Source organism: Pseudomonas sp. YH-1, assembly GCF_051990045.1.
Taxonomy (GTDB): domain Bacteria; phylum Pseudomonadota; class Gammaproteobacteria; order Pseudomonadales; family Pseudomonadaceae; genus Pseudomonas; species Pseudomonas nicosulfuronedens.
On record NZ_CP178184.1, the window covers coordinates 6,501,633 to 6,613,184 of the forward strand.

107 protein-coding genes and 1 riboswitch (2 of these 108 running past the window's edge) are annotated in these 111,552 nt (G+C 65.0%); of the genes, 44 read left to right on the forward strand and 63 right to left on the reverse strand.

From position 1 onward, the window contains the following. Positions 1–220 carry the 3' portion of an acyltransferase gene (locus tag ACKI1H_RS30155; RefSeq protein ID WP_138522129.1) on the forward strand. 692 nt of this gene lie to the left of the window's left edge, so 220 of the gene's 912 nt are visible here — the last part of the coding sequence; its start codon lies off the left edge, out of view; it ends in the stop codon at positions 218–220. Positions 221–420: 200 nt separating this feature from the next. Here ACKI1H_RS30155 and ACKI1H_RS30160 read toward each other — a convergent pair whose 3' ends face one another. The 3 genes from ACKI1H_RS30160 to ACKI1H_RS30170 all read right to left on the reverse strand — a co-directional run bounded on the left by ACKI1H_RS30160 (position 421) and on the right by ACKI1H_RS30170 (position 2,963). Further along, positions 421–1,134, reverse strand: a complete 714-nt coding sequence (locus tag ACKI1H_RS30160) for an OmpA family protein (RefSeq protein ID WP_138216059.1) — start codon at positions 1,132–1,134, stop codon at positions 421–423. Between the two features lie 84 nt (positions 1,135–1,218). Then, complete coding sequence (locus ACKI1H_RS30165) at positions 1,219–1,860, reverse strand: MBL fold metallo-hydrolase (protein WP_138522131.1); 642 nt, start codon at positions 1,858–1,860, stop codon at positions 1,219–1,221. Positions 1,861–1,943: 83 nt separating this feature from the next. Then, positions 1,944–2,963 (reverse strand): AraC family transcriptional regulator, encoded by a 1,020-nt coding sequence (locus ACKI1H_RS30170; RefSeq protein WP_138522133.1) that lies wholly within the window; start codon positions 2,961–2,963, stop codon positions 1,944–1,946. Positions 2,964–3,084: 121 nt separating this feature from the next. Here ACKI1H_RS30170 and ACKI1H_RS30175 point away from each other — a divergent pair, with 121 nt between their 5' ends. Continuing rightward, the gene (locus ACKI1H_RS30175) at positions 3,085–3,924 is read left to right on the forward strand and encodes a metal-dependent hydrolase (protein ID WP_440468931.1); all 840 of its coding nucleotides are present in this window, start codon (positions 3,085–3,087) and stop codon (positions 3,922–3,924) included. A 221-nt stretch (positions 3,925–4,145) separates the two neighbouring features. Here the strand turns inward: ACKI1H_RS30175 and ACKI1H_RS30180 are convergent, their stop codons facing one another. Beyond that, entirely contained in the window at positions 4,146–5,084 is a 939-nt protein-coding gene (locus tag ACKI1H_RS30180; protein ID WP_440467230.1) for an alpha/beta fold hydrolase, read from the reverse strand. A gap of 163 nt (positions 5,085–5,247) precedes the next feature. On the opposite strand from ACKI1H_RS30180, the gene ACKI1H_RS30185 reads away from it, so the two are divergent. After that, on the forward strand, positions 5,248–6,120 hold the full coding sequence (locus ACKI1H_RS30185; RefSeq protein WP_440467231.1) for a hypothetical protein: 873 nt from the start codon (positions 5,248–5,250) through the stop codon (positions 6,118–6,120). Positions 6,121–6,393: 273 nt separating this feature from the next. Here ACKI1H_RS30185 and ACKI1H_RS30190 read toward each other — a convergent pair whose 3' ends face one another. The 4 genes from ACKI1H_RS30190 to ACKI1H_RS30205 form a co-directional block, all read right to left on the reverse strand. Next, positions 6,394–9,120 (reverse strand): LuxR C-terminal-related transcriptional regulator, encoded by a 2,727-nt coding sequence (locus ACKI1H_RS30190; RefSeq protein ID WP_440467232.1) that lies wholly within the window; start codon positions 9,118–9,120, stop codon positions 6,394–6,396. A 232-nt stretch (positions 9,121–9,352) separates the two neighbouring features. After that, complete coding sequence (locus tag ACKI1H_RS30195; protein WP_138522141.1) at positions 9,353–10,720, reverse strand: DUF1329 domain-containing protein; 1,368 nt, start codon at positions 10,718–10,720, stop codon at positions 9,353–9,355. A gap of 167 nt (positions 10,721–10,887) precedes the next feature. Then, positions 10,888–12,810, reverse strand: a complete 1,923-nt coding sequence (locus ACKI1H_RS30200) for a DUF1302 domain-containing protein (protein ID WP_138522143.1) — start codon at positions 12,808–12,810, stop codon at positions 10,888–10,890. Between the two features lie 208 nt (positions 12,811–13,018). Next, positions 13,019–14,701, reverse strand: a complete 1,683-nt coding sequence (locus ACKI1H_RS30205; RefSeq protein ID WP_138522145.1) for a fatty acid--CoA ligase — start codon at positions 14,699–14,701, stop codon at positions 13,019–13,021. A 197-nt stretch (positions 14,702–14,898) separates the two neighbouring features. Between ACKI1H_RS30205 and ACKI1H_RS30210 the strand changes: the two genes are divergently transcribed. The 4 genes from ACKI1H_RS30210 to ACKI1H_RS30225 all read left to right on the forward strand — a co-directional run bounded on the left by ACKI1H_RS30210 (position 14,899) and on the right by ACKI1H_RS30225 (position 20,065). Next, positions 14,899–16,074, forward strand: a complete 1,176-nt coding sequence (locus tag ACKI1H_RS30210; protein ID WP_440467233.1) for a thiolase family protein — start codon at positions 14,899–14,901, stop codon at positions 16,072–16,074. 197 nt (positions 16,075–16,271) lie between these two features. After that, a complete protein-coding gene (locus tag ACKI1H_RS30215) occupies positions 16,272–17,021 on the forward strand; it encodes a gluconate 2-dehydrogenase subunit 3 family protein (protein WP_440467234.1) in 750 nt (249 codons plus the stop codon). Positions 17,022–17,024: 3 nt separating this feature from the next. Beyond that, positions 17,025–18,803, forward strand: coding sequence for a GMC family oxidoreductase (locus tag ACKI1H_RS30220; RefSeq protein ID WP_440467235.1), 1,779 nt, complete (start codon positions 17,025–17,027; stop codon positions 18,801–18,803). A gap of 11 nt (positions 18,804–18,814) precedes the next feature. Beyond that, entirely contained in the window at positions 18,815–20,065 is a 1,251-nt protein-coding gene (locus ACKI1H_RS30225) for a cytochrome c (protein ID WP_440467236.1), read from the forward strand. Positions 20,066–20,104: 39 nt separating this feature from the next. On the opposite strand, the gene ACKI1H_RS30230 is transcribed toward ACKI1H_RS30225, so the two are convergent. Then, positions 20,105–20,734 carry a LysE family translocator gene (locus ACKI1H_RS30230; RefSeq protein WP_138522155.1) on the reverse strand — a complete coding sequence of 210 codons (630 nt, stop codon included), beginning with the start codon at positions 20,732–20,734 and terminating at the stop codon, positions 20,105–20,107. Between the two features lie 85 nt (positions 20,735–20,819). Continuing rightward, positions 20,820–22,145 carry a DUF1266 domain-containing protein gene (locus tag ACKI1H_RS30235; protein WP_440467237.1) on the reverse strand — a complete coding sequence of 442 codons (1,326 nt, stop codon included), beginning with the start codon at positions 22,143–22,145 and terminating at the stop codon, positions 20,820–20,822. A gap of 345 nt (positions 22,146–22,490) precedes the next feature. On the opposite strand from ACKI1H_RS30235, the gene ACKI1H_RS30240 reads away from it, so the two are divergent. The 6 genes from ACKI1H_RS30240 (at position 22,491) to ACKI1H_RS30265 (ending at position 28,229) form a co-directional block, all read left to right on the forward strand. Beyond that, entirely contained in the window at positions 22,491–23,456 is a 966-nt protein-coding gene (locus ACKI1H_RS30240; RefSeq protein ID WP_440467238.1) for a 2-hydroxyacid dehydrogenase, read from the forward strand. Continuing rightward, positions 23,453–24,217, forward strand: a complete 765-nt coding sequence (locus ACKI1H_RS30245; RefSeq protein ID WP_440467239.1) for a DUF3658 domain-containing protein — start codon at positions 23,453–23,455, stop codon at positions 24,215–24,217. Before ACKI1H_RS30240 ends, ACKI1H_RS30245 begins: the two co-directional genes overlap by 4 nt. A gap of 52 nt (positions 24,218–24,269) precedes the next feature. Continuing rightward, entirely contained in the window at positions 24,270–25,271 is a 1,002-nt protein-coding gene (locus ACKI1H_RS30250) for a methyltransferase (protein WP_440467240.1), read from the forward strand. Between the two features lie 120 nt (positions 25,272–25,391). Next, the gene (locus ACKI1H_RS30255; RefSeq protein ID WP_138522387.1) at positions 25,392–26,849 is read left to right on the forward strand and encodes an amino acid permease; all 1,458 of its coding nucleotides are present in this window, start codon (positions 25,392–25,394) and stop codon (positions 26,847–26,849) included. A 44-nt stretch (positions 26,850–26,893) separates the two neighbouring features. Next, a riboswitch (yybP-ykoY riboswitch) is annotated at positions 26,894–27,013 on the forward strand. A 90-nt stretch (positions 27,014–27,103) separates the two neighbouring features. Beyond that, on the forward strand, positions 27,104–27,685 hold the full coding sequence (locus ACKI1H_RS30260) for a TMEM165/GDT1 family protein (protein WP_138522165.1): 582 nt from the start codon (positions 27,104–27,106) through the stop codon (positions 27,683–27,685). A gap of 100 nt (positions 27,686–27,785) precedes the next feature. Then, the gene (locus ACKI1H_RS30265; protein WP_440467241.1) at positions 27,786–28,229 is read left to right on the forward strand and encodes a ketosteroid isomerase-related protein; all 444 of its coding nucleotides are present in this window, start codon (positions 27,786–27,788) and stop codon (positions 28,227–28,229) included. 201 nt (positions 28,230–28,430) lie between these two features. Here the strand turns inward: ACKI1H_RS30265 and ACKI1H_RS30270 are convergent, their stop codons facing one another. Both ACKI1H_RS30270 and ACKI1H_RS30275 read right to left on the reverse strand, forming a co-directional pair. Continuing rightward, positions 28,431–29,414 (reverse strand): NAD-dependent epimerase/dehydratase family protein, encoded by a 984-nt coding sequence (locus tag ACKI1H_RS30270; RefSeq protein WP_138522169.1) that lies wholly within the window; start codon positions 29,412–29,414, stop codon positions 28,431–28,433. 92 nt (positions 29,415–29,506) lie between these two features. Beyond that, positions 29,507–30,325, reverse strand: a complete 819-nt coding sequence (locus ACKI1H_RS30275; RefSeq protein WP_138522171.1) for a M48 family metallopeptidase — start codon at positions 30,323–30,325, stop codon at positions 29,507–29,509. 429 nt (positions 30,326–30,754) lie between these two features. Between ACKI1H_RS30275 and ACKI1H_RS30280 the strand changes: the two genes are divergently transcribed. Beyond that, a complete protein-coding gene (locus ACKI1H_RS30280) occupies positions 30,755–32,887 on the forward strand; it encodes a methyl-accepting chemotaxis protein (protein WP_440467242.1) in 2,133 nt (710 codons plus the stop codon). Positions 32,888–33,096: 209 nt separating this feature from the next. Here the strand turns inward: ACKI1H_RS30280 and ACKI1H_RS30285 are convergent, their stop codons facing one another. The 3 genes from ACKI1H_RS30285 to ACKI1H_RS30295 are packed head-to-tail and all read right to left on the reverse strand — an operon-like array spanning position 33,097 to position 34,176. Continuing rightward, the gene (locus ACKI1H_RS30285; protein WP_138522175.1) at positions 33,097–33,708 is read right to left on the reverse strand and encodes an SOS response-associated peptidase; all 612 of its coding nucleotides are present in this window, start codon (positions 33,706–33,708) and stop codon (positions 33,097–33,099) included. A gap of 19 nt (positions 33,709–33,727) precedes the next feature. Beyond that, entirely contained in the window at positions 33,728–33,994 is a 267-nt protein-coding gene (locus tag ACKI1H_RS30290; RefSeq protein WP_440467243.1) for a putative signal transducing protein, read from the reverse strand. Then, entirely contained in the window at positions 33,994–34,176 is a 183-nt protein-coding gene (locus ACKI1H_RS30295; RefSeq protein WP_138522179.1) for a CPXCG motif-containing cysteine-rich protein, read from the reverse strand. The genes ACKI1H_RS30290 and ACKI1H_RS30295 overlap by 1 nt, the downstream gene beginning before the upstream one ends. A gap of 139 nt (positions 34,177–34,315) precedes the next feature. Between ACKI1H_RS30295 and ACKI1H_RS30300 the strand changes: the two genes are divergently transcribed. Next, positions 34,316–35,476, forward strand: coding sequence for a 1-acyl-sn-glycerol-3-phosphate acyltransferase (locus tag ACKI1H_RS30300; protein ID WP_440467244.1), 1,161 nt, complete (start codon positions 34,316–34,318; stop codon positions 35,474–35,476). A gap of 38 nt (positions 35,477–35,514) precedes the next feature. Here ACKI1H_RS30300 and ACKI1H_RS30305 read toward each other — a convergent pair whose 3' ends face one another. Further along, positions 35,515–35,799, reverse strand: coding sequence for a hypothetical protein (locus ACKI1H_RS30305; protein WP_138522183.1), 285 nt, complete (start codon positions 35,797–35,799; stop codon positions 35,515–35,517). Between the two features lie 263 nt (positions 35,800–36,062). On the opposite strand from ACKI1H_RS30305, the gene ACKI1H_RS30310 reads away from it, so the two are divergent. Then, positions 36,063–36,269 carry a hypothetical protein gene (locus ACKI1H_RS30310; protein WP_440467245.1) on the forward strand — a complete coding sequence of 69 codons (207 nt, stop codon included), beginning with the start codon at positions 36,063–36,065 and terminating at the stop codon, positions 36,267–36,269. Between the two features lie 69 nt (positions 36,270–36,338). Here ACKI1H_RS30310 and ACKI1H_RS30315 read toward each other — a convergent pair whose 3' ends face one another. Then, on the reverse strand, positions 36,339–36,926 hold the full coding sequence (locus ACKI1H_RS30315; protein WP_017519726.1) for a YajG family lipoprotein: 588 nt from the start codon (positions 36,924–36,926) through the stop codon (positions 36,339–36,341). Positions 36,927–37,722: 796 nt separating this feature from the next. Here ACKI1H_RS30315 and mqo point away from each other — a divergent pair. After that, on the forward strand, positions 37,723–39,216 hold the full coding sequence (mqo, locus tag ACKI1H_RS30320; protein WP_440467246.1) for a malate dehydrogenase (quinone): 1,494 nt from the start codon (positions 37,723–37,725) through the stop codon (positions 39,214–39,216). Positions 39,217–39,271: 55 nt separating this feature from the next. Here the strand turns inward: mqo and ACKI1H_RS30325 are convergent, their stop codons facing one another. From ACKI1H_RS30325 to ACKI1H_RS30335, 3 genes are all read right to left on the reverse strand, one after another. Further along, positions 39,272–39,673 (reverse strand): VOC family protein, encoded by a 402-nt coding sequence (locus tag ACKI1H_RS30325; protein ID WP_138522189.1) that lies wholly within the window; start codon positions 39,671–39,673, stop codon positions 39,272–39,274. Between the two features lie 232 nt (positions 39,674–39,905). Then, positions 39,906–40,193 (reverse strand): PA4642 family protein, encoded by a 288-nt coding sequence (locus ACKI1H_RS30330; protein ID WP_054908634.1) that lies wholly within the window; start codon positions 40,191–40,193, stop codon positions 39,906–39,908. 98 nt (positions 40,194–40,291) lie between these two features. Next, positions 40,292–40,702, reverse strand: coding sequence for a hypothetical protein (locus ACKI1H_RS30335; protein ID WP_425049008.1), 411 nt, complete (start codon positions 40,700–40,702; stop codon positions 40,292–40,294). Positions 40,703–40,927: 225 nt separating this feature from the next. Between ACKI1H_RS30335 and ACKI1H_RS30340 the strand changes: the two genes are divergently transcribed. Beyond that, positions 40,928–41,845: a LysR family transcriptional regulator gene (locus ACKI1H_RS30340; protein WP_138522193.1), complete on the forward strand. Its 918-nt coding sequence runs from the start codon at positions 40,928–40,930 to the stop codon at positions 41,843–41,845. Here the strand turns inward: ACKI1H_RS30340 and ACKI1H_RS30345 are convergent. The 3 genes from ACKI1H_RS30345 to ACKI1H_RS30355 all read right to left on the reverse strand — a co-directional run bounded on the left by ACKI1H_RS30345 (position 41,829) and on the right by ACKI1H_RS30355 (position 44,418). Beyond that, positions 41,829–43,253: an aldehyde dehydrogenase family protein gene (locus tag ACKI1H_RS30345; protein ID WP_440467247.1), complete on the reverse strand. Its 1,425-nt coding sequence runs from the start codon at positions 43,251–43,253 to the stop codon at positions 41,829–41,831. The genes ACKI1H_RS30340 and ACKI1H_RS30345 overlap by 17 nt on opposite strands. A gap of 131 nt (positions 43,254–43,384) precedes the next feature. After that, the gene (locus ACKI1H_RS30350; protein WP_138522197.1) at positions 43,385–43,858 is read right to left on the reverse strand and encodes a WbuC family cupin fold metalloprotein; all 474 of its coding nucleotides are present in this window, start codon (positions 43,856–43,858) and stop codon (positions 43,385–43,387) included. 2 nt (positions 43,859–43,860) lie between these two features. Next, on the reverse strand, positions 43,861–44,418 hold the full coding sequence (locus tag ACKI1H_RS30355; protein WP_017519718.1) for a hypoxanthine-guanine phosphoribosyltransferase: 558 nt from the start codon (positions 44,416–44,418) through the stop codon (positions 43,861–43,863). A gap of 155 nt (positions 44,419–44,573) precedes the next feature. On the opposite strand from ACKI1H_RS30355, the gene upp reads away from it, so the two are divergent. The 3 genes from upp to ACKI1H_RS30370 all read left to right on the forward strand — a co-directional run bounded on the left by upp (position 44,574) and on the right by ACKI1H_RS30370 (position 47,676). Next, positions 44,574–45,212: a uracil phosphoribosyltransferase gene (gene upp / locus ACKI1H_RS30360; RefSeq protein ID WP_138522199.1), complete on the forward strand. Its 639-nt coding sequence runs from the start codon at positions 44,574–44,576 to the stop codon at positions 45,210–45,212. A gap of 3 nt (positions 45,213–45,215) precedes the next feature. After that, positions 45,216–46,517: a uracil-xanthine permease family protein gene (locus ACKI1H_RS30365; RefSeq protein WP_138522201.1), complete on the forward strand. Its 1,302-nt coding sequence runs from the start codon at positions 45,216–45,218 to the stop codon at positions 46,515–46,517. 160 nt (positions 46,518–46,677) lie between these two features. After that, positions 46,678–47,676: a lysylphosphatidylglycerol synthase transmembrane domain-containing protein gene (locus ACKI1H_RS30370; protein WP_138522203.1), complete on the forward strand. Its 999-nt coding sequence runs from the start codon at positions 46,678–46,680 to the stop codon at positions 47,674–47,676. A gap of 3 nt (positions 47,677–47,679) precedes the next feature. On the opposite strand, the gene ACKI1H_RS30375 is transcribed toward ACKI1H_RS30370, so the two are convergent. Continuing rightward, positions 47,680–47,865, reverse strand: coding sequence for a hypothetical protein (locus ACKI1H_RS30375; protein WP_138522205.1), 186 nt, complete (start codon positions 47,863–47,865; stop codon positions 47,680–47,682). 87 nt (positions 47,866–47,952) lie between these two features. Then, entirely contained in the window at positions 47,953–48,804 is an 852-nt protein-coding gene (gene purU / locus ACKI1H_RS30380) for a formyltetrahydrofolate deformylase (protein WP_017519713.1), read from the reverse strand. Positions 48,805–49,062: 258 nt separating this feature from the next. Between purU and mvaT the strand changes: the two genes are divergently transcribed. After that, positions 49,063–49,437, forward strand: coding sequence for a histone-like nucleoid-structuring protein MvaT (mvaT, locus tag ACKI1H_RS30385; RefSeq protein WP_045211008.1), 375 nt, complete (start codon positions 49,063–49,065; stop codon positions 49,435–49,437). A gap of 69 nt (positions 49,438–49,506) precedes the next feature. Here the strand turns inward: mvaT and sbcB are convergent, their stop codons facing one another. Beyond that, on the reverse strand, positions 49,507–50,937 hold the full coding sequence (sbcB, locus tag ACKI1H_RS30390) for an exodeoxyribonuclease I (protein WP_138522207.1): 1,431 nt from the start codon (positions 50,935–50,937) through the stop codon (positions 49,507–49,509). Between the two features lie 141 nt (positions 50,938–51,078). On the opposite strand from sbcB, the gene ACKI1H_RS30395 reads away from it, so the two are divergent. The 7 genes from ACKI1H_RS30395 to ACKI1H_RS30425 all read left to right on the forward strand — a co-directional run bounded on the left by ACKI1H_RS30395 (position 51,079) and on the right by ACKI1H_RS30425 (position 58,897). Then, entirely contained in the window at positions 51,079–51,894 is an 816-nt protein-coding gene (locus tag ACKI1H_RS30395) for a hypothetical protein (RefSeq protein WP_440467248.1), read from the forward strand. An 88-nt stretch (positions 51,895–51,982) separates the two neighbouring features. Further along, positions 51,983–52,720, forward strand: a complete 738-nt coding sequence (locus tag ACKI1H_RS30400) for an RDD family protein (protein ID WP_246084861.1) — start codon at positions 51,983–51,985, stop codon at positions 52,718–52,720. Further along, positions 52,717–53,703, forward strand: a complete 987-nt coding sequence (locus ACKI1H_RS30405; protein ID WP_440467249.1) for a stage II sporulation protein M — start codon at positions 52,717–52,719, stop codon at positions 53,701–53,703. Before ACKI1H_RS30400 ends, ACKI1H_RS30405 begins: the two co-directional genes overlap by 4 nt. Next, entirely contained in the window at positions 53,690–55,285 is a 1,596-nt protein-coding gene (locus ACKI1H_RS30410; RefSeq protein ID WP_440467250.1) for a DUF4129 domain-containing protein, read from the forward strand. Before ACKI1H_RS30405 ends, ACKI1H_RS30410 begins: the two co-directional genes overlap by 14 nt. Next, positions 55,282–56,565, forward strand: coding sequence for a DUF4350 domain-containing protein (locus tag ACKI1H_RS30415; RefSeq protein ID WP_440467251.1), 1,284 nt, complete (start codon positions 55,282–55,284; stop codon positions 56,563–56,565). The genes ACKI1H_RS30410 and ACKI1H_RS30415 overlap by 4 nt, the downstream gene beginning before the upstream one ends. Then, entirely contained in the window at positions 56,562–57,572 is a 1,011-nt protein-coding gene (locus tag ACKI1H_RS30420) for an AAA family ATPase (protein WP_138522217.1), read from the forward strand. Before ACKI1H_RS30415 ends, ACKI1H_RS30420 begins: the two co-directional genes overlap by 4 nt. Continuing rightward, on the forward strand, positions 57,569–58,897 hold the full coding sequence (locus ACKI1H_RS30425; RefSeq protein ID WP_138522218.1) for a DUF58 domain-containing protein: 1,329 nt from the start codon (positions 57,569–57,571) through the stop codon (positions 58,895–58,897). The genes ACKI1H_RS30420 and ACKI1H_RS30425 overlap by 4 nt, the downstream gene beginning before the upstream one ends. Positions 58,898–58,968: 71 nt before the next feature. Here the strand turns inward: ACKI1H_RS30425 and ACKI1H_RS30430 are convergent, their stop codons facing one another. The 3 genes from ACKI1H_RS30430 to ACKI1H_RS30440 form a co-directional block, all read right to left on the reverse strand. After that, positions 58,969–59,328, reverse strand: coding sequence for a PilZ domain-containing protein (locus ACKI1H_RS30430; protein ID WP_138522220.1), 360 nt, complete (start codon positions 59,326–59,328; stop codon positions 58,969–58,971). A gap of 60 nt (positions 59,329–59,388) precedes the next feature. Then, positions 59,389–59,811: a DUF4124 domain-containing protein gene (locus tag ACKI1H_RS30435; protein WP_138522222.1), complete on the reverse strand. Its 423-nt coding sequence runs from the start codon at positions 59,809–59,811 to the stop codon at positions 59,389–59,391. Positions 59,812–59,886: 75 nt separating this feature from the next. Then, positions 59,887–60,255, reverse strand: a complete 369-nt coding sequence (locus tag ACKI1H_RS30440; protein ID WP_024762630.1) for a lipoprotein — start codon at positions 60,253–60,255, stop codon at positions 59,887–59,889. Between the two features lie 99 nt (positions 60,256–60,354). Here ACKI1H_RS30440 and ACKI1H_RS30445 point away from each other — a divergent pair, with 99 nt between their 5' ends. The 3 genes from ACKI1H_RS30445 (at position 60,355) to pyk (ending at position 63,742) form a co-directional block, all read left to right on the forward strand. After that, positions 60,355–61,179 carry an outer membrane assembly lipoprotein YfiO gene (locus tag ACKI1H_RS30445; protein WP_440467252.1) on the forward strand — a complete coding sequence of 275 codons (825 nt, stop codon included), beginning with the start codon at positions 60,355–60,357 and terminating at the stop codon, positions 61,177–61,179. A gap of 100 nt (positions 61,180–61,279) precedes the next feature. Further along, on the forward strand, positions 61,280–62,197 hold the full coding sequence (locus tag ACKI1H_RS30450) for a universal stress protein (RefSeq protein ID WP_440467253.1): 918 nt from the start codon (positions 61,280–61,282) through the stop codon (positions 62,195–62,197). A 93-nt stretch (positions 62,198–62,290) separates the two neighbouring features. Further along, on the forward strand, positions 62,291–63,742 hold the full coding sequence (gene pyk / locus ACKI1H_RS30455; RefSeq protein WP_440467254.1) for a pyruvate kinase: 1,452 nt from the start codon (positions 62,291–62,293) through the stop codon (positions 63,740–63,742). 402 nt (positions 63,743–64,144) lie between these two features. Here the strand turns inward: pyk and ACKI1H_RS30460 are convergent, their stop codons facing one another. From ACKI1H_RS30460 to ACKI1H_RS30470, 3 genes are read right to left on the reverse strand one after another with little or no spacing between them, the layout of a single operon-like run. Then, positions 64,145–64,918, reverse strand: a complete 774-nt coding sequence (locus tag ACKI1H_RS30460; RefSeq protein ID WP_440467255.1) for an enoyl-CoA hydratase-related protein — start codon at positions 64,916–64,918, stop codon at positions 64,145–64,147. Between the two features lie 37 nt (positions 64,919–64,955). After that, the gene (locus ACKI1H_RS30465; protein WP_440467256.1) at positions 64,956–65,894 is read right to left on the reverse strand and encodes an iron-sulfur-binding ferredoxin reductase; all 939 of its coding nucleotides are present in this window, start codon (positions 65,892–65,894) and stop codon (positions 64,956–64,958) included. After that, positions 65,887–67,014 (reverse strand): GGDEF domain-containing protein, encoded by a 1,128-nt coding sequence (locus ACKI1H_RS30470; RefSeq protein WP_138522234.1) that lies wholly within the window; start codon positions 67,012–67,014, stop codon positions 65,887–65,889. The genes ACKI1H_RS30465 and ACKI1H_RS30470 overlap by 8 nt, the downstream gene beginning before the upstream one ends. A gap of 253 nt (positions 67,015–67,267) precedes the next feature. On the opposite strand from ACKI1H_RS30470, the gene ACKI1H_RS30475 reads away from it, so the two are divergent. From ACKI1H_RS30475 to ACKI1H_RS30490, 4 genes are all read left to right on the forward strand, one after another. After that, the gene (locus ACKI1H_RS30475; protein ID WP_440467257.1) at positions 67,268–68,791 is read left to right on the forward strand and encodes a fumarate hydratase; all 1,524 of its coding nucleotides are present in this window, start codon (positions 67,268–67,270) and stop codon (positions 68,789–68,791) included. Between the two features lie 336 nt (positions 68,792–69,127). Beyond that, the gene (locus tag ACKI1H_RS30480; protein WP_440467258.1) at positions 69,128–70,357 is read left to right on the forward strand and encodes a c-type cytochrome; all 1,230 of its coding nucleotides are present in this window, start codon (positions 69,128–69,130) and stop codon (positions 70,355–70,357) included. A 33-nt stretch (positions 70,358–70,390) separates the two neighbouring features. After that, positions 70,391–70,837 (forward strand): (2Fe-2S)-binding protein, encoded by a 447-nt coding sequence (locus ACKI1H_RS30485; protein WP_440467259.1) that lies wholly within the window; start codon positions 70,391–70,393, stop codon positions 70,835–70,837. Further along, the gene (locus ACKI1H_RS30490; protein WP_440467260.1) at positions 70,818–73,058 is read left to right on the forward strand and encodes a molybdopterin cofactor-binding domain-containing protein; all 2,241 of its coding nucleotides are present in this window, start codon (positions 70,818–70,820) and stop codon (positions 73,056–73,058) included. Before ACKI1H_RS30485 ends, ACKI1H_RS30490 begins: the two co-directional genes overlap by 20 nt. A gap of 55 nt (positions 73,059–73,113) precedes the next feature. Here ACKI1H_RS30490 and ACKI1H_RS30495 read toward each other — a convergent pair whose 3' ends face one another. The 3 genes from ACKI1H_RS30495 to ACKI1H_RS30505 all read right to left on the reverse strand — a co-directional run bounded on the left by ACKI1H_RS30495 (position 73,114) and on the right by ACKI1H_RS30505 (position 74,631). Then, complete coding sequence (locus ACKI1H_RS30495; protein ID WP_138522236.1) at positions 73,114–73,614, reverse strand: hypothetical protein; 501 nt, start codon at positions 73,612–73,614, stop codon at positions 73,114–73,116. 96 nt (positions 73,615–73,710) lie between these two features. Further along, complete coding sequence (locus tag ACKI1H_RS30500) at positions 73,711–74,016, reverse strand: ribbon-helix-helix domain-containing protein (protein WP_138522238.1); 306 nt, start codon at positions 74,014–74,016, stop codon at positions 73,711–73,713. A gap of 33 nt (positions 74,017–74,049) precedes the next feature. After that, positions 74,050–74,631, reverse strand: coding sequence for a DJ-1/PfpI family protein (locus ACKI1H_RS30505; protein ID WP_440467261.1), 582 nt, complete (start codon positions 74,629–74,631; stop codon positions 74,050–74,052). A 266-nt stretch (positions 74,632–74,897) separates the two neighbouring features. Here ACKI1H_RS30505 and ACKI1H_RS30510 point away from each other — a divergent pair, with 266 nt between their 5' ends. Next, on the forward strand, positions 74,898–75,773 hold the full coding sequence (locus ACKI1H_RS30510) for a LysR substrate-binding domain-containing protein (RefSeq protein ID WP_138522242.1): 876 nt from the start codon (positions 74,898–74,900) through the stop codon (positions 75,771–75,773). Between the two features lie 305 nt (positions 75,774–76,078). Further along, positions 76,079–76,534, forward strand: a complete 456-nt coding sequence (locus ACKI1H_RS30515) for a glycine zipper 2TM domain-containing protein (protein ID WP_138522244.1) — start codon at positions 76,079–76,081, stop codon at positions 76,532–76,534. A gap of 47 nt (positions 76,535–76,581) precedes the next feature. Here the strand turns inward: ACKI1H_RS30515 and ACKI1H_RS30520 are convergent, their stop codons facing one another. The 19 genes from ACKI1H_RS30520 to ACKI1H_RS30610 all read right to left on the reverse strand — a co-directional run bounded on the left by ACKI1H_RS30520 (position 76,582) and on the right by ACKI1H_RS30610 (position 98,991). Next, entirely contained in the window at positions 76,582–76,770 is a 189-nt protein-coding gene (locus tag ACKI1H_RS30520; protein ID WP_138522246.1) for a hypothetical protein, read from the reverse strand. Positions 76,771–76,851: 81 nt separating this feature from the next. Next, positions 76,852–78,276 carry an efflux transporter outer membrane subunit gene (locus tag ACKI1H_RS30525; protein ID WP_440467262.1) on the reverse strand — a complete coding sequence of 475 codons (1,425 nt, stop codon included), beginning with the start codon at positions 78,274–78,276 and terminating at the stop codon, positions 76,852–76,854. Beyond that, positions 78,276–81,443 (reverse strand): efflux RND transporter permease subunit, encoded by a 3,168-nt coding sequence (locus ACKI1H_RS30530; protein WP_440467263.1) that lies wholly within the window; start codon positions 81,441–81,443, stop codon positions 78,276–78,278. Before ACKI1H_RS30530 ends, ACKI1H_RS30525 begins: the two co-directional genes overlap by 1 nt. 10 nt (positions 81,444–81,453) lie before the next feature. Next, positions 81,454–82,698: an efflux RND transporter periplasmic adaptor subunit gene (locus ACKI1H_RS30535; protein ID WP_440467264.1), complete on the reverse strand. Its 1,245-nt coding sequence runs from the start codon at positions 82,696–82,698 to the stop codon at positions 81,454–81,456. Continuing rightward, positions 82,698–83,309, reverse strand: coding sequence for a hypothetical protein (locus ACKI1H_RS30540; protein ID WP_440467265.1), 612 nt, complete (start codon positions 83,307–83,309; stop codon positions 82,698–82,700). The genes ACKI1H_RS30535 and ACKI1H_RS30540 overlap by 1 nt, the downstream gene beginning before the upstream one ends. Positions 83,310–83,367: 58 nt before the next feature. After that, positions 83,368–83,688: a hypothetical protein gene (locus ACKI1H_RS30545; RefSeq protein ID WP_440467266.1), complete on the reverse strand. Its 321-nt coding sequence runs from the start codon at positions 83,686–83,688 to the stop codon at positions 83,368–83,370. Positions 83,689–83,746: 58 nt separating this feature from the next. Further along, entirely contained in the window at positions 83,747–84,250 is a 504-nt protein-coding gene (locus ACKI1H_RS30550; RefSeq protein WP_440467267.1) for a transcriptional regulator, read from the reverse strand. Between the two features lie 285 nt (positions 84,251–84,535). Next, on the reverse strand, positions 84,536–85,897 hold the full coding sequence (locus ACKI1H_RS30555; protein ID WP_440467268.1) for an MFS transporter: 1,362 nt from the start codon (positions 85,895–85,897) through the stop codon (positions 84,536–84,538). 97 nt (positions 85,898–85,994) lie between these two features. Continuing rightward, positions 85,995–87,434 (reverse strand): NAD-dependent succinate-semialdehyde dehydrogenase, encoded by a 1,440-nt coding sequence (locus tag ACKI1H_RS30560; protein ID WP_440467269.1) that lies wholly within the window; start codon positions 87,432–87,434, stop codon positions 85,995–85,997. Beyond that, on the reverse strand, positions 87,431–88,465 hold the full coding sequence (locus ACKI1H_RS30565; RefSeq protein WP_138522262.1) for an aldo/keto reductase: 1,035 nt from the start codon (positions 88,463–88,465) through the stop codon (positions 87,431–87,433). Before ACKI1H_RS30565 ends, ACKI1H_RS30560 begins: the two co-directional genes overlap by 4 nt. Positions 88,466–88,475: 10 nt before the next feature. Next, the gene (gene fae, locus ACKI1H_RS30570; protein ID WP_138522264.1) at positions 88,476–88,988 is read right to left on the reverse strand and encodes a formaldehyde-activating enzyme; all 513 of its coding nucleotides are present in this window, start codon (positions 88,986–88,988) and stop codon (positions 88,476–88,478) included. 386 nt (positions 88,989–89,374) lie between these two features. Beyond that, the gene (locus ACKI1H_RS30575; protein ID WP_440467270.1) at positions 89,375–91,660 is read right to left on the reverse strand and encodes an Orn/Lys/Arg decarboxylase N-terminal domain-containing protein; all 2,286 of its coding nucleotides are present in this window, start codon (positions 91,658–91,660) and stop codon (positions 89,375–89,377) included. A 100-nt stretch (positions 91,661–91,760) separates the two neighbouring features. Further along, positions 91,761–93,272, reverse strand: a complete 1,512-nt coding sequence (gene adiC, locus ACKI1H_RS30580) for an arginine/agmatine antiporter (RefSeq protein ID WP_440467271.1) — start codon at positions 93,270–93,272, stop codon at positions 91,761–91,763. 148 nt (positions 93,273–93,420) lie between these two features. Continuing rightward, positions 93,421–93,999, reverse strand: coding sequence for a DUF2846 domain-containing protein (locus ACKI1H_RS30585; protein WP_440467272.1), 579 nt, complete (start codon positions 93,997–93,999; stop codon positions 93,421–93,423). 147 nt (positions 94,000–94,146) lie between these two features. Continuing rightward, positions 94,147–94,740 (reverse strand): GNAT family acetyltransferase, encoded by a 594-nt coding sequence (locus tag ACKI1H_RS30590; protein WP_440467273.1) that lies wholly within the window; start codon positions 94,738–94,740, stop codon positions 94,147–94,149. Between the two features lie 176 nt (positions 94,741–94,916). Further along, complete coding sequence (locus tag ACKI1H_RS30595) at positions 94,917–96,209, reverse strand: acyltransferase family protein (RefSeq protein ID WP_440467274.1); 1,293 nt, start codon at positions 96,207–96,209, stop codon at positions 94,917–94,919. Positions 96,210–96,243: 34 nt separating this feature from the next. Continuing rightward, positions 96,244–97,401, reverse strand: coding sequence for a phospholipase D-like domain-containing protein (locus ACKI1H_RS30600; protein ID WP_440467275.1), 1,158 nt, complete (start codon positions 97,399–97,401; stop codon positions 96,244–96,246). Continuing rightward, on the reverse strand, positions 97,398–97,973 hold the full coding sequence (locus tag ACKI1H_RS30605; RefSeq protein WP_138522276.1) for a YceI family protein: 576 nt from the start codon (positions 97,971–97,973) through the stop codon (positions 97,398–97,400). Before ACKI1H_RS30605 ends, ACKI1H_RS30600 begins: the two co-directional genes overlap by 4 nt. 112 nt (positions 97,974–98,085) lie before the next feature. Beyond that, positions 98,086–98,991 (reverse strand): LysR substrate-binding domain-containing protein, encoded by a 906-nt coding sequence (locus ACKI1H_RS30610; protein ID WP_440467276.1) that lies wholly within the window; start codon positions 98,989–98,991, stop codon positions 98,086–98,088. Positions 98,992–99,098: 107 nt separating this feature from the next. On the opposite strand from ACKI1H_RS30610, the gene ACKI1H_RS30615 reads away from it, so the two are divergent. Next, positions 99,099–100,613, forward strand: coding sequence for an MFS transporter (locus ACKI1H_RS30615; protein WP_440467277.1), 1,515 nt, complete (start codon positions 99,099–99,101; stop codon positions 100,611–100,613). Between the two features lie 276 nt (positions 100,614–100,889). On the opposite strand, the gene ACKI1H_RS30620 is transcribed toward ACKI1H_RS30615, so the two are convergent. The 5 genes from ACKI1H_RS30620 to ACKI1H_RS30640 form a co-directional block, all read right to left on the reverse strand. Continuing rightward, on the reverse strand, positions 100,890–101,489 hold the full coding sequence (locus ACKI1H_RS30620; RefSeq protein WP_138522282.1) for a YceI family protein: 600 nt from the start codon (positions 101,487–101,489) through the stop codon (positions 100,890–100,892). 43 nt (positions 101,490–101,532) lie between these two features. Continuing rightward, complete coding sequence (locus ACKI1H_RS30625) at positions 101,533–101,880, reverse strand: amidase (RefSeq protein WP_440467278.1); 348 nt, start codon at positions 101,878–101,880, stop codon at positions 101,533–101,535. After that, positions 101,877–103,004 carry a serine hydrolase domain-containing protein gene (locus ACKI1H_RS30630; RefSeq protein WP_138522286.1) on the reverse strand — a complete coding sequence of 376 codons (1,128 nt, stop codon included), beginning with the start codon at positions 103,002–103,004 and terminating at the stop codon, positions 101,877–101,879. The genes ACKI1H_RS30625 and ACKI1H_RS30630 overlap by 4 nt, the downstream gene beginning before the upstream one ends. A gap of 116 nt (positions 103,005–103,120) precedes the next feature. Next, on the reverse strand, positions 103,121–103,906 hold the full coding sequence (locus ACKI1H_RS30635) for an MBL fold metallo-hydrolase (RefSeq protein WP_440467279.1): 786 nt from the start codon (positions 103,904–103,906) through the stop codon (positions 103,121–103,123). A 105-nt stretch (positions 103,907–104,011) separates the two neighbouring features. Beyond that, positions 104,012–104,908, reverse strand: coding sequence for an acyl-CoA dehydrogenase (locus ACKI1H_RS30640; RefSeq protein WP_440467280.1), 897 nt, complete (start codon positions 104,906–104,908; stop codon positions 104,012–104,014). 148 nt (positions 104,909–105,056) lie between these two features. On the opposite strand from ACKI1H_RS30640, the gene olsB reads away from it, so the two are divergent. Continuing rightward, entirely contained in the window at positions 105,057–105,812 is a 756-nt protein-coding gene (olsB, locus tag ACKI1H_RS30645; protein ID WP_138522292.1) for an L-ornithine N(alpha)-acyltransferase, read from the forward strand. After that, the gene (locus tag ACKI1H_RS30650) at positions 105,812–106,579 is read left to right on the forward strand and encodes a lysophospholipid acyltransferase family protein (protein WP_440467281.1); all 768 of its coding nucleotides are present in this window, start codon (positions 105,812–105,814) and stop codon (positions 106,577–106,579) included. The genes olsB and ACKI1H_RS30650 overlap by 1 nt, the downstream gene beginning before the upstream one ends. Before the next feature lie 137 nt (positions 106,580–106,716). On the opposite strand, the gene ACKI1H_RS30655 is transcribed toward ACKI1H_RS30650, so the two are convergent. Then, entirely contained in the window at positions 106,717–107,577 is an 861-nt protein-coding gene (locus tag ACKI1H_RS30655) for a universal stress protein (RefSeq protein WP_246084863.1), read from the reverse strand. 75 nt (positions 107,578–107,652) lie between these two features. Next, positions 107,653–108,246: an ACP phosphodiesterase gene (locus tag ACKI1H_RS30660; protein ID WP_440468932.1), complete on the reverse strand. Its 594-nt coding sequence runs from the start codon at positions 108,244–108,246 to the stop codon at positions 107,653–107,655. Between the two features lie 129 nt (positions 108,247–108,375). On the opposite strand from ACKI1H_RS30660, the gene ACKI1H_RS30665 reads away from it, so the two are divergent. From ACKI1H_RS30665 to ACKI1H_RS30675, 3 genes are read left to right on the forward strand one after another with little or no spacing between them, the layout of a single operon-like run. Continuing rightward, positions 108,376–108,705 (forward strand): ArsR/SmtB family transcription factor, encoded by a 330-nt coding sequence (locus ACKI1H_RS30665; RefSeq protein ID WP_138522296.1) that lies wholly within the window; start codon positions 108,376–108,378, stop codon positions 108,703–108,705. Positions 108,706–108,751: 46 nt separating this feature from the next. After that, positions 108,752–109,915: an MFS transporter gene (locus ACKI1H_RS30670; RefSeq protein WP_440467282.1), complete on the forward strand. Its 1,164-nt coding sequence runs from the start codon at positions 108,752–108,754 to the stop codon at positions 109,913–109,915. Positions 109,916–109,948: 33 nt separating this feature from the next. Then, positions 109,949–110,998 carry an alkene reductase gene (locus ACKI1H_RS30675; protein WP_440467283.1) on the forward strand — a complete coding sequence of 350 codons (1,050 nt, stop codon included), beginning with the start codon at positions 109,949–109,951 and terminating at the stop codon, positions 110,996–110,998. A 183-nt stretch (positions 110,999–111,181) separates the two neighbouring features. On the opposite strand, the gene ACKI1H_RS30680 is transcribed toward ACKI1H_RS30675, so the two are convergent. Both ACKI1H_RS30680 and feoB read right to left on the reverse strand, forming a co-directional pair. Beyond that, on the reverse strand, positions 111,182–111,451 hold the full coding sequence (locus ACKI1H_RS30680; RefSeq protein WP_440467284.1) for a FeoC-like transcriptional regulator: 270 nt from the start codon (positions 111,449–111,451) through the stop codon (positions 111,182–111,184). Continuing rightward, positions 111,451–111,552, reverse strand: partial view of a Fe(2+) transporter permease subunit FeoB gene (gene feoB / locus ACKI1H_RS30685; protein ID WP_440467285.1) — the end only. It continues 2,193 nt past the right edge of the window; 102 of the gene's 2,295 nt are visible here — the last part of the coding sequence; the start codon falls outside the window, past its right edge; the stop codon is at positions 111,451–111,453. Before feoB ends, ACKI1H_RS30680 begins: the two co-directional genes overlap by 1 nt.

The following is a 111,552-nucleotide window of genomic DNA, read 5'->3' on the forward strand; positions in this document are numbered from 1 at the left end:
CGATGGTCGCCCGACCTTCTGGTGCCTGCTGTCCGGCCGCCTGCGTTCGGTGGTGGTGCGCTTCGAGGAGATGGAAATCCCCCGCCAGTTCATTGGCAAGAGTTATGACCAGGACGAGGGCTACCGCGCCGAGTTCCAGTTGTGGGTGAACCAGCTGTGGGAGCGCAAGGACCAGTTGCTGAGCCAGCTGCACCGCGAGTTCCCTGCCGCCAGAGCCTGATGCCTACCTGGAAAATCCTGCGCGGGCCTCAACCCTCGCCCCCACCCTCTCCCTGAAGGGAGAGGGTTAGGGAGAGGGAAATTCCAGGCAAGGACTTTCAGGAAGAGACAGTCACCTTTACAGGTTAAATCCGCTGCCCCCCCCAATGTCTGCGGAAACGAAAAAGCCCGCCAATCGGCGGGCTTTTTCATGGGCGCTGATTACTGCTGGTACTGCTGAGTCTGCGCGTTGGGCAGGGCCTTCAGGTTCACTTCCACGCGGCGGTTCTGTGCGCGGCCGTTGGCGTCGGCGTTGGAGGCAACCGGCTGGTCCGGGCCCATGCCACGGGTGCTGACGCGAGTACCGTCGACACCCTGGGAGGTCAGGTAGGTTGCAACGGACTGCGCGCGACGCTGGGACAGGTCCATGTTGTGCTGGCGGCTGCCGGTGCTGTCGGTGTAGCCGACGATCTCGATGCTGTTCTGGTTGAACTCCTTGAAGGAGTTGGCCAGGTTGTTCAGCGGGGTGTAGAAGGACGGCGCGATGTTCGCCGAGTCGGTGGCGAAGGTGATGTTGCCCGGCATGATCAGCTTGATGTCGTCACCCTGGCGCTCGACCTGCACGCCGGTGCCCTGCATCTGCTGACGCAGCTTGGCTTCCTGCTTGTCGGCGTAGTAGCCGTAGCCGGCGGCGGCAGCACCGATGGCGGCGGCGCCAATCATCGCGCCCTTGCCACGGTTGTCGTGGTTGATCGCGGCACCGGCGACGGCGCCGGCCAGCGCACCGAGCGCACCGTACTTGGCGGTCTTGCTCATGCCGCCTTCGGCCGGCGGGGCCTGGGTGTTGGGGTCATAGGGATTCTGGGAGGCGCAACCGGCCATGAGGGCAAAGGCGGTGGCAGCCGCGACCATGGACAGACTACGTGCGGTGAACATGTCGGATGACTCCTCGAATAGCGAAACACCCATTAGTGGGCGGCAGGTTAGAGCTTAGGTCGTGCAAATAATTCCGTAGCAACCTTAAGCACGGATGAAGGGGTTTTCCCGCATCTCGTCGCCCAGGCAGGTATCCGGCCCATGCCCGGTGACCACGGTCGCCTCTTCGTCCAGCGAATACAGGCGGTCGCGGATCGAGCGTTCGATGGTGGCGTAGTCGCCGCCCCACAGGTCGGTACGGCCAATACTGCGGCGGAACAGGGTATCGCCGGCGATCAGCAACTTGTCTTGGGGAAACCAGAAGCTCATGGAGCCGGGGGTATGCCCCGGCGTGTGCAGCGCCACACCACAGCCGCAGGCCAGCTCCTCGTCGTCGGCCAGCCACTGGTCCGGCGCGGGCACCGGCGTATAGGGCACGCCGAACATGCGGCACTGCATTTCCAGGTTGTCCCAGAGGAACTGGTCGTCCTTGTGCAGGTGCAGGGTCGCGCCGGTCTTCTCCTTCATCTGCCCGGAGGCGAGGAAGTGATCCAGGTGGGCGTGGGTGTGGATGATGCTGACCACTTTCAGCCCCAGCGCATCGAGGCGCTGCAGGATCAGTTCGTGGTCGCCGCCCGGATCGACGACGATGGCCTTCTTCGTCAGCGGGTCGCCGATGATGGTGCAGTTGCACTGCAAGGGGCCGACAGGGAAGGTTTCGCGGATCAGGGCAGGCTGGTCGCTCATCGAAGACTCGCTCGGTTGCGGAAGAACACGGCGCACATTTTCGCCGATTCCGCCCTGCCCTGGCGAGTCGATGGATCGAGTGTTCAGTCGTCCTGGCGGTAGTCCGTGGGCAGCTTGCCGGTCCACTTGCGGAAGGCCCGGCGGAAGTTCGACGGGTCGTTGAAGCCCAGCAGCAGCGCGATCTCGTAGAGCGGCAGGTGGGTCGTGGTGAGGTATTGCAGCGCCAGGCGCTTGCGTACGTCGTCGAGCACTTCCTGGTAGGTGGTGCCCAGGTTCGAAAGATGTCGACGCAGGCTGCGGCCGCTGGTGTGCAGGTCGGCGGCCACGCTTTCCAGGTCGGGGAATTCGCCGGGGCGCGCCAGCAGCAGGCGGCGGATGCGGGTCAGCAGGCCTTCCTGCACGTCCAGCGTGGCCAGCAACGCCTCGCACTGCTGCTCGCACATCTGCACCGTGGCCGGGTTGGCCAGCGCCATGGGCCGCGCCAGGTACTCGCTGGGCAGGCCGATGAAGTGGAAAGGCTGGTCAAACAGCACTTCACAGCCGAACACCTCGGCGTAGCGCTCGACGTAGGCGGGCTCAGCATGGGCGAAGCCCACACTGACCCCCTGCAAGGGTTCGCCGACGAGGAAGCGGGCGATGGTATGCAGGCTGGTCATCAGGCCTTCGGCGGCGAAGCGGCTGGTGGGACCGAGGGGAATCGACTCGCTGGCGCGCAGGTAGGACACGCCGCCGTCCTCCACCATTTCCAGGTCGTAGGCCAGGCCGAGCACACGGTAGTACTTCAGGGCGAAAGCAATGGCGCGTCCGAGGTTGGCGCTGGAGAGCACCGCATAGCCGAGGATGCCGTGGGTGGAGACGTTCAGCCGCTGCCCCAGCAGCAGGCCGAAGGCCGGCTCGTTGCAGTGCACCAGGGCGGTACTGGAGAGCTGATGGAAGTCGATGAAGGACAGGCGGCCGTTGGGGCTCTGCAGCACCTCGGGGCGCACACGGGCCAGCTCGAACAGGCGCACACGCGGCACGCCCAGCTCTTCGGCGAGATCGAGAAGCGCCTGCGCATAGGCGACAGGCACCAGTTCGGCGGTGAAATTGAGCGGTTGTTTCATCGTTCTTCTTATAGTGACCGCTGGCCGGATATGACCGGAAAGTTGGCAGACAATAACCTTGTGACGCTTTCCCTACAAGCCCAGAGTAATGACCATGGACAACCACAACAATGGAGCCGCCATGGCCAGCACCACCCCCGCAGGACTGGAGATCAAGCCCCGGCACATGGACTTCGATCTGCCCGATCCGCTGCCGCGCCACTGGCACGGCGGAGACGCCTTCAAGTCCCACCTGTTCGATGCCATGTCGGTACTCTTCCCCGACGGCGAACGCTTCTTCATCGACTCGGTGCGGCAGTTCCGCGAGCAGATCACCGACCCGGTGCTCAAGGAGCAGATCCGTGGCTTCATCGGCCAGGAGGGCCACCACAGCCGTGAGCACCTGACCTATAGCCAGCGCCTGCGCGACCAGGGCTACGACATCACCGCCATCGAGAAGCGCGCCCAGGCGCGCATCCGCTTCACCCAGAAGAAATTCCCGGCCAAGCGCCAATTGGCCGCGACTGCCGCACTGGAACACATCACCGCGATCATGGCCAACGGGCTGCTGACCGACCCGCGCACCATGGAAGGCGCCGACCCGGTGATGCAGCGCCTGTGGCGCTGGCACGCGCTGGAGGAAACCGAGCACAAGGCAGTGGCCTTCGACGTCTACAACCAGGTCTGCGGTAGCCGCAAGCTGCTGCGCCGGGCGATGCGCATGGCCACCTTCTTCTTCGTGCTGGATACCTTCCGCGGGCTGGTGCACATGCTCAAGGTGGACGGCCTGCTGTGGAACTGGCGCGTCTGGCGTGACGGCATCAAGTGGACCTGGGGCAAGCACGGCGTGTTCCGCCCGCTGCTGCGTGAATACATGGACTTCTTCAAGTCCGACTTCCACCCCTGGCAGCACAACAACCTCGATGTGCTCTACGAAGTGCGCAAGGAGTACGACCCGCAGCCACTGGCTCACGCTGGCTGATCCGCCCTTCGCTTCGCACACCGCCCCGCCTTGCCGGGGCGGTGTCGTTTCCAGTGCCGACCGCGGACTTCCCCGTAGGATGGGTGGAGCGCAGCGATACCCATGCTGTCGGCGCGCGGGAACCGATGGGTATCGCTTCGCTCCACACCATCCTACGAAAAGCGCTTGGGCAGAACGAAAAGCCCGGCACATGGCCGGGCTTTTCATTGAGCGATCAACAGTCAGGCATGCAGGAAGCGAAGCGCATCCGCCGCCGACTCCTCGGGGATTTCTTCCATCGGGATATGCCCCACGCCCGGGTAGACCTTCACTTCGATCCCCGGAACATCGCGCTGCCACATCGGCACGTGGCGCGGCGAAATCCAGCGATCGCGCTCGCCCCACATCAGCAGCGTCGGCACCTTCAGCGCGGCGACGCGGTTGGGGGTGGTAGGCAGCTCCTCGCGGTTGGCCTTCACCAGCACGCGGAAGATATCGATCATCGCGCGGCGGTTGCCCGGCCGGCGGCTGATGTCGTAGTAACGGTCGATTACGCCCGGCTTGATCTTGCGTGCATCGCCGTAGACTTCCTTGATGCCCTGAGCCACCAGGGCGCGCGGCATCCACATCGGCATCATGAGGCCGGCACCGGGCAGCACCGCACTGGCGATCATCAGCGGGACCTTCTGCATGTAGTAGCCGGCCGGGTCGATCAGGATCAGCCGCTCGACGCGGTGGGCATTGGCCAGCGCATAGTTCCAGGCGATGTAGCCGCCCAGGGAGTTACCGGCGATGGACACCTGCTTGAGGTCCAGGCGGTCGAGGAACATCCCGAACACCTTCACCAGGCGCTCGCCGTCGTACTCGCGGTCCTGGCCGCCACCGGTGAGGCCGAAGCCGGGCACATCGAGGCGGATGATGCGGAAGTGCTCGGCCAGCTCGACGACCCAGCCATCCCAGGTGTGCAAGGAGGCCATCACACCGTGGACCATCACCAGCACCGGCTTGTCCGGGCTGCCTTCGTCGCGGTAGTGGATATCGAAACCGTCGACGTGGATGAACTTCGAGCCGGATTCGGGCGAAGCGTAGCGCGCCTTCAGCGCGGCCAGTGGCAGCGGGCCGAAACCGTAGCGGGCCAGGCCCTCGGCCAGCGGCGGTTGCACAGACAATGTGGCGGTCATGGACGAGTGACTCCCGTGCTTGTTGTTCTAAAGCCCGAATCACACCACAGCGCCCTCGCCGCCGCGCCCAACCTAGGTAGTGTCGAGGCCCGTCACGGGATGACGCAGGCCTTGCACCTCGTTAACCTAGCCCGACCCGCCCTCGCGCAAGGAAAGCCCGTTCGTGCCGATCCTCATTCGCCGTTCGCTGTGGCCGCTGGCCGTGCTGTTGCTGCTCCTGTGCCGCCCGGCCCTGTCTGCCGACCTGTACTACCTGGGCCAGAAGATTCCCGACATCCAGCGCAACTGGACCAGCGCCGACTACCAGGTGCTGATCGATGCCCTGAAGAAGATCGACGAAACCCAGGTCAACGGCCTGCCCCGGCGCAGCGGCGAGTTCACCGGGCCAATCTACCAGCGCATGGTCAGCGAGGAGAATTTCCGTCCGCAGCTGAACATCTACGCGCCGCTGGAGCTGCGGCAGAACGAGGCGCGCGAGGTGCTGTTCAAGCTCAAGGAACTGATGCGCCTGTACTTCAACTTCCGCGCCGCCAAGCAGCCCTACGGCGCCGAGGCACTGGGCCTGATGAGCTACTCGCTGCGCGAGCAGGCGATCCTGTTCAACCTGACGGTGGAATTCTGGATGACCCTGGCGCAGAGCGAGCAGCGCAACCCGGTGCGCCTGCAAGGCATGCAGGAAGCCAAGGCTGCCGCCTCGATGCTGACCAGCAGTGCGCTGGACTACCTCGGCCTGACCGCGCAGTTCGACCGCCAGGACCTGGTGCTCTACAGCGCCGAACTGGCCAAGCAGTTGCCCGAACTCTTCATCCACCTGCCGCCGGAAGTCCGCGTGCAGCTGCTGATGCGCGTGGATGAACTGGCGCAGAAGCACGCCTACCCGGAAGTGCGCGAGAACATGCGCGACCTGCTGCCGGTGCTGCAGACGATCCAGGCGGACGTGCAGAAGCAGCTGGCCGCCCCGGCCAAGGGGCAGCCTGTGCCCAAGGGGCTGGACTTGAGCGCTCCGCCGGAAGCGGAGAAGAAGAAGGGAATGTGAGACTCGTCAACGGGTAATTAGAACGCTGAGGCCAGTGCAGCATCGGTGTACGCGGTTCGACACCCTCTCCCCAGCCCTCCCCCTGAGGGGAGAGGGGGCCGTTCGGTGCATTCTGGATTGCAGGAGTCAGCCGGAAGCGGTGCGGAGCATCCTTGATACGCCGGGTCCAGCCCTCGCTACGGACCAGTCCTCTCTCCCGCTTGCGGGGGAGGGTTAGGGAGGGGGTGCACGGTCGGTCGATAAGCCGAAATCAAAGACCTGCGCCAACACCTTCTACCGCAACAACCCCAACTCCTTCGCCCGTGCCACCGCCTGGGTGCGGCGTTCAACGCCGAGCTTGTCATTGATGTGGCGGGCGTGGCTCTTCACGGTGTGCAGCGAGATGAACAGGCGCTCGCTGATTTCCTGGTTCGAGCAGCCCTGGGCGATCAGTTCCAGCACCGCCAGCTCGCGCCCGCTCAGGCAATCGTTGAGCACCGCACCCCGCTCCGGCGGGGCTGGCAGGCGCTCACGCAAGGCGTCGATGGCCGGTGATGAAGCGCGCACGGCCAGTTGCTCGCGCAACCACTCCGGATGCTGCAGCAGCACTTCATGCAACGGGATCAGCAGGCCGACCGCCAGACCATTCAGGCACTCGCCCAGCTCGAAGGAAGCTTCGCGCTCGCGGCCGTCCTGCAGCAGCAGAGCGACCAGTTGGCCCTGGGCGAAGCGCGCCTGCAACTGCGCACCGCCTTGCAGGGCACCGCTGGCCACAGCGCGCAACCGCGCCTCGGCGTCGGCCATGCGGCCCTCGCGGCGCTCCAGCTGGGATTGCAGCATCTCCACGTTGCGCGGCAACTGCGGCGAACATTCCGGAGGGGTGGCCGGCTCGTCGCCCGTGTAGGTGTCGCGCAGGCGTTCCAGCCAGGCAGTGGCCAGTTCGACCTGGCCCTGGCCAAGCCAGAGCTCGCACTTGATCAGGGTGATGGCCGACAGGTAGTACACCGGCGGCACATCCCACACGTGCATCATCCGCTCGACCTCGGCGAGGTGGGCGAAGGCGCGGGTGTAATTACCCAGTCGACCTTCCAGGCTGGCCAGCACGCAGAAGCCGATCACCAGGCTGATGTCGCGGCAGGCGCGGGCTTCCTCGATACCGGCCGTGAGGCATTTGCGCGCCTCGTCCGGCTGCAGCGCGAGGCTGCGCAGGTAGCCCTGGTAAAGCATCAACCGGCCACGTACGGCATAGCGACGCTGGGAAGACAGGCCGGACAGCCGCGCCAGGCCCTGGCGCACTTCGTCCTCGGCACGCAGCACCTCGCCGCGCGCCTGCAGCACGCGGGCACGGTCGTAATGCACCATGGCCTCGAACAGCGGATTGCCGAAGCGCTGCGCCAGTTCCAGGGCTTCCCGATTGAGCCCGCGTGCGCGCCACAGGTCGTCACGCACGATGGCCAGGTTACTCAGGGTCGACAGGCACAGCAGGCGGGGGCCGAAGCGCTCCGGACCGAGGCCTTGCATGGCCTCCTCGCAGTGCCGCTCAGCCGCCTCGATCTCGCCACGACCGCGGGCGATCACACCCGCCAGCGCCTGCCATTGAGCAAGCAAATCGCGATGAGCCGTGGCATCGGCGGCAGGCAGGAAGCGCGACAGCTGCGACGCCAGCTCTTCAGCCGCGTCCAGCTGGCAAGCCAGCGCCAGCGCCCAGCTGTACAGCACGATCAGGCGCGGCGTGCTGGCCAGCAGGCTGTCGGGCAGATCCATCTTCCAGCGCAGCAGCGTGGCGACGTTCTGCTCGGCCAGCAGTTGTTCTTCGGACAGGCTCTGCACCAGGCTCGCCGCGACTTCCGGGTGGCCGGCGCGCAGGGCCTGCTCCACCGCGTCGTCGAACAGCCCCTGGGCGCTGAACCAGCGGCAGGCGCGCAGGTGCAGCGCCGCCGCCGACGGGCCGGAACCGGGCAACGGACGCGCCAGCAACAGGTCGGAGAACAGGTGGTGATAGCGGAACCATTGACCCTGCTCGTCCAGCGGCACGAGGAACACCTGGTGTTGCTGCAGGTGGCGCAGGATCGAGGCGCTGTCATGGGCATCACGCAACGCGTCGCACAACTCGGCGGAGAAGCGCTCGAAGCGCGCGGTCTGGGCCAGGAACATCTGGACCTCCGGCGACTGCTTGTCGATCACCTCTTCCAATAGATAGTCGCGGATCAGCTCTTCGGCGCCGTGCACCGAAAGATCCGGCACATTGGCCGCCAGCTCGTCGCCATGGGCCAGCAGCCACAGGCGCAGCCCGGCAATCCAGCCCTCGCTGCGCTCGACCAGGTTGTCGAGGGCGTTGTCGTCCAGCTGCGCGCCGTTGGCCGAGACCAGCTGCGCAGTTTCCTCGACGGTCAGGCGCAGGTCCTGTTCGGTGAACTCCAGCAGCTGCCGCGACAGGCGCAGGCGCGCCAGGTGCCAGTCCGGCCGCTGACGGCTGGTGACCAGCACGACCAGGCCGGCGGGCTGGTGATTGAGGAGGAACTGCAGGCAGCGATCCAGCACAGCCCCCTGGGCCAGGTGATAGTCGTCCAGCACCAGCAGCAACGGGCGGTCGACAGACAGGCTGTCCACCAGCTCATCGAGCAGGTCGTCGAGCCAGGCCTCGAACGCAAAAGGCTGGTGGCGCTGGCGCATCTTCAGCAGGGCCAGGGCTTCTTCGCCGAGAGTGGGGAAATGCAGGCGGAGGCCTTCGAGCAGGCGTTCGAGGAAACGTCCGGGATCGCTGTCCCTGGCACTGAGCCCCAGCCACAGGCTGCGCCAGTGATTCTCCAGCGTCTGACAGAATTCGATGGCCAGCGAGCTTTTGCCGAACCCGGCCGGCGCGGATACCAGTATCAGCCGCCCCTGCAGCCCCGCGGCCATGCGCTGGCACAACCGAGAACGGGCGACGTGGCCATGCGGCAGCGGCGGCCGGAAGAAGCGGCTGCCGGCCGTGCTGGGGGGAACATCGGTCAGACTTGGCAGAGTCGAGAAGTCGGTCATCGGCCTGGCTCTTGCTCTAGCTCTTATAGCGGTCAACGAAGGTCACACTGCCGTCCGAGCCTAGCCGCTCGCGGTCGGGAATAGAAGTCGATTTTGTTACCTTTGCTCACAACATGACCAGAAGACGTCCTACATTCCGCCATCCATTCATCTGACAGATGATCCCCCATAAAAAAACCGGCCCGAAGGCCGGTCTTTTTTCACCGCGGTACCACCCGTGGGGATCGGGGGATCAGCGCACGCCCTCCTGGCGAAGCGCTGCCGGGGTGAAGTCGCTTTCCGAAGCGCTGTAGTTGAAGTCGTAGGCAGATTTCTCCTCGTTCTTCAGACCCAGCACCAGGTAGCGACCGGACAGCAGGTCATACAGGGTTTCCGCGGTGTACCACGGTACCTGGTAGTTGTAGTAGTACTGGTTGAACGCCTCGGCTACGCGCCACAGGGTGCCGCGACCGTCGTAGTGGTCGATCTCCACGGCCTGCCAGGTGTCCTCGTCGATGAAGAAGTCACGCTTGGCATAGATGTGGCGCTCGCCCGGCTTCAGGGTGGCGGTCACGTGCCACACGCGGTGCAGCTCGTAACGGGCCAGGTCCTGGTTCAGGTGACCGGGCTTGATGATGTCCGAATACTTCAGCTTCGGATCGTCCATCTTGTAGTTGTTGTACGGGATGTACAGCTCCTGCTTGCCCACCAGTTTCCAGTCGTAGCGGTCCGGTGCGCCGTTGTACATGTCCAGGTTGTCGGAGGTGCGCAGGCCATCGGCGGCGGTACCCGGGCCGTCGTAGGAGACCTGCGGGGCACGGCGAACGCGGCGCTGACCGGCGTTGTAGAGCCAGGCCAGACGCGGTTCCTTCACCTGGTCGAGGGTCTCGTGCACCAGCAGCACGTTACCGGCCAGGCGCGCCGGAGCAGTGACACGCTGCTTGAAGTAGAAGAGCACGTTGCTCGGCTTGCTGGCGTCGTAGTCCTTCAGGTCGGTACGGAAGACGAACTCGTCCTGGAAGTACACCAGCGAGTAGGAGCCGTTGACCTGCGGAGTCGCCTGGGTCACCAGACGGCGCACGTGGCCGCCGCGGTAGCGGGTAATGTGGTTCCAGATGACTTCCAGGCCGTCCTTCGGAATCGGGAAGGGGTTGGCCACCTGGAAGTTCTCCAGGCCGTTGCCGCCCTGCAGCAGCTTGGTACTGGTGGCGTTCTTCTTGGTCGCCTCCAGCACATTGGCCGGCACGGTAGCGGTACGATGCGTGGTGTACACCGGCATCTTGTAGGTGTCGGGATAGCGCTTGAACATGGCCTGCTGGCCGGGGGTCAGCTTGTCCTTGTACTGGTCCATGTTCTGCGCGGTGATGGTGAACAGCGGCTTCTCGCTGGCGAACGGATCGCTGAGGAAGCCCTTGCTGTCGGCAGTACCGGCGTTCTTGGGCAGGCCACCGGTCCAGGCCGGGATGCTGCCGTCGGCGTTGCCGGCCTTTTCCGCGCCCATGGGGGTGAGGGTGGAACCCAGCTTCGCCGCTTCATCGGCAGAGACGGCCGCCATCACCTGGGAGGCGATGAGGCTGAGCGCCAGGGCGCCCGTGTGCAGCAGGATCTTTGTTGTTCTCATTCGTTTATCGTCCTCGTTGAGTCTTTGCCCACCGTGATGGCCGCCCCTGCGGGGATGCCCTGAAAGAACGGTTCACGGGTCTTGTCTGCTGCCCCGCGCGGCCAGGTCACCCGACCGCGCAGATGGCCCGCCGCGAGGGCGGGCCGCTTGCCGGTTGAACGGCCGGCTTAGAAGGTCACCCCGAAGCTCAAGCTGACGAAGTCACGGTCGTCGACGGTGGAGTACTTGCCGTCGAAGTAGTTGGTGTAGGCCAGGCTGGCGGTGTAGGTGTTCAGGTAGTCGGCGTCGATACCCAGGCTGACCGCCTTGCGGCCTTCCTCGAAGTTGCCGCCGGGGCCGGGAGAGTAGCCGTCCACGTCGTGGGACCAGGCCACGTTGGGCTTGAGGTTCACGCCGGCGAAGACGTCGTTGTAGTCCCAGATGGCGCGAGCGCGGTAGCCCCAGGAGTCGGCGGTGGTGAAGCCATCGCTTTCGCAGTTGCGGCTGACGTTGTTGGCATTGGTGGTGCCCAGGGTGGAAGCGTTCAGCGCCTCGCAGGTGGCCAGGCCGTTGAGGGTGCCATTCAGCGGGCCGGGGCCGAAGACCGGGTCACGGCCGTAGCGCGCCTTGTTCTGGCTTTCCAGGCCGCCGACGTGGGTCCAGCCGACTTCGCCCACCAGGGTCAGACGCTCGGCGCCCATGACCTGGTCGAAGAAGTGGGTGAAGGTGGTCTGCAGCTGGGTGACTTCCTTGCGGCGGTAGCCGTGCAGGTCCTGGCCGGCGGTGCCGGTCAGCACGGAGGCGTTGTCGTAGACGTGGTTGCCGCCGATGGAGACCGGGTCCAGGCCGGAATACAGGATGTCGGTGGTATTCAGCTGCACCGGGGCGTTCGGACGGTAGCTGATCTCGCCCTGCCAGGCGGTGCCGGTGGGCAGCGTGGTGGAGAAGCTCAGGCCGTACAGGCGGATATCTTCGGGGTACTCGATGAAGTAGCTGGAGTTGCCCGCCATCGCCGCCGCGCCGGCCTGGGCCGCCAGGGACGGGCTGATCGCCGCGATGTTGGTGATCAGCTGGTTGATCTGCGCCACCTTGGAGGCGTCTGCGCCACGGCCACTGAAGATCGGCAGGCGGCTGTGATAGTTCATGTAGTAGCCGCCGAACTCGGTGTTCAGGCTGTCGGCGAAGTACTTCAGGGAGAAGCCGTACTGGCCGCTGTCACGGGCATCACGATCCGGACCGCGCTGGACCACCAGGCCTTCGTTCCACGGCGAGGGGGTTACCGCCAGGTTCGGGCCGAGCAGGCCGTTCAGGGTACGAATCGAGGCAGCGTTGTTGGTCAGCACCGCCAGGTTCTGGGTACAGCCGTCAGCCACCACGTCCGGCTGGGAGAAGAAGGTGCCGCAGTTGTCGACCACCGTCTGATCCCACTCCAGCTGGTAGAAGCCTTCGGCGGAAAGGTTCTCGGTGAGGTTCTGCGACAGGTAGAACATGTTCACCGGCACCAGGGCTTCCTTGATCTCGGAGCCTGGACGGCGGAAGGCGGTGACGTCGAACGGGTTGATCACGCTGATGCCGTTCTGGATGAAGGTGCTCTCGCCCCAGTTCACCACCTGCTTGCCCAGACGCACGGTGCCCGGCAGATCGGCGATGTTGTAGTTGTGGTAGATGAAGGCGTCGAGGATTTCGCCGCCGGAGGCCTGGGCGGCTTCCTTGCGGTTATGGTCGGAGAGCGGCTTGAACTCGGTGTTCTCGTCCTTCTGCTCGAAGTCGTACCAGTACTTGCCGCGCACGAAGACGCCGGTATCGCCGTACTTGAGTTCGAGGTCGTGGATGCCCTTGAAGATCTTCGAGAAGGTCTTGCCGGCCTTGTAGTTCAGGTGACCATCGTCGGAGGTCTGGGACAGGCCCTTGCCACCGTTGTTCACGCCGATGAGGTTGCTGTTCGGATTCTGCGTCGACCAGCTGGCCCCCACGGACAGCGTCGAGTCGAACGAGCCTTCGATTTCCCCGATGTTGAAGCTGACAGCGGAGGCGGGAGCCGCCAGCGAAGAAGCCAGACTGACTGCCAGCGGCAACCGTGCCAGGCGCCAGATATGTTGCATGGTTTTCATCGACGCTACTCCATGTGTTTTTTGTTATGAGTAGCGGCGACTATATCCAGCGTCCTAAGGTGCTTGATCGCTCGAAAGTGTGATTTGTCTTACAAAGGCCCTGACTAGACGCCTGCGCAGGCCCCGAGGTGGCGTGGCCACTGGGCTGCGCCGTGCCAAGCGCTTGCTTGGCACGACCGCCCGAAAACCGTGACTTGCCGGTCGTCGGTCACACCGTGGAGAGGAAAGCGCTGCCGGCCTCCTGCCATTGGGCGATGTCTACCCGGATACGCTTCTTGTCGAGCTTGCCGACACTGGTCTTGGGAACTTCAGTAACAACGGCGATCTGCGAGGGAATGGCCCACTTGTTGATGTGGCCCTGCTCGACGAAAGGCTTGAGGTGTTCGCGCAGCGCCTTGGCATCCAGCGCCTGGCCGTCGCGCAGCACCAGCAGGGCGAACGGGCGCTCGCCCCACTGCGGATCGGGCACACCGACCACCGCGACCTCGCGTACCGAAGGGTGACGGCTGATGAGGTCTTCCAGCTCCAGGGAGGACAGCCACTCGCCGCCGGTCTTGATCACGTCCTTGATGCGGTCGCGGATGTCGATGAAGCCCATGCCGTCCAGGGTCGCCACGTCACCGGTGTGCATCCAGCCGCCGGCCCAGAGCTCCTCGCCCTTTTCCGGCTCGCGGAAGTAGCCCTGGGTCAGCCAGGGCGCGCGCAGCACCAGCTCGCCCTGGGACTCGCCGTCCGCCGGGTGGAACCGGCCGTGCTCGTCCATGATCGCCGCCTCCACCAGCGGCACCGGCACGCCGGCCTTGATGCGGTAGGTGGTGCGCTCATCCTCGCTGCCGGCGCAGAGTTCCTCGTTGAGGTAACCGCAGGAAATCAGCGGGCAGGTTTCGGACATCCCGTAGGCCGCGGTGAGCTGGATGCCACGGGCCTTGGCGGCGTCGTACAGCGCGTGGTTGAGGGCGCTGCCGCCAATGATGATCTTCAGCCCGCCGAAGTCATGGTCCTTGGCGCTGGCGGCGTTGAGCATCATCTGCAGGATGGTCGGCACGCAGTGGGAGAAGGTCACCTTTTCCTCACGGATCAGCTTGCACAGCAGCTCCGGCTCGTAACGGCCCGGATACACCTGCTTCACCCCCAGCATGGTCGCCACGTAGGGCACGCCCCAGGCGTGGACGTGGAACATCGGGGTAATCGGCATGTACACGTCGTCGGTGCCCATCAGGCGGATGCTGTCCAGGCTGCCGATGGTCGCGGCCATGGCCAGGGTGTGCAGCACCAGCTGGCGGTGGGTGAAGTACACGCCCTTGGGGTTGCCGGTGGTGCCAGTGGTGTAGAAGGTGGTCGCCACCGAGTTCTCGTCGAAGTCGGGGAAGGCATAGCGCGGGCTGGCGGCGGCCAGCAGGGTTTCGTACTCGCCGACGCAGTCGGGCAGTGTGCAGGTCTTGTCGGCGCCATCGGTGATCAGCAGGGTCTTTTCCACCGTGGTCAATTGCCCGGCGATGCCCTGGTAGAGCGCGGCGAACTCGCTGTTGACCAGCACGAAGCGGTCATCGGCGTGGTTCATGGTGTAGAGAATCTGCTCCGGCGAGAGGCGGATGTTGATGGTGTGCAGCACCGCGCCGATCATCGGGATGGCGAACATGCACTCCAGGTAACGGTGACTGTCCCAGTCCATCACCGCCACGGTGTCACCGGCCTTCACGCCGGCCTCGGTCAGCACGTTGGCCAGTCGCGCGACGCGTTCGTTGAACGTGGCGTAGCTGTAGCGCACGGTGTCGCGGTAGACGATTTCCCGGCCTTTCTCGTAACGGCTGCCCGACAGCAGCAGGCTCTTGATCAGCAGCGGGTACTGGTAGGCGTTCTGTGCAGCGGGGATGACGCGGGTTTTCAGCATGGCGTACGCACTCTCAAGGCTGGATCTCATCAGGATGAGACCGACTCTAGAGCGCCGGGTGTGTCCATTCATCAGTCAAAAGAGTGATTTGCCGATGACTCTATGGCCACATCCGGTCACGCGGTAGAATCCTGGCGCCCGGTCGTTCACGCCCGGTACCCAGATAGCGCATCACAACAAGAGCGAAGAGGTTAGTCATGTCCGAGATCGTCATCGTCAGCGGCGCCCGTACTCCCATGGGCGGCTTCCAGGGCAGCCTGTCCGGCGTTTCCGCCGTCGACCTGGGCGCCATCGCCATCCGCGAAGCCATTTCCCGTGCCGGCATCCAGCCCGAGGACGTGCAGGAAGTGATCATGGGCAACGTGCTGCCCGCCGGTCTGAAACAGGGCCCGGCCCGCCAGGCGTCGCTGAACGCCGGCCTGCCCGCCGCCACCGGCTGCACCACCATCAACAAGCTCTGCGGCTCGGGCATGAAGGCCGTGATGCTGGCCCATGACCTGCTCAAGGCCGGGACCAACAGCGTGATGGTCGCCGGTGGCATGGAAAGCATGTCCAACGCCCCCTACGTCATCGAGAAGGCCCGCACCGGCCTGCGCATGGGCCACGGCGAGATCAAGGACCACATGTTCCTCGACGGCCTGGAAGACGCCCGCACCGGCCGCCTGATGGGCTCGTTCGCCCAGGAAACCGCCGATAAGTACAACGTCACCCGCGAAGAGATGGACGCCTACGCCATCGAGTCCCTGCAGCGCGCCCAGGCCGCCATCAAGGACGGTTCGCTGGCTTCGGAAATCGTCCCGGTCACCGTCACCACCCGCAAGGGCGAGACCATGGTGAAGGACGACGAGCAGCCGCTGACCGCCAACCTGGACAAGATTCCTGGCCTGCGCCCGGCCTTCCGCAAGGACGGCACCATCACCGCCGCCAACGCCAGTTCCATCTCCGACGGCGCTTCCGCGCTGGTCCTGATGACCGCCGAAGAAGCCGCACGCCGTGGCCTGAAGCCGCTGGCGAAGATCGTCGCCCACGCCACCCAGAGCCAGGACCCGGCCGAGTTCACCCTGGCCCCGATCGGCGCCATGACCAACCTGTTCAAGAAGGCCGGCTGGAGCAAGGACGACGTCGACCTGTTCGAGATCAACGAAGCCTTCGCTATGGTCACCATGCTCGCCATGCGCGAACACGGCCTGGACCACGCCAAGGTCAACGTCTACGGCGGCGCCTGCGCCCAGGGCCACCCGGTCGGCTCCACCGGCTCGCGCATCATCGTCACCCTGATCAACGCCCTGCAGAAGAAGGGCGGCAAGCGCGGCGTGGCCTCGCTGTGCATCGGTGGCGGCGAAGCCACCGCCGTGGCGATCGAGCTGGTCTGATTCTCGATCCGGCATGAAGAAGGGGCGCCTCGGCGCCCCTTCTTCGTTTCAGGTCATCGACCTGGACACCGAGCATGAGGCGCAACCCTGCGTCCAAAAGCACGGAAATTTCCGCCCCCATCATCCGAACACGGGGGCAAGAACCCGGCGCCACGCTCCCTAGCATGGGCAGTCTCTTCGTCTGAGAGTGCCCTTCCATGTCCAACGACTTCAACGATGACGAGCCCGCTCGCCGTCGCTTCCTGAAAAGCTCGCTGACCCTGATTCCAGCTGTGACCCTGCTGGGCAGCGCCAGCCTGCTGGCCGACAGTGCCACCACCGAGACCGCGCCGCCCGCGGCAGAAGAGGCCAAGCCCACCGACGGCAGCTACGTGCCGCTGTACTTCAACGATGAGGAATGGCTGTTCCTGCTGGCCGCCTGCGACCGCCTGATCCCCAGCGATGACAATGGCCCCGGCGCAGTCGCCGAGGGCGTGCCGGCGTTCATCGACCGGCAGATGGAAACCCTCTACGGCCATGGCGGCATCTGGTACCTCAAGGGCCCCTCCCTGCCGGCAGCACCGGAGCTGGGCTTCCAGAGCCTGCTGGCCCCGCGCGACATCTACCGCGTCGGCATCGCCGCGCTGAACGCCCACTGCCAGCAACTGTTTTCCGGGAAGTACTTCCACGAACTGGCCCCCGCCCGGCAGGACGCGCTGCTCGGCCAACTGGAGAAAGGTGCGGTAGCGCTGAGCGACGACTGCCCCGCCCCGATGTTCTTCCAGCAACTGCTGCAGAACACCCGCGAAGGCTGGCTCAGCGACCCCATCCATGGCGGCAACCGGACCATGGCCTCGTGGAAGCTGATCGGCTTCCCCGGCGCCCGCGCCGATTTTGCCGACTGGGCCTCACGGCCCAACGCCCACTACCCCCAAGGCCCGGTCGACATTGCCGGGCGCAGGAGCTGAGCCATGAGCGCACTGAAGATGGCACCCGTCGACGCCGTGGTCATCGGCCTGGGCTGGACCGGCTCGATCATGTCGAGGGAACTCACCGAAGCCGGCCTCAAGGTGGTCGCGCTGGAGCGCGGGGAGATGCGCAACACCTCCCCCGACTTCGCCTACCCGCGCATGGCTGACGAGCTGACCTATGGCATCCGCTACAAGCTGTTCCAGAACCTCGCCAAGGAAAGCCTCACCATCCGCCACACGCCCGCAGACCAGGCCGTGCCCTACCGTCGCCTCGGCGCCTTCCTGCCCGGCAACGGCGTGGGCGGCGCCGGCGTGCACTGGAACGGTCAGCACTGGCGCATGCAGCCCTATGACCTGCAATTGCGCAGCAACACCCTGGAGCGCCACGGCGCCAACGCCATCCCCGAGGGCATGACGATTCAGGACTGGGGCGTGACCTACGACGAGCTGGAGCCCTACTTCGATCATTTCGAGAAGGTCTGCGGCACCGCCGGCCAGGCCGGCAACCTGCGCGGCCAGCAGATTGCCGGCGGCAACCCGTTCGAGGCACCACGACAGAACCCCTACCCCACCGCGCCGATGAAAACCCTCTACGCCGGCGAGCTGTTGACCCAGGCTGGCAAAGAGCTGGGCCTGAGCGCCTTCCCCTGCCCCGCCTCCAACTGCACCGAGCCCTACACCAACCCCTACGGCGTGCAGATGGGACCGTGCAACTACTGCGGCTACTGCGAGCGCTTTGGCTGCTTCAACTATTCCAAGGCCTCGCCACAGTCGACCCTCCTCCCGGTCCTGCTCACCCAGCCCAACTTCGAGCTGCGCACCCAGTCCAAGGTCATCCGCATCAACACCGACTCCACCGGACGCAGGGCCACTGGCGTGACCTACATCGATGCCCAGGGTCGCGAGGTCGAGCAACCGGCGGACCTGGTCATCCTCAGCGCCTTCCAGCTGCACAACGTGCGCCTGCTGCTGCTCTCGAAGATCGGCAAGCCGTACGACCCCATCAGCGGCACCGGTGTGGTCGGCAAGAACTACGCCTACCAGACCAACTCGGCGGTGACCCTGTTCTTCGACAAGGACAAGCACTTCAATCCCTTCGTCGGTGCAGGTGCCGGCTACACCTGCCTGGACGACTTCAACAACGAGGCGTTCTTCAGCCAGGGCAATGGCTTCGTCGGCGGCGCCTACCTGTCCTCCTCCACCAGTGGTGGGCGGCCGATCCAGCAGATGGTCCTGCCGGACACCGCCCCCGCCTGGGGCAGCGGCTGGAAGCAGGCAATCAGGGACAACTACAACCACAACATGGGCCTGCACGCCGAAGGCTCGAGCATGGCCTACCGCGACTGCTACCTGGACCTCGACCCCCGCTACACCGACGAGCACGGCCTGCCGATGCTGCGCATGACCTTTGACTGGAAACAGAACGACATCCTCCAGGCACAGTTCATGGTCCGGCGCATGGAAGCAATGGCCCGTGTACTCAACCCGCGATACAGCTTCTCCGGCGGGCCCAAGCCAGGCTCACGCTTCGACTGGCGCAACTACCAGAGCACCCACACCACGGGCGGCGCCATCATGGGCGAGCACGCAGGGCAAAGCGTGGTGAACAAGTACCTGCAGAGCTGGGACGTGCCGAACCTGTTCGTCCTGGGTGCCAGCGCCTTCCCGCAGAACATGGCCTACAACCCCACCGGCATCGTCGGCGCACTGGCCTACTGGGCGGCCAACGCCATCCGCCAGCAGTACCTGAAGCACCCCGGTCCGCTGGTATCCGCCTGAGGAGAGACGCCATGAAATCCGTTCTGTTTCCACTGGCCCTCCTGCTGGCCATGGAGTCGGTCCAGGCCGACGCCGCCCAAGACCTGGACACCGCCATTGCCCGTGGCCGCTACCTGGCCCAACTGGGCGACTGCGCCGCCTGCCATACCGTCGATCCGAAGCGCCCCTTCACCGGCGGACTGGCACTGCAATCGCCATTGGGCGCGATGTACTCCACCAACATTACACCTGACACCCGCAACGGCATCGGCTCGTACTCACTGGAGCAATTCGGCGATGCCCTGCGCAAGGGCGTCGCAGCGGACGGCCGCCACCTGTATCCGGCAATGCCCTATCCATCGTTCTCCCGGCTCAGCGACGAAGACGTCAGCGATCTGTATTCCTACTTCAGGCACGGGGTATTGGCCGACCCCACCGAGAATCCTGCGACCGGCATTCCCTGGCCGCTGAGCATGCGCTGGCCCCTGAGCCTCTGGAACGCCCTGTTCGTCGAAGCCAGGCCCTATCAGCCGGTCGTCACCCAAACGCCGGAGTGGAACCGCGGTGCCTACCTGGTTCAAGGCCTGGGCCACTGCGGCACCTGTCACACACCGCGCGGCATCGCTTTCCAGGAAAAAGCCCTGGACCAGAACGGAACCAGCTACCTCAGCGGCGCCAAGCTGGCCGGCTGGTATGCCGCCGACCTGACCGGCGCCACTGGCAGCGGCCTGCAGGACTGGTCAGAAGCCGATCTGGTGGAGTTCCTCAAGGCGGGGCGCAATACCCACACGGCTGCCTTCGGCCCCATGGGCGAGGCGGTGGCGCACAGCACCCAGTACTACAGTGATGCAGACCTCAAGGCCGTCGCGGTCTACCTGAAGTCACTCTCCGCCGGGCGCGCAGTGGCAACCGTAGGCAGTGACAACACCAGTGAACGTCTGGCCGAAGGAAAGCCGCAGAATGCTGGCGAGGAGCTCTACCTGGACAACTGCAGCGCCTGCCACCGCAGCGACGGCCAAGGCTATCGAAGCACCTTCCCGCGTCTGGCAGGCAACTCGGCGGTGCTGGGCGCCAGCCCTGACTCGCTGATTCGCATCATCCTGCATGGCTCCAGCATGCCGGTCACTCAGGCAGCGCCCACAGGCCTGAGCATGCCGGCATTCGACTGGCGATTGAGCGATGTCCAGGTGGCGGAACTGGCCAGCTTCCTGCGCTCGGCCTGGGGCTACCGGACAGGGGCTGTTAGCGCCGAAGAGGTAGCCCGCATCCGGGCCTTGAAGTAAGTCCACAGGAGGGCGCCACTGGCGCCCTCCAACATCGACTCAGCGCAGTTCGGTGAAGGCCAGCTTGATACCCAGCCCGACCAGCACGACGCCCATCACCCGGTCGAACCAATGCCCCATGCGGGCAAAACCGGCCCGCACGCGCTGCTGGCTGAACAGCAGCGCCACCAGGCAGAACCAAGCCGCGGTGGCGCACGCCAGGTAGACGCCATAGCCGGCCTGTATCAGCAGCGGTGTGTGCGGATTGATCACCACCGTGAACAATGAGAGGAAGAACAGCGTGGCCTTGGGATTCAGGCCATTGGTGACGAAGCCGGCGACATAGGCACCGCGCGCGGTGCGGGCAACCGGCGCGGCAAGTGTTTCGGCTGCCGCCGGATCGACTGGCCGCGCCCGCAGCGCCTTGAAGCCGATGTACAGCAGGTACGCCGCCGCCAGCCATTTCAGGGCGTTGAACAGCACGATGGACTGCGACACGATCAGGCCGATGCCCAGTAGCGAGTAAGTGACATGCAGGAAGATCGCGCTACCCACGCCCAGGGCCGTCCAGGTACCGGCGCGACGGCCGTGGGTCACGCTCTCGCGCACCACCACGGCGAAATCCGGGCCGGGGCTGGCCACCGCCAGCAGGTGAATGAACGCCACCGTGAGAAACTCCGCCCAGTACATCGCGCCTCCGAACATCCGTGGAAAGCCACAGGTTCTATACGAAGTGCCCGGCAGCCGACAAGTCGCGACGACCGCGCGGCATGCCTCAGTGCACCGAGGCAGGTGCTACGCCGTGCAGGATCGGTAGCTGCGTCAACGGGCAGGCTTGCCACGGCGAGGGGAATTCGGCGAAGGGAGTGATGCCGTCCAGCAGGACCATGCCGCTGTGCAGCAACTGCTTGCCTACCCGCCAGTCCTCATTGGCCATGGCATGCCCCAGGATCACGGACACCAGGTATTGCTCCCAGGTGTCGAAGGCGGCACGAGCCTGCCGAGCCATGTGACGCAGCGCATTCCGTAAACGCTCCTCGTCCAGCAAGCCAGCACTGAAGGCCAGGCGTGCGCCGAATGCCGCTCGTTCCAGGTCATAGGCCAGCAGCGTGCGACATCCCTGTATCAGCGCCGGATCATGACCGGCCCTGAGCAAGGCACGGCACGCACGCTCGATCCGCAGGCCCTGGGCCTGAGGCTTGCCAGCCGATGTCACCAGCACAGGGTCCAGTTTCGCCCGACTGCCCGTATCCAGTAGCCAATCCACTCGTGCCATGACCTGGCTACTGTCGAATGCTCGCCAATGGGTCGCCAGCCAGCGCGCGTGCAGCTCATGCTCCTCGGGAGCGATGGCCAGGCGGTCGACCCGCGCACCACCGCTGCTGGCGATCAAAGCGCCCAACGCCAGCAGGGAGTCCTGTGCCGGCCATATCTGCCGGGCGAGCCTTCGTTCAGATTGAATGGCCACCTCATCGACCCGGATACCCGACAGAGGATGCGCTCGCCAGAGCCCTGCCAGCTCGTTGCTCTCCTGTCGCCCGCCCAGCAGATGCCGCATGGCCTTGATGACCTCCGTCGCAGGCGGTCCCTGGCGGACCAGGATGGCCCGGGCCATGACGAAAGACGCGGCATAAGCCTGCCAATCGACGAAGTGCCATGCCGCATCTTCGGCTACCCAGGCCAGGGTCAGCCAGAATTCCGAACGCGTGAGATAGCCACACTCATGGCACTTTTTGGCCAGAGAGGCGATGCATTCGTGGTCATGAGCCGCCATCGACAGCCCCGGAGGCAAACTCAGGCCGGCACGACTCCAGGCCCGTTTCGCTCTTTGCCAACGCAGCCGCTGCTCGCCGTCAAAGACACTCGGTTCGTTGCGCTGCAGGCGCTGGAAATCTTCGTCGGACTGTCCACCCTGAGCCTTCGCCAGCAACCCCTGCAAGGTCTCGCGGGCGGAGGCGGAGTCACGGATGCCCCAGCCTTCGGCCAACTCTCGCCCCCATTCAGCCGAGCCCGGTCGATCGCAGCGCAAGCCCAGGTCGCGCCCCTCGCAGGCCGCCATCAGCGTGCCGAAACACAGCAAAGCTTCGTGTCCCGGAGTCAAGGCCGCCCACCGGCGCCGAATGGGAACACTAACGGCAGGCACGATCCGAAACCAGGCCCGAGCTGCCAGCATGCCCGCTGTCGTGACCCCAAAGGCCGCTAGACCGGAGAAAACCCAACCCATCATCGCCAATCACCTCGAGATTTCGATGGGAGCACTCTAGAAACCCGGCGCGGACTGGCAGATGAGGGAAAACCGAAACGTCTGTCAGACTTTTCACTCGAACATCTACCATCAATACGCGGCTCCCTCACTCCACATCTGCGGGCAGACCGGGTTGTCCACGGCAGTGGTTCTGCCGAGAATCCCCTTCACCCCGCCCTTCCGATCAAGGTGTCATCGCTCATGAATCCTGCTCGCGCCGTCTTCCTCGACCATGCCTCCCTCGACCTCGGTGATCTCGACCTCGCGCCGCTGCGCGCGCCGTTCGGCGAACTGGTCCTGCACGGGCGCAGCGACACCCTGGAGGTGGCCGAACGACTGCGAGGCGCGCAGGTGGCGATCAGCAACAAGGTTCGCATCGGCGCCGAGGTATTCGAGCAGTGCCCGGACCTCAAGCTGATCCTGGTAGCCGCCACCGGCACCAACAACGTCGACCTCGACGCCGCGCGCCGGCACGGCGTGACCGTGAGCAACTGCCAGGGCTACGGCACCCCGTCGGTGGCCCAGCACACCCTGATGCTGCTGCTCGCGCTGGCCACCCGCCTGCCCGATTACCAGGCAGCGATCCGCGAAGGCCGCTGGCAGAAGGCGCCGCAGTTCTGCCTGCTGGACTTCCCCATCGTCGAACTGGAAGGCAAGACTCTCGGTCTGCTCGGCCACGGCGAACTGGGCGGCGCGGTGGCCAGGCTGGCCGAAGCCTTCGGCATGCGCGTTCTGTTCGGCGCCCTGCCCGGCCGCCCAGCCCGAGCAGACCGCCTGGCGCTGGACGAGCTGCTACCGCAGGTCGACGCCCTGACCTTGCACTGCCCGCTGACCGACGCCACGCGCAACCTGATCGGCCAGCGCGAACTGGACCTGATGAAACCCGGCGCCTACCTGATCAACACCGCCCGCGGCGGCCTGGTCGACGAGCAGGCACTGGCCGACACCCTGCGCCGCGGCCATCTCGGCGGCGCGGCCTTCGACGTGCTCAGCGTCGAGCCACCCAGGGACGGCAACCCGCTGCTGGCCGGCGATATCCCGCGCTTCATCCTCACCCCGCACAGTGCCTGGGGCGCGCGTGAGGCCAGGCAGCGCATCGTCGGCCAGTTGAGCGAGAACGCCGCCGGCTTCTTCGCCGGCGAACCGCGTCGGGTGGTGGCGCCATGAGCCTGCACCTGGTCTGCGGCGACGGCGCCGCCGATGCCCTGCGCCGAGCCGTCGAGGCAGGCGTGCTGACCGAGAAGAAAATTCGCGTGCTGCCGGACGACCTCGCGGTCGGCCCGCTGAGTGATGTGGATAACCCGCCCTGCCAGCAGCGCGCCGCGTTCTGGCATGAGCTGGGTGGCGAAGCCCTGCGCGAGCGGGAAATCGCCCTCGAGATGGCCACCGAAGTGAACTGGCTGCGCAGCCCGGACGTCAGTTCCGTCAAGCTCTGGCACGGCGACAGTGCCAGCGAGCAACTAATGTTGCGCCGCGTCTGCGCGCTGTTGCCGGCGAACATCATCCTACGCAGTGTTGGCGCCGGTAGCGGCCAGTGCCGCAGCGAAGACCGCCACGCCATCGCCATGCTCAAGCCCGTCGAACTGGCCAACGCCCTGGCCGCCAGCCACGAGCTGGACGTCGCCGAACGCCAGAGCCTGGCGGCGGACTGGCAGCGTGCCCTGGCTGAAAACGCCGAGCTGCGCCTGTGGCTGGATGGCCAACTGAACGGCGCCGGTTACGCGCACATCGACCGCATCCTGCTGGATAGCGCCAGCGAGTCCTGGCGCCCGGTGCAGTCGCTGATCGGCCCAACCATGGCCTATGTCGATGGCCTGTTCGTCAGCGACCTGCTGGCCGCCTGGCGCCTGCGCGAACAAGTCGCGGCAGGAGCGCTGGAACTGCGTGGCGACGACTTCTGGAAGAACGCCGAGGTACGGCTCGCCTAGGCTCGGCCACGGCAGCCCTGCTAAACTCGCGCCCTTTTTTCGAGGAGGCCGCATGTCCAACGCCCCTACCAGTGAAGTGCTGCTGCGCCAGATCGAGCGCTTCCAGGGCCGCGTCCTGCTCGCCGGCCTGCCCGCCGACGCCCTGCTCGGCGACTTGCCGCAGGCCCGGGGCTGGAGCTGGCACGCCGGCGACGCCCGGCAGCTCGATGGCCGCTATCCCGACCGCTGCCACTTCGGCGCGACGCCGCCCGATGGCCCGTTCGACGCCGCCGTGCTGTTCCTGCCCAAATCCCGCGAACTGACCGACTACCTGCTCGCCGCACTGGCCAACTGCGTACCGGACGGCGAGCTGTACCTGGTCGGAGAGAAACGCGCCGGCGTCGAACGCGCCAGCAAGCAGCTCGGCGAATTCGGCCGCGCCAGCAAGCTGGACAGCGCCCGCCACTGCCAGCTGTGGCACACGCACATCGACGGCGCCCCCGCCGCGCCTGATCTGCACGCCCTCGCGCAACGCTACGAACTGCCGTTGGCCGACGGCCCGCTGCAAGTCGTCACCCTGCCCGGCGTGTTCAGCCATGGCCGCCTGGATCGCGGCAGCGCGCTGCTGCTGGAGCACCTGGACAAGTTGCCGACCGGCCACCTGCTGGACTTCGGCTGCGGCGCCGGCGTACTCGGCGCCACGCTCAAGCGACGTTATCCACAGAGCCAGCTGACCCTGCTGGATGTCGACGCCTTTGCCGTCGAGAGCAGCCGCCTGACCCTGGCCGCCAATGGCCTGGAGGGCGAAGTGATCGCCGGCGACGGCATCGACGCCGCACCGGAGAACCTGGCCGCCATCGTCAGCAACCCGCCCTTCCACCAGGGCGTGCACACCAGCTACGCCGCCAGCGAACACCTGCTGCGCCAGTCGGCCCGCCACCTGGCGAGCGGCGGCGAGCTGCGCCTGGTGGCCAACAGCTTCCTGAAATACCCGCCGCTGATCGAACAGCACCTGGGCCCCTGCCGCACCCTGGCCGAGGCTGACGGCTTCCGTATCTACAGCGCCCGGCGCTGATCCCAGGCTCGCACTACACTCCACCGAGCCTGCCCGGATCGGCGCACCGCCGCTCGCCCTGAACTATCGAGGACACCCGTGAATCGCAGAATCAAAGATGACGTCGAACTGACTTTCGCCATGGGGCCGAAAGAGAAGCCGCATCACCTCAAGCGCTCTCTGAAACCGCGCCATCTGAACATGATCGCCATCGGCGGCTCCATCGGCACCGGGTTGTTCGTCGCCTCCGGCAGTACCATCGCCACGGCGGGACCGGGCGGCGCGCTATTGGCCTATGCACTGATCGGGTTGATGGTGTTCTTCCTCATGACCAGCCTCGGCGAGCTGGCCGCTTACATCCCAGATTCCGGCTCGTTCTGCACTTATGGCAGCCGTTTCATCGACGATGGCTTCGGTTTCGCCATGGGTTGGAACTATTGGTACAACTGGGCGGTAACCATCGCTGCGGAGCTGGTGGCGGCGCAGCTGGTGATGAAGTTCTGGTTCCCGGAAGTCTCGGGCATGTACTGGAGCGCCGGTTTCCTCGGCATCATGTTCATGCTCAACTTCTTCTCGGTGAAGGGCTTCGGCGAGAGCGAGTTCTGGTTCGCGCTGATCAAGGTCGTCGCGGTCGTGGTATTCATCGGCATTGGCCTGGCCAGCATCATCGGCATCATGCACGGCATCGACAGCCCCGGTTTCAGCAACTTCACCACCGGTGACGCACCCTTTGTCGGCGGCCTGCAGGCGATGATCGGGGTGGCAATGATCGCCGGCTTCTCGTTCCAGGGTACCGAGCTGATCGGCGTCGCCGCGGGCGAATCGGAGAACCCGCAGAAGTCCATTCCCATCGCAATCCGCCAGGTGTTCTGGCGAATCCTCATGTTCTACATTCTGTCGATCTTCGTCATCGGCATGCTGATTCCCTACACCGATCCGAACCTGCTCAAGACCGACAGCAGCGACATCAGCACCTCGCCCTTCACCCTGCTGTTCGAGCGCGCGGGTCTGGCCGCCGCTGCGGGCGTGATGAACGCGGTGATCCTCTCGGCGATCCTCTCGGCGGGCAACTCGGGCATGTATGCCTCCACCCGGATGCTCTACACCATGGCCACCCAGGGCAAGGCGCCGCGCCTGTTCACCCAGGTGTCCGAAAGCGGCGTGCCGCGCTATGCCCTCTACGCCACCACGCTGATCGGCGCGCTGTGCTTCCTCACCAGCTTCATCGGCGACAAGACCGTCTACACCTGGCTGCTCAACGCCTCGGGCATGTGCGGCTTCATCGTCTGGCTGGGCATCGCCGTGTCGCACTACCGTTTCCGCAAGGGCTTCGTGTTGCAGGGCGGCAACCTCAACGACCTGCCCTACCGCGCCAAGTGGTTCCCCTTCGGCCCGCTGTTCGCCTTCGTCCTCTGCCTGATCATCACCCTGGGGCAGAACTACCAGGCCTTCGTCGGTGAGCACGTGGACTGGGCCGGCCTGATCGCCACCTACATCACCATCCCGCTGTTCCTCGCCATCTGGCTGGGGTATCGCTTCAAGAACAAGACCCGCTTCATCCGCTACGAAGACATGGACATTCGCCCCACCCGCGACTGATCCGACGCGCAGGCTTGCCCAAGTCCCAGGACTTGGGCAGAATGCGCCCCGTCCTAGGGGAGTAGTCTCCCGCGAGCGCCCTGCTCGCCCGGTACGCGTCAACACACTTGGTCCGCAGACCATGGCGCGTACGATCCAGGCCTGCAGCGTTCAGGCCGGGGTTTGACAAGACCTATGACACGAGCAACCTGACCCGGGGCGGGCAGGTGGCGCGTGTCATGGTGATTAGTCGACCCGCCCCCTTAGGAAGTCTGATGGAATCCCTCTTCGTCCCAACCCTGATCGTTGCCCTCGCGGAAATCGGCGACAAGACGCAACTGCTCGCCCTCGTCCTCGCCGCGCGCTTCCGCAAGCCCTGGCCGATCATCGCCGGGATCATCGCCGCCACCCTGGCCAACCACTTCGCCGCCGGCGCCGTTGGCAGCTGGGTCGCCTCGTTCTTCTCGGAAAGCACGCTGAGCTGGGTACTGGCCGTGTGCTTCCTGGCGGTCGCTGGCTGGACCCTGATTCCGGACAAGCTGGATGACGACGAAGAGGGCTCGCTGAAGAAGTTCGGCCCCTTCCTCACCACCCTGATCGCCTTCTTCCTCGCCGAGATGGGCGACAAGACCCAGGTCGCCACCGTGATGCTGGCCGCGCAGTACCCGCATTTCTGGCTGGTAGTCATCGGCACCACCCTGGGCATGCTGATCGCCAACGTGCCGGTAGTGCTGGCCGGCAACTTCGCCGCCGAGCGCCTGCCGCTGAACCTGATCCGCCGCCTGGCCGCCGCCGCCTTCGCCATCCTCGGCCTGGCCGCGATCTACCATGCGCTGAAGCTCTCCGGGGTGTTCTGACCGGTCGCTTTTCGTCGGGAGGCTGGCGCGCCGGCCAATGCCTGTGTATCGATGACGATACACAGTGGCGTTTCCGCTTCCCACGACAAAGGATGTCGCCATGCCGGAAAAAGACCTGAAGAAAGTCGCCCGCCACCACATCGACCTCGCCTGGAACAAGGGACACCTGGCGCTGGTGGAGCAGTTGCACAGCCCGGACTTCATCTACAAGAGCGCCTTCACCGCCCAGCCGCTGGACAATGCCGGCTACCGGGCGCTGGTGGAGGAGATCCGCAGTGGCATGGAGGACCTGGAAGTGGCCGTGGAGGAATGCATCCGCGAGGGCAGCAAGGTCTTTACCTGGAGCACCCTGATGGGCAGCATCGCCCGCCCGGTGTTGGGCTACCCGGCCAGTGATCGCATCGTCAGCATCTCGGCCATGGGCTTCTGGACCTTCAACAGCCAGAACCAGGTGCAGGAACTGTGCACCTTGTTCGACATGGAAAGTTTCCGCGCGCAAATGGGATTGCCCAACCGGCCCTTCGCCGAGAAAGCATTGCCCTGACAGAAAACCTGACCCAGCAAAAAGCCCGGACTCCGCCGGGCTTTCTGCTTTCTGTAGGAGCGCGCCATGCGCGCGATCGCGGGCATGGCCCGTCCTACACGTTGAGCTTTGTAGGATGGGTGGAGCGAAGCGATACCCATGCTGTCCATGCACAACATTGATGGGTATCGCTGCGCTCCACGCCATCCTACGAGTTGGTGATCAGAGGTAATCGTTGGCGTGGAACCAGGAAATGGCCCGCTCCAGCGTGTCCTCCAGCGGCACATGGGACTCGAAGCCCAGCTCCTCGCGCGCCTTGCGGCCGTCGAGGAACTGCCCACCGGCCATGACCTCGATGGCGGTGTCGTCCAGCAGCGGCATCTTGCCGGTCAGGCGGTAGCGCCAGCGGCCCAGTGTCGCCAGCGCGCGGGCACGGTGCAGCGGCATGGGTGTCGGCGCCGGCTTGCCCAGCAGCTTGGCGATGGTGGCGGTCAGCTCGCCCATCTCGATGTTGTGCCCGGTAAGCAGGTAGCGCTCGCCGACTCGACCGCGCTCAAGTGCCGTCAGCAGCCCGCGCCCGGCCTCGGAGGCATCGATGACGTTCCGCCGGCCTGGCACGTAGTGCAGCATCTCGTCGCGGCCGATGGCGGTGATCAGGCGCCCGGTAGTCGGGCCGATGTCCAGCTCGCCCAGCACCATGCCGGGAATCCCGATGACCACCGGCAGGCCGCCACGGGCCTGCTCGCGCGCCTGTTCGTCCAGCGCCCACTTGCACATCACGTAGGCGCTCTTGCCGGTGGGCAGCCCTTCGTAGAACAGCCCCTCATGCCCCGGCAGCCCCTGCGGGTGCGAGGGCATGGCGAAGGCCGAGCCGACGTAGAGGATGCGCGGCACCCTGGCCTGTAGGCAGGCGGCGTAGAAATGATTGGTCAGGTCCAGTGCGCTGGCCACCTCCTCCTGCCAGCGACGCGGGCGCACCGGGTAGTAGCCGGCGCTGAAGATCACCGCGTCCAGACCGCTGAGCGCGCGGGCCATGCCCTGATGATCGAAGAGTTCGGCTACCCGGCACTCAGGCTCGAGGTAGGCCAGGCGCTGGATCTGCGACGAGGGTCGGTGGATCAGCACCAGCTGGTGGCCGGCCGCCTTGATCGCGCGGGCGGCGTGGTGGCCCAGGAGCCCGGTGGCTCCGAGTACAGCGATTTTCACGGGTGCTCCCTGTTCACTGGATAAAGCGGCGCAACCTTACGCCGCTCCTGGCCGTTCGAGAGAATCACGAACCACTGCTGAAAAACCATTGCTCAGCGGGTCTTGGCCTGCTCGTAGAGCGGCATGACCTTCGGGATGGCGGCCTGCAGGTTGGCCATCCGCGTGCTGTCCGCCGGGTGGGTGCTGAGGATTTCCGGCGGAGCGTCGCCTCCGGCCTGGCCCATCTTCTGCCACAAGGTAATGGCGGCGTTGGGGTTATAGCCGGCTCGCGCCGCCAATTCCAGACCTATCAGATCGGCTTCGTTCTCATTCTGCCGGCTGTTGGGCAGGGTCATGCTGTATTCGACGACCTGGTGGGCAAGGTCCACGCTGGTCTGGCCCAGGCCCAGCAACTGGCCGCCCAGGCCAAGGCCGACCTGTTCGGCATAGGCGCGGGACATCGCCTCGCGGCCGTGCTCGCGCAGGGCATGGGCGATCTCGTGGCCCATCACCGCGGCGAGTTCGTCGTCGGTCAGCTTCAGCTTATCGATCAGCCCGGTGTAGACGATGATCTTGCCGCCCGGACCGCAGTTGGCATTGAGCTCATCGCTCTGGATCACGTTGACTTCCCACTTCCACGAGGGCGCATCCTGGCGGAAGGCGCCGGTCTGCGGAATCAGGCGGTCGGCGATGGCCTTCACACGCTTGGCATCACTGCTGCTGGCATCCAGCTTGCCGGCCTGGGAGGCCTCGCTGAGGGTCTGCTGGTAGGACTGCGCATACATCTGGTCGACCTGCGCGCTGGACAGCATGCTGAACATGGTCTGTTTGCGCTCAACGCCGACAACGCCGCCGCTGGTGGTATTCACCTGCTGGCAAGCGGTCAGCATCAGCGCGGCGGCAAGGCCGGCAATACGGAAAACTCTGGGCATGTTGCTCTCCCGAAACAATGCAATCTCCCACGGACAGCGCGCATGGTAGGCCCACCCCCGATGCCCGGCAACTGGCAGGAAACAGCCGGCGCAGCAGTAACTTACGAAACCGCACCGACGCATCGGGAGGTGCCATGGGGCGCCTGTCGCGGCGTACACGGTGCGCGGCATCACGCCTGTGATCCACACCCGCGAGGTAGCCGCAGCCGGCGGCTGATTTCACTCCCGGAGAGGGATATCGAGGCGCTCGCTGCAGCCGAATAATTTCATTTTGACATCACATGCTAGACCTCCCGGTCAGCGCCGACAATCCTGCGACAAGCGGCACACAGCCGCGTTACAAGCCTTTACAACGACCGCCTAAGGAATTTCCACGGTCCTGCCGATACAGATAGACACGCAGGCCTCTGGCGCATTCCGGGTACCCGTATGAAATTCAAGTCGATCCAGTTTTCCGTGGTGGCGCTGGCCGGTGCCAGCGTTCTGGCAGTGGTCGCAGCGCTGGTGCTCTACGCGCTGTTCGCCGGTTCGCGGACCCAGGCGCTGGTGCAGGAGCGCACCCAGGCCTTGCTTGAGCAGGTGATCAACGAACGCCTGGTGGCCATGGCCCGCGGTCAGGTCGCGCAGATCCAGCGCGAACTGGAATACCCCCTGACTGTCGCCCGCGACCTGGCCAATACCAACGCCCTGCTCGACGAGACCGACGCCAATGGCCAACCGCTGCTGGGCATCGGCCGCGCCGGCATGTCCAACCTGCTGCGCCAGACCGTGGCGCAGAACCCCAAGCTGCTCGACGCCTTCGCCGGCTGGGAGCCCAACGCCTTCGCCGGTAACGACAGCCAGTACTCGGGCCTGCCCGGCTACGACGCCAGCGGCCGCTTCATGCCCTGGTGGTACCGCAAGGATGGCGGCCTGACCGTGGAAGCCATGGGCGACACCCTGGAAAGCCAGAAGATGCAGCCCACCGGCGTGCGTGAAGGTGAGTACTACCTGTGCCCGAAAGAAAAGCACCAGCCCTGCATCATCGACCCGGCGCCCTATGAAATGGGCGGCAAGATGGTGCTGATGTCCTCGTTCAACGCGCCGATCATGGTCAAGGGCCAGTTCAAGGGCACCGTCGGCGTGGACCTGTCGCTGGACTTCATCCAGGACCTGCTCAAGACCGCCGACAGCCAGCTCTACGACGGCGCCGGCGAGATGGCGCTGATCTCCACCAACGGCCGCCTGGTGGCCTACACCAAGGACCCGGCCAAGCTCGGCGAATCCGCCAGCAGCGTGCTGGACGCCAATGAAGTGGCCAACCTGGCCAAGCTCACCCTCGACCAGCCGCTGACCTCGGTGGACAAGGAGCACGGCCACATCGAGCTGTTCCTGCCCTTCACCATCGCCGACTCCGGCGCGCGCTGGACGCTGATGCTGCAACTGCCGCAGGAAGCCGTGCTGGGCGACCTGAACCAGCTGCAGAGCGACCTGAAATCCCAGCGCGACAGCGATACCCTCGGCATGACCCTGGTGGGCCTGCTGATCGCCGGCATCGGCCTCGCCGTCATCTGGCTGGTCGGCCACGGCATCGCCCGCCCGCTGCGCCAGCTGGTCGGCATGCTTGACGACATTGCCCAGGGCGAAGGCGACCTGACCCGCCGTCTGACCAGCGACCGCGCCGACGAACTGGGCTCCATCGCCAAGGGCTTCAACACCTTCCTGGGCAAGCTGCAGGGCATGATCGGCCAGGTGGTGACCTCGGTGCAGCACGTCAGCGATTCCTCCGAGCACACCGCCGATATCGCCATCCGCACCAACCAGGGCGTGCAGAAGCAGCTGGCGGAAATCGAACTGGTGGCCACCGCGGTCCACGAGATGACCGCCACCGCCCAGGACGTGGCGCGCAACGCCACCCATGCCGCCGAAGCCGCCAACCACGCCGACCAGGCCGCGCACCACGGCAAGCGCATCGTTGAGAGCAGCTCCACGGCGATCCAGGCGCTGGCCAGCGAGATCGGCCGCGCCGTGGGCGTGGTGCAGTCGCTGGCCCGCGACAGCGAGAACATCAACGCGATCCTGGTGGCCATCCGCGGCATCGCCGAGCAGACCAACCTGCTGGCGCTCAACGCCGCCATCGAGGCCGCCCGTGCCGGTGAGCAGGGCCGCGGCTTCGCAGTGGTCGCCGACGAAGTACGCAACCTGGCGCAGAAGACCCAGCAGGCCACCGAGGAAATCCAGTCGATGATCCAGCAGCTACAGAACGGCACCCGCGAAGTGGTGCACGTGATGCAGCAGAGCCAGGACAAGACCGAGGACAGCGTGCGCCACGCCAGCGAAGCAGCCCAGGCGCTGGAGTCGATCACCCAGGCGGTGTCGGTGATCAACGACATGAACACCCAGATCGCCAGCGCCGCCGAGGAGCAGAGCGCAGTGGCCGAGGACATCAACCGCAACGTCAGCAACATCGGCATGGTCGCCAACCAGGTGGCCGGCGGCGCCGATGAAGCCTCCCAGGCCAGCGCCGAGCTGACCAAGCTGGCGGAGCAGCAGCGCCGGCTGGTGAATCAGTTCAAGGTGTAGGTCCAGCGCCGCGTACTGTTCCCGTCGGAGCAACTGTCTTCGTCTGAAAGGCCGTGTCAGGGCGCCCCCTCACCCCATCCCTCTCTCGGAGGGAGAGGGGGCAGATCGCGCCGGCTGATGCCATGGCTTCATCCTGCACCGAACGATCCCCTCTCCCGCTTGCGGGAGAGGGCTAGGGTGAGGGGCTCTTGATCTTGTGGGGGGCGACGTCAGGCGGGGGTGAGACACTCCGGCCCGTTGCAGGTCGGATCATTGATGAAGTTCGCCAGCGCCTGCTCGCGCAGCCGCGCCTGGGGCAATTGCAGCAGTTCGAGCAACCGCGCCGAGGGCGTCTCGTTCGACAGCCATTGCGCCTGCTCGGCAGCATCGAGGATCAGTGGACGACGCATGCCGCCCGCGTCCTGGGTGAGCATCGCCACGCTGTAATAGGTGTGGCCCTCCACCGGATACGCCTCCCACACCCCCGCAAAGCAGATCAGCCCGCCACCGGAAATCCAGTGCGGCCGCTTGCGCACGCCGCGCCACTCGTAGAAGCCGTTGGCCGGCAGCAGGCAGCGGCGCAGGGCGAAGGCGTCACGGAACATCGGCTGTTCGGCGATGGTCTCCGTGCGGGCATGGGCCGGGGTTCGCGACAGGTCCTTCAGCCAGGCCGGCGTCAGGCCCCAGCGTGCGAGGTCGGCATGGCGCGCGCTGCTCTCTTCGCGCAGCATCAACACGCGGGCGCCGGGCGCAATACTCCACTGCGGCTGCAGGTCGGCGGGGAAGCCGGCGCTGTCGGCCAGCTCGCGGTTCCAGCGGAACAGGGCATAGCGGCTGGTCATCGGGACTCGTTGATGGAATTCAGCAAAGCAGGACGCCAGGGCCGCCTTCGTGATCGTCAGCGGGCCCCGGCAGGGGTTGCGCGGCATTGTACGCGGCGATCAGCTCCCGCGCCCGCTCGGCCACGTCATCCTCCACCCACAGGTGCAGCAGGCCCATGCCCGGCAGCTCGCCGATACCGCCGACAAGGTGGCGTCCGCCCAGGTGCGACGAAATGCCCTCGTTGGCCAGCATGCCGCCCAGCAGTTCGGCTTCGATCAGGTCGGCGGGTGCGTAGATTCGCTGCATCAATCGTCCTCGCGCTGAACGTCCAGGGTCCATTCCACCCCATCGGTGTGGAGCTGGAACAGGATCGGCCGGCAACAAACCGGGCAATCTTCATAGTAGCTCTGGTCGCCCCCGGAAAGGTCGAGCACGGCCTCGGCCGGCTCGCCGCAATAGGGACAGGAATAGGCCTGACTTTCGAGCATCGCTGGTTCCCCCGTGACTTCCGTTTATAATCGCGCGGTCTTTTTGGGTGCCCGCCAGGCCGGTGAGTCGGCGGCATACCCTTCCGGACCGTCTACTTCGCGGTTCCGACCCGTGATACCCCCAGAATTCATAGAGAGCATGATGGGCGAGTTCGAAGCCATCCGACCGTACAACGACGCCGAAGTCCCGGCTGTCCTGCAGCGCCTGCTGAGCGATGACGCCTTCCTCGGCGCGCTGGCGCGTTACCGTTTCCCGCGTCTGTCCGGCCCGTTCGGCTGGCTGCTCAGACCTCTTATAGCCCATCGGCTGGCCCGCGAAGTCACTGGCATCCGCAGTGTCGTCGCGCTGCAGGACAAGTTCGAGCCGTACGTCGACCGGACCATCGAGCACGCCACCGACGGTGTTACCTATTCGGGCGTCGAACGCCTGAAGTCCGGCCGCGCCTACCTGTTCATCGCCAACCACCGCGACATCGTGATGGACCCGGCCTTCTGCAACTATGCGATCTTCCACGCCAAGCTGCCGACGCCGCGCATCGCCATCGGCGACAACCTGCTGCAGAAGCCCTTCGTCAGCGACCTGATGCGCCTGAACAAGAGCTTCATCGTGCACCGCTCCATCAGCGGTCGCCGCGAGAAGCTGGCGGCGTACCAGAACCTCTCGGCCTACATCAATCATTCGATCTGCCAGGACGTCCAGTCGATCTGGATCGCCCAGGCCGAGGGCCGCGCCAAGGACGGTAACGACCGCACCGACTCGGCGATCCTCAAGATGTTCCACATGAGCCGCAAGGACGAGCCGTTCGCCGAGGTGATCCGCGAGCTGCACCTGATCCCGGTGTCCATCAGCTACGAATACGACCCCTGCGACGCCGCCAAGGCCCGCGAGCTGTTCACCCGCGCCACCACCGGCGAGTACAAGAAGGCGCCAGGCGAGGACGACCGCAGCATCGTGCAGGGCATCACCGGCTACAAGGGCCGGGTGCACATCAACTTCGGCGAAGAGATCACCGGCGACTTCGCCGACGCCAAGCAGCTCGCCGCCGAACTGGACCGGCAGATCCTCGGCAATTACCGCTTGTTCCCGGTGCACTACCTCGCCTACGAGGCCTCCGAGCTGCGCGACGCCGCACTGAACGTGCCGCGCGCCGAGACCCTGTTCAAGGCCGAGGAACTGCAGCGTGCGCGCACCGAATGGGAGCGTCGCCTGGGCGAATGCCCCGCCGAGCAGCGCGGCCACCTGATCCTGCAGTACGCCAACCCGGTGTTGAACCAGTACCGGCTCAAGCAGCCGGCATGAAAAAAGGCGCCCTCGGGCGCCTTTTTTCTTCTCGTCGGTTATTGGCCGAGCTGCGTGCTGTACCAGCTCACCGCCATGGCCAGGGCCATGCAGGCGAAACCGAAACGGTAGAAGAAGCGGTTCATCCGCGCGGTCGGCTCGACGCTGTCCAGCGGCACCGGCGCGACTTCACTCTCAGCCGCCAGGCGTGCCAGGGCGAGGCGTTCGCGGCGGCGGGTCGCCAGCAGCAGCCAGCCTCCGGCCAGGGCGAAGAACAGGGCCAGGTCGTTCACGATACGACCAGGATGGGCCTGGAAAAGACTCCAGAGCGCCTGCAGCGACATCACAACCTCCGCTTCAGAACTGCACACCATCGACTTCGAAGCAAAGCGGGGGTCAGTCTGGACGAACGGGCATGGCCCGTCATGGATGAGAAACAATCGACGCGCATTTTATCCGCTGGCCCACCCTCGCAGCCAGCGCGCAACGCTTATTTACGACGAGCGTAAGAGTTATCGAGAAATGGTCTAAGACCTCTCCCGCGCCCTGGCACGTTGCTGGCTTGAACGAATTCTGCAAACCCGGTCTTTCGCCAAGGAGATTCGCCATGCTCAACATCGTCCCCCACGAAAATGCCTACCTGATCGAACACCTCGAAGAAATCGAGGCCGTGGTCGTCGAACTCTCGTTCAACGTCCAGGACGACCACTGGCTGGTCTACACCCAGGCCTGCGGCCACGAGCACCTGGACCTGCCGGAAGCCGACGAGCGCATGCGCCTGGTCGAGGTCGACCCATACCGCCAGGCCGCCTGATCGCTGCGCTTCAGGCGCCCATGAAAAAGCCCGGCATTGACCGGGCTTTTTTCTGTCCGAACAGATCGATCAGCGCTGGTTCAGCGTCTGGCCAATGGTCGGGTCCTTGAACACGCGAGTCAGCGCGTCGCTGAGCACTTCGCTCACCAGCTTGGTGTTGGTCGCCTGGTTGGGCGCCATGCCGAAACGCTGGTTGGTCGAGGCTCCGTAGCGGCCGCTGTAACGGCGGGTACCGCTCTGCACGTCAGCGCGGAAGGTAGCGCCGATGTCGGCCTCGGTGACGTACATGCCTTCCTTGGGCGACTGGTACTTCAGCTCGGCCAGGGTCAGGGTCAATTGCGGCGCGTTGTAGGCGTTGGCCGACGGGGTGAAGCCCAGCAGGCGCACGGCGGTCTCAGCCTGCAGCTGCAGCTTGGGGATCACGTCTTCGCTGCGCACGGTCAGCTGGCTGGTTTCCGAATACAGGCCACCACGGGTACCCAGCGCGGTGCTCGGGCGACCGTCGACGACTTTCACCACTACCGGCTGGCCCTGGCCAACGGCGGCGACAGGCCCCTTGAACTCGGGGGTCGGGTTGAGTTGTTGCGGGCTGAGGGCGCAGCCGGTCAAGGTCAGGCTGGCGGCAGCGATAAAGCCGAGCAACAGGCGAGGCAGCATGCTCATCTCTCCATGGGGTAAGCGATGGCCGGCAGTATACCGGCGGGCAGCGCGGTCAGATAGCGCTTGGCCATTGGACGCGGAACCCGTTCTCAGGGTTCCCTCGCCGCGCGTCGATAGGCCGCCTTGACCCAGCTGGAGGCAAGACGCACCGGGAGGGGGCACAAATGGGGAATCAAGGGGTACACACTAGGAAAAAAGTCTAAGGTGCAGAGCTTTTTTTTGTGTTTCGCCGTTATAATCGCCCCCCGATTATAAGGACGCCTCCTGGTCGGGCCCCGCACGATGCCGACACACCGTGTCTCGCCTCTGCCACCCCTCAAAGAGAGTCGCCACTCGCCTCGGTCACTGGCCGTCGCGCTTTGTACGTTCGTTGCGCAGAACTTGGCAAGGATGCAGCCGCCCCCTCCGCACGGAGACCGGACCGGCCCGCGACGACGATCCCCTTTGAGCTTCACGCCTCCAAAAGAGCGTGATCGAAGGTTTTTCACTACTTCACGAGAGTGTGGCGAGCAATGAAGAGTTTTGCGTTGGTAGCACCATTAACGTCTGACCCCGCAGCACTGAATCGCTTTTTCGGCACCGGAAGCCGCGCATAAGCGCCACTCCCCGATGCACTTGCGGATGACTTGTCCGTCCGTGGATTGCCGAGAAGGTGCGCATTCCCCTCCTCCGATCCCGGCCCGAGACATTCGCGAAAGGTCTTTTGACCTGAGAAGAATTCGGACAATTGTTTTGCGCAGTGGGCGCGAAACCTCTGTCACAACTGGCTGCTGATAGTTTTGGAGACGCGTTAATGGCGCAGAACGAAATCGAATCGATGGACGTGCTGCTGGTCGGCGCCGGCATCATGAGCGCAACCCTGGCTGTCCTGCTCAAGGAAGTCGATCCGGGCGTGAAGCTCGAGATCGTCGAACTGCAGGAATCCGGAGCCATCGAGAGTTCCAACCCGTGGAACAACGCCGGTACCGGTCACGCCGGCCTCTGCGAGCTGAACTACACCCCGCAGGCGGCCGACGGCTCGATCGACATCAAGAAGGCGGTGAACATCAACGCCCAGTTCGAGGTGTCCAAGCAGTTCTGGGCCTACCTGACCGGGAAGGACGCCTTCGGCGCACCGCGCAACTTCATCAACCCCGTTCCGCACATGAGCTTCGTGCGTGGCAAGGACATTCCGTTCCTGAAGAAGCGCCATGAGATGCTCAGCCAGCACCATGCCTTCACCTCGATGGAATACACCGAGGACCGCGCGAAGATCGCCGACTGGGCCCCGCTGACCATCCCCGGTCGCCCGGCCGACGAGCAGGTCGCGATGACCCGCGTGGAAAGCGGCACCGACGTCAACTTCGGCGCCCTGACCAACCAGCTGCTGGGCTACCTTTCCAGCCGCGAAGGCAGCGAAGTCCGCTACTTCCAGAAGGTCGTGGGCCTCGAACGCTCCGGCGACGGCTGGCTGGTGGACATCAAGAACACCCAGACCGGCGAAGCGCGCAAGGTCAAGGCGAAGTTCGTCTTCCTCGGCGCCGGTGGCGGCGCTCTGCCGCTGCTGCAGATGTCCGGCATTCCGGAAAGCAAGGGCTTCGGCGGCTTCCCGGTGAGCGGCCAGTGGCTGCGTTGCGACAACCCGGAAGTGGTCAAGCACCACCAGGCCAAGGTCTACAGCCAGGCCGAAGTGGGCGCCCCGCCGATGTCCGTGCCGCACCTGGACACCCGCGTGGTCGAGGGCAAGACCTCCCTGCTGTTCGGCCCCTACGCCGGCTTCTCCACCAAGTTCCTGCGTCACGGTTCGTTCCTCGACCTGCCGCTCTCGGTGCGCACCAGCAACCTGCTGCCGATGCTCGCCGTAGCTCGCGACAACATGGACCTCACCCGCTACCTGGTGAAGGAAGTCATGCAGTCCATGGACCAGCGCATCGAAGCCCTGCGCAAGTTCTACCCGGAACTGACCCCGGCCGACTGGCGCCTCGAAACCGCTGGCCAGCGCGTGCAGATCATCAAGAAGGACCCGAAGAAAGGCGGCATCCTGCAGTTCGGTACCGAACTGGTGGCGGCCCAGGACGGCAGCATCGCCGCCCTGCTCGGCGCTTCCCCGGGTGCCTCGGTCACCGTCTCGATCATGCTGGGCCTGCTGGAGCGCTGCTTCCCCGAGCGCTACAAGTCGGCCGAGTGGACCGCGAAGCTCAAGGAGATCTTCCCGGCCCGCGAGAAGCAGCTGGAAACCGACGCCGCGGTATACCGCGAAGTCAACCAGATGACCGCCGACCGTCTGCAGATCGTCGCCGCGTCCTGAGTGCTGCACTCCTGAAAAAGCCCGCCATCCAGCGGGCTTTTTCGTTTCTGCCGATTCAATGACAGCTCACCATCCAGCCGACGCCGAAGCGGTCGGTGAGCATGCCGAAACGTTGGGCCCAGAAGGTCTTTTCCAACGGCATCTCGACTCGCCCCTCATCCGCCAACGCGGCAAACGCCTTTTCCGCCGCCACGACGCTGCGCAGCGTCAGGTGCAGGGAGAAGCCATTGAAAGCGGCGTTATGCTCGCCACGACCGTCGGACAGGAAAACCTCCGTCTCGCCGATCTGCAGGCTGGCGTGCATCACCTTGTCCAGCCAGCCATCGGGTACTGGCGACGGGCCCGGCGCCTCCTCGAAGCGCATCATCGCGCCGAGCTGGGCACCCACCGCATGCTGGTAGAAGGCAATAGCCTCATCGGCACGACCATGGAAAAACAGATAGGGCTGTACTTGCACGGCTTCATCCTCGCCTTGTCGTTATCGTTCTGAGGGAAAGTCTAGGCGGGGATTCGACGAGGGTCCGGCGAGTCTGTTCGTAGGATGGGGGGAGCGCAGCGATACCCATGCCGTTCGCGGCTCGGAAGTGATGGGTATCGCTTCGCTCCACGCCATCCTACATGGAGTTTTCCCGCTGAGTTCCCGAACAAAAAAGCCCGCACAAGGCGGGCTTTTCGGCGAATCGAAAGGATCAGCCGCGAGCAGCCTTGATCACCTCGATGTAGGGCTCGGCCTGGCGCTGGTCCTGGATCAGGGCAACGAAGTCCTTGCCTTGTGCATCCTTGGCAGACAGGTCGTAACCGGCTTCGACGAAGAAGCCGACGAAGCGCTCGAAGTCGTCGATGCGCAGGCCACGGTAGGCCTTGACCAGCTTGTGCAGGGACGCCGGGGTGTCGTCGGCCGGCTCCACGTCGAGGAACAGCTTGATCTCGGCGTCGTCGATTTCTTCGCCAATCACCTGCTTCTTGTCTTTACGCATCGCTCGCTTCTCTCTACGGCTGTCTCGGGGATCGCGGCCCGCATCGGCTCAGGCCGGGCACCACGGGTCGGGCAGTTTAACCCTGCGCAGGGCGCGGCTCAACGCGCACGCACCGCGCCGGTATGCAGGTCGGCCCAGATATGGCCGTTGCCGTAGGTGAGGAACTGCACGTAGACGGTGCCATTGCGCAGCAGATCGAGCAGTTGTGGATAAGCGGCCTGCGGGTAGTACAGGCTGAGCACCCGGGTCTTCTCGTCGTAGGCCGGTTTCTTCAGGCTCTTGCCCTCGGCGTCGAAGCTGATGACCACCTGGCTGATCTGCGCGCCCTTGCTCAGAGGCTTGCCCTTGAGGCGCAGCAGCGACGGCGTGGTGATCGGAATCGGCTGCTGGTTGGACTGGCGCTGGTTGCCCAGCACCACACTGTACTCGGTGACCTGCAGCAGTTGCTGTTGCTCCGGCTCACCCTGGCGCAGGCCGGCGTCGTCCGGTGGCAGGAACTGGCTGTGCATCGGCGCGGCAACGGCCCCGACGGCAAAACCGAGAGGTAGGCAGAACAGCAGCGCCAGCACGGCGCCCGGCATGCGAACGGACATCATCACCTCCGCGGGACAGGGCCGAGCACTCTAGCACGCGCCCGAAGCGCCACGACAGGCGCTCATGGCAAGCCCGGCGATACATTGATAGCCTTCAAAGCAACACCCCTAATACATCGCCACTCACGAATCGAAACCGCCATGCTGCACAACGTCTCCGACCTCGACCTGCGCCTGCTGCGCATCTTCGCCTGCGTGGTGCGCTGTGGCGGCTTCTCCGCCGCACAGGGCGAGTTGGGCATGGGCCAGTCGACCATCAGCACGCACATCGCCAGCCTGGAGACTCGCCTGGGCTACCGCCTGTGCGAACGCGGCAAGAGCGGTTTTCGCCTGACCGAGAAAGGCGAGCGGGTGCTGGACTATGCGCAGAACCTGTTCGCCGCGCTGGGCGACTTCCGCGACCAGGTGCAGTCCCTCGCCGGGCGCCTGGTCGGCGAGTTGCACCTGGGCCTGGCCGACAATATCGCCACCCTGCCCGATGCACGCATCCACCAGACCCTGGCGCGCTTCAACCGCCGCGACCAGGACGTGCGCCTGCATTTCCTCATCGAATCCTCCAGCGAACTGGAGCGCCTGGTACTCAGCGGCCGCCTGCACCTGGCCATTGCCTGCTTCAGCCGGCGCCTGCCGAACCTGCGCTACGAGCCGCTGTACCACGAGCGAGTCGCGGTGTTCTGCGGGCGCGAGCATCCGTTGTTCGACAAGCCAGTGAGGAACGCGGGAGAGCTGGAGAGCTGCGACTGGATTCAGCACGGCTATGCAGTGGCCGACGTGCAGTTGCCGGCCGACCCGCAACGCAGCACGGCCTTCGCCCAGCACATGGAGGCAGTGCTCCACGCCGTGCGCGCGGGCACTCACCTGGGCTACCTGCCCACGCACTATGCCGAGCGCTGGGTGGAACAGGGCGAGATGCGCGCGCTGCTGCCGGACAGCCTCGGCTACGGCATCACCCACAGCCTGGTGGTACGCGACGAGCCGGGGCATAACGAAGCGCTCCAGGCGCTGGTCGAGGACCTGCGCCTGGAGCACGGGGTGGCGCCGATCAGCGCGGCGCGGTGATGTGCTTGATGTCGAAGAACGCGGACAACCCCCAAGGGCCTAGCTCGCGGCCGATGCCGCTGCGCTTGCCGCCGCCCCAGGAGGTCTGCGGGAACACCACCTGCGGCGAGTTCAGCCAGACGTTGCCAGCCTCCAGGCTCTCGGCAACGCGCTGGGCGCGCTCAAGATCGGCGCTGCACACGGTGGCGGCCAGGGCGAAATCACTGTCGTTGGCCTGACGCAGGGCGTCGGCTTCATCACTGAAGGTGCGCACACACAGCACCGGGCCGAAGATTTCCTCGCGCCACAGGCGGCTGTCAACCGGTACATCGGTGTACACGGTCGGCTGGATGAACCAGCCCTCGGCCGCTTCGCCGCCGGTCAGGCAAACCAGGCCTTCGTCACGAGCCACCGCGAAATAGTCGAGCACCTTGCGGTACTGCGCTTCGCTGGTCATCGGGCCCATGTCGGTCTCACCCTGTAGCGAATCCCCCACACGCAGGCCTTCCACCGCGACTTTCAGCTTCGCCAGCAGCGGCTGGGCGATGGATCTCTGCACCAGCAGGCGCGAGGTGGCGGAGCACATCTGTCCGGCGTTCCAGTAGACGCCGGCGATGATCCACTGCACGGCTTCGTCCAGGTCGCAGTCCTCGAACACCAGGATCGGCGACTTGCCACCCAGCTCCAGGCCGACCGGCAGGGTGCGAGCGGCGGCAGCTTCCATGACCTTGCGGCCGACAACGTTGCTGCCGGTGAAGGACAGCTTGGCGATGCCCGGATGGCTGCACAGGGCAGCACCGGCATCGGCCAGGCCCGGCACCAGATTCAGCACGCCGGCCGGCAGACCGATGGCGTCGGCGATCTCGCCCAGCACCAGTTCGATCAGCGGGGTGATTTCCGAGGGTTTGAGCACCACGGTGCAGCCCGCCGCCAGGGCCGGTGCGACTTTCCAGGCGCTGGTCACCAGCGGGAAGTTCCACGGCACGATCAGGCCGACCACGCCGATGGGCTCGAAGCGGGTCTGCGAGCGGTAACCGGCGTCCGGCAGGGCCACTTCGGCGTTCTGCCGGGCGTCCAGCTGGTCGGCCAGTTCGGCGTAGTAGGCGAAGGTGGCAATGGCGTCACCGATGTCGATTTCGGCTTCCAGACGCGGCTTGCCGCTGGCCTGCATCTGCAGGGTAATCAGCGTTTCACTGCGGGCTTCGAGCTGCTCGGCGAAAGCCCGCAGGTAACCGGCGCGTTGGGCGGCACTGGTCAGTTTCCAGTCGGTGAAGGCGCGCTTGGCAGCAGCGACGGCGCGCTCCACGTCGGATACACCGGCGCAGGCAACTTCCGGCAGCGCCTCACGGGAGGCGGGAGCGATCGGGCGCAGGACGGCGCCGCTGTCGGCGGCCTGCCATTGGCCATCGATATAAAGGAGACGGGACATGCGAACCTCGGACGGTTGTCTGGTGAGGGTCGCAGGATAGGCGGGGCATGCATCGGAAAAAATGCGTTCTTACCCATGCATACATCGATGTGAACAGATGCATCAGGGATCGGTAGGAGCGAGCAGGCGCCTCAGGCGAATTGGGAGCGCATCCACGCCAGATAGTCAGCAGCGCCCGGCTCGCCCTCGCGCGGCGCCCACTGCCCACGCTCGTCTTCGCCCAATGGCACGAAGGGGCCAGCCTTGGCTTCGAACATCACGCTGTCCGGCTCCAGCGCCACGATGGCGTGGAAAGTGCCCGGCGGCAGGTCTGCACCGACGCACTCGCCGCCCGCGCGCAGTACGCGGGTAGTCAGCAGTTCGCCACTGTCGGAGAAGACCAGCAGGCCCAGCGCGCCCTTCACGACCAGCAGGCTCTCGGCCTTGTCCGGGTGACGGTGGCAATGCGGCGGGATGTAGCTGTCGGGCTGCAGCGCATTGAGCAGGCGATGGCAGGGCTCGGTCTGCTCATGGAAATTGTGGTTCTGCCGGCGCCGGGGGCTGGCGGCGGCACGGGCCGCGACCTCATCGAACAGCGCACTGTCGAGAAAACGCGGTCCGCTCATCCTCAGAGACCTTTTACGGCAAAGATGCCGGCGGCGTTACGCCAGTAGCCCTTGTAGTCCATGCCATAGCCGAAGATATAGCGGTCGATGCAGGACAGCCCAACGTAGTCGGCCTTCAGGTCCGGACGGGCCTTGCGGTCGTGGTCCTTGTCGATCAGCACGGCGGTGTGCACGCGCTTGGCGCCGGCGTGCTTGCAGAAATCCATGATCGCCGAGAGGGTGTGCCCTTCGTCGAGGATGTCGTCGATGATCAGCACTTCGCGATCAATGAAGGAGATCTCCGGCTTGGCCTTCCAGAACAGCTCGCCACCGGTGGTCTCGTTGCGGTAACGGGTCGCATGCAGGTAAGAGGCTTCCAGCGGGAAATTCAGCAGCGGGAGCAGCTTGCCGGAGAAGATCAGGCCACCGTTCATCACGCAGAACACCACCGGATTGGTGTCGGCCAGCGAGCCATTGATGGCCTCGGCCACACGGGCGATGGCGGCCTCTACCTCGGCGTTGGTGTACAGGCAGTCGGCTTCGGCCATGACTTGGCGGATGTGCGCGAGATCGACGGACATGGGGGTTCTCCCGTGAAAAAGTGCGCAAAGGTACCTATCGGCGTGCCACGGAGCAAGGGTCAGCGGACGAATGTCGCCGACAATCGTGGCCCAAGGTAGCTAGGATGCATTACGCTACCGCAATTTTTTTGCCAGCCCGTCCGGAGAACCCATCCATGCCCGTCCTCGAGATCCGCCATCCCCTGATCCGCCACAAGATCGGACTGATGCGCCGTCACGATATCAGTACCAAGAATTTCCGCGAGCTGGCCCAGGAAGTAGGCGCCCTGCTGACCTACGAGGCGACCAAGGACCTGCCGCTGGAGAACTACGAGATCGAAGGCTGGGCCGGCCCCGTGCAGGTCGAGAAGATCGCCGGCAAGAAGATCACCGTGGTGCCGATCCTGCGCGCCGGCATCGGCATGCTCGACGGGGTGCTCAGCCTGATCCCGGGGGCCAAGGTCAGCGCCGTGGGCGTGGCGCGCAACGAAGAAACCCTCGAAGCGCACACCTACCTGGAAAAGCTCGCACCGGACATCGCTGAGCGCCGTTCGCTGATCATCGACCCGATGCTGGCCACCGGCGGTTCCATGGTCGCCACCATCGACCTGCTCAAGAAAGCCGGCAGCAAGGACATCCGCGCCATGGTGCTCGTGGCTGCTCCCGAAGGGATCAAGGCGGTCAACGATGCGCATCCGGACGTGCTCATCCTCACCGCCTCCATCGACCAGTGCCTGAACGAGCACGGTTACATCATGCCGGGCCTGGGCGACGCCGGTGACAAGATCTTCGGCACCAAGCAGAAGGACACCTGATCGATGGCCGATGAATTCAACGAACCGCTGTGGCGCCAGATCATTTCTGGCGCCCAGATGCTCTTCGTGGCCTTCGGCGCGCTGGTACTGATGCCGCTGATCACCGGCCTGGACCCGAACGTCGCGCTGTTCACCGCCGGCTTCGGCACCTTGATGTTCCAGATCGTCACCGGTCGTCAGGTGCCGGTGTTCCTGGCCTCGAGCTTCGCCTTCATCACCCCGATCATCCTCGCCAAGGGCCAGTTCGGCCTGGCGGCGACCATGGGCGGCGTGGTGGCGGCGGGCTTCGTCTACACCTTCCTGGGCCTGGCGGTGAAGATCAAGGGCACCGGATTCATCGACCGCCTGCTGCCACCGGTAGTCATCGGCCCGGTGATCATCTCCATCGGCCTGGCCATGGCGCCGATCGCCGCCAACATGGCGATGGGCAAGGCCGGTGACGGCACCGAGCTGATCCCCTACAAGACCGCCATGTTCATCTCCATGCCGGCGCTGCTGACCACCCTGATCGTCGCGGTGTTCGGCAAGGGCATGCTGCGCCTGGTTCCGATCATCGCCGGCGTGCTGGTGGGCTACGGCCTGTCCTTCGCCTTCGGCGTGGTCGACGTGGCCAAGATCGTCGCCGCCCCCTGGCTGGAGCTGCCGAAGTTCACCGCGCCGGAATTCAACTGGCAGGCCATCCTGTTCATCGTCCCGGTGGCGCTGGCTCCGGCCATCGAGCACATCGGCGGCGTCATCGCCGTGGGCGGCGTGACCGGCAAGAACTACCTGAAGACCCCGGGCCTGCACCGCACCCTGCTGGGCGACGGCATCGCCACTTCCACCGCCGGCCTGTTCGGCGGTCCGCCGAACACGACCTACGCGGAAGTGACCGGCGCGGTGATGCTGACCAAGAACTACAACCCGAAGATCATGACCTGGGCGGCGGTGTTCGCCATCAGCCTGGCCTTCGTCGGCAAGTTCGGCGCCATCCTGCAGAGCATTCCGGTACCGGTGATGGGCGGCATTCTCTGCCTGCTGTTCGGCACCATCGCCTCGGTGGGCATGAACACCCTGATCCGCCACAAGGTGGACCTGTCCCAGGCGCGCAACCTGTGCATCGTCTCGGTCACCCTGGTGTTCGGTATCGGCGGCGTGCTGATCGGCACCGGCACCGGCCCGGACGACTTCGGCCTGAAGGGCATCGCCCTGTGCGCCATCGTCGCCATCCTGCTGAACCTGATCCTGCCCGGCGAGGAAGGCTGGGAAAACAAGGCGCTGGAACAAGGCGCCGGCGACTCATCGGCCGACAAGCCCGCCGAGTGAGCCCTGGGCGCCGCCTCACGGCGGCGCCCTGCCCACACAAAGTCAGGCGAACGCAGCATGCCGAACAAGGTCCACTCAGCATGACAGTTCGAACCCGACAGGAGGCAATCCCCATTCGCTTCGCCTCGCCCGCCCCGTTTTGCCCGTCGCAGGTGCGCCCGTGAGCCGCGCCGCGTGGCTGCTGCTCGGCCTCATCGGCGCCTCGCTGATCCCGCTCGCCCTGGGCGGCCAGGAGATGCTCGACCACGTCCTCGCCTTCCCCCTCGACCAGCTGCTGATGATGTTCGGCATGATCTGCCTGTGCTGGCTGATCAACGCGCAGAAGCTGCGCGTGCTGCTCAATGGCCGCGCCGGCGAGATCGGCAAGGTGCGCTCGGTGGGTATCATCATGGCCTCGGAATTCGCCTTCTACGCCACCCCCGGCGGCACCGGCGGCCCGCTGACCCTGATGGCCCTGCTTGCCCGCCACGGCATGCGCCCGGCGCACAGCAGCGCAATCTTCGCCGTGGACCAACTGAGCGACCTGCTGTTCTTCCTTTGCGCACTGGCCGCGGTGCTGGTGTGGGCGCTGTCGCACAGCGTCAGCCCGAACCTGGAGACCTCGCTGATCACCAGCGGCGTGTTACTGGGTGGAATCTTCTTCGGCGTGGTATTGCTCGCGCGCTTCCAGCGCCGGGTGATCAAGGCCAACGGCCGGTTGTTCGAGCGCCTGGGGATGAAGCCGCGCACACGCCTGCACTGGGCGCGCAAATGCCTGCACTTCCGCGACACCCTGGTGAGCTGCCTGCGCCAGCCCAAGCGCCGGCTGCTGCTGATCTTCTTCTTCACCTGCTGCCACTGGATCCTGCGCTTCTCGGTGCTCTACATCACCCTCAAGGCGCTGGGTGTGGACCTGCACTGGGCCTGGGCCTTCCTGATCCAGTTGCTGTCACTGGCGGCGGGCCTCGCCACGCTGCTGCCCGGCGGCGCGGGGGGGACGGAGCTGACCAGCGCGGCGTTGCTCGCCCCACTGGTGGGCAAGTCCACGGCGGCCGCGGCCATCCTGATCTGGCGCGTGGTGACCTATTACTTCTACCTGGTGATGGGTGCGCCGGTATTCGCCCTGATGGCCGGCCGGCCGTTGCTGCGCAAGCTGATGGGGATGCGGGAAAGCGCCTGAGGATCAGTCGCCGGAAGGCTTGTCGTCTTCGGACGGCGCCTCGGGCTTGAGCGAATCCCAGAGTTCGGCGGCGCCGGGAAACTCGGTGCCATCCTCGTCGCTCAAGGCTTCGGGGTCGTAGCGGCTGGTACAGCCTTCGCCCAGGGTGGGCGGCGGGGTGGCGGTGCCGGGGTTCTTCGGGTCACTCATGCTGACCATCTCCAATGAGCGCAGCGCCCGCCGCCGAGCGACGGCGGGAGCATGCGGAGTACCCAGTGTAGAACGAGACCGGGTGGATCAGTCGAACACCACGGTCTTGTTGTCGTGTACTAGCACGCGGTCTTCCAGGTGGTAGCGCAGGCCGCGGGCCAGCACCAGCTTTTCCACATCCTTGCCCAGGCGCACCAGGTCCTCGATGTTGTCGCGGTGGCTGATGCGCACCACGTCCTGCTCGATGATCGGGCCGGCGTCCAGTTCCTCGGTCACGTAGTGGCAGGTCGCGCCGATCAGCTTCACGCCCCGCAGCGAAGCCTGGTGGTACGGCTTGGCGCCAACGAAGGACGGCAGGAAGCTGTGGTGGATGTTGATCACCTGGTGGCGGTACTTCTGGCACAGGTCCGGCGGCAGGATCTGCATGTAGCGCGCCAGCACCACGTTGTCGGCCTGGTGTTCATCGATCAGGCGCGAGACCTGTTCGAAGGCCGGCTGCTTGTTCTTCGGATCCACCGGGACGTGGAAGTACGGAATACCGTGCCACTCCACCATGCTGCGCAGGTCATCGTGGTTGGCGATCACGCAGGGAATCTCGCAGTCCAGTTCGCCGCTGTGCCAGCGGTGCAGCAGGTCGGCCAGGCAGTGCGATTCGCGGCTGGCCATCAGCACGACGCGCTTCTTCACCGAGGAGTCGGTAATGCGCCACTCCATGGAGAACTCGCGGGCAATCGGTGCGAAGGCCTGGCGGAAACCGTCGATATCGAACGGCAGGGAATCGGCACGAATCTCATGCCGCATGAAGAACCAGCCGTTGTCGTTGTCGGAATGGTGACTGGCCTCGGTGATCCAGCCGTTGTAAGTGGCCAGGAAATTACTCACCTTGGCGACGATGCCGACCCCGTCGGGGCAGGCGATCACCAGTCGGAAAGTGCGCATGGGTGTACTCCAGATACATCGCGAAGGCCGCCATTCTAGCGGCTGCGGGGGAAAAGATCAGCCATTGCCGCGGTGCGCCGACGAGAGCCAGTTCGGTGCATTGCGAGTGCATCGATTAATTACCAGCGAATGAACTAGTTAAATAAGTCGACAATTACCGACAAAACTTTTCCCAAGCATTTACTTGAACAACTTCGCTGACTATTATGTCTGCTACAAACTTTCCGCCACCGCTGGACCCAGAACAAGGTACCCAACATGTCGCTGATCAACGAGTACCGCGCTACCGAAGAAGCCATCAAGGAACTTCAGGAGCGCCTGAAATCCCTGGAGCAGGACGACAAGCTGAAGAAAGAGCTTGAGTTCGAAGAGAAACTTCGTGCGCTGATGGCCAGCTATGGCAAGTCCCTGCGTGACGTCATCGCCCTGCTTGATCCGGACGCGAAGCTGAGCAAATCGCCGCGTGCCGCAAAAGCCACCGTGAGCAAGCGCGCTCGCAAGGTCAAGCAGTACAAGAATCCGCACAACGGTGAAGTCATCGAAACCAAGGGCGGCAACCACAAGACCCTCAAGGAGTGGAAGGCCAAGTGGGGCGCCGAGGCCGTAGAAGGCTGGGCCACGCTGCTGGGCTAAGCCTTGCGGACATGAAAAACGCCAGCTTCGCGCTGGCGTTTTTTGTTGGCCGCAGAAAAGTGCGCGGCGCTACAGGCTATAGCGCGCGCGCAGCACCTGCGCATACTTATCCCACTCTTGCAGCACCAGACGGCCAGCCGGCGTGGCATTGACCAGTTGCTCGCTCATTGCCGCGGCAAAGTTATCCAGAGTATTGGGCGCGCCCCACTCGGTCTGATTCAGGCGCGCACGGCAGAAGTCCTGCCATTGTTGCTGTTCCGTGGCACTCAAAGTTTCCGGGAAATTGCGTGCCCGATAACGGAAGAGAAGTTCGGGAAGTCGCGCATCGTCGAACGGCCATTGTTCTTTCGCCAACCGCACGGGATCGGCCTGGCGCACCTGCTCGCACAATCGGCGATCACGGTCGCCGATAAATCCGTCATACAACTGCTGCTCGGGATCTTCACTGCCGGCGAAACTTTCCTCGGCATACAAGGGCGCTAGTTTGTCCTGCCAGTTCGCTTTCGCCTCGGTCAGCGTCCGCGCCGCCGCCAGGCAGGCGTCGAGGTCCAGGCCGATGCGTTCACGATCCTGCGGGCGCAACACGGAGAGCGGCGCCACCACCGGGCATTTGTTGATGTGCAGCAGCTTCAGCGGCACCGGCAGCTCGCCCTCTGCCAGCTCGTCACGACGCGTGTAGAGGCGCTTGCGCAGGGTTTCCGCATCCAGCTCCAGCAAGGGCGAAACGTCGGCGCCCAGGTCGCAGACGATCAATGCGTTGCGGTTGCGAGGATGCCAGCCCAGCGGCAACACCACGGACAGATAGTGCCGTGCACCGGAGAACATGCCCGAGATATGGACCATCGGCTGCAGTACACGCACCTGATCCAGCACACCCTGCTTGCCGCGCAGGCGATAGAGGTAGTCGTAAAGCTTGGGTTGGCGTTCGCGCACCAGTCGCGCCAGAGCAATGGTGGCGCGCACGTCGGACAGTGCATCGTGCGCCTGCCCATGGTCGATGCCGTTGGCCGCGGTGAGGCGTTCGAGCTTGAGGCTGACGACACCGTCCTGCTCGGGCCAGACGATACCTTCCGGCCGCAGGGCGTAAGCGGTACGCACCATGTCGATCAGGTCCCAGCGACTGTTGCCGCCCTGCCACTCGCGGGCGTAGGGATCGAAGAAGTTGCGGTACAGGCTGTAGCGCGTCACCTCGTCATCGAAACGCAAGCTGTTGTAGCCCGCCACACAAGTCCCCGGCTGCGCCAGTTCAGCGTGCAGCCGGGTCATGAATTCGGCTTCGCGCAGACCGCGCTCTTCCAGGCGATCCGGCGTGATACCGGTGACCAGGCAAGCGGCCGGGTGCGGGAGGATGTCGTCGCTGGGCCGGCAATAGAGGTTCAGCGATTCACCGATCTCGTTGAGATCCTCGTCCGTGCGGATGCCGGCCACCTGCAGCGGACGGTCACGGCGCGGGTCGATACCGGTGGTTTCGTAGTCGTACCAGAAGATGCTGGCGTTCATCGTTTTTCCTTGCCTGCAAGCGAGTGCGTCGCAGTCTAACAGTGCGGCCGACCACACTTCCAAAACGCCTCGCTGGCACCTAGCCAGCCCCCGCCTTTATGATGGGCGTCGCAAGGACACCCACTGGAAAGGACTTTCCTCATGCAAGACATCGCTGCACAAAATCCCTATAGCGCTCCACTGAGCAACCTCGAACCGGGCGCAGGCCAGAGCGCCGTGCCCTCCGTCAGCGAAGCGCTGAGCCGCGGCTACAACTTCAGCATCAACGAATTGCTGGGCGAGTCCTGGCGCCGCACGAAGGGCACCAAGGGCCTGATCATCGGCGGTTTCGTGGTCTTCTATGCGGCGATCTTCGCCCTGGTCAACGTGCTCAGCCTGTTCCTCACCGTGGTCGGCGTCGCCGGGATCGCCGGCATGGGCCTGCTGGGTGACAGCGAAGCCGCCGGCGGCATGGCGGTCGGCGCGCTGGTCGCGTTCTTCGTCGGCTCCATCGTCCTGAGCTTCGTCGCCACCGCCGTGTGCTACCCCCTGCTGGCGGGCGTGAACATGCTCGGCATCCGTCGCGCCGCCGACCAGCCACTGCGCTTCAACGAAGTCTTCAGCCACTTCGGCCGTACCTTCCAGGTAGTGGTCTGCGTGCTGCTGAGCACCCTGCTGATCTGCATCGGCTACTTCCTCTTCGTGCTGCCCGGCATCTACCTGAGCATCGCTTACATGCTGGCCATCCCGCTGGTGGTCGAGCGCGGCCTGTCGCCCTGGGCTGCCCTGGAAGCCTCGCGCAAGGCCATTACCCAGCACTGGTTCAAGGTCTTCGGCCTGCTGCTGGTGTTCGGCCTGCTGTTCATGCTCAGCACCCTGACCCTGGGCATCGCGCTGATCTGGGTGATGCCGTGGCTGATCGTCGCCATCGGCGTGCTCTACCGCACCATCTTCGGCGTGCTGCCGCCGGCCAAGTGATCAAATCGGCCTGAGCCTGCCAGCGCGGTTGCCTCGCCGCACCGCGCTGGCTAGCATCTGGCACCTACGTCATCGACAGCGGTTTCCCTTGAGCCCAGCAGACCTTTCATCCCAAGCGTCTTCCCACGCGCCCATCCTGGATACCCGCTACCACGTGGAGACCCCGGAAGGCATCGACCTGCTGCTGCGCCCTGCCGGCGTCGTCCCCCGCGCCCTCGCCTACCTGATCGACCTGGGAATTCGCGTCCTGCTGATGGTGGCGCTGTTCATGCTGCTGGCCTTCCTCGGCGAACTGGGCACGGGCCTTGGGCTGATCCTCACCTTCATCATGACCTGGTGGTACATGGTGCTCTTCGAAGTGCTCAACCAGGGCCGCTCGCCCGGCAAGCAGATGATGGGCCTGCGCGTGGTGCACGACGACGGCACACCGATCGGCTGGTCCGCCTCGCTGCTGCGCAACCTGCTGCGCTTCGCCGACATCCTGCCATTCGCCTACACACTCGGGCTGCTCAGCTGCCTGTCGAACTCCGCGTTCAAGCGCCTGGGCGACCTCGCCGCCGGCACCCTGGTGATCTACCGCGATCCGCCACCGAGCCGTCCGCAGGTGCCGGAAACCACCCCCGAACTCGCACCCTGGCCGCTGAACCTGGAAGAGCAGCGCGCCCTGATGAGCTTCGCCGAGCGCGGCACGCAGCTTTCGGCTGCTCGCCGTGAGGAGCTGGCCGGCATCCTCGCGCAACCCCTGGGCATCGCGCCCGAGCAGGCGGAGGCACGACTGAACCGTATCGCCAGCGGCCTGCTCGGCAACGGGACGGGTCACCCATGAAACAGGCTTTCTTCGAACAGCGTCACCAGGGCGGCTGGAAACGCTTCGCCAAGCGCCTGGAGCAACTGGAAAGCGGCAAGCGCCAGGAAGCGAGCGAGAAGCCCGAAGAGTTTGCCGCCGACTACCGGCGCATCTGCCAGCAGCTCGCCCTGGCCCAGGAGCGCGGCTACAGCAGCCACCTGATCGATCAACTGCAGCAGCTCGCCATGCGCGGGCACCAGCAGTTCTACCGCCACCGCAGCCACCTGGGTGCGCGCATCCTCGGCTTCCTGGTTGCCGGTTTCCCGCGTCTGGTACGCGAGGAGTGGCGCTGCATCGCCATCGCCAGCCTGCTGTTCTACGGCAGCCTGCTGCTGATGGGCGTGCTGGTCTACCACTTCCCCGACCTGGTCTACAGCGTCATGGCGCCGGAGCGGGTTTCAGAGATGGAGTCGATGTACTCGCCGGACACCACGCGCCTGGGCCCGATGAGCACGCGCGATGCGGGCGATGACTGGAAGATGTTCGGCCACTACATCATGAACAACATCGGCATCGCCTTTCAGACCTTCGCCAGCGGCCTGCTGTTCTGCGTCGGCACCCTGTTCTTCCTGCTGTTCAACGGCGTGGTGATTGGCACGGTCGCCGGCCACCTGACCCAGGTCGGCTACATCGAAACCTTCTGGTCTTTCGTCATTGGCCACGGCGCCTTCGAACTGACGGCGATCACCTTCGCCGGTGCCGCCGGCCTCAAGCTCGGCTGGGCATTGCTGTCTCCCGGCCGCCTGAGCCGCCTGGAAGCCCTGCGCCAGGCAGCCGCTCGCGCCGTGCAACTGATCGGCGGGGTGATCCTGATGCTGCTGATCGCCGCCTTCGTCGAGGGCTACTGGTCCTCCGTCACGCAGTTCTCGGCGACGGTGAAGTACATCGTCGGCGCCTGCCTGTGGTTGCTGGTGGGCAGTTATTTCCTCTTTGCCGGACGGGGTCGTCATGCGCCTGACTGACGCCAGCGTCGCCATCCGTCCACGCAGCGCCTGGGAGGCTCTCGACCTCGGCATCCTGCTCGCACGCCGGCACGCCGGCCTGTTGATGGCCAGCTGGGCGATCGTCACCCTGCCGGTGTTCGTACTGCTCTCCGTGCTGCTGTGGAACTACTCCAGCTGGGCGGTGCTGATCTTCTGGTGGCTCAAGCCCGCCTTCGAGCGCCTGCCGCTGTACATCCTGTCGCGCTCGCTGTTCGGCGATACGCCGACACTCAAGGAAGCGCTGCGGGCCTTCCCCAGCCTGCTCAAGTCGCAGTTGCTGCCCAGTCTGCTCTGGCGCCGGCTGAGCCCGACGCGCAGCTTCGACCTGCCGGTGCTGCAGCTCGAAGGCCTCAAGGGCCAGGCGCGCAGCCAGCGCCTGGTGGTACTCGGCCAGCGCAACGCCGGCAGCGCCACCTGGCTGACCATCGTCGGCATGCATTTCGAACTGGCGCTGTGGCTGGGCCTGACCACGCTGATGTACCTGATGCTGCCCAACCAATGGGTCGAAGACTGGGAGTGGAAATCGCTGATCAGCGCCGCCGAGGGCGACTGGGCCTGGCTGGAGCACATCAGCAACCTGATCTACGCGCTGCTGCTGATCGTCTGGGAACCGGTGTACGTCGCTTGCGGCTTCACCCTCTACCTCAACCGCCGGACCGAGCTGGAAGCCTGGGACATCGAACTGGTGTTCCGCCGGCTGCGCCAGCGTCTGATCGGCAGCGCCTATGCCCTGCTGCTGGTGGTGGCCGGCGCCTGCTCCCTGCTGCCGGCCGACGACGCGCTGGCCGCAGGCTCGGAAACCGCCAGCAAGGCCAGCCAAAGCTGTCCGTTGCCTGACCAGAACCCCGACGGCCCGCAGGGTGCGAGGCTGACCCAGCAGAAGCTCAACAGCGAGGACTCGCGCAGCGCGGCGGAAAAGATCCTCACCGCGCCCCCCTTCAAGAACAGCGAGAAGGTCACCAGCTGGCGCCTGCACGAAGACAAGAAAGACCAGAAGCCGGCCGACCCGGACGAGGCCAAACGCCTGAAGAGCTTCTTTGAGGCACTGGGAAACTGGAAGGCCTTCAAGTTCGCCGCGCAAGGCATCGAAGTGCTGCTCTGGGGACTTCTATTCACTGTCATCGCCCTGGTGATCTGGCGCTATCGCGAATGGCTGCGGCTGTTCGTCGGGCGCATCGGCCTGCCGCAGAAACCGCGCCGCGAAGCCCCCAGCGTGCTGTTCGGGCTGGATCTGGCGCCGGAAACCCTCCCCAGCGACGTGGCCAGTGAAGCCGAGCGCCTCTGGGACGAACAACCCCGCGCTGCGCTGGGACTGCTCTACCGAGCCCTGCTCAGCCGCCTGCTGCACGATTTCCGCATACCGCTGCGCGAATCGACCACCGAGGGCGAGGTGCTGGTACGCGTGGCCGACCTCAATGACCCGCCGCTGGACAACTTCGCCCGCAGCCTGACCCAGCAGTGGCAGGCGCTCGCCTACGGTCACCGCGCGCCGCAGGCCGAGCTCAAGCAGCAGCTGTGCAGCGAATGGCGCCACCTGTTCGGCAACGAGGTTCAGGCATGAAGCGCGGCAACCTCGCCCTGCTGGTGCTGCTCGTCCTGCTCGTGCTCGGCGGCATCGGCTACTACCTGTACCGAAACCTCGAGCCCTACACCGAGACCGTCGAACACGGCGCCTCCCCGGAGGCTCGCGCCAACCCCTATCTCGCTGCAGAAATGTACCTGCGCGGTCGCGGCATCCGCGTCACCACCGCCCGCGGCATGGAAGTGCTGGACCAGCTGCCGAGCAAGGGCCAGACCCTGATCCTGCTGGGCACCCGCGAGAACGTCACGCCGGCGCAGAACGCACGGCTGCTCGACTGGGCCAATCGCGGAGGCCACCTTATCGTCACCGCCGAAAGCCTGTGGGACGAAGACGAAGGCAAGAGCGGCGACCTGTTGCTGGATCAGTTGGGCGTGCAGCAGTTCCTCACCGCCGACCTGAAAGACAAGGATGAGGAAAAGGCCGCTCCCTCCGACGAGAAATCGGCAGATGCGTCCGAAGAGCCACCGCAGGACAACGCCGCCAAGCAGGAAGAAGAGCATCCGGACCAGCCTTCCGCCGCCCACGACAGCGATTCGGCAGACGCGGATCCTTACCCGAACCTGACCAAGCTCTACCTGGAGAATGAGAAAGCCCCGGCCTACATCGACTTCGACACCGACTATCACCTGTTCGATTCGAAGAACCTTGCCTACGCCTGGGCCAACAGCGGCGACTCCACCCACCTGCTGCAACTGCAACAGGGCCAGGGGCTGATCACCGTGCTGACCGACAACTGGATCTGGCAGAACGGCGAACTCGACTCCTACGACAACGCCTGGCTGCTCTGGTACCTGACCCAGGACAGCGCCGTCACGCTGGTCTATCGCGCCGACGGCACCAGCCTGATCACCCTGCTGATGCGCTACTTCCCGCAGGCACTGCTGGCCGCCGTCCTGCTGCTCGTTCTGGTGCTCTGGCGCAATGGCCTGCGCCAGGGCCCGCTGCAGCCCAACCCGGATCGCAGCCGCCGGCAACTGGAGGAACATCTGCGCGCCAGCGCCGACTTCATCCTCCGCCAGCGCGGCCAGCTCGCCCTGCTGCAGGGTCTGCAACGTGACGTGATGCGCCGGGCGCGGCAATGCCAGCCCGGCTTCGACCGCCTGCCGGTCGCCGAACAATGGCAAGCTCTGGGCCGCATGACGCGCATGTCGGTCAGCGCCATCAGCCAGGCCATGCGCCCCTATCCGCAACAGCGCATGGCCGTCGCCGAATTCACCCGCCAGGTCGCGCACCTGCAAAGCCTCAGGAATGCCCTATGAGCGAACAGACGCCTGAACCGTCCAGCACCACCGCCCCCAATGCTGCTGCCCAGCGCCAGCGCGCCAGCCAGCTGGCCCAGGCGCTGCGCCACGAGCTGCAGAAAGCCCTGATCGGCCAACAGTCCGTGATCGACGACGTGCTGACCGCCCTGCTCGCCGGCGGCCACGTGCTCATCGAAGGCGTTCCCGGTCTGGGCAAGACCCTGCTGGTGCGCGCCCTCGCCCGCTGCTTCGACGGTGGCTTCGCGCGTATCCAGTTCACCCCTGACCTGATGCCCAGCGACGTCACCGGCCATGCCGTGTACGACCTGGCCACCGAGCAGTTCAAGCTGCGCAAGGGCCCGGTATTCACCCACCTGCTGCTTGCCGACGAGATCAACCGCGCCCCGGCCAAGACCCAGGCCGCCCTGCTGGAAGTGATGCAGGAGCGCCAGGTCACCCTTGAAGGCCGCGCCCTGGCAGTACCGCAGCCATTCATGGTGCTGGCCACGCAGAACCCCATCGAGCAGGAAGGCACCTACCCGCTGCCCGAGGCCGAGCTCGACCGCTTCATGCTCAAGCTGCGCATCGACTACCCGCTGGAGGCCGAGGAGCAGACCCTGGTGCGCCAGGTCACCCGCTCCGCGCGCAGCGACATGCTGGACGTGGCGCCGATGCGCGCCCTGCTCAAGGACAAGGACGTGCTCGCCCTGCAGAAGATCGCCGCCGACCTGCCCATCGACGACCAGGTGCTCGACTACGCCGTGCGTATCGCCCGCACCACCCGCAACTGGCCGGGCCTGGCACTGGGCGCCGGGCCACGTGCGTCCATCGCCCTGGTGCGCTGCGCCCGCGCCCGTGCCCTGCTGCGCAGCGGCGACTTCGTGATTCCGGACGATGTGAAAGGCAGCGCCCTGGCCGTGTTGCGCCACCGCGTGCGCCTGTCGCCGGAACTGGAGATCGAAGGCCTGTCGGTGGACCAGGTGCTGCAACAGCTGCTCGACCAGGTACCGGCGCCGCGCGTATGAAGCCATCGCGCGCGCTCCTCGCGCTGCTCGGCGTCCTGCTGGCAATCGCCATCGCCCTGGGCGCGGCCGAGGCTCTGGACTCGGGCTCGGCGCTGCTCGGTCGCCTCTGGTGGGGTGCGCTTTGCGCGCTGGTCCTGCTGGCGCTGGCTGATGCCCTCTGGCTGCGCCGCACACCCTCGCCCGAGTTGCGCCGCCAGCTGAGCGGCAACCTGCCGCTGGGCCGCTGGAGCGAGGTGCGCCTGCAATTCCATCACCGCTACGCCCAGCCGCAACGCATCACGGTGTTCGACCACCTGCCCGCCGGCATGGACTTCGAATACCTGCCGCAGACCGTGGAGCTGCATCCCGGCGAGCAGACCGAACTGGGTTATCGCGTGCGCCCACTGTCCCGTGGGCATTTCGTCTTCCAGCGCTGCGAGATCGAACTGTCCAGCCCGCTGCGCCTGTGGAAGGGCCGGCGCTACCTGGAGCAGCGCGACGAAACCCGCGTCTATCCCGACTTCGCCCGCCTTTATGGCGCGGAACTGATGGCCGTGGACCACTGGCTGAATCGCATCGGCGTGCGCTCCGGCCAGCGTCGCGGCCTGGGCCTGGACTTCCATCAGCTGCGCGAATTCCGCGACGGCGACACGCTGCGACAGATCGACTGGAAGGCCACCGCGCGCAAGCGCACGCCCATCGCCCGCGAGTACCAGGACGAGCGCGACCAGCAGATTCTCTTCCTGCTCGACTGCGGCCGGCGCATGCGCAGCCACGACGGCGACCTCTCGCACTTCGACCACTCGCTCAACGCCAGCCTGCTGCTCGCCTACGTCGCATTGCGCCAGGGCGACGCGGTGGGGCTGATGACCTTCGCCGGCGACCAGCCACGCCACTTGCCGCCAGCCAAGGGCAGCGCCCAGCTCACCGCCCTGCTCAACAGCGTCTACGACCTGCGCAGCAGCCAGCGCCCGGCGGACTTCCCCGCTGCCGTGCAGGCCGTGCTCACACGCCAGCGCCGCCGTGCGCTGGTGGTGATCGTGACCAACCTGCGCGACGAGGATGACGAGGAACTGGTGGCAGCGGTGAAGCGCCTCGGGCGCCAGCACCGCGTGCTGGTCGCGAGCCTGCGCGAAGAAGTGCTGGACCGTCTGCGCCAGGCGCCGGTAGAAGGTTTCGAGGAGGCCCTGGCCTACTGCGGCGCGGTGGATTACCTGAACGCCCGCGCGGGCCTGCACGAGAAACTGGCGGCCCATGGCGTGCCGGTACTCGACGCGCGGCCGAGCCAGCTGGGGCCGGAGCTGATCAGCCGCTACCTGGGCTGGAAGAAGGCTGGCGCGCTGTAACCGTACGCCATAACCGGACGCCGGCTCCCTGGCGTCCCACACCGTGCAGATCGGTCAGCGCGTCCTGCGCTTCAGACCGACTCCACCTGCCGGCGAAAACTGAAATAACGGCGCAGCGCATCGACCAGCTCGACGTACTCCATCGGCGGTGATACCAGGCTGAAACCGGAATCGTAGTTGCCCGGGTTGACGTCCTCGCGGCACCACTGGCAGGTGGCGGCGAACTCGATCAGTTGCAGCTTGCCGTCGTGCCCGGGGATCTTCAGGCGCATTTCGAAGCGGCCACCCACCAGCATCGGCAGCTGGCTGATCAGGAGCAGCCCATCCAGCGACACGTTGCCCAGGTAACCCATCGGTTTGTCGGTGATGCTGTTGAACACCTTCAGGTAGTAGGGCAGCTGATGGCGCTCGATATGTCGTTGATGACGCATAATGGCGTTTCGCTATGAGATATCGTCCAGTATGACGATGCTGCCCCGGCAGGGCCAGTCCTAACGACAACCTTCCGCCAGTCGTGCGCTAAGCGCCTGACGAGCGGCGTCGATCTGTGCATCGCTGTAGTAAGTCCTTTCACCACTGCTGGCCTGCGAGAAGTACCGCCCGCCATGACTGAGCGAATCCAGGTCATGGCGCCACTTCGCGCACTGCTGGTCCAGCTTGGCCTGCTGCTCCGCTGCCTGGTTCTGGGCGGCGGCGCTTTCATCTCGACGCGCGTCGTAGAAGCGGCGGGTACGCTCTTCGCGCTCGCGGGTCGCCGCATCACGTTCGACGACCTGCGGCTTGACCTCGACGCGTTGCGCCCCCGGCGGTGGTGTTTCGCTGAAGTGCACCTTTCCCTGAGCGTCGGTCCAGCGGTAGATATCCGCCGAAGCCAGCAGGGGGAAACACCAGGCACAAAGCCACAGGGCGCGCATTGCTACCTCCTTGCGTGAAGCATCCATGAGATTAGCCAGCTATCGGCCCGCCTCAAGTCAGCCCACGACCGCCGGTCAGGGCGTCGCCGGGTAGGTGCGCGAGTCGCCGGGCAGGCGGCCGTTGAGCCGTAGCGTTTCCAGCCGCGCCTTGGCCCGGTAAGCATACTCGCTGGTGGGATAGCGGGCGATGATGAACTGGTAGGTCTGCGCCGCATCAACGTAGAACTTCTCGCGCTCCAGGCACTGCCCGCGCAACATGGAGATTTCCGGCTGGATCCACGGCCGCGCGCGGGCCTTGCGCTCGGTTTCCGAGAGTTCCAGCTGTACGCGTTGGCAGTCGCCACTCTTGTAGGCACGGTAGGCGTTGTTCAGGTGATAGTTCATCGACCAGCTGGTGCAGCCGGTAACACTCAGCGCCAGCAGCGCGAGGAAAAGGGTTCGCATGGGCATATCCTCCGTTGGGAAGTGTATCGGCCCGTCTTGGCCGTACTGTAGCCCGCCACTAGACTCACGTGGACCTCGCCCTGGCGCAAAGGAGCTGCCATGCGTTTCGCCCACGCCCTGTCGACTGCCCTGCCGCTTGCCGTGCTGCTGCCCTGGCTCGCCGCCTGCGCTCCCACCACGCCGCTGTTCGTCGCCCAGATCACCACTGGCGAAGTGGCCGAATACAAGCAACTCAAGAACAAGCGCATGACCGCCGCCGTGGAGGAAGAAGGCGACCTGCTCACCTACAGCGCCCAGGCCATCCGCGATGGCAAGAGCGCGGATGCCGAGAAGCTCTACCTCACCGGCTACGACAACACCCGCTATGGCCCGGAAGTGCGCGCCATCGCGCTGTACCAGATCGGCCTGATCTACATGAGCCGCTACAACGACCAGCGCAACGACCAGAAGGCGCTGGAGTATTTCCAACGCATCGACCGTGAGTTCCCCGGTACCCAGGCTGCCGAACACGCCGACGCCCGAGAACTGATCATCGGCCAGCGCGCCAAGGACCCGGTGCAGAAGACCGCCAGGCAGCTGCTGGCCGACTGGCAGCCGCAATACAACCTCGACCTGAACAAGCCGACCCTCGATCCGGACATGACCCTTCTGTCGCGCCGCGCCGTGCTCAAGGGCCGGGTGGACGAAGCCGCGCAGCTCTACCTGCTGGGCGCCGACGATCCGGCCATCCCGGCGGATATCCGCGAGAAGGCGCTTTACCAACTGGGCCTGATGTACATGGCGCCGGACAACCCGCACCCGGACCGCGAGAAGGCCATCGCCTACCTGCGCCGCCAGCTCGCCGAGTTCCCCGACGGCGAACTGGCCGACAAGGGCGCCCGCCACCTGGACCGCGCACTGAACCAGACCTCCTCACGCAACTGATCGCAAGACCCGCGCGCCGCTGAGCCACGTCAAGGCGCGTGGCCGGCGGCAGTGTCTACGCTTGCTCTGCAATGAGCGCAGAGCAAGCGAGGACTCCGCCATGAAGCTGCAGCACCTGCTCGTCATCATCGACCCGAGCCGCGAGGACCAGCCCGCGCTCACCCGCGCCCGCTGGATCGCCCAGCGTTGCGGCGCGCGCCTGGAACTGCTGGCCTGCGAGTACAACCCGGCGCTGGACAACGCCTTGCTGCTGGAGCGTGGCGACCTCGATACCGCCCAGCGCAACCTGCTGGACGAGCGCCTGGCCTGGTTGCAACAGCTGGCCGCACCACTGCGCGGGGCCGGTCTCGATGTGCATTGCCAGGTGCGCTGGGGCAAATCCCTGCACCACCAGGTCGTACTCCACTGCGAGCAGAGCACACCGGACCTGGTACTCAAGTCCGCGCACCACCACAACCTGCTCAAGCGCCTGTTCCTCACCAATAACGACTGGCAGCTGATCCGCCATTGCCCGCAGCCGCTGTGGCTGGTGCAGCACGGCGAATGGGCCGGGAAAAACCTGTGTGCCGCCGTCGATCCACTGCATGCCGGCGATGCCCCTGCCGCACTGGACCACCGGCTGATCACGGTGGCCCGAGAACTGGAGCAGCGACTGCAACTGGACGCCCACTATCTGCACGCGTACATGGCCCTGCCGCATACCCTGGCCTTCAATGCGGAACTGCTGGCCAACTACGATAACTACGTACTGCGCACCGAAGCCCATCATCGCGAAGCCTTCGACGCCCTTCTCGCGCATTACCCGCAGATAGACCGCCAACGCACGCTATTGGGCCAGGGCTTTGCCGAGGAAGTGATCCCGGCTTATGTGAAGGATCACGCCATCGACCTGTTGCTGATGGGCGCCGTCGCCCGTGGCCAGCTCGACAATGCGCTGATCGGCCAGACCGCCGAGCGGGTCTTCGAGGAAGTCGAATGTGACCTGCTGGTGATCAGGCCGCCTGAGACAGCGACCTGAAAGAGTCACCTGAAAGAGAGTAAGATGGCGCCCTGGCCGCTCCGGACCCGCTTCGGCGGCGGCCTGACCGCTGCTTTCCCCTAGGAGTCCCGCATGTCCCTTCGCCGCACCAAGATCGTCGCCACCCTCGGCCCAGCCAGCAATTCCCCCGAAGTCCTGGAACAGCTGATCCTCGCCGGGCTCGACGTCGCCCGTCTGAACTTCTCCCACGGCACTCCCGACGAACACCGCGCGCGCGCCCAGCTGGTGCGCGACATCGCCGCCAAGCACGGCCGCTTCGTGGCGCTGCTGGGCGACCTGCAGGGTCCGAAGATCCGTATCGCCAAGTTCGCCAACAAGCGCATCGAACTGGCAGTGGGCGACACCTTCCGCTTCTCCACCAGCCACCCGCGTACCGAAGGCAACCAGCAAGTGGTCGGCATCGACTACCCGGATCTGGTGAAGGACTGCGGCGTGGGCGACGAACTGCTGCTGGACGACGGTCGCGTGGTCATGGCGGTGAAGGAAGTGAAGGCGGACGAACTGGTCTGCGAAGTGATCATCGGCGGCCCGCTGTCCGACCATAAAGGCATCAACCGCCGTGGCGGCGGCCTCACCGCGCCGGCCCTGACCGAAAAGGACAAGGCCGACATCAAGCTGGCCGCGAGCATGGACCTGGACTACGTCGCCGTGTCCTTCCCGCGTGACGCCAAGGACATGGAATACGCCCGCAGCCTGCTCACCGAAGCCGGCGGCACCGCCTGGCTGGTAGCCAAGATCGAGCGCGCCGAAGCCGTGGCCGACGACGAAGCCCTGGACGGCCTGATCCGCGCCAGCGACGCCGTGATGGTGGCCCGTGGCGACCTCGGCGTGGAAATCGGCGATGCCGAGCTGGTAGGCATCCAGAAGAAGATCATTCTGCACGCGCGCCGCTACAACAAGGCCGTGATCACTGCGACCCAGATGATGGAGTCGATGATCCACAACCCGATGCCGACCCGTGCGGAAGTCTCCGACGTGGCCAACGCCGTGCTCGACTACACCGACGCCGTGATGCTCTCGGCAGAGTCCGCCGCCGGCGAATACCCGGTGGAAGCGGTGAAGGCCATGGCGCGCATCTGCGCCGGCGCCGAGAAGCACCCGACCACCAAGAAGTCCAGCCACCGTATCGGCCAGACCTTCGAGCGCTGCGACGAGAGCATCGCCCTGGCCACCATGTACACCGCCAACCACTTCCCGGGCGTCAAGGCGATCATCTGCCTGACCGAAAGCGGTTACACCCCGTTGATCATGTCGCGCATCCGTTCCTCGGTGCCGATCTTCGCCTACTCCCCGCACCGCGAGACCCAGGCCCGCGTGGCGCTGTTCCGTGGCGTGGAGACCATCCCCTTCGACCCGGCTGCCCTGCCGCCGGAGCGGGTCAGCCAGGAAGCAGTCGACGCGCTGCTGCAACGTGGCGTGGTGACCAAAGGCGACTGGGTGATCCTGACCAAGGGCGACAGCTACACCACCCAGGGCGGCACCAACACCATGAAGGTGCTGCACGTGGGCGACCTGCTGGCCTGATCCTGCTGTAAGTGAAATTGAAAAGGCCGCCCTCAGGCGGCCTTTTCATTTCTGGCGCAAATGCAGAGCCGTACCTGTAGGAGCGAGCTTGCTCGCGAACCATGCCCCGGCAGCAACAGCGTCAAGCGGTTCGCGAGCAAGCTCGCTCCTACCAAGAGCCCCTTCGCCAGATTCCAGCTGGTAGCTCACTTCTTGCTCAATCTGCTTCAAGCCGCGTGGCGTCTGGCTTACAGCGATTGCACCAGAGCTTATCCACAGCACCTTCCACACCTTGTGTGGGCAACCTGCCGGGCATCGCTCAAATACCGCTCAATCCCCTGCAGGCCACGGCTGGCGTGAGGTAGCCGGGTTGCCCCAGAGCTTATCCACAGCGCGTTCCACAGATTGTGTGGGCAACCTGTCTCAGAGGAACTTCGAAAAATCCGGCTGACGGCGCTGGGTGAAGGCGCTCAGCGCTTCATGGGCTTCCGGCGAATGCAGGCGCTGCACGAAGTGCTGTCCTTCCTCCGCCACCACACGGCGCAGTTCCTCGATAAAGGGCGCTTTCAGCAGGCGCTTGCTCAACGCCACCGCCGCCGGCGGCAACTGCTGGAAGGCCTGGCAAACCTCACGGGCACGCTCCAGCGCAGCCGCACCGTCTTCCAGCGCCTCATTGGCGATGCCGTAGGCCACGGCCTGCACGCCGGTGAAACCTTCGCCGCGCAGCAACAGGCTGGAAGCCTTCACCGGGCCGACCAGACGCGGCACCAGGAAGCTGGAGCCGAACTCCGGGCACAGGCCCAGGTTGACGAAGGGCATCTTCAGTTTGGCGCCCTTGGCGATGAATACCTGGTCGCAATGCAGCAGCAGCGTGGTGCCGATACCCACGGCCGGGCCGGCGACGGCGGCGACCACCGGCTTGGTGAACTCCATCAGCGCGCGCATGAAACGGAACACCGCGCTGTCCGGGCCGCTCGGCGGCTCCTGGAGGAAGTCGACGATGTCATTGCCGCTGGTGAAGCACTCGGCGTTGCCGGTGATCAGCACCACGCGCACCGAACGATCCTCCTGCGCCGCTTCCAGGGCATCGGCGAGGCCCGCGTACATGGTGCGGGTCAGCGCGTTCATCTTGTCCGGACGGTTCAGGCGCAGGGTCAGCAGTCCCTCTTCGCGCTCGACGAGAATCTGTTCGCTCATGGCAAGTCCTTGTTCTTATTGAGGGGTGGGGACCGGTTCAGGCGTGGGGCAGGAACCGGTCGGCCAGCGTCTGGCCACGGGGCACGCCGCAGAGATAAAGGCGGCGGGCGAAAGCATCGACGCTGGCGGGATGGCCGCAGAGTAAGGCGAGGGTTCGCCGCGAAACAAGCCGGAGTTGCGCCAAAACCTCGGCCGACTCGGCCGTGGTCATCAGCGTCACGTCCAGCTCCGGATGGCTGGCGGCCAGGGATTGCAGGGGCTCGGCCAGATAGTGGCCAGCGTGGTCATGGGCCTGGTGAATGACGCGGATCGGCCCGCTGTGATGCTGCCGCAGCGCTTCGCGCAGCACCCCCCAGAGCGGCGCCAGGCCAGTGCCAGAAGCCATCAGCAGCAGCGGCCGCCCATGCCATTCCGGGTCGTAGTGCAGCGCGCCGCCACGCAGTTCGCCCAGGCGCAGCCCATCGCCGACCTTCAGGCCACGGGCGAAATCAGCGAAGGCGCCGCGCTCACGGCAGTCGATGTGAAACTCCAGCCAGGGATCGAGCCCCGGTACGCTGGCCAGGGAATAGGGCCGCGCGACGCCTTCGCCACTCCAGAGGATCAGGTGCTGTCCGGCGCCGTAGCGCAGCGGGCGCTGCGGGGTGAGGCGCAGGCGCAGCACGTCCGGCGCCAGCCAATCCAGCTCAGTGACCGTAGCGGGCAGACCATCGCGCAGGGGATCGAAAGCCTCCACCGAAAGGTCCTCGATCACCCGGCACTGGCAGGATAGTCGCCAGCCTGCTTCGTGCCGGGCGCTATCCAGTGCCTCAGGCAAGGCATCCAGCACTTCACCGCGGATGCAGCGCACCAGGCAGGCATGACAACTGCCGGCCCGGCAGCTGTAGGGCACGGCAATGCCGGCCCCGCGCAAGGCATCGAGCAGGTTGACTCCGGGGCTTACCGAAAAGCGTTGCGATCCGGCCTGTATTTCAGGCACGCGTCCACTCCCATGCGGCATCGCAGCGGTTGCGTCCGCTGCGTTTCGCACGGTAGAGCGCCTGGTCGGCCCGTTGCAAGGCCTCGTCGAGATCATCGTCGGCGTCGAGCAGCGTCATACCCGCCGAGAGGCTGAGCACTTCAATGTTCACCCCCACCGGCTCCGCCGCCGAATAGGCCAGCCGCAGGCGTTCACAGCAGGTGGTCAGGCGATCGGCATCGGCGTTGGGCAGCAGCAGGACGAACTCCTCGCCGCCATAACGCGCCAGCACGTCGCCTTCGCGCAAGCAGGCCCGAGCCACAGCCGCGAAGGTCTGCAGTACACGGTCACCGGCGGCGTGGCCGTGAACGTCGTTGATCCGCTTGAAGTGATCCAGGTCGATCAGCGCCAGGCCGTGGCGCTGGCCATCACGCATTTCTTCCAGCGCACGGCCGGCCAGACGAATGAAGTGCCGGCGATTGAACAGCCCGGTGAGTTCGTCGGTCGCCACCAGGTCCTCCAGCTGACGCATCATGCCGCGCAGGGTGTCCTGGTGAGCCTGCAGCGCATACCGGCGCTGGCGCATGCGTTGGCGCAGCGACTGCACGTAGCCGGCAAACAGGCTCAGCCAGGTGAGCACGATGAACAGCACCAGCAACTGCAGCACGGCCTGGGCCGGCAGTTGCAGGCGCTGCTGGAAGGCTTCGTGGAGGTTCAGGCCGGCAAAGGCAATGAACGCCAGTGCGGCGCAACGGGCAAATACCCGTGGCTGCAACTGGAACACGCCGAACAGCAGGATCAGCACGTAGAGCACCATCAGCGTGCCGCGTGCAGTATCGACGTTGGCCAGGAACAGGGTATTCCAGACCACTGCCACCAGCACCTGCGGCTCGGTCATGCTCGGGTCGGTGAAACGCTGGTTGCGCCCGCTGAAGAACAGCCAGGCGAACACCAGCTGACTGCCGGCGACCAGCAGCGTGCACGTCAGGGCAAAGCTGACGGGGGCGCGGTAGAACTCGCCGAACACGGCCAACCACAACAACAGAAGCGCCAGCGCATAGGTCCCGAGGGCCATGCCGAATCGCCTGATGAGTAGTTTTTGTAAGGCGTGCTGCTTCAGAGGTGGTTTCAGCGTGCTCATGGGGCTCCGTCCCGTAATGGCACCTGGCCTTCACTCTACTATCAAAGCGCCTCAGTGCCTAGCCGATCGGAATGTGGGCAGCCGTTACCAGGAGCAGAGCCCATCTGGGACCAAGGTCGGATCACTGGCAAGTGCGCGGCAAGCGACCGCAGCGCTATACTATGGCGCCTTTTTTCGCCGCAGCCGTGTCGGCGAACCCCTGATGTAACAGGCTAGAAGCCTGTCTTACCCCGCCTGAAGAGGACCGTGCTCCATGGCCGTGATCAAGCAAGACGACCTGATCCAGAGCGTCGCCGATGCCCTGCAGTTCATCTCCTACTACCACCCGGTTGATTTCATCCAGGCCATGCATGAGGCCTACCTGCGCGAAGAATCGCCGGCTGCTCGGGACTCGATGGCGCAGATCCTGATCAACTCGCGCATGTGCGCCACCGGCCACCGCCCGATCTGCCAGGACACCGGTATCGTCACCGTGTTCGTCCGCGTCGGCATGGACGTGAGCTGGGCCGGCGCCACCATGAGCGTCGACGACATGATCAACGAAGGCGTGCGTCGCGCCTACAACCTGCCGGAAAACGTCCTGCGCGCCTCCATCCTGGCCGACCCGGCCGGCGCGCGTAAGAACACCAAGGACAACACCCCGGCGGTGATCCACTACTCCATCGTCCCCGGCAACACCGTGGAAGTGGACGTCGCGGCCAAGGGCGGCGGCTCCGAGAACAAGTCGAAGATGGCCATGCTCAACCCGTCCGACTCCATCGTCGACTGGGTGCTGAAGACCGTTCCGACCATGGGTGCCGGCTGGTGCCCGCCGGGCATGCTCGGCATCGGCATCGGCGGTACCGCCGAGAAAGCCGCGGTGATGGCGAAGGAAGTCCTGATGGACGAAATCGACATCCACGAACTGAAGGCCCGCGGCCCGCAGAACAAGATCGAGGAAATGCGCCTCGAGCTGTTCGAGAAGGTCAACCAGCTGGGCATCGGCGCCCAGGGCCTGGGCGGCCTGACCACCGTGCTCGACGTGAAGATCATGGACTACCCGACCCACGCCGCCTCGCTGCCGGTCTGCATGATCCCCAACTGCGCCGCCACCCGTCACGCGCACTTCGTGCTTGATGGTTCCGGCCCGGCCGAACTAGAAGCGCCGTCCCTGGACGCCTACCCGGAAATCGTCTGGGAAGCCGGCCCGTCCGCGCGCCGCGTCAACCTCGACAGCATCACCCCGGAAGAAGTGCAGGGCTGGAAGCCGGGCGAGACCATCCTGCTCAACGGCAAGATGCTCACCGGCCGCGACGCCGCGCACAAGCGCATGGTCGACATGCTGAACAAGGGCGAAGAGCTGCCGGTGGACCTCAAGGGTCGCTTCATCTACTACGTCGGCCCGGTCGATCCGGTCGGTGACGAAGTGGTTGGCCCGGCTGGCCCGACCACCGCGACCCGCATGGACAAGTTCACCCGCCAGATCCTCGAGCAGACCGGTCTGCTGGGCATGATCGGCAAGTCCGAGCGCGGCCCCATCGCCATCGAAGCGATCAAGGACAACAAGGCCGTCTACCTGATGGCCGTGGGCGGCGCCGCCTACCTGGTCGCCCAGGCGATCAAGAAGTCCAAGGTCCTGGCCTTCGCCGAACTGGGCATGGAAGCGATCTACGAGTTCGAAGTCAAAGACATGCCGGTGACCGTTGCGGTCGACACCAATGGCGAGTCGGTGCACATCACCGGCCCGGCCATCTGGCAGAAGAAGATCGCCGAGAACCTGGCGGTGGAAGTGCAGTAATCACTGCGTGACCGCTCCCTGAAAAAGCCCGGCCCTGTGCCGGGCTTTTTCATGCCTGTTGTTCCCCCGCCGACTCGGATTTGCCCAAGCCCCTGTCCGAGAAATCCGATTCGCCCCTCCCCCGCCGCTTGCGCCCCCAGACAACTGGTAGCGTTCCGACCAGTTGTCTGCGCCGCCTGTTCGTTCGTGCCGATCGCCCCCTCACTCCGCAAGGCCGTCGGCATGTCGAAGCCGCACCAGTCCAGTAGAGAACTGCCCCCGACGAGCCGCTGATAACGCTGCCCCGAGCACCCGCCAGGCTCACCTGCGATCGATAGTCCCCACGGATAGGTAGTGATGAAGAACAGCCTGACATCGGCCACGACAGCGCTTCTGGCCGCCCTTCTCTGCATGAGTGCCCAGGCTTCGGACATGGAGTCCGAGCTGGTCGCTCGCGGCCGCTATATCAGTCTCCTTGGCAATTGCCAGGCCTGTCACACGACTGCCGGCGAGAAACCCTACGCAGGCGGGGTAAAGCTGCAATCCCCATTCGGAACCCTGGTGGGTTCCAACATCACCCCGGACCCGGAGACCGGCCTGGGCCAATGGGCCTTCGACGACTTCAAGCGCGCAATGAGTGAGGGCAAGGGCAGGAATGGCCTTCTCTACCCGGCGATGCCCTACCCCTACTATCACCGCGTGACCGACGAGGACAACACGGCGCTCTGGGCCTACCTGAAGAGCATCGAGCCCGTACGCCATCCGGTTCAGAGCAACCTGCTGCCATTCCCCTACAACCAACGCTACCTGATGCTCGGCTGGAACCTGCTCAACTTTTCCAGCAAACCATTCGAGGCCGATCCGGGCAGGAGCCCGGAATGGAATCGGGGTGCCTATATCGTTGAAGGCCTTGGCCACTGCGGCGGCTGCCATACCCCGAAGAACCTGATTGGCGGCGACGAAACCTCTCGCGCCCTGAGCGGCTACGTCGTGGACTCCTGGTACGCCACCGATATCACCGCCAACGGCTACACCGGCATCGGCGACTGGAGCGTGGCGGATATCACCGAGTACCTCAGGACCGGGCGCAATCGCTTCGACACCGCCTCAGGCCCCATGGCCGAAGTCGTCAACGACTCCTCTCAGCACTGGACCGAGGCGGACGCCAAGGCCGTCGCCGTCTATCTCAAGGAAAGTGCCTCGAGCACCGCCAAGGCACCGCGGCCGCTGGGCGACGAAGACCCTCGCCTCGCCCGCGGCGCCGATGTCTACGCCTTCTTCTGCACCGGCTGCCATGGCGCGACAGGGCGCGGTGTCGCCCGCCTGTTCCCGCCGCTGGCCGATACCGCGCTGGTTCGAGGAGAAAGCCCCGCCTCCCTGCTGCGCATCGTGCTCGGCGGTAGCCGCCAGGGCGTGGACACCGCCCTGGGCGCTCCCGGCATGCCGGCCTTCGCCCGGCACCTGGATGACCGGCAGATCGCCGACGTGCTGACCTTCCTGCGTAATCACTGGGGTAATGCCGCGACGCCTGTATCCACGGAAGCGGTACGAACGATGCGCCAGCAACTGAAGGCTGGCGCGAAATGATGCCCGTCCGGGCAAGTCCTCTGGAGACAAACGATGGTGACTTTTGAACTGAACGGGAAACCGTTCTCCTTCGACGGCGACGGCATGACACCGCTGCTCTGGGTCATACGGGAAAACGCCGGCCTCACCGGCAGCAAATTCGGTTGCGGCATCGGGGCCTGTGGCGCCTGCACCATGCACCTCAACGGCGAAGCCGTGCGCACCTGCATCCTTCCGGTATCCACCGTTGCCGGCATGAAGATCACCACGATCGAAGGCCTTTCCAATGACCTCAGCCATCCCGTGCAGAAGGCCTGGATCGCCGAGGACGTGCCCCAGTGCGGCTACTGCCAGTCGGGCATGATCATGAGCGCAGCCGCGCTGCTCGAACTGTCTCCCACTCCCACGGACGAACAAATCGACGAGTGCGTGACCAATCTCTGCCGTTGTGCCACCTACCATCGCATCAGGAAGGCCATCCATGCCGCAGCCAAGAACTGATGTCAGTAACGCACTGGACTTCAAGTCCATGGATCGTCGCAGCTTCCTGAAAACCGGACTCCTGGTCGCGGGCTGCCTGGTACTGCCGGTGTCCCTGCGCACCGCCGATGCGACAGACAGCGCCGAAGCAAAACAGGGAATGGTCGAGATCACCGACTGGATTCGCATTGGTCCGGATGGCACCACCGTCCTGGGATTGTCCCAGGCGGAAGTCGGTCAGGGAGTCTGGACCGGCCTCCCACAGGTACTGGCGGATGAGATGGACGCCGACTGGAACCGTGTGCGAGTCGAATTCGTCACGGCTCGCGATGCCTATCGCACCGCTGCGGCCCACGAGAAGCTGCAGCAGTTCGTCGGTGGCTCGACCTCGGTGACCATGTTCTACCAGCGATTGCGCATCGCCGGTGCCCAGGCGCGCCGGGCCTTCGTCCAGGCAGCGGCCCTGCGTTGGGGCGTCGCCCCCAGCCAGTGCACGACACAGAAGGGGCAGGTACTGCACGCCACCAGCCAGCGCTCGTTGAGCTACGCCGAGCTGATCGCCGATGCTGCGAAAATCCCTCTTGAGCCCAACCCGACACTTAAGGCCGATACCCAGCAGAACCTCGTCAACCACTGGCTGCCCAAACTCGACACACCGCAGAAGTGCAACGGCTCGGCGGTGTTCGGCATCGATGTGCAAGTACCGGACATGCTCAACGGATCGATCCGTACAGCCCCGACCCTGGGCGGCAAGCCGGTCAAGGTCAACAACCAGGACGCGATCCGCCAGCGCCCGGGGGTTCATGCCGTGGTCATGGCCAAGGACGTGGTCATCGTGGTCGCCGAGACGTTCTGGATCGCCAAGCAGGCCTGCGACGCACTGGATGTGGAATGGGAAGAGAGCGATGCCTCCCTCAACAGCGGTGCCATCGCTGCCGAGGTCAAGGCGGCACTGGATGCCAAGGACAGCCCGATAGCGCTCAAGCAAGGCGATCCGCTGGGAATCATCGGTGCATCGTCGCGGGTCATCCAGGCCGAGTACCACGTGCCCTACATCGTCCATGCGACCATGGAACCGGTGAACGCTACGGTCCACGTGCGTGAGGGCGAAGTGGAGGTCTGGGGGCCGATCCAGGGCCAGGACCTGGTGCGCTGGACCCTGGGCGACATGTTCAAGATACCTGCGGAGAAGGTCATCGTGAACACCACCTTCCTGGGTGGAAGCTTTGGTCGCAAATACGTTCCCGACTTCGTCATACATGCCGCTGTCGCGTCCGCGGCCGTGGGCAAGCCGGTGAAAGTGCTGCGCACCCGCGAGGATGACCTGCGCCACGGCTTCTACCGTCCGAACGTGTCGGGTCGACTGAAGGCCGCCCTGGACAAGGACGGCAACATCGCGGCGCTGCAGGCACGCCTGGCCGGCCAGTCACTCTACTACCAGATCAAGCGGGCGAACTTCGACGGCAACGGCGGCTGGGACGAGACCATGGTGGACGGCATCTACAACGCGGCCTACCAGCTACCGAACCTCCAGGTCGAAAGCACCAACGTCATCCAGAACATCCCGGTCAGCTTCATGCGCAGCGTCGGCTCTACCGGCTCGGTCTTCATGTACGAGAGTTTCATCAGTGAGCTGGCCGATGCCGCGGGTGTGGAACAGACCGAGTTCCGTCGACGAATGCTGCAGCACGACCCCACCAGCCTCGCCGTCATTGACCACACCCTGAAGCGGGCAGACTGGACCACCCCTCCCGCCGACGGATTGTTCCGTGGTTTCGCCTTTTCCATGTATGTCGGCCGCGCCAATGCCTACCGTTCCTATGCCGCCGTGGTGGCCGAAATCAGGATAAAGGCCAATGGGCGGTTCAAGGTGGAGCGCCTGGTCTGCGGCGTGGACTGCGGCCGGCCGATCAACCAGAACCTGATCAGCAGCATGGTCGAAGGCAGCATGGGCTTTGCGCTGACAAACACCTTCAAGAGCAAGATCACCTTTGAAGGTGGGGCCGTGGTACAGGGCAACTTCCCGGACTACCGCTTGCTGTTCCTGCGCGAAATGCCTCATGTCGAGGTGGAAATCATCGACAGCCAACGACCACCACAAGGACTGGGCGAAATCACCATGCCGCCGGTGGCGCCAGCGGTGGCCCAGGCGCTCTACCAGGCGACCAAGATCCGCCTTCGTTCGCTGCCACTTCCCGGCAGCCTCGCAGAGGCACAGGCCTACGCCAAGGAGCAATCGTAACCCCGTGTCGTCGTCCAGCCCGGCTCTGTGCCGGGCTTCTTCATGCTCGCGAGGTTCAGAGCAGGGTTTCCAGGCTCGACTGGATGGCCTCGGTACGTTCTTCAATCTGCTCGGCCGCTGATGCCGGCTTGAAGTTGATGTTCAGCACCCCCGACTCCAGTGCCACTTTGCTGTGGTAATCGCTCGTCGAAGCCTGGCTGGCGTCATAGCGGACAACGACTCGCTTCAGCTTGCCCTGCACTGCCTGCCGCCCCTGGTCATAGGAAGTCAGCATTTCCAGTGCCTCGGCCAACGGTACGAAGTACACGTTGGTCCAATAATCCTCGGCTGCGTAATGAGCGGCCTGCCCCGGCAGGGCGATACTCTCCCAGTCCACTTCGACGGGGACGGCAAAACCGGCGGACTCATGGATGTCGCGCAACTGCTCGATGAAGGCATTCTGCTGATAGGCCACGATGGCCTCACGCTCCGCGGAGTTGGGCTCAGCGATCGATAGCCCGACAATACCTCCCGCCAGCAGAGCTGAGAGGAGCAATGAGCGGATACTGGATGACATGGGAAACTCCCGGAAACTGGCAACGCAGGAGTCTAGGGAGACCGCGCCAGCTTCCGGGATCGGACTATTCGGCAATCACCGTGCGAGGAAGCTGAATCAGGACGCGCTGCGCGTCACCAGACTCAGCTCCGTCACCTTGTCACGGCGCTGCGCCAGGAAGCGCGTGCAGCTCACCCGCAGGAAGGAAGCGAAGTTCACCACCTCCCCGCGGTAATCCATCACCTCGTCGTAGAGCTTGGTGATCAGCTGGTTGGTGGTCATGCCGTCCACCTCGGCAATCTCGCGCAGGATGTCCCAGAACTGGTTCTCCAGGCGCAGCGTGGTGACCACGCCACGGATACGCAGCGAGCGGGAGCGCGACTCGTAGAGAATCGGGTCGGCCTTGACGTAGAGTTCGCACATGAACGGCTTCTCCAGCTTCGATGTCGAGTCAGTCTACAGGCTGATCTTCGTACCCAGTACCTCGAGGAACTTCGCCAGCCACGCCGGGTGCGCCGGCCAAGCCGGGGCGGTAACCAGGTTGCCATCGACATGGGCCGCGTCCACGGGGATGTCCACGTACTCGCCACCGGCCAGGGTCACTTCCGGACCGCAGGCCGGATAGGCGCTGCAGGAGCGGCCCTTGAGCACGCCGGCAGCGGCCAGCAGCTGGGCACCGTGGCAAACGGCGGCGATGGGCTTCTTCGCCGCGTTGAAAGCTTTCACCAGCTCGATCACTTTCGTATTCAGGCGCAGGTATTCCGGAGCTCGGCCGCCGGGAATCAGCAGTGCGTCGTAGTCTTCGGCGCGCACATCGGCGAAGTTGGCGTTGAGGGCGAAGTTGTGACCCGGCTTCTCGCTGTAGGTCTGGTCGCCTTCGAAATCGTGGATGGCGGTGCGGATGCTCTGGCCGGCCTTCTTGTCCGGGCAGACCGCATGGACGGTGTGTCCGACCATCAGCAGGGCCTGGAACGGCACCATGGTTTCGTAGTCTTCGGCGTAGTCGCCGACCAGCATCAGGATCTTCTTCGCGGCCATCTGGGCATCCTCCCGGCAGGGCCCGGCCTTGGTGGCCGGGCATGCGGGAGAGCTTAGTCAGTCGCGCAGGCAGCGGGTAATACGCCGCTACTACACGGCCACGCGCTCGAAAGCCGGCGACTCCACCCAAGGCCCTGCACCATTGCAAGTCAAAGTGTCCCGACACAACTCAGGAAGCGCCAGACAAACACATGTTCCGCCACCGGCAGCACAGCTAGAATCGGTAAAAAATCCGCGCCTCACGCGCCCCTCCGGATGGCCCAGCCATGCGTAATCTGCCGCCCTTGACCATGCTCCGCGTTTTCGAAGAAGTGGCCCACCACCGCAGTTTCAACCGTGCGGCCGAGGCCTTGAACGTCACCCAGGGAGCCGTCAGCCGGCAGATCAAGCAACTGGAGGAATACCTCGGAATCAGCCTTTTCCTACGCACCCCCCGTGGCCTGACCTTGACCGAAGCCGGTAGCGCCCTCGCCCCACACCTGGGCGAGGCCTTCGACCAGATGGAGCGCGCCCTGCAGGCCGTGCGCGTACCGAACCTGCGCCAACGTCTGCGCATCCTCGCACCACCGACCTGGGGTACCCGCTGGCTATCGCCGCGGCTGCGCAGCTTCCTCAAGCGCTATCCGGACATCAGCCTGAGCATCACCAACCAGCAGGGCGACGACAGCGCCGGCGAACTGGATTGCCGTATCCGCTTCGGTCTGGAGCAGGCCACCCACTGCCATAGCGAGCTGCTGGTGATGGAGCGCCACATCGCCGTGGCGAGCCCGGAGCTGTTCGACGGCGAACGACCGCCAGAACTGCATGACCATCCGCTGCTGCACATCCTGCACGAGGGCAAGCGCCTGCGGGTCTGGGAAAACTGGCTCGAAGCAGTTGGCCGCAACGACGTCGATGCCGCCAGCGGAATCGAGTTCAGCACCCTCGACCAGGTCATCCACACAGCTCTGGCCGGGGGCGGTCTTGCAGTGATCGACCGTCAGATGATCGAAAGGGAGTTGGCCAATGGCAGCCTCCTGCCCATCACTCCGGTCGAGGTGGTCGGCCCCTACGGCTACTGGCTGGATATCGCCACCGACAAGATGGGACTGTCGAAGGTGGAGCGATTCCAGCACTGGCTGAATGTGGAACGTAACCCATGAGACATCTTTCGCCAGAATAAAAAAGCCAGGTCCTGACTCACGGAATAACCAGGACCTGGCCCAAGGCAGAGGCAGGAGTACGGAGCCCCTCGATCAGCCTCTGTCGCATACCCCGATCGGCGTGCGCCCCATTCTTGACGCGGCGACAGGCCCCGGACTACCAGAAGCGTCCTAGAGTCTGCCGCGACATTTCCTGTACTCATCGCCCCCCGCAGCAGCCTCGGAAACTTCCCCTTAACCTCGGAAACCCGGCGTGCCAATGAAGGCGCGCCTGCCATAGATCCCCATCTTCGAGGTACAGATCAATGAAACCAGCAACATCCTGGCTCGCCGGTGCCCTGCTCGCCCTATCCCTCAGCGCTTGTGCAACGGTGGATGCCAACGACGGCGGGCCCGGCGAGGTGGAAATCCGTACCGGCCGCATCGAGCAAATTACCCTGACGCAGATGCAGACCAACCACGACAGCGGCGTGGGTGCCGTGCTCGGCGGCGTCGGCGGCGCCGCGCTGGGCAGCCTGGTTGGCCGCGGCACGGGCCGGGATGTGGCGATGGTTGCCGGCGCTCTGGGCGGGGCGTTGAGTGGCAACTACGAGGAAAAGAAACACTACGACCAACCCAGGGAAGCCCAGCAGATCATCGTACGCATGCGTAGCGGAGTGCTGGTTTCGGTGACCCAGCCGGTCAACCCCAGCCTCGGTCAGGGTATGGCGGTGTACATCGAGGGGAGTGGCAACGGAGCGCGTGTAGTGCCCCAGAGCTGATAACCAGAGGCGCCTCTCTTCCGAGAGGCGCCTCTGCTGCCAAGTCATCAGGCGCTGGGAAGTTTCGGCTTGTCGATCAACTCGTTGCGCAACACCTCGATGCAGCGGGGAGCGCGAATCGAAAGACGCACCATCACACCCTTCATCGGCGTCCGGGAAAGCGACGTGTAAACGCCATCGACCCGTACCGCCAACCCCTCGCCCCGCACTGCTGCAAGGATTTCCTCATCGCTCACATCGTCGCCACAGAAGATCCGAAGCTCCTCCCCTGGGCGACGTGATAATGCCAAGGCCACTGACCTGTCTCCCGTATCGTATCAACGATTCACAATCGGCCCGAAAAGCAGCGACGCATCAGGGCCCACTTCGCCACCCACAGCCAGGTACAACGTGTTGAAGGCGTTCAGCGCGGCCAACCGGCTGTTCACTTCCTGTAACTGCCCATCGAAAAGCTTTTCTTCCGACGTAGTGACATCCAGGTAGGTCGAATATCCTCCCTCGTACAAGCGACGCGCCTGCAGCGAGTATGTTTGCAGCGCGGTGACCTGCTGCTCGACCGCAACCAACTGCGCCGCTGTCTCCCGAGTTCCCACCAGCGCATCGTTCACATCGGCCAATGCCGACTGCACCGCGCCTTTGTAGGCGAGCACCGACTGCTGGTACTCGGACTTCGCCTGCAGCACCTGCCCGGATATCGCGCCGGCATCGAAAACCGTCTGATTAAGCCCCAGGGCCAGGTTCCAGACTTTCGACGCACTCTCGAACAACTGCCCACTCTCGCCGCGGCTGAAGCCGATCATCCCCGACAGGTTCAGGTCCGGCAGATACAGTGCCTGCGCTGCGCCGACCATGGCGTTGCTGGCAACCACAGCCTGCTCGGCCTGCAGCAGGTCCGGACGTCGCGACAGCAAGGTTGCCGGTAGGACCTCCGGTACCTTAGGCGCGCCAAGAGACGACAGGCGCTCGTTGCGCACGATGGGGCCTGGATTTCGGCCAAGCAGCACCGATAGCGAGTTCTCTGCCGAATTGATCTTCGCTCTCAACGGAGGAATCGCCGCCTGAGTCGACCAGTAATCGTTCTGCGCCTGGCTGAGTTCGATCTGGCGGATCACCCCGCGGTCATAACGCTTCTGGAAGATATTCAGGGCTTCCTTGCGCGCCTGCGCCGTCTGCTCCGCAATGGAGAGTTGCTCATCCAGCGCCAGCAGATTGAGGTAGCCTTCACTGATCGAACTGGCCAGGCTCAGCGCCACGCCACGCTGCGCGTACTGCGCACCGAGCAACTGCGCGCTTGCGGCTTCGCTCTGGCGCCGCAACTTGCCCCAGAGGTCGATCTCCCAGCTGGCATTCAGGCCAGCCTGGTACTGGTTGCCTACTCCATCGAACCCGGCAAGCGGCGTGTCGACGAACTGGTCACTCAGCGCACGCTTGGCCCCGCCCCCCAGCCCCAACTGCGGGAACAGACCTGCGCGCACCGTACGCAACTGACCACGGAACTGCTCGATGCGCGCGGTGGCGCGTTGCAGGTCGAGGTTGTTCGCCAGCCCCTCCTTGACCAATGACGACAGGGTGGGAGAGCCGAATTGGTTCCACCACGGACCGTCGACCTGGGACGAGGTGCTGTTCAGGTGTGCCCTGTAGGCCTCCGGCATTGCGACTTCGGGTCGTTGATAGTCGGGGCCGATCATGCAGCCGGAAAGGGCCGATACGACTAACCCCAGCACAAGCTTTCTGGAAGTCATCAGTGTACCTCCTGGGTATTGCCGCCACTGGGCGTCACTGAAGCGGTCACGACTCCTTTCGACTTCTCCCGCCGCTCGCTGAAGCGTTCGACGATGTAGGAGAACAGCGGCACGAACACCAGCGCCAGGCTGGTGGCCGCGAGCATGCCGCCGATGATGCCGGTGCCGATGGAGTGACGGGAGTTGGCCCCGGCACCGGTGGCGATCGCCAAAGGGACAGCACCGAAGATGAAGGCCAGGGACGTCATGATGATCGGCCTCAGGCGCAGTTCGACCGCCTTGAGCACCGCGTCCAGCGGAGCAAGGCCGGCCTGGCGCTGCAGGATGACGAACTCGACGATCAGGATCGCGTTCTTCGCCGCCAGCCCCACCAGGGTGACGAGACCGATCTGGAAGTAGACGTCGTTGGAAATACCCCGCAGCCAGATCGCCACCAGGGCACCGAAGATGCCGAAGGGCACCGCGCTGAGTACGGTCAGCGGTAGCGACCAGGACTCGTACTGCGCCGCCAGGATCAGGAAGACCATGATGATGCCGAAGGCGAATACCAGCACAGTGGTGTTGCCCGCCTTGTTTTCCTCGAAGGCTTCGCCGCTCCAGGCGAAGCTGTAGCCCGGCGGCAGCTCCTGCAGGGCCAGTTCCTGCATCGCCTTGATGGCATCGCCGGAGCTGTAACCGGGGCCGGCATTGCCGGTGATCTTGGCAGCAGGGAAGTTATTGAAACGTGTCACCAGACTCGGGCCGGAAGTGAACTCGGTCTTCACCAGGGCGGACAACGGGATCATCTTGCCGTCCTTCTGCCGTACGTAGAGATATCCCAGATCAGTCGGCGAACTGCGGTACTGGGCGGCGCCCTGCAGGATCACCTGCCAGACACGGCTGCCCAGTACGTACTGGCTGATATAGGCCGAACCGAACTGGGTCTGCAGCGCGCCATACACGTCAGCCATCGGCACACCCAGGGTCTCCGCCTTGGCATTGTCCACCGAGACGCGCATCTGCCGGGTCGAGGCCTGGAAGGTACTGATCAGACCCGACAGTTCCGGGCGTTTGGCGGCGGCACCGATGAGTTTCCAGGTGGCAGCCTGGAGCTCTTTCGCATCGCCTTCACCACGGTTTTCCACCCAGAACTCGAAACCGCCCTGGGTACCCAGGCCCGGAATCGATGGCGGGTTGATGGGGATGATGCGCGCCTGGGGAATAGTTGCCAGCTTGGGGGACAGGGCACGGATGATGCCATCGGCCGACATCGCATCCCCCTTGCGCTGTTCCGAAGGCTTCAGGTTGAGGAACACAGTGCCCATGTTGGTCTGGTTCTGCCCGTCGATGAAGCTGTACCCGCTGATGGCGGACGCATCTTGCACCGCAGGGTGCGAACGGAACATCGCCGCGACCTGTTCGGTAGTCGCCTCGGTACGATCCAGGCTCGCCGAATCCGGCATCATCACGGCAACCAGCAGGTAGCCCTGGTCCTCTTCGGGCACGAAGCTGGTGGGAATCTTCGAGAACAGCGTGGCAATGCCCAGCAGCATGGCGGCGAACAGCACCAGCGCCACCACCATGCGCCGCACCACCAGCGAAACCAGGCCGACGAAGCCGTGGGTCATCTTGTCGAAAGCCTGGTTGAACCACTGGAAACCCTTCCAGCGCGCATGCTGTCCCGGCTTCAGGATCAGCGAAGCGAGAGCCGGGGAAAGCGACAGGGCGACGAAGCCGGAAATGGTCACCGAGCAAGCGATGGTCAGGGCGAACTGGCGATACAGCAATCCTGTGGTGCCACTGACGAAAGCCACGGGGATGAACACCGCGCAGAGCACCAGCACGATGGCAATCACCGGACCGGTCACCTCCTCCATCGCTTTCACGGTAGCGTCATGGGCGCTCAGGTTGAACGACTCCATGTTCCGCTCGACGTTCTCCACCACCACGATGGCGTCGTCCACCACAATGCCGATGGCCAGCACCAGCGCGAAGAGCGTCAGCAGGTTGATCGAGAACCCCAGTGCCAGCAACGCGCCGAAAGTACCGACCACCGCAACGACCACGGCAGCGACCGGAATCAGGGTGCTGCGCACGCTCTGCAGGAAGATGAACACCACCAGCACCACGAGGAGAATGGCGATCAGCAGAGTGACCACGACTTCGTGGATCGAGGAACGCACGAACTCGGTGGTATCCAGGGAAACCGCATAGCTGATGCCCTGAGGGAAGGTGGACGACATGTCGGCCAGCGCGGCGCGCACGTTCTTCGACACTTCCAGGGCGTTGGAGCCGGCCTGTTGGTAGACCGCGATCATGGTCGACGTCTTGCCGTTGAGCGACGAACGCATGCTGTACTGGTTCAGGCCGATCTCCGCACTCGCCACGTCGCCCAGGCGAACGATGGCGGTGCCGTTGGCGTCGGCACGCAGGATGATCTGTTCGAACTCCTTGGCGGTCTTCATGCGTCCCGGGGTGACCAGCGGGTAGGTCAGCTCCATCAGCCCCTGGGAGGGCGCCTGACCGATGTTGCCGGCGCCGAACTGCTGGTTCTGCTGGCTGACCGCGTTCTGTACGTCGGTCGCGGTGATGCCCAGCTCCGCCATGCGGTCCGGCTTGAGCCAGATGCGCAAGGCGAGGTCAGCATCGCCCATGATCTGCGCCTGGTTTGCGCCTTGGATACGCTTGATGGCGTCCAGCACGTAGAGGTTGGCGTAGTTGCCCACGTATTGCTGGTCGAAGCTGCCGTCCGGCGAGTAGATCGCCAGTAGCATGAGGAAGCTGGAGGAGCGCTTCTGCACGTTCACGCCGTTCTGCTGCACGGACTGCGGAAGCTGCGCCAGGGCCTGGCTGACACGGTTCTGTACCTGGACCTGGGCGATGTCCGGGTCGGTACCAATGTCGAAGTACACGTTCAACGTCATCTGCCCGGTGGGCGAGCTGACCGACTGCATGTACAGCATGTTGTCGACACCGTTGACCTGCGTCTCGATGGGTGCGGCCACGGTCGAGGCGATGGTCTGCGAGTCGGCGCCCGGATAGGTCGCCGTCACGGTGATCTGGATGGGGGTGATGTCCGGATACTGCGCCACCGGCAAGGCGAAGATGGAAACGCCGCCGGCAATGATGATGATCAGCGACAGCACCATCGCAAAGATGGGACGGTCAATACAGAAACGGGAAAGCATGACGGTCGCCTCACTCTGCCTTCGGGGCCGCTGGGCCGAAACTGCCGGCCGGCGCATCGCCGGTGATCTTCAGGGGTGCGCCGGGCAAGAGCTTTCCGGCGCCATCGACCACGACCTGCTCGCCGCCCTTGAGCCCCTTCTCGACTCGCCAGAACTCACCGGACGGTTCTGCCATCTGCACCGGGCGCTCCTCGGCCTTGTCACCGTTGACCACGTAGACGAAGTCGCCCTTGGGGCCGTGCATCACAGCACGCTGCGGCAGCTGGATGGCATTGGCGTAGTTCGCACCCTTCAGGGTGATGCGCACGAACTGACCAGGGCGCAGGTTGCCCTTGGGGTTGGCAAAGTCGGCGCGGACCATGAAGGTGCCGGTCAGCTGGTTGAAGGTGGACGACGCAAAGGTCACCACACCGGTCGCCGGGTAGCCCGAACCATCCGCCATCTGCAGATCCGCCTCGAGACGGCCGTCAGCAGGCAGCACCAGACGACCGCTGTCGCGCAGGTCGCGCATGGCGAGGAACTGCTCTTCACTCACGCTCATCACCACGCGCATCGGATCCAGCGTGGAGACCGAGGTCAGCAGGCTGTTGCTGGCGTTGACATAGGTCCCGTCGTTGACGTGGGCGTAGTCGCTGACGCCATCGACCGGCGAACGCACGTAGGTGTAGGAGAGGTTCAACTGCTGCGTCTTGACCTGGGCCAGCGCCGCCTCCATGGAAGCTTCCGCGGCCTTGGCCGTACCGATGGCATCGTCGCGATCCTTGGGGCTCAGTGCGTTTTCCGCCGCCAGCGGGAGTACGCGGTCCAGGTTGGCCTTGGCGCGCTCATAGCTCGCCTTCTGCGCCGCGTACTCTGCCTTGGCCGAATCGAGCTGCGCCTGGAACGGTGCGTGGTCGATCTCGAACAGCAGGTCGCCGGCCTTCACCACACTGCCTTCGGTGTAGTTGCGCTTGAGCAGGAAGCCATCGACCCGGGCGTGGATATCCACGGCCTGAGGACTCTGGGTCTGGCCGACGAAGGTCATGCTCGCCGGCAGGTTGAACGGTTTCACCACGACAGTCGTGACAGCGACTGGAGCAGCCCCGGCGGGCGCTTTTTCCGCCCGATCACAGGCGGTCAGGAATACGGTCGCGAGTAGTACTGCGCAGGGGCAGCCCAGATGAGTCAGGCGCATAGTCAATCCACAGCGAATGCCCGAAGGCGAGGGAACAGAGAGAGGGGAGTTCCCGCCGCGGCAGGAACTCCGCGATAGCATCAGTTGGTGGACGTGGCCGGCGCCGCCGACTGGGCGACCGGGTGAGCGGTGACGATCTGCAGGGTGTCCTCGTAGGTCACGTTGAGCATCTGGCCGACCTTCAACTCGGTCATCTTGCTGCGCAGTTTCGGATCGTCGATGGCAACGGTTTTGTTACTGCCATCGGGGCCTTCGAAGGTGATCTGATGCTTCTTCAGATTGACTCCGAGAATCTTCAGCTGCACACGGGCCATGCGGAAAGCGTCGCCGCCCGGATGCGGATTGCTCGGCGTGGCGATGGCTGCGCCATCGACCTCGAAACCGCCCGGAGCCTGGGTCTGTACCTGGGTGTCGAGATCGAAGGCAGTGGAGTGGATGACCAGTGCGCCGATGGCATCACCGGGTTTCAGATGATTCAGATCCTGAGCAGCATCGGTGACCTGGACAGTCACCGGCTTGCCCGCAGCATCCGCAACCACGATGCGACGATCCTTGGCATCGACGGAAACCACCCGGGTTACGACTTCGTCGGCCTCGACGGCGCCGCCCAGAGGGATATCGACGGCCATCACGGGAGTAGCGAACGCCAGCGCCAGTGCGCTGATCAACGGCAGGGACTTGAGGATATGCATGGTTGAACCCTCCTTGGGCTCGACGTGGTGAAGAGAGGGAGGCGACGAATGATGTGCATTACTCGGTAACGCGCGCGGTATCGCTGAGCGCATTGCAGGTGTCGGAGGTCAGGCAGTAAGTGATGTACACCGCCTGGCGCCCACAGCCGCGCACACCGATGGTGTATTCGGTACGGTTGTTGGCGTAGGCGAATTGGGTGACCTTGCTCGACAGCAGGGAAGCGGTCACGTCGGGGCAGTCCAGTTCGAACCTGGCGCGGGATACGGTCGCGTCAATCGCTGCCGACTGGTTTTGCGCCAGGAATTGCTGGTCAGTCATGCATCCGCTGAGGGAAGCGGCACAGACCAGCAGCGCGGCTACCGGATAACGGTTCTTCATATGGCGATCTCGCTTGTCGATGCGATGGGGGCGTGATGCACTCGGCACGAAGGGACGATCACTGCGCGAGCGGCAGCGAGCGTGAGGTCTGGATCTGCGCCATGGCATCGAGCTGTATCTCGATCTGCAGGAAACGCAGTGCGCGCACCGGGGAGACCTCCTTGGCGATTCGCGTCACGTAGGTTTCCTTGAGTTGCTGGCGGCGATCCTCCAGCTCAAAGACCCGCGCCTGCAGGCCGCGAGCCTGCTCCTCGCTCACTGCGCCCTGCTGCAGGCTGCGGACGAAGTCCAGGTCCAGCGCCAAGGCTTGCGTGTCGGCCTTGGCCGCTTCGCTGCGGTAGTCGTTGTAGATGCCCCAGAAGCGCTCGGCCTCTGCCGGTGCGAGTTCGATGTTGCGCTCGACGACACGACGTCGGTTGTACTCGACGTCGGCCAGTTGGTTCTTGATCTCTTCCTGATGCTTCTCCATCTCGTCGCGAGTTCGCTCGCTGGCGTCTTCGGCGCAGGCGAGCAAAGGCATCGAGCCAAGGGTCAGGGCGGCAATAGCACTACGTAGATACATGGCGAATCCTCGTGGGCAGCGGGTGTCCACGGACGGCCATGGCAGGGGTGAAAGCCATGCGGGACAGCGTTATCCGGGACTGAGGTGGTTACCTTAATCGGCATCCGGGGCGCTGAAATCGGGGGAAAAATAGATACGGACGGACCTCCAGTCAGTTGCGCCAATTTCCTACAGGAGCAACTCCAAAGACTGAGGAACAGGCTGCCGCCATGGGCTTCCTGGCACAAAAAAAGGCGCCCCGGTTTCCCGGGACGCCCTTCGGAGCTTCCTTGCTCTCAGGTCAGGTCAGGCCAGGCTTGCGGCCTTGGCCGACACTTTGGTCGCCACATCGCCGGCATCGCTGCGACAGGCATCCGTCAGGGTGAGGTACTTGGTCTCCGGTGCCCAGGCGATGGAGATGACCGCGCCCAGCAGCAGGATGCCGGCGAGAATCGCCATGGTCGGGTTGAGGCCGATACCCGCCACACTGACCGGCAGCAGGAAAGTGCTCAGCGCAGAACCCAGACGGCTGGCCGCCGTGGCCAGGCCGATGCCGCCGGCACGGACCTCGGTGGGGAAGCTTTCCGCCGGGTAGACGCCGACCAGGTTGCTCACCGCCGACAGCACCAGGGTGAACAGGCCGAAGCACGCCACCATCAGCCAAGCCATGCTGCCCGGTAGCAACACCAGCAGGAACAGCGAAGCGGCGAGGATCAGGAAAGAGTTGATGAGGAAACCGCGGCGCGTGAACTTGATGGTGCACCAGATGCCCAGCAGGGCCCCGACCACCAGCAGCGCGTTGAGCATCATCTCGGTGCCGAAGCCTTCGGCCAGCCCCATCTTCTGCAGGATCGACGGCAGGAAGGTGTAGATGGCGAAGTACGGCATGACGATGCAGATGAAGAACAGACAGTTGAATGCGGTGCGCTTGCGGTACTCGCGACTGAACAGCGCGCTGTAGCCGGCGTGCTTGCGGGTGACGACCTCCTCGTCGATCTCCACGTTGGCGCCCAGGTGCTTGTGCACGATGGCACGGGCTTCCTCGACGCGGCCCTTGTGGATCAACCAGCGCGGCGACTCGGGCGTGCCGATGCGGGCGATCAGGATCATCGCTGCGGGGATCGCCGAGGAGGCCAGCATCCAGCGCCACGCATCATCGCCCAGCGGCAGCAGCGCGGTACCGACAAAGGTGGCGGCAACATAGCCGAAGGTCCAGATCACGCTGAACGAGCCCAGCAACACGCCTCGGTGCTTGCGCGGGGAGAACTCGGCGAGCATGGCGTGGCCGACGCTGAAGTCACCGCCCAGGCCGATACCGATCAGCACCCGGCAGAGGAACAGCTGCATCGCGGATTCGACGTAGAACTGCATCACCGAGGCGATGGTGATCAGCACGAAGCTGATGAGGAAGATTTTCTGCCGGCCGAGGTGGTCGGAGATCCAGCCGAAGAACAGGCTGCCGAAGAACAGCCCGAGCAGCGCGGAGCTGCCGATCAGGCCCTGCCAGAAAGGCGTCAGCGCCATCTGCGGATTGATCAGGGTGAAGGCAATACCGATGAGGCCAAGGATGTAGCCATCGGTGAAGTGGGCGCCGAAGGTGAGACCGGCGATCTTGATGTGGAACCTGCCGATGGGCAGGTCATCGATTTTGACTGGTTGACCCGACATGATCGTCTCCGATTTTTTGTTATTGGAAACACAGCGAGGTTGAGCCACCGCGCCCTGAACGGCGCGGCGGATGAGGCAGAACTCCTTGGGTGGGGCGTCAGGCGGACAGGCCGCCCATGAGCAGGTACTTGATCTCCACGTAGTCCTCGATGCCGTACCTGGAACCCTCACGGCCCAGGCCCGATTCCTTGATGCCGCCAAAGGGCGCCACCTCGGTGGAGATGATTCCTTCGTTGATGCCGACCATGCCGGCTTCCAGGCCTTCGGCCATGCGCCAGACGCGGCCAATGTCACGGCTGTAGAAATAGGCGGAAAGACCGTAGGGCGTATCGTTCGCCAGACCCAGGACTTCAGGCTCGTCGCGGAATCGGAAACAGGCAGCGACAGGGCCAAAGGTTTCCTCGCTGGCAATCAGCATTCTCGGACTCGCCTCGGCCAGTACCGTTGGCTCGTAGAACGTGCCGCCCAACGAATGACGACGGCCGCCGCACAGCAGCTTCGCGCCCTTCTCCAGGGCATCGCCGACGTGCTGCTCAACCTTGGCCAGCGCCGCTTCGTTGATCAGCGGGCCCTGCTCGGTCTCGCCTTCCAGCGCATTGCCCACGCGCATGGCGCGTACAGCATCGGTGAGGCGAGAAACGAACGCGTCGTACACCCCGTCCTGGATATAGAAGCGGTTCACGCAAACACAGGTTTGCCCGGTGTTGCGAAACTTCGAGGCCATGGCGCCGCGCACGGCGGCATCGATATCGGCGTCGTCGAAAACGATGAAGGGGGCGTTGCCGCCCAGCTCCAGCGAGACCTTTTTCAGTGTCTCCGCTGCCTGGCGCATCAGCAGCTTGCCGGTGCGGGTCGAACCGGTGAAGGACAGTTTGCGCACTGCGCCAGACGCCTGGATGGCGCCGCCGATAGCTGGCGCATCGCCGGAAACGATGTTGAACACGCCAGCCGGAATGCCCGCCTCCTCCGCCAGCACCGCGAGGGCGAAGGCGGACAGTGGCGTTTCTTCCGAAGGTTTGAGAATCATCGTGCAACCAGCCGCCAGCGCCGGGCCGACCTTGCGGGTGACCATCGCCAGCGGAAAGTTCCACGGCGTGATCGCGGCAACCACACCGATCGCCTGCTTGATTACCACGATGCGTGCATCGCCCTTGTGCGAGGGGATCACGTCGCCATACACACGCTTGGCTTCCTCGGCGAACCACTCGAGGAAGCTTGCCGCGTAGGCCACTTCGCCCTTGGCCTCGGCCAGTGGCTTGCCCTGCTCGGTGCTGAGCAGGCGCGCCAGGTCATCCTGGCGCTGCAGCATCAGTTCGCCCCAGCGGCGGATGCGCGCGCTGCGTTCCTTGGCAGTCAACACGCGCCAGGCCGGCAACGCGCGTTCGGCGGCGGCGATGGCGGCATTGGTTTCCTCGGCACCACCACGGGCCACGTCGACAATCAGCGCGCCTGTGGCCGGGTTGCGTACCGGGTAGGTCGTACCGCCATTCACCCATTGGCCGTCGATGTAGTGGCCAGTTCTCAGCAGCTCGCTCATGCCACCGCCTCCGTCAGCGAGAAAGCTTCATGCATGGGGCGAGCAACACGCAGGATGCGTTTACCGGCGGTGTAGTCGTTGATCACGTCGCAGGGCGTGTAGTTGCGTTCCAGTTCGTAGATCTCCTCGTCGTCCAGGCGGGTCTCCAGCGCAGCCAGGGCACTGTCGAATTGCGCGGTGGTGTCGGCGCCGACCAGCATGCAATCCACGCCCGAATGCTGCAGGACCCAGGCCTGGGCGATCTGCGCGTTGGACACCCCGCGGCGCTGGGCCACCCGCTGCACGGAGCGGGCGATCTCGAAGGAGGCCTCGTCGGCATACATCTGCTGGGTGAAGAAGTCGGTCTGGTTGCGCGTGGAGTTCGCGTCGCCGGTCAGCAGGCCCCGCGCCAGCGGGCTGAACACCGAGACGCCGAGGCCCTGATCGCGGCAGAACGGGATCATCTCGCGCTCTTCCTCGCGGTAGGCGCAGTTGAGCTGCAGCTGCATGTTGATCGGCTTGACCCAGCCGTTGCGCTCGCAGGCCATGAGGATCTTCGCCAGCTGGCCGGTGAGCATGGTGGAGACGCCGATGTAGCGGGCCTTGCCGGCGCGAACGATGTCGTTCAGCGCGCCCATCACCTCTTCCACCGGGGTGTTCACGTCATAGAAGTGCAGCATGTAGATATCGACGTAATCCATGCCCATGCGCTTCAGGGAGGCATCGATGCCATCCATGATGTGCTTGCGCGAATGGCCACTGGCGTTGATGCCGGGACGAGTTCCGTAGCCGACCTTGGTGGTGATCACCACGTCTTCGCGGCGCACCAGGCGCTTGAGGATGCGGCAGACCACTTCCTCGCCGACGCCGGCCGAGTAGAAGTCGGCGAGGTCGATGAAGTTCACCCCGGCATCCAGCGCGTGCTTCACGATCGGCTCGCTTTTCTGCTCGTCGAAGATCCACGGCTTCCAGTCGGGGGTGCCCATGTTCATGGTACCCAGGCACAGCTTGGAAACCTGCAGGCCGGAGTGGCCGAGACGGATGTATTCCATGGTGCGGACCTCAGGCCTTGGGGGTGTAGAAGGGATTGGCGATGGCATTGACCACGTCGGCCAACTGCGCGCGCTCGGGCCTGCAGCTCAGCGCCGCGCGGATCGCGGTGCGACAGGCGTTGTAGTTGTTCAGGTAGACGGCATCGAGGTCGTCGCAGCTCGGGTTGACCCAGTTGGCGGTGACGATGGCCCACTCGTCCTCGGCTTCCGGCGGCAGGGTGCCGTCCAGCAGGGCCTCGGTGACGGCCTTGGCGATGCCGGCCTGGGACGCGCCCCAGGTGGCGTTGGCGTGCAGGTCACCGTTGATCTCGGCCTTGTTCACGTAAAGGGTCATGGGTTTGACCGGGATGTTCGGCTGGGCAATCACCATGAACGGGCAGTGCCCCTGGCTGGGCGAAGCGAGGCTGCCGGCGAAGGCCTGGCCGGCCGGGCCGTTGCGCGGGCCGAGCAGGATGTTGATGTGCGCGGCGTTGACGCCGGGGCCTTCGAAACCTTCACCGATGTACAGGTCGAGCTTTTTCATGGGGTACCTCATGGAACCGTGGGGGTGTAAGAAAGCCTGGGCCTGCATGCGCGGCCCATGGCAAAACCGGCGGAGAGTGCCGGGAGAAAGTCGCTGGGGAATCAGGAATCGACGGGCGAGTCGGAGGGATGCACGAAGGCACCGGACAGGCCGGAATACGGAGGACGGATCGAGGACGGGGAAAGCAGGAAAGTGATCATGTCGCGTCGCTCTTTGTTGTTGTCGATGAGCTGGTGCGACGATTTTTAGCACCAGGCCAAATCGGCCCGGTAACCATTAAAACTCAAGGAGCTATGAGTTCATCTCATACCCCAGTTAATGGACACCCAGACAGGAAAAAGCCGACGGGGAAGCACATTCCGCCGTCGGCTGGCTACCTTTGCCCGTCAGTCCTTGAGGCAAGCGATACGGTACAGACCGTCCTCGACCTCGACGCCATGGGTATCGTGGGCAAAGCCAGGGAAATACCGGTCGAAGGCTTCCAGCGCCTTCAGGTAACCCAGTACCGGGCCGCTGCCTGGGCCGGCATTCTCTCCCGGCATCAACAGCGGAATACCCGGCGGATAGGGCACCACACCCGTTGCGACAGTGCGACCACTCATTTCCTCCAGGGTCAGCCGTTCGATGTTGTTCTTCACCAGTTGTTCATAGGCGGCGGTAGGCGTCAGCCGTGGCTCGGGTAGCAACGAGAACGCCTGCCCCATCAGCGTGGTGGTCTGCAACTCCGCCATGGATTCGAACATCCGGTCACAGAGGTCCTTGAGCCCCATGTCGCCGTAGCGTCCCGGCCAACTCGTGACCAACTGCGGCAGCGCGCGCGACAGCGGGAGGTTGGCGTCGTAGTCACGCTTGAATCCCAGCAGCGCATTCACCAGCGTGCCCCACTTGCCCTTGGTGACGCCGATGGAGAAGAGGAACAGCAGGGTGAAGTCGGTGGTTTTCTCGACCACGATGCCCTGCTGCGCCAGATAGGCCGTGAGGACTGCGGCAGGTATGCCCACCGGCATCAGCCCACCACCCGGTGCAACACCGGGTGTCACCACCGAGACCTTGATCGGATCAAGCATGCAGTAGCCGTCCTCGATCTCGCCGAAACCATGCCATTGCGCTCCCGGCGCCAGGGTCCAGCACTGCGGATCGCTGACCAGCAGCTCCTCGTCCGCCTCGAAGAACGGCACCTTGCGGCCCGTTTTCGGATCGCGTACCTCATCGGGCTGCCAGGCGTCGAAGAACCAGTCGCCCTGCTCGGCAAAGTCATTGCTCAGGCGCGCCAGCAAGCGGCGAAACGCTACCGCCTCGCGGATAGCATCAGTGGTCAGCGCCACCCCACCCTGCCCGTCCATCATCGCCGCCGACACATCGTTGGAGGCGATGATCGCGTACTGCGGCGAGGTGGAAGCATGCATCATGAACGACTCGTTGAACCGCGCGTGCTCCACCGGATTGCGCCCGTCGCGCACATGAATGAACGAGGCCTGGGACAAGGCCGCCAGCAGCTTGTGGGTGGACTGGGTGGCGAACACCGTGGGACGGTCTGCCGTGTGCTCGGCGGGATCACCGTGCATGGCATGCCGCTTGTGGTAGATCGGGTTGAAGCGCGCATAGCCGTACCAGGCTTCGTCGAAGTGCAGGCGGTCGACACTCTGCCCGAGCAGTTCCTCTACCCGCGCCACGTTGTAGCAGAGACCGTCGTAGGTGGAGTTGGTGATGATCGCGTGGCGCGGCGTGGGATCGATGCCCGGATGTGCCAATGCGTTATCGGCAACCTGGCGCTTCACCGCCACCGCGGTCAGGCGTTCCGGCAGGATCGGGCCGATCAGGCCGAGGTGATTGCGCGACGGCACCAGGTAAGTCGGGATCGCCCCCGACATTGTCATCGCATGCTCCGCCGACTTGTGGCAATTGCGATCGCACAGGGCGATCTGGTCGCGGGTGACGCTGGCCATGAGGATGACCCGATTGGAGGTCGAGGAACCATTGGTAACGTGGTAGCTGCGGTGGGCGCCGAACACCCGTGCGGCATAGCGCTCGCTCTCACCGATGGGACCGCTGTGGTCGAGCAGCGAGCCCAGGTCGCCGACAGAGATCGACAGTTCCGAGCGCAGCAACTCCTCGCCGAAGAAGTCGAAGAAGGCGCGCCCGGCCGGTGCCTTGAGGAACCCCGTGCCGCCGGTATGGCCCGGCGTGTGCCAGGAGTATTCGTAGACACGGGAGAACTTCATCAGCGCCTTGAACATCGGTGGCAGCACCGCCTCGCGATAGCGTTCGACGGCGGCGGTAATGCGACCGCCAATGAAGTCAGTGGTGTCTTCCAGCAGCCAGATGAAGTCGTCCGACTGGCGCAGCGCCTTGAGGTCGATGGAAGCGGCGTCACCGCGCGACGCCATGAGGAAGACCGGCAACTGGGCATGCCGCTGGCGCAGCGTATCCAGCACCGGCAGCGCACCACCAGGCAGCTCCCAGTTCAACAGCACACATTGCAGCGCGGGATTCGAATCGATGACGGCACGAGCATCGTCGGCACTCGCGGCAATCAGCACAACCACTCCGCGCCGCTCGAGGTCCTGGACCAGCGCGCGCACGGCTCGCCCTGCTGAAGTGGCCTGTTCCAGCGACTCATGGGCCATCAGGACCACGATATCCAGCGTGTTCTTGGTAACGGACTCAGACATGGGAACTCCTAGAATCGGCTGGCGGCTCCCGCGCCGCCAGCCAGGCAGGCGCCTGCCCCGCCTTCAGCGCCATCGGAGAAGGCGCGTGCAGGCGAAGGGATCAATGGGAGGGGAGTACAGTGGCGGCCGGTGCGGCAGCGACGGCAGGAACGCCAGCCACCGGTTGCGGCACCCGCGGGCGCAGGTTGAGGTTGTCGTGGCGGCCGACCGAGACCCAGAACATCGCCACCAGCGCGATGATGGTCAATGCCAGGGTGCCGAAGCGGATCCAGCCCGGCGAGACGCCGCCCGGATGGATGCCGGTCTCCTCGACGGCGCGCATGCTGTTGATCGACAGCTCGTAGAAGATGATCGTGGAGACCACGAAGATCAGCGACCAGCGCGTCTGCTCGCCATCGGAGCCGACCATCGCCCACAGGCTGTAGATGGCCGCGATGATGCCGACGAAGGTGTAGAAGCCGTACTGCCTGGCGGGCATCTTCTTGTAGCCCATCACCTTGATGGCGATGGCCGAATAGATGTACGGCAGCAAGGTCATGATCACCGCGATGGAAGCGATCTTGCCGAACTGTTCACTGGCGGTGGGCGACATGGTCGCCAGCACCTGGATGCTCATGATCGCCGCAACGATGGCCAAACCCGCCGACGGCACCCCCTTGGCGTTGACCTTGGCGAAGACCTTGCCGAACAGGCCGTCATCCGCCGCTGCCTTGGCCGTCTGTCCGACCAGCAGCGTCCAGCCGGCCAGCGACCCGAGGCAGCCGATCGCCGCGCAGAGCGCCACGACGTTGGCGGCGGTATCCCCCAGCGCCAAGCGCGCGGCATCGGCGAATGGCGCGCTGGAAGCGAGAAGATCCTTGTTCGGGATCATGCCCATGATCGCCGTGGAGCTGAGCACGTAGCAGACAGCCGCGATCAGCACGCCGCCAACCGTAGCGATAGGCACGTTGCGCGCCGGATCCCGCACTACGCCCGCAGACACCGAGGCGCTTTCAACGCCGATGAACGCCCATAGCGTGTAGTTGAGCGTCGAACCCACCGCCTCGAAGCCGCTCTTGCCGGAGACGTTCCAGCCCGCTTCGTAGATGTCACCGCTGAACCAGAACCATCCCAGCAAGGCCATGCCGATGATGGGGCACAGGGCAAAGACCGTGGTGAAAGACTGGAGCTTGCCCACCACCGAAGGGCCGAGGATGTTGGCGTAGGTGAAGAACCAGATCACCGCGATCTGGGCCATCGCCGACACCAGCGGGTCCTTGAGGCTGGGGAAGAAATGAGACAGGTAGCCCAGCCCGGCGACAGCCAGGCCGACGTTGCCCACCACGTTGGCCAACCAGTAGATCAGGTTGGTCTGGTAGCCCATGTAGTTGCCGAAGGACTTCTTGGTGTAGGCGTACGGCCCTCCGGCGGCGGGGTCGATGGCCGATAGCTTGGCGAACACGAGCGCCAGCGACACGGCGCCGACAATGGTGATGAACCAGCCATAGAGGGCGATACCTCCGGTGGTAGCAAGGTTGGCCGGGAGCATGAACACGCCCGAGCCCATCATGTTTCCCGCCACCATCAGGGTGGCTGCCACCACCCCGATCTTGTTGTTGTCGGCTTGTTCCATCGCGTGACTCCCTGAAAGTGGAGTCACGATTCTTCTGCCGTCGACAGAACCCCGAAATCGCACGGATTCCCAAAGCGGAGGCCGAATATTCCTTAGCCAGGCAAGAGTAGAATCCGGCTACCGCGGGCGTCCCGACAACCGCTTGACCTCAGAGCCCGATGCGCTCGAAGAAGCCCGGCCCTTCGACTTCCTTGCCGCTGGCGGCGATGCTCACCGGCTCCTGCACCTGCCGCGTGGCGGGGATTTCCCGCGAGCCCAGCTCCTTGCCCACCAGTTGCAGCGGGCCGGCGCCCTGGCCAGCGGTGTGCTCGTACTTGGGCGGCGTATGGGTCTCGTCGTAGCGCAGGTAGTAGACCTCACCGGCGCGGGCTTCCAGGGTGAAGCCGGCGATCAGGGTGAAGTCCAGGCTGCCGCCGGCGAAGAAGGTCCAGAAGCTGCCCAGCAGCGGTCGGCGCATCTGCAGCGGATAACTGCCGGGGGCGAAGCTCAGGGCGAAGTAGCCGTTGCTCGGCAGGCTGCCGATCAATTCGTTGTTGATGAACAGCCCGGGCGCTTCCAGCTCTTCGTCGGACCACTGGTTCTGCGGCCGGTAGAGGTACACCGTGGCCTGCTGCGCATCCGCAGGCAGCGCGCCGAACGGCGGCCCGTCCACCGCGCCGAAGAACGCACCGGGCGAGCTGCAACCGGCGAGCATCAGGAGAAAGGCGCACAGGGCCACTCGGAGCATGGAAAGTCCCTCTTATGTTATCCCCGGAGCATAACCAGCGCTTCGCGCCTTGCCACCCGTCGAAAGTCCGGGTCGATCACTTCTCGGCCATGCCCAGGTCGGCAGCGCGAACCGCCCTTGATCCGGCGTCTGGACCACCGACGCCCGTCAGGTCAGTTCCTTGAGCCAGAACATCATCGACTTGGCAGTCTCCCGCTGCTCGCCGATATCGCGCCAGTGGTATTCGGTCTGCAGGGAGGGTTGCGGAGTGAAACCGCGCTGCAGCCAGAAGGCGTCCGGCGAGCGGTAGCCGACAGGTCGCGCGGAATGCTCCGGCGGCCGCCGAAGGGCGCAGAAGGCACACCAGTCGAAGCGATCCAGCCCACGCACAAAGCGCTCGCGTTCCTCGAAGAAGCGCAGGTCGAGATCGGCGTGGCGGTACTCGGGCAGAACCACCGACTCGCCAAAGTAGAAGATTCGCTCCGGGTTCCAGCCCTGCGTCAGGAACGGCCGCTGGAAAACCTCAGCCTCGTCCAGCAGCGGCAGCCCGGTCGAAGCTCCTACGACCCGGCCCTCGTCGATCACCAGTACGCACAGGCTCCAGGCCGAGCGCACGTGGCTGTCGAGGTACCCGGCTTCATATTCCGGGCTGCCGTCGTAGAGGTACGGATACTCGCGGAACACGCTGATGCGCAGTCGCGCCAGATCATCGATGAACGGGCGAAGGGCTTCGCCGCTGAGTAGGCGGATTTCGACGGGCATGGTGGTTTTCTTCCGCAATGGGCCGCAGCGGCGGCGCTGCAGAAAACCTAGCACGAGCAGCGCAGGTCGGCAGATGCGGCGAGGGGCGGCGCAGTATCTGGTTCGCGAGCAAGCTCGCTCCTACGAAGAGCGCGACCTGTAGGAGCGAGCTTGCTCGCGAACAGCCCAACGATGGATTACGACTCGGTAACCACTCGTCGCCGCGCGGCTGGCGGTGCGGGCGGCGCCGGCAGCAGGTGGCGTACCAGCCATTTGCGTACCGGCACCACGCAGCGCTCCTGCACCAGCACGCAGCTGGTGACCATGAACAGCAGGAACAGCGGGTACAGCCAGATCGACAACTGCTGATGGGTCGCCGACTCGACGCAGAACGCCCAGTCGGCCAGGCAATCGCCCGGTGCGCGGATCAGCTTCTCGGTGCGCGAGAACAGGGTAAACAGTGGTACGTGCAGGGCGAACAGTGACAACGAGGCGGCCCCCAATCGCGGCGACCAGTGGCGGATCAGACTGCTCCGTGGATCGCGCGGCAACGCACTCATGTATACCAGCATCAGCTGTGCCGGCAGCAGCAGACCGTTGTGCAGCAGGAAGTACCAGAACTTGGCGCCGTGGGTGTAGAGGTAATCGGCGACCAGGAAGTTGCCCAGCACGAAGGCGCCCATCGCCACCAGCGTCCCTCGTCCCGGCAGGCGGCCGGCGTCCTTGTACTCGCGGAACAGCCCGTAGGCGAGGATGCCGCTGAGGAACTCCGGCAAGCGCAGCAGCGGGTTGCGGTGCAGCAGGCCGGTCCAGGGCATGCCGTACTGCTCGCTGGCGACCACCAGGATCGGCGGGATCAGGTAGAGCACCCACAGCGCCAGCAACCAGCGCCACTTGTTCTTCGCCCGCGCCAGGCGTGGCGCGACGAAGGGGAAGCAGAGGTAGAAGAAGAACAGCGTCGACAGCGACCAGAGCGGCGCGTTGAAGGTCAGGTAATAGGGGTTCCAGGCCTGCAGCATGGTCAGCTGGAGAATGCTGTTGAACAGCAGCTCGCGGTCGCTCATCCAGTGGTGGAACAGCTCCGGTTGCAGACGGCCGATAGCCTCGTTGGTGTCGTAGATGACAAAGCGCGGCGTCGCCTGGTCCACGTCCGGGCCGATACCCAGCCCGCTCACCACCAGCAGCACGGCGATGGTCAGCAGGATCGAGAAGATGTGCAGCGGGTAGAGGTTGGACAGGCGCTTGGTGAAGAAGCTGCGCGGGCTCTCGCGCAGGTGCCCGTCGGTGACGTAGACGTGGCAGAGCAGGAAACCGGAGAGCACGAAGAAGGTACTGGTGGCGAAAAAACCGAGGGCGGTGAGGTCATCGAGGCCGGCGAATTTCTGCTCCGCCGGGTAACTGTGCAGCGTGTGGTAGATCACCACATAAAGGCCCATCAGGAAGCGCAGCCATTCCAGCCCGATGAAACGTTCCTTCTGAATCTTCTCCACACCGCTCTCCTACTCGACAGACAGCCCAGCGACATCATCGGCGGCGGTCGAGGAAGTTCACCACCAGTCGGTCCAGCGAGCCCCACAGGCGCTCGCGCAGGCGTTTCCACCAGGGGCGAGCGCGCCAGAAACCCAGGTCGATCTCGCGGCTCTGCGCAAAGTCGGCGGCCAGGCAGTCGGCCACCGCCGCGGTGAACTGCGGATCGAACGCTTCTACATTGGCCTCCAGATTGAACCGAAGGTTCCAATGATCGAAGTTGCAGGAGCCGACGCTGACCCAGTCATCGACCAGTACCATCTTCAGATGAAGAAAGCGCGGCTGGTATTCGAAGATCTTCACGCCGGCGCGCAGCAGGCTCGGATAATAGCGCTGACCAGCGTAGCGCACCGGCGCGTGGTCGGTGAGGCGCCCGGTGAGCAGCAGGCGTACGTCGACGCCGCGCAGGGCCGCCTTGCGCAGCGCGCGGCGGACCTTCCAGGTCGGCAGGAAATACGGCGTTGCCAGCCACACGCGCTGGTGCGCGCCACGCAGCGAACGCACCAGCGCCTGGAGGATGTCGCGGTGCTGGCCGGCGTCCGCGTAGGCGACCCGCGCCAGGCCCTCACCGTAGTTGGGGATCGGTGGCAGGCGGCTCAGCAGGACTTCCTCGCGGGGCTTCCAGGCGCGCACGCCGAGGCAGGCATTCCACTGGCGCTCGAACAGGCGCTGCCAGTCGGCGACGATATTGCCGGTCAACTCCACCATCACTTCGTGCCAGTCGCTGCGGTTCTCCCGCGCGGACCAGAACTCGTCGGTGGCGCCAGTGCCGCCGACATAGGCGATGCGCTCGTCCACCAGCAGCAGCTTGCGGTGGTCGCGGTACAGGTTGCGGATGCCGGCCTTCCAGTTCAGCGGGTTGTAGTGGCGCAGCTCGCCGCCTGCCTCCAGCAACTGGCGCGTCCAGGCGCTGGAGAGTTTCAGGCTGCCGAAGGCGTCGAACAGGCAGCGCACCTTCACGCCGCGCCCCAGGGCAGCCAGCAGCCTGTCGAGCAACGCCTCGGCGCAGCTGCCGCTTTCCACCAGGTAAAGCTCCAGTTCGATCTGCCGCTCGGCGCTGTCGATGGCGGCGAACATGCGCGGGAAGAAGCGCTCGCCATCGCAGAGCAGGGCGAAACGGTTGCCCGTCCGCCAGGGGAAGATCGGGCCGCTCACCGCGAGGCGAAGATCAGCACGGCGCCCACCGGCACCGACAGGCCGATGCTCTTCAGCCCGGCCAGTTTGCGCAGCTGTGCCACACCCGGCGCGAGGCCGAAGTCGGCGGCGTTGATCACCAGCGGCGAGAGGGTCACCACCTGGAAGCGGTGCTCGTCCAGGCGGGTGATCAGCACGTCGGTGCGGTAGTCCTTCGCCTGGCCATTGAGCTCCAGACGCAGCGGCAGGCGCGTCTCCAGCTGCACGCCGCTGGCGAGATCGGTGATGGGGCGCAGGTCGATGCGCGAGGTGATGCGCGCCTCGGGGAATTTCTCGGTGTCGAACAGCTTGTCGCGCAGACGCTCATCGCGCAGAGGGATACCGGTGCTGACCGAATCCATCTCGATGCGCAGCTCCACCTGCCCCTGCTCCTCCACCTTGCCGTGCATCACCAGGAAGCGGTTCACCTCGGCGATATCGGCGTTCTTGGTGGTGACGAAGGTCAGCCGCGAGGACTCGTAGTCGAGGTACCAGGCAGCCTGGGCGGAAGCGGCGAAGCAAGCCGCGAAGAGGAAGGCAAACAGCGAGCGCATGAAATCCCTTACATGAAAAACGGACGGATCAACGGCCAACGATAGCGGCCCGCCGTCGGCTTGCAAACCGACCGACCGGCGAGCCCATTGGGCAGGCAGTGGCGCCAATGGTTCAGTCGGCCAGCAGCGTGGGAATTCCGGCGACCAGCGCATCGATGGCGCAACGAATCTTCGACGGCATGTAGCGGGTCTTGGGCCACACCGCGTGGATCTCCAGCGGCGGCAGGTTGCAGCGGCCCTTCACCACCACCAGCTCACCCAACTTCATGTGCCGCGCCAGCAGCCAGGACGGCAGGCGCGCCAGGCCGAAACCGGCCACAGCGGCGGCGGTGATGGCCTGCAGGTCGTCCATGCTCAGCTGCGGGTCGATGTCGATGCGCTTCGCCTGGCCGTCGTCGTCGCGCAGGTCCCAGGGCGAGGTGACGCCAGCGACCGAATAGCTGATGGCCGAGTGACCGGCGAGATCGTCCAGCGCCTCGGGCATGCCATTTTCGGCGATATAGGAAGGCGCCGCGCCGATGCTGGTGTACTGGACACCCAGCTTGCGCGCAGCGAGGGTGGTGCTATCGCTCAGCGGGCCAATGCGCACGGCGAGGTCGAAGCCTTCTTCCACCAGGTCGACACGGCGGTCGGTGAACGACAGGTCGATCTTCAGCGACGGGTGCTGCCGCGCCAGCGCCAGCATCAGCGGCACCACGCAAAGGTGGCCAAAGGAGATCGGCACGCTGACCCGCAAGCGCCCACGCGGTTCCATCCGCCCGCCTTCCAGCGCGGTGTGCGCAGCGTCCAACTCGGCCAGCGCGCGTACGCAACTGTCGTAGAACACCTGGCCGTCATCGGTGAGGTTCTGGCTGCGCGTGGTGCGTTGCAGCAGACGTACGCCAAGGCGCGCCTCCAGCCGGGCGATGGCCTTGCCTACTGCCGAGCGCGTGAGGTTCAGGCGCTCCGCCGCGAGGGCAAAGCTGCCGGCATCGACCACCTGGACGAAGGTGGCGATGCCATCGAGTCGGTCATCCATCGGCCTGCTCTTTGAATCCTGAGAAGACTCAATGATGGGACGAAATGGAGCCAATGGGGAACCCTGTTCTTTTCGACAATGGTGGTTCGTTCTATGGAGCCCACCCCATGACTGCCCTGCGCAATCCCCGAAACAGCAATCCCCGAAACCTCATCGCCCTGGCGGCGGTGTGTCTGTCCTCGATGATGTTCGGCCTGGAAATCTCCAGCGTGCCGGCCAGCCTGCCGGCGCTGGAGCGCGTGCTGCACGGCGACTTCCAGGACCTGCAATGGGTGATGAACGCCTACACCATCGCCGTCACCAGCGTGCTGATGGCCGCCGGTACGCTGGCCGATCGCTTCGGCCGCAAGCGTCTGTTCGTCATCAGCCTGGCGCTGTTTGGCGTCACCTCACTGCTCTGCGGATTGGCCAGCGACATGCCGACCATGATCACCGGGCGCTTCCTGCAAGGCGCGGCCGGCGGGGTCATGCTGATCTGCCAGGTGGCCGTGCTCACCAGCCAGTTCAGCGACCCGGCCGAGCGCGTGCGAGCCTTCGCCGCCTGGGGCGTGGTGTTTGGCATCGGCCTGGGCTTCGGGCCAATCGTCGGCAGCGCCATCGTCGCCCTGGCCAGCTGGCAGTGGGTGTTCCTGGTCCACGGCCCACTTGCCCTGCTGACCCTGGCGCTGGCGCAGTACGGCGCGGTGGAATCGCGTGATCCGCAAGCCGAGCGATTGGACATCGGCGGCATGCTGACGCTGTCGCTGGCCGTACTCGGCACGGTGTTCTACATCACCCAGGGCGCCGACCTGGGCTTCGTCAGCCCTGCCGCGCTGGCGATCCTGCTGCTCAGCTTCGCCAGCCTGATCGCCTTCGTCCTCATCGAGCGCCGTGTCGCCCACCCGATGTTCGACTTCTCGGTACTGCGCATCCGCGCCTTCTCCGGCGCGATGTTTGCCTCGGCGGGCATGAACGTGAGCTTCTGGCCGCTGATGATCTACCTGCCGGTGTACTACCACGGGGTGCTCGGCTACGACGATGTGAAGGCCGGCTGGTCGCTGCTCGCCTATACCCTGCCGACACTGGTGGTGCCGCCGATCGCCGAGCGCCTGGCGCATCGCTTCCAGCCCGGCTGGGTGATTCCGTGCGGGATGTTCGTGATCGGCGCCGGCTTCTTCCTGATGCTCTGGGGCAGCGCCGTGGACCACGCCAGTTGGCTGACCCTGCTGCCCGGCTGCATGCTGGCCGGCATCGGGCTGGGGCTGACCAATACCACGGTGACCAACACCTCCACCGCCGCGGTTCCCGCCACTCGCGCCGGCATGGCCTCGGGCATCGACATGAGCGCACGGATGATTTCCCTGGCGATCAACATTGCGGTGATGGGGCTGATCCTGCTCTGGGGCGTCGCCGCCGCACTCCACGGCACGGACGGTGGTGAGAAGCTGCAACTGGCGGCGAGCATTGCCAGCGGCCGATTGGGCACGGACGATCCGGACGGTGCCCGCGCGGCGCTGGTTCAGGGCTTCGGCTGGGTGCTCGGCTACGGCGGGATCAGCGCCTGGCTGTTCGCGGCGGGCAGCTTCCTCACCTTCGGTGCGCATCGGCCGGTGCGGCCTAGACTGGAGGCTGTCCAATCCTGAATGACAGGAGAATCGCCATGAAAACCATCCTGCTGCTCACCTTCGTGGTCATCGGCGCTTCCAGTTGCAGCGTGGGCTCCGGCTTTCGCTTCCACTCCGACCTCCCGGCCATCGCAGCGCGAGCCTAGAGCGGGCATCTCTCGTGGTTGATTTCGTGCCGTGCGATTCGCGAGCAAGCTCGCTCCTACGAAGAGCATCCGCCCTGTAGGAGCGAGCTTGCTCGCGAACCTGCCCAGAGCTGGCGCCCCGGCGAATCGCGGGCTGCGCCGCCAGGTATCACGGCGCCTGCTTGATCACCTGGCTGAACCCCAGCACCGCGAACACCGGCACTTCGGGGGTGATGGAGGGGACGTTGGCGACTGCCTTGAGCGGCTCCAGCTTCTCTTCCAGATCGAAGTCGATCAGCTTGAGCACCAGCGGCTCCAGGGTCGTCACTTCGATGCGGGTCTCGCTGGGGCGGCTGACCAGTACCTCGGATTTGAGTCGGCGCTGCTGGCCGTGCAGGTCGAGGTTGAAGTCCACGGTTTCCTGGCGCGACTGGCCGGCCTGCAGGTCCTCGTAACGACTCAGGTCCAGCTGGCTGCTGATGATGGCCTCGGGAAAACGTTCGATCTCGAAGAAGGAATTGCGCATGCGCTCGTCGCGCAGCGCCAGGCCGCTGTCGATGGACTCCAGCGGCACCACCACGCGCACCGCGCCCTGGTCGTCGATCTGCCCGGAGAGGCGGTCGAAGCGCTGCACCTCCGCCATCTTGCCGCGCTTGACCGAGACGAAGCTGATCCGCGAGGTGTCGCCGTCCAGCTGCCATTCGGCCAGCGCCAGGGGGCTGGCCAGCACCAGCAACGCGCACACAGCTCCTGTTACAAAAGAATGCATTGATCCTCCGAAGCGGGTCGCCCCGCTCCGTGGAACGCGCCCGTCAGTGGCTGCCCGATTCGGGCAAATCGTCCGCCTGGGGCATCAGTTGGCATCCCTCGCGCGCACCGAGCCAGGCGGCTGTCTGGGTACTGCCGAGGCCGCGGGCGGTTACCCGCTTGCGCGCTTCGTCGTCGAGGAAGGCGCTGGTCGGCACGTACTGCTTGGTATAGGCCTGGCAATAGTCCGCCGAGTTCCCCATAACGTAGCGGCAGGAGCAGTACTCCTTGGCGGTGTAGGCGCCGATGATGCCGGGGAAGGCCGCGAGGTGGAGGCGGTTCTGCCAGGCCGTGGTCACCAGGGCAAGCAACAGCAGGACCAGGGCGGTGAGGATCGGATGACGGCGGATCATGGCTGCACCTCCCCGTGGGCGAAGGCCGCCTGGGCAAGCTTGAGGAAGGCGTCGTGCTGGTAGCTGCCGTCGCGGTCGTCGGCGTAGCGGACGATCACCAGCTTCTGTTCGGGAATCACATACAGCGCCTGGCCCCAGTGGCCGAGGGCGGCGAAGGTGTCCTCGGGCGCATCCGGCCAGGGCGCGGGCGCGCCGGCCACCGGGCGGTTGAGCCACCACTGCCCGCCGGGCACCGCTTCGTTGGGCTTCTTCGGATCAGGCTGGTACTCCGGGAACGGCGCGAGGACGAACTTCAGCCAGTCCTGTGGCAATAGCTGGCGGTCCTTCCAGCGTCCGCCGCGTTCCATCAGCAGGCCGATGCGAGCCAGGTCGCGAGCGGTCATGTAGGCGTAAGAGGAGCCGACGAAGGTGCCGCTGGCGTCACGTTCCCAGACCGCGGACTGGATGCCCAGCGGCTCGAACAGCGCGGTCCAGGGGTAGTTCGCGTAGTCCTTGCCGACCATTTGCTTGAGCGTGGCGGAGAGCACGTTGCTGTCGCCGCTGGAGTAGCGGAAGCGCTTGCCCGGCTCAGCGTCGGCGGGAAAGCCGGCGGTGAACTTGGCCATGTCATCGCGGCCACGGGTGTAGAGCATCGCCACCACCGAGGAACGCACCGGTGCGTACTCGTACTCTTCCTGCCAGGCCAGGCCCGACGCCCAGTGCAGCAGGTCGCGCATCTTGATGTCAGGGTGGTCGGCGAAGGCCGGGTAATGCTGGGCGACTGGGTCGTCGAGCTGGAACTTGCCCTCGCCGAAGGCCACGCCAAGCACGCTGGCCATCACGCTCTTGCTCATCGACCAGGCCAGGTGCGGAGTTTCGGCACGGGTCGGGCCGGCGTAGCGCTCGTAGATCAGCTGGCCGTCACGGATGACCACCACGGCGTCGGTGCGCACTCCCTTGCGGGTGCCGTCATCGCGGGTAGGGAAGGTGTAGTTCTCGAACGCCTGCACGGCGGCGCCGCTGGGCGTGGCGCCGTGAGGCCAATCGGCTTCGGGCCAGGTTTCGGTACCGTGGGCGTGGCTGCTGAGCAGGCAGGTGGCCAGCGCCAGCGCGCGCAGCGCTGGGCGGAAGGGGGCAAAGGGCATCGGCGGGCCTCTTGTTATCAGGTCGGCCCGCACCCTAGCACGGTGAAGATGACGGATTAAGCGCCGATCGTGCCGTAATCAAGGACGATTGGCGCAATCGGTCAGCACGGAGCCTGTCAGCGTGGCACCTGGTAGTCGTCCGGCCCCATCAGGTCCATGCCGCATTGCAGGTCGGTGATCCAGTCGAGGAAGGCGCCGATCATGGGCTTGCCCACGAAAGGCCGACCGTGCTGCGGGACGATCATCTCGATGTCCAGGCGACGAACCATGTTGGCCCACAGGCGGCCGACCTTGTTCGAGGCCATGTAGCGGCGGTGGAAGCCTTCCATGTGCGGCACGTGGGCGGCGAAGTCCTGCACCGGGCTGGCGTCGTCCACCAGCGAGGCGCCCATGTCACCGGAGAAGAGGATCTTGCTGATCGGGTCGTAGACCTGGAAGTTGCCCACCGAGTGGAGGAAGTGCGCGGGGATCATCTTCAGCTGGCAGCGGCCCAACTGCACCGACTCGCCACGGTCCGGCAGGGGGATCACGCGGTCATAGGTGGAGATGCCGTGGCTGACTGCCAGGTAGCTCGCCGTGAGGTGCGGCAGGAAGCGCGCCCAGAGCTTGGAGCAGATGACCTTGGCGCGGGTGTGCAGCAGCCATTTGTCCAGCGCGGCGATGATGTCCGGGTCCTGGTGCGAGGCGAAGATGTAGTCCAGGTCCTGCAGCGGGAACAGCTTGGAGAGCTCCAGGGACAGCGGGGTGTAGGTCAGGTCGCCGCCCGGATCGAGCAGCAGACGCTTGTCGTGGTCGACGATGAGGAACTGGTTGGATTGCACACCATCGCCGCTGACCAGATCGTCGAAACACAGGCATTGGTGTTTACCGTCGTCGAACAGCACGATGGGTTCGCGTCGCATGAGGGGATTTCCTAAAGCAGTGGGAGGGAAAACAGTGGGTAGCCCTGCGGAAATTTCTTGGTATCTCAGAAACTTCTGTAAGGCTAACGTCCCCTCCCCGAGCCCTCACTGACGTGGGTCAAGGCCTATTGCCACCCTCGCTTTCTCCAGTCGCCTGGCCCGTGCGGCACCGGCGATGGCGAGCACGCCCTTGTCCCGTTTCCACACCGCTGCCAGCTCCGGATCACCAGACGCAAAAGCGGCGTCCAGTGCAGCGGCAAGGCCTTCGAACAGGCTGAACACGCCGGCCAGCAGCAGGTGCGTTTCCGCCAGCGAAGCGGGTTGCCGGCTGACCTCCGCACAACCGGCGAGCACGCCGGTGAGGCGCAGGCTCAGCTCCGCCGGCCACTGATGCTCCACAGCCAGGCCATACAGCCAGGCGCACACCGCCGCCAGCACATGGGTGTCTTCCAGGGTGCGGAAGGGTTTGCTGTAGGCCTCCCAGCCATCGCCGGGCAGGCGTTCGCAGTGGGCGCCGTCGAGCAGCAGGCGCGCGTGAGGAATGTCAGGCATCAGCGGCAGGGCCGGCAGCGCCTCCAGCTTCGCGCCGGGTGCGCCGGCCTGCACCACGGTCATGGCGATGCGCGGGGGCTCGTCCTCCTCCTCGTCACGCGCGGCGACCAGCCACCAGGCGGCGCTGTCGGCGGCCGTGGCGAAGTCCTTGCGTCCATGCAGCACCAGGCCTTCGAGACGGGTCTGCAGGTCGGCAGGGCGCACACTTTTCTTCTCGGTCACACAGAGCGCGCCGAGGCTGAGCGGGGCAGCCGGCCAGAGCGCGCGCAACGCCGCCTGGTAGCCGGCGAGAAAGGCCAGTCCCGGTGAGGTCGCCAGGCGCCCGCCGAGCACCGCCAGCTCGAAGCTCCCGGCGCAGCCTGCGCGAGTGAGCAGTTCGGCGTACCAGTCGTCCAGCGGCAGTCCGGGTGTCAGCCGGTCCTGCAGGCCGAGCAGGCATTTCCAGGGCATCGCGGCGCTCCTTCCTTCGAGGTCGTTGTTCTTGTCATACAAGCATCACCGCACCGTCATGGGCGTGACACCGGTCATTTCTAGCCTGAGCTTGCACAACAAAGCCGACCGGCCGCAACCCGCATGGCCGGTTCACGGAGGCACTCGCATGAGTCAGATCGCCCTCTCCTGTGACACCCCGGCAGAACGCCGCCTCAAGGCCGTGCGTCTGCGCGGCGCCCGCGCCCTGCGCGAAGCCCAGGCCCTGCGTTACCGAGTATTCAGCAGCGAGTTCGACGCCCAGCTCAACGGCGCGGACCAAGGCCTGGACATGGATGACTACGACCGCCACTGCGCCCACATCGGCGTGCGCGATCTCAACACCGGCGCGCTGGTGGCCACCACTCGCCTGCTGGACCACCGCGCCGCCCAGCGCCTGGGCCGCTTCTACAGCGAAGAGGAATTCGCCCTCGACGGCCTGGACAACCTGCAGGGCCCGGTGCTGGAAATCGGCCGCACCTGCGTCGACCCGGACTACCGCAACGGCGGCACCATCGCCGTGCTCTGGAGCGAGCTGGCCGAAGTGCTCAACGAAGGCGGCTACCGCTACCTCATGGGCTGCGCCAGCATCCCCATGCGCGATGGCGGCATCCAGGCCCGCGCCGTGATGCAGCGTCTGCGTGACCGCTATCTGTGCCAGGAAAACCTGCGCGCCGAGCCCAAGACCCCGCTGCCGCCGATGGAAGTGCCGGACAATCTCACCGCCGAGCTGCCGCCGCTGCTCAAGGCCTACATGCGCCTGGGCGCGAAGATCTGCGGCGAGCCCTGCTGGGACCCGGATTTCGGCGTCGCCGACGTGTTCATCCTGCTCAAGCGCGACGAACTCTGCCCGCGCTACGCCCGCCACTTCAAGGCCGCGGTCTGATGCGCAGCCTGCGCGCCTGGCTGCGCGTCGCCCGCCTGCTGGCACTGCTGCTGGTGGGCCTTGCGCTGGCCAGCTTCGTCAGCCTGCTGGAACGTCTGCCTGGCGACCGGATGCTACTGCGCCAGCGCCTGACGCGCTGGTACCTGGCGCGCCTGTCCGGCGCCCTGCCCTTCGAATTGCGGGTGCATGGCGAGCTACCCGGCCAGCCGATGCTGTGGGTGTCGAATCACGTGTCCTGGGTCGATATCCCGCTACTGGGCGGCTTGCTGCCGCTGACCTTCCTGTCCAAGGCCGAGGTACGCCAATGGCCCGTCGCCGGCTGGCTGGCGGAAAAGGCCGGCACGCTGTTCATCCGCCGGGGTTCTGGCGACTCACGGATGATCAATGCACAGCTCGCCACGCACCTGTCGCGCGGCCGCTCGCTGCTGGTCTTTCCCGAAGGCACCACCACTGATGGCCAGGGGCTGCGCACTTTCCATGGGCGCCTGATGGCCAGCGCCATCGAGGCCGGTGTGCCGGTGCAGCCGGTGGCCCTGCGCTACCGCCGCAACGGCCAGGCGTGCGAACTGGCACCCTTCATCGGTGACGATGATCTGGTCAGCCACCTCAAGCGTCTGTTCGCCCATGATCGGGGAATCGTGGAAATCCACCTGCTGCCGGTGCTGTCCAGTGCCCACCAGGACCGCAATCTGTTGGCCAGGCAAGCGCACGCGGCAATCCACGCAGTGGTGTGTGAAGTTCAGGAAGCGCCGGCCATTGCGGCCTGACGAAAAGAAAGGATTGGAGCCCGCCGTAACCTACGGCCGGCGGGTTCCCACTCTGACGAAACGGCTTTCAAACTGCGCCGGGCGGCACCCTCGAGCCGCCCGGTGAAGCCTGAAAACAGTCTCCTGACGTCGCAGGCTCAAGCCTCCGGCGGCACGACCAGGATGTCACAATCCAGTTCGCGCAGAGCGTAGTCGGCAACACTGCCGATCAGGGCACGCTTGACTCCACCCATACCCCGAGTACCCATGACCAGCAGATCCGGCCGATGCTTGTCGACCATCCGCTGCAACACGTTGCCCGGCAGCCCGACGGCCACCAGTTGTTCATCGATGCGATCTTCCAGGTGCTCGTCGTGGAGGAACTTCTTCAGTTCATCCACTGCCTGGCGCGATTCGCTGCTGACGAATTCGTCGATTCGCTCCTCGCTCACCCCGGAGTACTGCATCATGCCCTTCGCCAGCGGGCTGAAGGCGTAGACGCCGCGGCGCACGGCACCCTCGAGCATGCCCAGGTTGTTGGCCACTTCCACTGCGTGGGCCGACGCTGGCGACGTATCCAGGGCGATCAGCAGATCGCGGTACTGGCCACCCGCTGGCTGGTTGACCACCAGTACCGGCAGCTGTCCGGCACGTAGCACTCGTTCCACGGTGGTGCCAACAAAAATGTCGCGCAGCACGCTCTTGCGGTGCGCGCCCATCACCAGCATCTCGCAATCCAGCTTCTTCGCCGCAGCGAGAATCTGCTGATTCGGGTCACCGCGCTCCACCAGCAGTTTCGGGCAGGTACCACCCATTTCGGTGAGTTCGACCAGACGCGCTTCGAGCATCATGCGCACCTGGGTAACTTCCTGTTCGACCAGCGCCGCCGGTTGGTCCTCATCGACCACGTAGAGCACGGTCCAGGGGCAGGCATAGCGCTTGGCGAGCGCTGCCGCACGGTGCAGAGCCTTTTCGGAACGGCCGGACAGATCCGTTGCGATCATTAGCGACTTCATCATGCTGCTCCTCTCGTCGTCCTTCAGATGTGTCTATTGCACACGCTATGGGCCGCCGGACGGTTGACGCATATCAAGTCAGGCCGGACCGTCCATCGATTTCGGCGGATTTCTGGCGAAGTCCTGCAACTCGGGATAGAACTCACGGAAGTCGTCGCTCAAGGGCTCGTACAACCGCTCCAGCACCTCCCAGGCGCCGTCCAGCAGGGACGGCCTGGACAGGCGCCGGGACATTCCGGCGACCACGTCCTGCAGTACCTCGAACTCTCTGTAGCTGCCAAGCCAGTCCTGCGCCGCCATGCGCGGTGCAATACGCGCCAGACGCTCCGGCAAGCCTGGCGTACGGCCCAGTACACCGTAGACCCGTTGCGTGAAGTGCTCCAGCGGTTCGCCGGAGAAACGCCCCCAATCGCGGGCCAGGCAATGGTCGAAGAACACGTCCAGCAGCACGCCAGCCATGCGCCGGCGCTCGCTGGGGAAACGCGTCTTGGCACTGTGTATCAGGGCGTGACTGTCGGTGAAGGCGTCGATGCGCCGGTGCAGGCGGATGCCCGCCTCGATCTCGGCGGGCCACTGGCCGGCCAGCGGCCCCTTGACGAAGTCGCCATAGAGGCTGCCGAGCAATTGGGCGGGCCGGTCGCCGCCCAGGTGAAGGTGCGCGAGGTAGTTCATGGGCAGAGAGTAGCGCGGGTGGTCAACGGCTACTATCACGGGTGTCGATCATTACTATCGCCCCAAACGAATTCATATCGTTTTTGACCGATATATAGTTCGTCTCAACGCGATATACCGATGTGCCCCATGACTGAACAAACCCCTCTCGATCCTGGCATCGACCTCGACGAAATCTTCAAGGCCCTGGCCCACCCGGTGCGGCGCGACATGCTGCACTGGCTCAAGGACCCGGAGCAGTTCTTCGTCGAGCAGGAGCACCAATCCTTCGAGATCGGCGTCTGCGCCGGCAAGTTCGACCAGCGCACCGGTCTGTCGCAATCCACCGTTTCCGCGCATCTGGCCACCCTCCAGCGCGCGGGTCTGGTGACCAGTCGAAAAGTCGGCCAGTGGAATTTCTTCAAACGCAATGAAGACACCATCCAGGCCTTTGTTCGCCACCTGAGCGAAGCGCTGTAACCGGCTACTGCCAGCCAAGACAATCCCACTCTCCAGGAGCAGGCACATGCCCACTTCGCTTCTCGTCCTCGCTTTGTCCGCGTTTGCCATCGGCACCACGGAATTCGTGATCATGGGCCTGTTGCCCGAGGTCGCGGGCGACCTCTCGGTGACCATTCCCGCCGCCGGCTGGCTGGTCAGCGGCTATGCCTTCAGCGTCGCCATCGGCGCGCCGATCATGGCCCTGCTCACCGCCCGCCTGCCGCGCAAGACTGCGCTGCTGATGCTCATGGGCATCTTCATCCTCGGCAACCTGCTCTGCGCGGTGGCTGCCAATTACGGCCTGCTGATGCTGGCGCGGATCATCACCGCCCTGTGCCACGGCGCCTTCTTCGGCATCGGCTCGGTAGTCGCCGCCAGCCTGGTGCCGGCCAACCGCAAGGCCTCCGCCGTGGCCCTGATGTTCACCGGCCTGACCCTGGCCAACGTGCTCGGCGTACCGGCCGGCACCGCGCTGGGCCAGATCGCCGGCTGGCGCTCGCCTTTCTGGGCAGTGACCTTGATTGGTGTGTTCGCGCTCATCGGCCTGTGGAGCGTGCTGCCCAGGAAGCACGACGAAGAAGCCGTGGACATGCGCAAGGAAGTCGCCGCGCTGCGCAACGGCCCGCTGTGGCTGGCGCTGGCTACCACCGTGCTGTTCTCCGCTGCTGTCTTCGCGCTGTTCACCTATGTCGCACCGCTGCTGGGCGAAGTCACCCAGGTCTCCCCACGCGGCATCACCTGGAGCCTGGTGCTGATCGGCCTCGGCCTGACCCTGGGCAACATCCTCGGCGGCCGCCTCGCCGACTGGCGCCTGGGCACCACCCTGGCCGGCGTGTTCGCCACCATGGCGGTGGTCTCCACCGTGCTGAGCTGGACCAGCGCCTCGCTGATCCCGGCCGAGATCACCCTCTTTATCTGGGCCGCCGCCGCCTTCGCTGCGGTGCCGGCCCTGCAGGTCAACGTGGTACGTGTCGGCGGTGCCGCACCGAACCTCGTCGCCACCCTGAACATCGGCGCCTTCAACGTCGGCAACGCCATCGGCGCCTGGGTCGGTGGCAGTGTCATCAACCACGGCCTTGGCCTGACCCGCGTGCCCCTGGCCGGCGCCGTGCTCTCCGTACTCGCGCTGATCGCGGTGATGATCGCCTTCAGCGGCAAGCCCAACCAGACGCAACCCGTCCTCGACTGATCCTCCACCCTCACCCCGTATTGGAGTAACGCAATGACCACGCTTTTCGATCCCATCGTCATCGGTGACCTGGAACTGCCCAACCGCATCGTCATGGCCCCGCTGACCCGCTGCCGCGCCGACGAAGGCCGCGTGCCCAATGCGCTGATGGCCGAGTACTACACCCAGCGCGCCGACGCCGGCCTGATCCTCAGCGAAGCCACCTCGGTCACCCCGATGGGCGTCGGTTACCCGGACACCCCCGGCATCTGGTCGGACGATCAGGTGCGCGGCTGGACCAACATCACCAAGGCCGTGCACGCCAATGGCGGTCGCATCATGCTGCAGCTGTGGCACGTGGGCCGCATCTCCGATCCGCTGTACCTGAACGGTGAAACCCCGGTGGCGCCGAGCGCCCTCAAGCCGGCCGGCCACGTCAGCCTGGTGCGCCCGATCAAGGAATTCGTCACCCCGCGCGCCCTGGAGACCGAAGAGATCGCCGACATCGTCGAGGCCTACCGCATCGGTGCCGAGAACGCCAAGGCCGCCGGCTTCGACGGCGTGGAAGTACACGGTGCCAACGGCTACCTGCTCGACCAGTTCCTACAGAGCAGCACCAACCAGCGCACCGACCAGTACGGCGGTTCGGTGGAGAACCGCGCGCGCCTGCTGCTGGAAGTCACCGATGCCGTGATCGGCGTCTGGGGCGCCGGCCGTGTCGGCGTGCACCTGGCTCCGCGCATGGACTCCCACGACATGGGCGACGCCGATCCGTTGGCCACCTTCGGCTACGTGGCCCGCGAGCTGGGCAAGCGCGGCGTGGCGTTTATCTGCACCCGCGAGAAAGCTGGCGATGACAGCATCGGTCCGAAACTGAAGGAAATCTTCGGTGGCGTGTACATCGCCAACGAGCGCTTCACCAAGGACACTGCCAACGAGTGGCTGGAAAGCGGCAAGGCCGACGCAGTCGCCTTCGGCATCCCGTTCATCGCCAACCCGGACCTGGTGACCCGCCTGCAGAAAGGCGCTGCCTGGAACGAGCCGCACCCGGAGACTTTCTACGCCAAGGGCCCGGTCGGCTACCTGGATTACCCGCGCCTGTAAGGGTCGGGTCCAGCGCCAACGAAAAGGGCGCCTTCTTGCGAAGGCGCCCTTTTCATTTTCTGCGCAAGGCAACAACCCTGCGCAGGAGCTCTTTGCAGGATGGGTGGAGCGCAGCGATACCCATGCTGTTCGTGCGATGCGTGATGGGTATCGCTTCGCTCCACGCCATCCTACGGTCCGGGGTCAGGGCGTGATCCAGCGCATGGGCGTGGCGACATTGCTACCTGAAAGGCGATACCCCGTCGTCGCGCACCGCGTCGCCTCCGCACAGCCCTTGCAGCTCCCGCAGGCCGCGGGCTCCGCGGCGACCTTTTCCACCACGCCCATCGCCAGCAGCCGCTCCAGCAGCGCTTCGAGCAGTGCCTTCGAGGCACCGAGACGCTGGGCCAGGGTCGGCACATCTGCTTCGCCCATCTCGCCGAGCAGGTTGCGCACCGCGATTGCCGTGGCCATCAGTGGCAGCTCCCCGCCGGTGCAGCGCGCAACTCGCGCTCGCCATCCAGCTCCAGGCCACGCCGGCCGACCCAGCGCAGAATCAGGAACAGCACCAGGTT

Coding starts and splice junctions, on each gene's coding strand:
- ACKI1H_RS30680 (WP_440467284.1), bottom strand. CDS start 111,451: ATGGCCACGGCAATCGCGGTGCGCAACCTGCTCGGCGAGATGGGCGAA.
- ACKI1H_RS30585 (WP_440467272.1), bottom strand. CDS start 93,999: ATGCTCCGAGTGGCCCTGTGCGCCTTTCTCCTGATGCTCGCCGGTTGC.
- ACKI1H_RS30230 (WP_138522155.1), bottom strand. CDS start 20,734: ATGTACTGGGCGGAGTTTCTCACGGTGGCGTTCATTCACCTGCTGGCG.
- ACKI1H_RS30280 (WP_440467242.1), top strand. CDS start 30,755: ATGAAATTCAAGTCGATCCAGTTTTCCGTGGTGGCGCTGGCCGGTGCC.
- ACKI1H_RS30265 (WP_440467241.1), top strand. CDS start 27,786: ATGCCGGAAAAAGACCTGAAGAAAGTCGCCCGCCACCACATCGACCTC.
- pyk (WP_440467254.1), top strand. CDS start 62,291: ATGTCCCTTCGCCGCACCAAGATCGTCGCCACCCTCGGCCCAGCCAGC.
- ACKI1H_RS30210 (WP_440467233.1), top strand. CDS start 14,899: ATGTCCGAGATCGTCATCGTCAGCGGCGCCCGTACTCCCATGGGCGGC.
- ACKI1H_RS30435 (WP_138522222.1), bottom strand. CDS start 59,811: ATGCGCGCCCTGTGGCTTTGTGCCTGGTGTTTCCCCCTGCTGGCTTCG.
- ACKI1H_RS30510 (WP_138522242.1), top strand. CDS start 74,898: ATGCGTAATCTGCCGCCCTTGACCATGCTCCGCGTTTTCGAAGAAGTG.
- ACKI1H_RS30160 (WP_138216059.1), bottom strand. CDS start 1,134: ATGTTCACCGCACGTAGTCTGTCCATGGTCGCGGCTGCCACCGCCTTT.
- ACKI1H_RS30255 (WP_138522387.1), top strand. CDS start 25,392: ATGGGGCCGAAAGAGAAGCCGCATCACCTCAAGCGCTCTCTGAAACCG.
- ACKI1H_RS30490 (WP_440467260.1), top strand. CDS start 70,818: ATGCCGCAGCCAAGAACTGATGTCAGTAACGCACTGGACTTCAAGTCC.
- ACKI1H_RS30315 (WP_017519726.1), bottom strand. CDS start 36,926: ATGCTGCCTCGCCTGTTGCTCGGCTTTATCGCTGCCGCCAGCCTGACC.
- ACKI1H_RS30545 (WP_440467266.1), bottom strand. CDS start 83,688: ATGAAGAACCGTTATCCGGTAGCCGCGCTGCTGGTCTGTGCCGCTTCC.
- ACKI1H_RS30670 (WP_440467282.1), top strand. CDS start 108,752: ATGCCCACTTCGCTTCTCGTCCTCGCTTTGTCCGCGTTTGCCATCGGC.
- ACKI1H_RS30665 (WP_138522296.1), top strand. CDS start 108,376: ATGACTGAACAAACCCCTCTCGATCCTGGCATCGACCTCGACGAAATC.
- ACKI1H_RS30445 (WP_440467252.1), top strand. CDS start 60,355: ATGCGTTTCGCCCACGCCCTGTCGACTGCCCTGCCGCTTGCCGTGCTG.
- ACKI1H_RS30190 (WP_440467232.1), bottom strand. CDS start 9,120: ATGACCGACTTCTCGACTCTGCCAAGTCTGACCGATGTTCCCCCCAGC.
- ACKI1H_RS30530 (WP_440467263.1), bottom strand. CDS start 81,443: ATGCTTTCCCGTTTCTGTATTGACCGTCCCATCTTTGCGATGGTGCTG.
- fae (WP_138522264.1), bottom strand. CDS start 88,988: ATGAAAAAGCTCGACCTGTACATCGGTGAAGGTTTCGAAGGCCCCGGC.
- ACKI1H_RS30625 (WP_440467278.1), bottom strand. CDS start 101,880: ATGATCCGCCGTCATCCGATCCTCACCGCCCTGGTCCTGCTGTTGCTT.
- ACKI1H_RS30460 (WP_440467255.1), bottom strand. CDS start 64,918: ATGAGCGAACAGATTCTCGTCGAGCGCGAAGAGGGACTGCTGACCCTG.
- mqo (WP_440467246.1), top strand. CDS start 37,723: ATGGCGCAGAACGAAATCGAATCGATGGACGTGCTGCTGGTCGGCGCC.
- ACKI1H_RS30550 (WP_440467267.1), bottom strand. CDS start 84,250: ATGTATCTACGTAGTGCTATTGCCGCCCTGACCCTTGGCTCGATGCCT.
- ACKI1H_RS30555 (WP_440467268.1), bottom strand. CDS start 85,897: ATGTCGGGTCAACCAGTCAAAATCGATGACCTGCCCATCGGCAGGTTC.
- ACKI1H_RS30170 (WP_138522133.1), bottom strand. CDS start 2,963: ATGAAACAACCGCTCAATTTCACCGCCGAACTGGTGCCTGTCGCCTAT.
- ACKI1H_RS30415 (WP_440467251.1), top strand. CDS start 55,282: ATGAAGCGCGGCAACCTCGCCCTGCTGGTGCTGCTCGTCCTGCTCGTG.
- ACKI1H_RS30225 (WP_440467236.1), top strand. CDS start 18,815: ATGAAATCCGTTCTGTTTCCACTGGCCCTCCTGCTGGCCATGGAGTCG.
- ACKI1H_RS30500 (WP_138522238.1), bottom strand. CDS start 74,016: ATGTGCGAACTCTACGTCAAGGCCGACCCGATTCTCTACGAGTCGCGC.
- ACKI1H_RS30205 (WP_138522145.1), bottom strand. CDS start 14,701: ATGCTGAAAACCCGCGTCATCCCCGCTGCACAGAACGCCTACCAGTAC.
- ACKI1H_RS30310 (WP_440467245.1), top strand. CDS start 36,063: ATGCTCAACATCGTCCCCCACGAAAATGCCTACCTGATCGAACACCTC.
- sbcB (WP_138522207.1), bottom strand. CDS start 50,937: ATGAACGCCAGCATCTTCTGGTACGACTACGAAACCACCGGTATCGAC.
- ACKI1H_RS30285 (WP_138522175.1), bottom strand. CDS start 33,708: ATGACCAGCCGCTATGCCCTGTTCCGCTGGAACCGCGAGCTGGCCGAC.
- ACKI1H_RS30440 (WP_024762630.1), bottom strand. CDS start 60,255: ATGCGAACCCTTTTCCTCGCGCTGCTGGCGCTGAGTGTTACCGGCTGC.
- ACKI1H_RS30565 (WP_138522262.1), bottom strand. CDS start 88,465: ATGGAATACATCCGTCTCGGCCACTCCGGCCTGCAGGTTTCCAAGCTG.
- ACKI1H_RS30195 (WP_138522141.1), bottom strand. CDS start 10,720: ATGAGAACAACAAAGATCCTGCTGCACACGGGCGCCCTGGCGCTCAGC.
- olsB (WP_138522292.1), top strand. CDS start 105,057: ATGAGTCAGATCGCCCTCTCCTGTGACACCCCGGCAGAACGCCGCCTC.
- ACKI1H_RS30180 (WP_440467230.1), bottom strand. CDS start 5,084: ATGACCGCCACATTGTCTGTGCAACCGCCGCTGGCCGAGGGCCTGGCC.
- ACKI1H_RS30535 (WP_440467264.1), bottom strand. CDS start 82,698: ATGCTATCGCGGAGTTCCTGCCGCGGCGGGAACTCCCCTCTCTCTGTT.
- ACKI1H_RS30245 (WP_440467239.1), top strand. CDS start 23,453: ATGAGCCTGCACCTGGTCTGCGGCGACGGCGCCGCCGATGCCCTGCGC.
- ACKI1H_RS30240 (WP_440467238.1), top strand. CDS start 22,491: ATGAATCCTGCTCGCGCCGTCTTCCTCGACCATGCCTCCCTCGACCTC.
- ACKI1H_RS30450 (WP_440467253.1), top strand. CDS start 61,280: ATGAAGCTGCAGCACCTGCTCGTCATCATCGACCCGAGCCGCGAGGAC.
- ACKI1H_RS30505 (WP_440467261.1), bottom strand. CDS start 74,631: ATGGCCGCGAAGAAGATCCTGATGCTGGTCGGCGACTACGCCGAAGAC.
- ACKI1H_RS30610 (WP_440467276.1), bottom strand. CDS start 98,991: ATGGATGACCGACTCGATGGCATCGCCACCTTCGTCCAGGTGGTCGAT.
- ACKI1H_RS30250 (WP_440467240.1), top strand. CDS start 24,270: ATGTCCAACGCCCCTACCAGTGAAGTGCTGCTGCGCCAGATCGAGCGC.
- ACKI1H_RS30405 (WP_440467249.1), top strand. CDS start 52,717: ATGAAACAGGCTTTCTTCGAACAGCGTCACCAGGGCGGCTGGAAACGC.
- ACKI1H_RS30300 (WP_440467244.1), top strand. CDS start 34,316: ATGATGGGCGAGTTCGAAGCCATCCGACCGTACAACGACGCCGAAGTC.
- ACKI1H_RS30290 (WP_440467243.1), bottom strand. CDS start 33,994: ATGCAGCGAATCTACGCACCCGCCGACCTGATCGAAGCCGAACTGCTG.
- ACKI1H_RS30480 (WP_440467258.1), top strand. CDS start 69,128: ATGAAGAACAGCCTGACATCGGCCACGACAGCGCTTCTGGCCGCCCTT.
- ACKI1H_RS30495 (WP_138522236.1), bottom strand. CDS start 73,614: ATGTCATCCAGTATCCGCTCATTGCTCCTCTCAGCTCTGCTGGCGGGA.
- ACKI1H_RS30340 (WP_138522193.1), top strand. CDS start 40,928: ATGCTGCACAACGTCTCCGACCTCGACCTGCGCCTGCTGCGCATCTTC.
- ACKI1H_RS30630 (WP_138522286.1), bottom strand. CDS start 103,004: ATGCCCTTTGCCCCCTTCCGCCCAGCGCTGCGCGCGCTGGCGCTGGCC.
- ACKI1H_RS30330 (WP_054908634.1), bottom strand. CDS start 40,193: ATGCGTAAAGACAAGAAGCAGGTGATTGGCGAAGAAATCGACGACGCC.
- upp (WP_138522199.1), top strand. CDS start 44,574: ATGCCCGTCCTCGAGATCCGCCATCCCCTGATCCGCCACAAGATCGGA.
- ACKI1H_RS30660 (WP_440468932.1), bottom strand. CDS start 108,246: ATGAACTACCTCGCGCACCTTCACCTGGGCGGCGACCGGCCCGCCCAA.
- ACKI1H_RS30525 (WP_440467262.1), bottom strand. CDS start 78,276: ATGACTTCCAGAAAGCTTGTGCTGGGGTTAGTCGTATCGGCCCTTTCC.
- ACKI1H_RS30350 (WP_138522197.1), bottom strand. CDS start 43,858: ATGAGCGGACCGCGTTTTCTCGACAGTGCGCTGTTCGATGAGGTCGCG.
- ACKI1H_RS30295 (WP_138522179.1), bottom strand. CDS start 34,176: ATGCTCGAAAGTCAGGCCTATTCCTGTCCCTATTGCGGCGAGCCGGCC.
- ACKI1H_RS30410 (WP_440467250.1), top strand. CDS start 53,690: ATGCGCCTGACTGACGCCAGCGTCGCCATCCGTCCACGCAGCGCCTGG.
- ACKI1H_RS30540 (WP_440467265.1), bottom strand. CDS start 83,309: ATGCATATCCTCAAGTCCCTGCCGTTGATCAGCGCACTGGCGCTGGCG.
- ACKI1H_RS30590 (WP_440467273.1), bottom strand. CDS start 94,740: ATGCCCGTCGAAATCCGCCTACTCAGCGGCGAAGCCCTTCGCCCGTTC.
- ACKI1H_RS30640 (WP_440467280.1), bottom strand. CDS start 104,908: ATGCCCTGGAAATGCCTGCTCGGCCTGCAGGACCGGCTGACACCCGGA.
- ACKI1H_RS30420 (WP_138522217.1), top strand. CDS start 56,562: ATGAGCGAACAGACGCCTGAACCGTCCAGCACCACCGCCCCCAATGCT.
- ACKI1H_RS30335 (WP_425049008.1), bottom strand. CDS start 40,702: ATGCACAGCCAGTTCCTGCCACCGGACGACGCCGGCCTGCGCCAGGGT.
- ACKI1H_RS30355 (WP_017519718.1), bottom strand. CDS start 44,418: ATGTCCGTCGATCTCGCGCACATCCGCCAAGTCATGGCCGAAGCCGAC.
- ACKI1H_RS30430 (WP_138522220.1), bottom strand. CDS start 59,328: ATGCGTCATCAACGACATATCGAGCGCCATCAGCTGCCCTACTACCTG.
- ACKI1H_RS30605 (WP_138522276.1), bottom strand. CDS start 97,973: ATGCGCTCGCTGTTTGCCTTCCTCTTCGCGGCTTGCTTCGCCGCTTCC.
- ACKI1H_RS30485 (WP_440467259.1), top strand. CDS start 70,391: ATGGTGACTTTTGAACTGAACGGGAAACCGTTCTCCTTCGACGGCGAC.
- ACKI1H_RS30515 (WP_138522244.1), top strand. CDS start 76,079: ATGAAACCAGCAACATCCTGGCTCGCCGGTGCCCTGCTCGCCCTATCC.
- ACKI1H_RS30650 (WP_440467281.1), top strand. CDS start 105,812: ATGCGCAGCCTGCGCGCCTGGCTGCGCGTCGCCCGCCTGCTGGCACTG.
- ACKI1H_RS30275 (WP_138522171.1), bottom strand. CDS start 30,325: ATGCCCAGAGTTTTCCGTATTGCCGGCCTTGCCGCCGCGCTGATGCTG.
- ACKI1H_RS30620 (WP_138522282.1), bottom strand. CDS start 101,489: ATGCATTCTTTTGTAACAGGAGCTGTGTGCGCGTTGCTGGTGCTGGCC.
- ACKI1H_RS30375 (WP_138522205.1), bottom strand. CDS start 47,865: ATGAGTGACCCGAAGAACCCCGGCACCGCCACCCCGCCGCCCACCCTG.
- ACKI1H_RS30470 (WP_138522234.1), bottom strand. CDS start 67,014: ATGAGCACGCTGAAACCACCTCTGAAGCAGCACGCCTTACAAAAACTA.
- purU (WP_017519713.1), bottom strand. CDS start 48,804: ATGCGCACTTTCCGACTGGTGATCGCCTGCCCCGACGGGGTCGGCATC.
- adiC (WP_440467271.1), bottom strand. CDS start 93,272: ATGGAACAAGCCGACAACAACAAGATCGGGGTGGTGGCAGCCACCCTG.
- ACKI1H_RS30675 (WP_440467283.1), top strand. CDS start 109,949: ATGACCACGCTTTTCGATCCCATCGTCATCGGTGACCTGGAACTGCCC.
- ACKI1H_RS30575 (WP_440467270.1), bottom strand. CDS start 91,660: ATGTCTGAGTCCGTTACCAAGAACACGCTGGATATCGTGGTCCTGATG.
- ACKI1H_RS30165 (WP_138522131.1), bottom strand. CDS start 1,860: ATGAGCGACCAGCCTGCCCTGATCCGCGAAACCTTCCCTGTCGGCCCC.
- ACKI1H_RS30305 (WP_138522183.1), bottom strand. CDS start 35,799: ATGTCGCTGCAGGCGCTCTGGAGTCTTTTCCAGGCCCATCCTGGTCGT.
- ACKI1H_RS30395 (WP_440467248.1), top strand. CDS start 51,079: ATGCAAGACATCGCTGCACAAAATCCCTATAGCGCTCCACTGAGCAAC.
- ACKI1H_RS30560 (WP_440467269.1), bottom strand. CDS start 87,434: ATGAGCGAGCTGCTGAGAACTGGCCACTACATCGACGGCCAATGGGTG.
- ACKI1H_RS30655 (WP_246084863.1), bottom strand. CDS start 107,577: ATGATGAAGTCGCTAATGATCGCAACGGATCTGTCCGGCCGTTCCGAA.
- ACKI1H_RS30425 (WP_138522218.1), top strand. CDS start 57,569: ATGAAGCCATCGCGCGCGCTCCTCGCGCTGCTCGGCGTCCTGCTGGCA.
- ACKI1H_RS30365 (WP_138522201.1), top strand. CDS start 45,216: ATGGCCGATGAATTCAACGAACCGCTGTGGCGCCAGATCATTTCTGGC.
- ACKI1H_RS30215 (WP_440467234.1), top strand. CDS start 16,272: ATGTCCAACGACTTCAACGATGACGAGCCCGCTCGCCGTCGCTTCCTG.
- ACKI1H_RS30475 (WP_440467257.1), top strand. CDS start 67,268: ATGGCCGTGATCAAGCAAGACGACCTGATCCAGAGCGTCGCCGATGCC.
- ACKI1H_RS30345 (WP_440467247.1), bottom strand. CDS start 43,253: ATGTCCCGTCTCCTTTATATCGATGGCCAATGGCAGGCCGCCGACAGC.
- ACKI1H_RS30175 (WP_440468931.1), top strand. CDS start 3,085: ATGGCCAGCACCACCCCCGCAGGACTGGAGATCAAGCCCCGGCACATG.
- ACKI1H_RS30220 (WP_440467235.1), top strand. CDS start 17,025: ATGAGCGCACTGAAGATGGCACCCGTCGACGCCGTGGTCATCGGCCTG.
- mvaT (WP_045211008.1), top strand. CDS start 49,063: ATGTCGCTGATCAACGAGTACCGCGCTACCGAAGAAGCCATCAAGGAA.
- ACKI1H_RS30635 (WP_440467279.1), bottom strand. CDS start 103,906: ATGCGACGCGAACCCATCGTGCTGTTCGACGACGGTAAACACCAATGC.
- ACKI1H_RS30260 (WP_138522165.1), top strand. CDS start 27,104: ATGGAATCCCTCTTCGTCCCAACCCTGATCGTTGCCCTCGCGGAAATC.
- ACKI1H_RS30200 (WP_138522143.1), bottom strand. CDS start 12,810: ATGAAAACCATGCAACATATCTGGCGCCTGGCACGGTTGCCGCTGGCA.
- ACKI1H_RS30615 (WP_440467277.1), top strand. CDS start 99,099: ATGACTGCCCTGCGCAATCCCCGAAACAGCAATCCCCGAAACCTCATC.